Origin of the sequence: Bradyrhizobium sp. (genome assembly GCF_049519115.1) — a bacterium.
In the GTDB taxonomy this organism is placed as follows: Bacteria; Pseudomonadota; Alphaproteobacteria; order Rhizobiales; family Xanthobacteraceae; genus Bradyrhizobium.
Map to the genome: position 1 here is coordinate 110,997 of NZ_JBEKRB010000008.1, position 110,783 is coordinate 221,779.

Annotated in this window: 115 protein-coding genes and 2 pseudogenes (2 of these 117 cut by a window edge); 50 read left to right on the plus strand and 67 right to left on the minus strand. The window is 61.8% G+C overall.

What is annotated here, in order from left to right:
* Positions 1–93: the 5' portion of a nucleoside deaminase gene (locus tag ABSE61_RS08855; protein ID WP_423870704.1), read on the minus strand. It extends 354 nt beyond the left edge of the window; only the first 93 of its 447 coding nucleotides appear in the window; it begins with the start codon at positions 91–93; the stop codon falls past the left edge of the window.
* A gap of 138 nt (positions 94–231) precedes the next feature.
* Here ABSE61_RS08855 and ABSE61_RS08860 point away from each other — a divergent pair, with 138 nt between their 5' ends.
* Entirely contained in the window at positions 232–2,352 is a 2,121-nt protein-coding gene (locus ABSE61_RS08860; protein ID WP_423870705.1) for a pseudouridine synthase, read from the plus strand.
* A 3-nt stretch (positions 2,353–2,355) separates the two neighbouring features.
* Positions 2,356–2,910, plus strand: coding sequence for a 16S rRNA (guanine(966)-N(2))-methyltransferase RsmD (gene rsmD, locus ABSE61_RS08865; RefSeq protein ID WP_423870706.1), 555 nt, complete (start codon positions 2,356–2,358; stop codon positions 2,908–2,910).
* A gap of 123 nt (positions 2,911–3,033) precedes the next feature.
* Here the strand turns inward: rsmD and mutL are convergent, their stop codons facing one another.
* From mutL to ABSE61_RS08905, 8 genes are all read right to left on the minus strand, one after another.
* A complete protein-coding gene (gene mutL, locus ABSE61_RS08870; protein ID WP_423870707.1) occupies positions 3,034–4,875 on the minus strand; it encodes a DNA mismatch repair endonuclease MutL in 1,842 nt (613 codons plus the stop codon).
* 85 nt (positions 4,876–4,960) lie between these two features.
* Positions 4,961–5,380 (minus strand): alternative ribosome rescue aminoacyl-tRNA hydrolase ArfB, encoded by a 420-nt coding sequence (gene arfB / locus ABSE61_RS08875; RefSeq protein ID WP_423870708.1) that lies wholly within the window; start codon positions 5,378–5,380, stop codon positions 4,961–4,963.
* Positions 5,381–5,635: 255 nt separating this feature from the next.
* The gene (locus tag ABSE61_RS08880) at positions 5,636–6,937 is read right to left on the minus strand and encodes a M16 family metallopeptidase (RefSeq protein WP_423870879.1); all 1,302 of its coding nucleotides are present in this window, start codon (positions 6,935–6,937) and stop codon (positions 5,636–5,638) included.
* Positions 6,938–6,996: 59 nt separating this feature from the next.
* On the minus strand, positions 6,997–8,388 hold the full coding sequence (locus ABSE61_RS08885) for a M16 family metallopeptidase (RefSeq protein WP_423870709.1): 1,392 nt from the start codon (positions 8,386–8,388) through the stop codon (positions 6,997–6,999).
* A 172-nt stretch (positions 8,389–8,560) separates the two neighbouring features.
* Positions 8,561–9,313 carry a hypothetical protein gene (locus ABSE61_RS08890; RefSeq protein ID WP_423870710.1) on the minus strand — a complete coding sequence of 251 codons (753 nt, stop codon included), beginning with the start codon at positions 9,311–9,313 and terminating at the stop codon, positions 8,561–8,563.
* A gap of 143 nt (positions 9,314–9,456) precedes the next feature.
* A complete protein-coding gene (lspA, locus tag ABSE61_RS08895) occupies positions 9,457–9,978 on the minus strand; it encodes a signal peptidase II (RefSeq protein WP_423870711.1) in 522 nt (173 codons plus the stop codon).
* On the minus strand, positions 9,951–12,950 hold the full coding sequence (gene ileS, locus ABSE61_RS08900; protein WP_423870712.1) for an isoleucine--tRNA ligase: 3,000 nt from the start codon (positions 12,948–12,950) through the stop codon (positions 9,951–9,953). The genes lspA and ileS overlap by 28 nt, the downstream gene beginning before the upstream one ends.
* Positions 12,951–13,202: 252 nt before the next feature.
* Complete coding sequence (locus ABSE61_RS08905) at positions 13,203–14,180, minus strand: bifunctional riboflavin kinase/FAD synthetase (protein ID WP_423870713.1); 978 nt, start codon at positions 14,178–14,180, stop codon at positions 13,203–13,205.
* A gap of 211 nt (positions 14,181–14,391) precedes the next feature.
* On the opposite strand from ABSE61_RS08905, the gene ABSE61_RS08910 reads away from it, so the two are divergent.
* Positions 14,392–14,787: a response regulator gene (locus ABSE61_RS08910; RefSeq protein ID WP_423870714.1), complete on the plus strand. Its 396-nt coding sequence runs from the start codon at positions 14,392–14,394 to the stop codon at positions 14,785–14,787.
* Between the two features lie 109 nt (positions 14,788–14,896).
* On the opposite strand, the gene ABSE61_RS08915 is transcribed toward ABSE61_RS08910, so the two are convergent.
* The 8 genes from ABSE61_RS08915 to uvrC form a co-directional block, all read right to left on the minus strand.
* Positions 14,897–15,751: a TIGR01459 family HAD-type hydrolase gene (locus ABSE61_RS08915; RefSeq protein ID WP_423870715.1), complete on the minus strand. Its 855-nt coding sequence runs from the start codon at positions 15,749–15,751 to the stop codon at positions 14,897–14,899.
* Positions 15,752–15,781: 30 nt separating this feature from the next.
* A complete protein-coding gene (locus ABSE61_RS08920; RefSeq protein ID WP_423870716.1) occupies positions 15,782–17,224 on the minus strand; it encodes an EAL domain-containing protein in 1,443 nt (480 codons plus the stop codon).
* Between the two features lie 329 nt (positions 17,225–17,553).
* The gene (gene aptA / locus ABSE61_RS08925) at positions 17,554–18,900 is read right to left on the minus strand and encodes an omega-aminotransferase AptA (protein ID WP_423870717.1); all 1,347 of its coding nucleotides are present in this window, start codon (positions 18,898–18,900) and stop codon (positions 17,554–17,556) included.
* 104 nt (positions 18,901–19,004) lie between these two features.
* Complete coding sequence (gene prmB / locus ABSE61_RS08930) at positions 19,005–19,991, minus strand: 50S ribosomal protein L3 N(5)-glutamine methyltransferase (protein ID WP_423870718.1); 987 nt, start codon at positions 19,989–19,991, stop codon at positions 19,005–19,007.
* Positions 19,991–20,458: a molybdenum cofactor biosynthesis protein MoaE gene (locus tag ABSE61_RS08935; RefSeq protein ID WP_423870719.1), complete on the minus strand. Its 468-nt coding sequence runs from the start codon at positions 20,456–20,458 to the stop codon at positions 19,991–19,993. The genes prmB and ABSE61_RS08935 overlap by 1 nt, the downstream gene beginning before the upstream one ends.
* A 12-nt stretch (positions 20,459–20,470) precedes the next feature.
* Positions 20,471–20,722 carry a molybdopterin converting factor subunit 1 gene (moaD, locus tag ABSE61_RS08940; RefSeq protein WP_423870720.1) on the minus strand — a complete coding sequence of 84 codons (252 nt, stop codon included), beginning with the start codon at positions 20,720–20,722 and terminating at the stop codon, positions 20,471–20,473.
* Positions 20,719–21,336, minus strand: coding sequence for a CDP-diacylglycerol--glycerol-3-phosphate 3-phosphatidyltransferase (gene pgsA, locus ABSE61_RS08945; RefSeq protein WP_423870721.1), 618 nt, complete (start codon positions 21,334–21,336; stop codon positions 20,719–20,721). The genes moaD and pgsA overlap by 4 nt, the downstream gene beginning before the upstream one ends.
* Before the next feature lie 108 nt (positions 21,337–21,444).
* On the minus strand, positions 21,445–23,559 hold the full coding sequence (gene uvrC, locus ABSE61_RS08950; RefSeq protein WP_423870722.1) for an excinuclease ABC subunit UvrC: 2,115 nt from the start codon (positions 23,557–23,559) through the stop codon (positions 21,445–21,447).
* Between the two features lie 302 nt (positions 23,560–23,861).
* Between uvrC and ABSE61_RS08955 the strand changes: the two genes are divergently transcribed.
* The 3 genes from ABSE61_RS08955 to ABSE61_RS08965 all read left to right on the plus strand — a co-directional run bounded on the left by ABSE61_RS08955 (position 23,862) and on the right by ABSE61_RS08965 (position 26,432).
* Positions 23,862–24,485, plus strand: a complete 624-nt coding sequence (locus tag ABSE61_RS08955; RefSeq protein WP_423870723.1) for an outer membrane protein — start codon at positions 23,862–23,864, stop codon at positions 24,483–24,485.
* A gap of 472 nt (positions 24,486–24,957) precedes the next feature.
* Positions 24,958–25,713 (plus strand): reverse transcriptase domain-containing protein, encoded by a 756-nt coding sequence (locus ABSE61_RS08960; protein ID WP_423870724.1) that lies wholly within the window; start codon positions 24,958–24,960, stop codon positions 25,711–25,713.
* On the plus strand, positions 25,677–26,432 hold the full coding sequence (locus ABSE61_RS08965) for a reverse transcriptase domain-containing protein (protein WP_423870725.1): 756 nt from the start codon (positions 25,677–25,679) through the stop codon (positions 26,430–26,432). Before ABSE61_RS08960 ends, ABSE61_RS08965 begins: the two co-directional genes overlap by 37 nt.
* Before the next feature lie 216 nt (positions 26,433–26,648).
* Here ABSE61_RS08965 and ABSE61_RS08970 read toward each other — a convergent pair.
* The 6 genes and pseudogenes from ABSE61_RS08970 to ABSE61_RS08995 all read right to left on the minus strand — a co-directional run bounded on the left by ABSE61_RS08970 (position 26,649) and on the right by ABSE61_RS08995 (position 31,168).
* A pseudogene (locus ABSE61_RS08970) lies at positions 26,649–27,835 on the minus strand (IS701 family transposase).
* Positions 27,836–27,959: 124 nt separating this feature from the next.
* Positions 27,960–28,172: a cold-shock protein gene (locus ABSE61_RS08975; protein ID WP_027536987.1), complete on the minus strand. Its 213-nt coding sequence runs from the start codon at positions 28,170–28,172 to the stop codon at positions 27,960–27,962.
* A 296-nt stretch (positions 28,173–28,468) separates the two neighbouring features.
* A complete protein-coding gene (locus ABSE61_RS08980; protein ID WP_423870726.1) occupies positions 28,469–29,329 on the minus strand; it encodes a 23S rRNA (adenine(2030)-N(6))-methyltransferase RlmJ in 861 nt (286 codons plus the stop codon).
* An 85-nt stretch (positions 29,330–29,414) separates the two neighbouring features.
* Complete coding sequence (locus ABSE61_RS08985; RefSeq protein ID WP_423870727.1) at positions 29,415–29,786, minus strand: VOC family protein; 372 nt, start codon at positions 29,784–29,786, stop codon at positions 29,415–29,417.
* A 21-nt stretch (positions 29,787–29,807) separates the two neighbouring features.
* The gene (locus ABSE61_RS08990; protein WP_423870728.1) at positions 29,808–30,503 is read right to left on the minus strand and encodes a ribonuclease T2 family protein; all 696 of its coding nucleotides are present in this window, start codon (positions 30,501–30,503) and stop codon (positions 29,808–29,810) included.
* A gap of 194 nt (positions 30,504–30,697) precedes the next feature.
* The gene (locus ABSE61_RS08995) at positions 30,698–31,168 is read right to left on the minus strand and encodes a hypothetical protein (protein WP_423870729.1); all 471 of its coding nucleotides are present in this window, start codon (positions 31,166–31,168) and stop codon (positions 30,698–30,700) included.
* A 163-nt stretch (positions 31,169–31,331) separates the two neighbouring features.
* On the opposite strand from ABSE61_RS08995, the gene ABSE61_RS09000 reads away from it, so the two are divergent.
* Together ABSE61_RS09000 and ABSE61_RS09005 are read left to right on the plus strand one after the other, a co-directional pair.
* Complete coding sequence (locus ABSE61_RS09000; protein ID WP_423870730.1) at positions 31,332–31,622, plus strand: hypothetical protein; 291 nt, start codon at positions 31,332–31,334, stop codon at positions 31,620–31,622.
* Positions 31,623–31,674: 52 nt separating this feature from the next.
* Entirely contained in the window at positions 31,675–32,220 is a 546-nt protein-coding gene (locus tag ABSE61_RS09005; protein WP_423870731.1) for a DUF3617 domain-containing protein, read from the plus strand.
* A gap of 4 nt (positions 32,221–32,224) precedes the next feature.
* On the opposite strand, the gene ABSE61_RS09010 is transcribed toward ABSE61_RS09005, so the two are convergent.
* From ABSE61_RS09010 to ABSE61_RS09020, 3 genes are all read right to left on the minus strand, one after another.
* Complete coding sequence (locus ABSE61_RS09010; RefSeq protein WP_423870732.1) at positions 32,225–33,661, minus strand: ATP-binding protein; 1,437 nt, start codon at positions 33,659–33,661, stop codon at positions 32,225–32,227.
* A gap of 126 nt (positions 33,662–33,787) precedes the next feature.
* Positions 33,788–34,510, minus strand: coding sequence for a response regulator (locus ABSE61_RS09015; protein WP_423870733.1), 723 nt, complete (start codon positions 34,508–34,510; stop codon positions 33,788–33,790).
* Between the two features lie 2 nt (positions 34,511–34,512).
* A complete protein-coding gene (locus ABSE61_RS09020; RefSeq protein WP_423870880.1) occupies positions 34,513–35,001 on the minus strand; it encodes a MarR family winged helix-turn-helix transcriptional regulator in 489 nt (162 codons plus the stop codon).
* 378 nt (positions 35,002–35,379) lie between these two features.
* On the opposite strand from ABSE61_RS09020, the gene ABSE61_RS09025 reads away from it, so the two are divergent.
* The 4 genes from ABSE61_RS09025 to ABSE61_RS09040 all read left to right on the plus strand — a co-directional run bounded on the left by ABSE61_RS09025 (position 35,380) and on the right by ABSE61_RS09040 (position 39,184).
* Positions 35,380–36,459, plus strand: coding sequence for a branched-chain amino acid aminotransferase (locus tag ABSE61_RS09025; protein ID WP_423870734.1), 1,080 nt, complete (start codon positions 35,380–35,382; stop codon positions 36,457–36,459).
* 178 nt (positions 36,460–36,637) lie between these two features.
* On the plus strand, positions 36,638–38,236 hold the full coding sequence (gene hisS / locus ABSE61_RS09030; protein WP_423870881.1) for a histidine--tRNA ligase: 1,599 nt from the start codon (positions 36,638–36,640) through the stop codon (positions 38,234–38,236).
* A 178-nt stretch (positions 38,237–38,414) separates the two neighbouring features.
* Positions 38,415–38,627 (plus strand): tautomerase family protein, encoded by a 213-nt coding sequence (locus ABSE61_RS09035; RefSeq protein WP_423870735.1) that lies wholly within the window; start codon positions 38,415–38,417, stop codon positions 38,625–38,627.
* A 170-nt stretch (positions 38,628–38,797) separates the two neighbouring features.
* Positions 38,798–39,184 carry a thioesterase family protein gene (locus ABSE61_RS09040; RefSeq protein ID WP_423870736.1) on the plus strand — a complete coding sequence of 129 codons (387 nt, stop codon included), beginning with the start codon at positions 38,798–38,800 and terminating at the stop codon, positions 39,182–39,184.
* Between the two features lies 1 nt (position 39,185).
* On the opposite strand, the gene proC is transcribed toward ABSE61_RS09040, so the two are convergent.
* The gene (proC, locus tag ABSE61_RS09045; RefSeq protein ID WP_423870882.1) at positions 39,186–39,950 is read right to left on the minus strand and encodes a pyrroline-5-carboxylate reductase; all 765 of its coding nucleotides are present in this window, start codon (positions 39,948–39,950) and stop codon (positions 39,186–39,188) included.
* A 237-nt stretch (positions 39,951–40,187) separates the two neighbouring features.
* Positions 40,188–40,688 carry a type III secretion system chaperone family protein gene (locus tag ABSE61_RS09050; RefSeq protein ID WP_423870737.1) on the minus strand — a complete coding sequence of 167 codons (501 nt, stop codon included), beginning with the start codon at positions 40,686–40,688 and terminating at the stop codon, positions 40,188–40,190.
* A 463-nt stretch (positions 40,689–41,151) separates the two neighbouring features.
* Between ABSE61_RS09050 and ABSE61_RS09055 the strand changes: the two genes are divergently transcribed.
* Both ABSE61_RS09055 and ABSE61_RS09060 read left to right on the plus strand, forming a co-directional pair.
* The gene (locus tag ABSE61_RS09055; RefSeq protein ID WP_423870738.1) at positions 41,152–41,655 is read left to right on the plus strand and encodes a 6,7-dimethyl-8-ribityllumazine synthase; all 504 of its coding nucleotides are present in this window, start codon (positions 41,152–41,154) and stop codon (positions 41,653–41,655) included.
* Between the two features lie 128 nt (positions 41,656–41,783).
* Entirely contained in the window at positions 41,784–42,194 is a 411-nt protein-coding gene (locus tag ABSE61_RS09060) for a hypothetical protein (protein ID WP_423870739.1), read from the plus strand.
* Between the two features lie 70 nt (positions 42,195–42,264).
* On the opposite strand, the gene ABSE61_RS09065 is transcribed toward ABSE61_RS09060, so the two are convergent.
* The 5 genes from ABSE61_RS09065 to lgt all read right to left on the minus strand — a co-directional run bounded on the left by ABSE61_RS09065 (position 42,265) and on the right by lgt (position 46,892).
* Entirely contained in the window at positions 42,265–43,218 is a 954-nt protein-coding gene (locus ABSE61_RS09065; protein ID WP_423870883.1) for a ribose-phosphate pyrophosphokinase, read from the minus strand.
* Between the two features lie 152 nt (positions 43,219–43,370).
* A complete protein-coding gene (locus ABSE61_RS09070; RefSeq protein ID WP_423870740.1) occupies positions 43,371–43,955 on the minus strand; it encodes a hypothetical protein in 585 nt (194 codons plus the stop codon).
* 194 nt (positions 43,956–44,149) lie between these two features.
* The gene (pgeF, locus tag ABSE61_RS09075) at positions 44,150–44,917 is read right to left on the minus strand and encodes a peptidoglycan editing factor PgeF (RefSeq protein ID WP_423870741.1); all 768 of its coding nucleotides are present in this window, start codon (positions 44,915–44,917) and stop codon (positions 44,150–44,152) included.
* Positions 44,914–46,041, minus strand: coding sequence for a class I SAM-dependent methyltransferase (locus ABSE61_RS09080; protein ID WP_423870742.1), 1,128 nt, complete (start codon positions 46,039–46,041; stop codon positions 44,914–44,916). The genes pgeF and ABSE61_RS09080 overlap by 4 nt, the downstream gene beginning before the upstream one ends.
* Positions 46,038–46,892 (minus strand): prolipoprotein diacylglyceryl transferase, encoded by an 855-nt coding sequence (gene lgt / locus ABSE61_RS09085; RefSeq protein ID WP_423870743.1) that lies wholly within the window; start codon positions 46,890–46,892, stop codon positions 46,038–46,040. The genes ABSE61_RS09080 and lgt overlap by 4 nt, the downstream gene beginning before the upstream one ends.
* Positions 46,893–47,059: 167 nt before the next feature.
* Between lgt and ABSE61_RS09090 the strand changes: the two genes are divergently transcribed.
* From ABSE61_RS09090 to ychF, 4 genes are all read left to right on the plus strand, one after another.
* Positions 47,060–47,317, plus strand: a complete 258-nt coding sequence (locus tag ABSE61_RS09090; RefSeq protein ID WP_423870744.1) for an accessory factor UbiK family protein — start codon at positions 47,060–47,062, stop codon at positions 47,315–47,317.
* Positions 47,318–48,271: 954 nt separating this feature from the next.
* Entirely contained in the window at positions 48,272–49,012 is a 741-nt protein-coding gene (locus tag ABSE61_RS09095) for a 50S ribosomal protein L25/general stress protein Ctc (protein ID WP_423870745.1), read from the plus strand.
* Between the two features lie 131 nt (positions 49,013–49,143).
* A complete protein-coding gene (gene pth, locus ABSE61_RS09100; RefSeq protein WP_423870746.1) occupies positions 49,144–49,749 on the plus strand; it encodes an aminoacyl-tRNA hydrolase in 606 nt (201 codons plus the stop codon).
* Positions 49,750–49,802: 53 nt separating this feature from the next.
* A complete protein-coding gene (ychF, locus tag ABSE61_RS09105; protein WP_423870747.1) occupies positions 49,803–50,900 on the plus strand; it encodes a redox-regulated ATPase YchF in 1,098 nt (365 codons plus the stop codon).
* Positions 50,901–50,929: 29 nt separating this feature from the next.
* Here the strand turns inward: ychF and ABSE61_RS09110 are convergent, their stop codons facing one another.
* The gene (locus tag ABSE61_RS09110; RefSeq protein ID WP_423870748.1) at positions 50,930–51,223 is read right to left on the minus strand and encodes a DUF4282 domain-containing protein; all 294 of its coding nucleotides are present in this window, start codon (positions 51,221–51,223) and stop codon (positions 50,930–50,932) included.
* Positions 51,224–51,395: 172 nt separating this feature from the next.
* Between ABSE61_RS09110 and ABSE61_RS09115 the strand changes: the two genes are divergently transcribed.
* From ABSE61_RS09115 to ABSE61_RS09125, 3 genes are all read left to right on the plus strand, one after another.
* On the plus strand, positions 51,396–51,854 hold the full coding sequence (locus ABSE61_RS09115; RefSeq protein ID WP_423870749.1) for a MaoC family dehydratase: 459 nt from the start codon (positions 51,396–51,398) through the stop codon (positions 51,852–51,854).
* Positions 51,855–51,865: 11 nt separating this feature from the next.
* The gene (locus ABSE61_RS09120) at positions 51,866–52,348 is read left to right on the plus strand and encodes a MaoC family dehydratase (RefSeq protein WP_423870750.1); all 483 of its coding nucleotides are present in this window, start codon (positions 51,866–51,868) and stop codon (positions 52,346–52,348) included.
* A gap of 84 nt (positions 52,349–52,432) precedes the next feature.
* Complete coding sequence (locus ABSE61_RS09125) at positions 52,433–52,576, plus strand: hypothetical protein (protein WP_423870751.1); 144 nt, start codon at positions 52,433–52,435, stop codon at positions 52,574–52,576.
* Between the two features lie 40 nt (positions 52,577–52,616).
* Here the strand turns inward: ABSE61_RS09125 and ABSE61_RS09130 are convergent, their stop codons facing one another.
* The 6 genes from ABSE61_RS09130 to ABSE61_RS09155 form a co-directional block, all read right to left on the minus strand.
* On the minus strand, positions 52,617–52,754 hold the full coding sequence (locus ABSE61_RS09130) for a hypothetical protein (RefSeq protein ID WP_423870752.1): 138 nt from the start codon (positions 52,752–52,754) through the stop codon (positions 52,617–52,619).
* A 145-nt stretch (positions 52,755–52,899) separates the two neighbouring features.
* A complete protein-coding gene (locus ABSE61_RS09135) occupies positions 52,900–53,325 on the minus strand; it encodes a hypothetical protein (protein ID WP_423870753.1) in 426 nt (141 codons plus the stop codon).
* 144 nt (positions 53,326–53,469) lie between these two features.
* Positions 53,470–54,393: a hypothetical protein gene (locus ABSE61_RS09140; RefSeq protein WP_423870754.1), complete on the minus strand. Its 924-nt coding sequence runs from the start codon at positions 54,391–54,393 to the stop codon at positions 53,470–53,472.
* 155 nt (positions 54,394–54,548) lie between these two features.
* Positions 54,549–54,980, minus strand: a complete 432-nt coding sequence (locus ABSE61_RS09145; protein WP_423870755.1) for a nuclear transport factor 2 family protein — start codon at positions 54,978–54,980, stop codon at positions 54,549–54,551.
* 155 nt (positions 54,981–55,135) lie between these two features.
* Entirely contained in the window at positions 55,136–55,414 is a 279-nt protein-coding gene (locus tag ABSE61_RS09150; protein ID WP_423870756.1) for a hypothetical protein, read from the minus strand.
* Between the two features lie 91 nt (positions 55,415–55,505).
* Entirely contained in the window at positions 55,506–55,955 is a 450-nt protein-coding gene (locus ABSE61_RS09155; RefSeq protein ID WP_423870757.1) for a nuclear transport factor 2 family protein, read from the minus strand.
* Between the two features lie 393 nt (positions 55,956–56,348).
* Here ABSE61_RS09155 and ABSE61_RS09160 point away from each other — a divergent pair, with 393 nt between their 5' ends.
* Both ABSE61_RS09160 and ABSE61_RS09165 read left to right on the plus strand, forming a co-directional pair.
* Positions 56,349–57,497, plus strand: coding sequence for an alpha/beta fold hydrolase (locus ABSE61_RS09160; RefSeq protein ID WP_423870758.1), 1,149 nt, complete (start codon positions 56,349–56,351; stop codon positions 57,495–57,497).
* Positions 57,498–57,746: 249 nt separating this feature from the next.
* Positions 57,747–57,995 carry a hypothetical protein gene (locus tag ABSE61_RS09165; RefSeq protein ID WP_423870759.1) on the plus strand — a complete coding sequence of 83 codons (249 nt, stop codon included), beginning with the start codon at positions 57,747–57,749 and terminating at the stop codon, positions 57,993–57,995.
* Positions 57,996–58,732: 737 nt separating this feature from the next.
* On the opposite strand, the gene ABSE61_RS09170 is transcribed toward ABSE61_RS09165, so the two are convergent.
* Both ABSE61_RS09170 and ABSE61_RS09175 read right to left on the minus strand, forming a co-directional pair.
* Positions 58,733–59,143 (minus strand): hypothetical protein, encoded by a 411-nt coding sequence (locus tag ABSE61_RS09170; protein ID WP_423870760.1) that lies wholly within the window; start codon positions 59,141–59,143, stop codon positions 58,733–58,735.
* A gap of 176 nt (positions 59,144–59,319) precedes the next feature.
* The gene (locus ABSE61_RS09175) at positions 59,320–59,511 is read right to left on the minus strand and encodes a hypothetical protein (RefSeq protein WP_423870761.1); all 192 of its coding nucleotides are present in this window, start codon (positions 59,509–59,511) and stop codon (positions 59,320–59,322) included.
* Positions 59,512–59,856: 345 nt separating this feature from the next.
* Between ABSE61_RS09175 and ABSE61_RS09180 the strand changes: the two genes are divergently transcribed.
* Together ABSE61_RS09180 and ABSE61_RS09185 are read left to right on the plus strand one after the other, a co-directional pair.
* The gene (locus ABSE61_RS09180) at positions 59,857–60,993 is read left to right on the plus strand and encodes a helix-turn-helix transcriptional regulator (protein ID WP_423870762.1); all 1,137 of its coding nucleotides are present in this window, start codon (positions 59,857–59,859) and stop codon (positions 60,991–60,993) included.
* Between the two features lie 225 nt (positions 60,994–61,218).
* Entirely contained in the window at positions 61,219–61,677 is a 459-nt protein-coding gene (locus tag ABSE61_RS09185; protein ID WP_423870763.1) for a YybH family protein, read from the plus strand.
* A 169-nt stretch (positions 61,678–61,846) separates the two neighbouring features.
* Here the strand turns inward: ABSE61_RS09185 and ABSE61_RS09190 are convergent, their stop codons facing one another.
* The 3 genes and pseudogenes from ABSE61_RS09190 to ABSE61_RS09200 form a co-directional block, all read right to left on the minus strand.
* Positions 61,847–61,996: a hypothetical protein gene (locus ABSE61_RS09190; protein WP_423870764.1), complete on the minus strand. Its 150-nt coding sequence runs from the start codon at positions 61,994–61,996 to the stop codon at positions 61,847–61,849.
* A gap of 141 nt (positions 61,997–62,137) precedes the next feature.
* Positions 62,138–62,571 (minus strand): annotated as a pseudogene (locus ABSE61_RS09195) (DpnI domain-containing protein).
* Positions 62,465–62,905 carry a DpnI domain-containing protein gene (locus tag ABSE61_RS09200; RefSeq protein ID WP_423870765.1) on the minus strand — a complete coding sequence of 147 codons (441 nt, stop codon included), beginning with the start codon at positions 62,903–62,905 and terminating at the stop codon, positions 62,465–62,467. Before ABSE61_RS09200 ends, ABSE61_RS09195 begins: the two are co-directional and overlap by 107 nt.
* A gap of 238 nt (positions 62,906–63,143) precedes the next feature.
* On the opposite strand from ABSE61_RS09200, the gene ABSE61_RS09205 reads away from it, so the two are divergent.
* The 3 genes from ABSE61_RS09205 to ABSE61_RS09215 all read left to right on the plus strand — a co-directional run bounded on the left by ABSE61_RS09205 (position 63,144) and on the right by ABSE61_RS09215 (position 65,465).
* Positions 63,144–63,323, plus strand: coding sequence for a hypothetical protein (locus ABSE61_RS09205; RefSeq protein WP_423870766.1), 180 nt, complete (start codon positions 63,144–63,146; stop codon positions 63,321–63,323).
* 33 nt (positions 63,324–63,356) lie between these two features.
* Positions 63,357–64,055, plus strand: coding sequence for a hypothetical protein (locus ABSE61_RS09210; RefSeq protein WP_423870767.1), 699 nt, complete (start codon positions 63,357–63,359; stop codon positions 64,053–64,055).
* Between the two features lie 309 nt (positions 64,056–64,364).
* The gene (locus ABSE61_RS09215; protein ID WP_423870768.1) at positions 64,365–65,465 is read left to right on the plus strand and encodes a DUF2336 domain-containing protein; all 1,101 of its coding nucleotides are present in this window, start codon (positions 64,365–64,367) and stop codon (positions 65,463–65,465) included.
* A 28-nt stretch (positions 65,466–65,493) separates the two neighbouring features.
* On the opposite strand, the gene uvrB is transcribed toward ABSE61_RS09215, so the two are convergent.
* Positions 65,494–68,373: an excinuclease ABC subunit UvrB gene (gene uvrB, locus ABSE61_RS09220; RefSeq protein ID WP_423870769.1), complete on the minus strand. Its 2,880-nt coding sequence runs from the start codon at positions 68,371–68,373 to the stop codon at positions 65,494–65,496.
* 306 nt (positions 68,374–68,679) lie between these two features.
* On the opposite strand from uvrB, the gene pgm reads away from it, so the two are divergent.
* The gene (gene pgm, locus ABSE61_RS09225) at positions 68,680–70,326 is read left to right on the plus strand and encodes a phosphoglucomutase (alpha-D-glucose-1,6-bisphosphate-dependent) (protein WP_423870770.1); all 1,647 of its coding nucleotides are present in this window, start codon (positions 68,680–68,682) and stop codon (positions 70,324–70,326) included.
* A 10-nt stretch (positions 70,327–70,336) separates the two neighbouring features.
* Here pgm and ABSE61_RS09230 read toward each other — a convergent pair whose 3' ends face one another.
* Together ABSE61_RS09230 and ABSE61_RS09235 are read right to left on the minus strand one after the other, a co-directional pair.
* Positions 70,337–70,528 carry a hypothetical protein gene (locus tag ABSE61_RS09230; RefSeq protein ID WP_423870771.1) on the minus strand — a complete coding sequence of 64 codons (192 nt, stop codon included), beginning with the start codon at positions 70,526–70,528 and terminating at the stop codon, positions 70,337–70,339.
* Entirely contained in the window at positions 70,521–70,760 is a 240-nt protein-coding gene (locus tag ABSE61_RS09235) for a hypothetical protein (protein WP_423870772.1), read from the minus strand. Before ABSE61_RS09235 ends, ABSE61_RS09230 begins: the two co-directional genes overlap by 8 nt.
* Before the next feature lie 148 nt (positions 70,761–70,908).
* Between ABSE61_RS09235 and ABSE61_RS09240 the strand changes: the two genes are divergently transcribed.
* The 4 genes from ABSE61_RS09240 (at position 70,909) to ABSE61_RS09255 (ending at position 73,594) form a co-directional block, all read left to right on the plus strand.
* Positions 70,909–71,133 (plus strand): hypothetical protein, encoded by a 225-nt coding sequence (locus ABSE61_RS09240; RefSeq protein WP_423870884.1) that lies wholly within the window; start codon positions 70,909–70,911, stop codon positions 71,131–71,133.
* A gap of 26 nt (positions 71,134–71,159) precedes the next feature.
* Entirely contained in the window at positions 71,160–72,113 is a 954-nt protein-coding gene (locus ABSE61_RS09245) for a hypothetical protein (protein ID WP_423870773.1), read from the plus strand.
* Between the two features lie 136 nt (positions 72,114–72,249).
* Positions 72,250–72,957 carry a glutathione S-transferase N-terminal domain-containing protein gene (locus ABSE61_RS09250; RefSeq protein WP_423870774.1) on the plus strand — a complete coding sequence of 236 codons (708 nt, stop codon included), beginning with the start codon at positions 72,250–72,252 and terminating at the stop codon, positions 72,955–72,957.
* A 154-nt stretch (positions 72,958–73,111) separates the two neighbouring features.
* Positions 73,112–73,594: an EF-hand domain-containing protein gene (locus ABSE61_RS09255; protein WP_423870775.1), complete on the plus strand. Its 483-nt coding sequence runs from the start codon at positions 73,112–73,114 to the stop codon at positions 73,592–73,594.
* A gap of 72 nt (positions 73,595–73,666) precedes the next feature.
* On the opposite strand, the gene ABSE61_RS09260 is transcribed toward ABSE61_RS09255, so the two are convergent.
* Genes ABSE61_RS09260 through ABSE61_RS09280 form a run of 5 tightly spaced genes read right to left on the minus strand, consistent with a single transcriptional unit; the run spans position 73,667 to position 79,684 of the window.
* Positions 73,667–74,464, minus strand: a complete 798-nt coding sequence (locus ABSE61_RS09260; RefSeq protein ID WP_423870885.1) for a GntR family transcriptional regulator — start codon at positions 74,462–74,464, stop codon at positions 73,667–73,669.
* Between the two features lie 57 nt (positions 74,465–74,521).
* On the minus strand, positions 74,522–76,249 hold the full coding sequence (locus tag ABSE61_RS09265; RefSeq protein ID WP_423870776.1) for an FAD-dependent oxidoreductase: 1,728 nt from the start codon (positions 76,247–76,249) through the stop codon (positions 74,522–74,524).
* Positions 76,250–76,280: 31 nt separating this feature from the next.
* Positions 76,281–78,137: a TRAP transporter large permease gene (locus ABSE61_RS09270; RefSeq protein WP_423870777.1), complete on the minus strand. Its 1,857-nt coding sequence runs from the start codon at positions 78,135–78,137 to the stop codon at positions 76,281–76,283.
* 44 nt (positions 78,138–78,181) lie between these two features.
* On the minus strand, positions 78,182–79,192 hold the full coding sequence (locus ABSE61_RS09275) for a TRAP transporter substrate-binding protein (protein ID WP_423870778.1): 1,011 nt from the start codon (positions 79,190–79,192) through the stop codon (positions 78,182–78,184).
* Positions 79,193–79,234: 42 nt separating this feature from the next.
* Positions 79,235–79,684 carry a type II 3-dehydroquinate dehydratase gene (locus ABSE61_RS09280; RefSeq protein ID WP_423870779.1) on the minus strand — a complete coding sequence of 150 codons (450 nt, stop codon included), beginning with the start codon at positions 79,682–79,684 and terminating at the stop codon, positions 79,235–79,237.
* A gap of 184 nt (positions 79,685–79,868) precedes the next feature.
* Here ABSE61_RS09280 and ABSE61_RS09285 point away from each other — a divergent pair, with 184 nt between their 5' ends.
* Positions 79,869–80,558 (plus strand): hypothetical protein, encoded by a 690-nt coding sequence (locus ABSE61_RS09285; protein WP_423870780.1) that lies wholly within the window; start codon positions 79,869–79,871, stop codon positions 80,556–80,558.
* Between the two features lie 93 nt (positions 80,559–80,651).
* Here ABSE61_RS09285 and ABSE61_RS09290 read toward each other — a convergent pair whose 3' ends face one another.
* The 3 genes from ABSE61_RS09290 to ABSE61_RS09300 form a co-directional block, all read right to left on the minus strand.
* Positions 80,652–81,659: a TRAP transporter substrate-binding protein gene (locus ABSE61_RS09290; RefSeq protein ID WP_423870781.1), complete on the minus strand. Its 1,008-nt coding sequence runs from the start codon at positions 81,657–81,659 to the stop codon at positions 80,652–80,654.
* Positions 81,660–81,758: 99 nt separating this feature from the next.
* Complete coding sequence (locus tag ABSE61_RS09295; RefSeq protein ID WP_423870782.1) at positions 81,759–82,586, minus strand: SMP-30/gluconolactonase/LRE family protein; 828 nt, start codon at positions 82,584–82,586, stop codon at positions 81,759–81,761.
* A 301-nt stretch (positions 82,587–82,887) separates the two neighbouring features.
* A complete protein-coding gene (locus ABSE61_RS09300; protein WP_423870783.1) occupies positions 82,888–84,876 on the minus strand; it encodes a hypothetical protein in 1,989 nt (662 codons plus the stop codon).
* A gap of 381 nt (positions 84,877–85,257) precedes the next feature.
* Here ABSE61_RS09300 and ggt point away from each other — a divergent pair, with 381 nt between their 5' ends.
* A complete protein-coding gene (gene ggt / locus ABSE61_RS09305) occupies positions 85,258–86,907 on the plus strand; it encodes a gamma-glutamyltransferase (protein ID WP_423870886.1) in 1,650 nt (549 codons plus the stop codon).
* A 436-nt stretch (positions 86,908–87,343) separates the two neighbouring features.
* The gene (locus tag ABSE61_RS09310) at positions 87,344–88,312 is read left to right on the plus strand and encodes a DUF2778 domain-containing protein (RefSeq protein WP_423870784.1); all 969 of its coding nucleotides are present in this window, start codon (positions 87,344–87,346) and stop codon (positions 88,310–88,312) included.
* A gap of 37 nt (positions 88,313–88,349) precedes the next feature.
* On the opposite strand, the gene ABSE61_RS09315 is transcribed toward ABSE61_RS09310, so the two are convergent.
* Together ABSE61_RS09315 and ABSE61_RS09320 are read right to left on the minus strand one after the other, a co-directional pair.
* Positions 88,350–88,751, minus strand: a complete 402-nt coding sequence (locus tag ABSE61_RS09315) for a c-type cytochrome (protein ID WP_423870785.1) — start codon at positions 88,749–88,751, stop codon at positions 88,350–88,352.
* Positions 88,752–88,871: 120 nt separating this feature from the next.
* Entirely contained in the window at positions 88,872–89,063 is a 192-nt protein-coding gene (locus ABSE61_RS09320) for a cysteine-rich CWC family protein (RefSeq protein ID WP_423870786.1), read from the minus strand.
* A gap of 115 nt (positions 89,064–89,178) precedes the next feature.
* Here ABSE61_RS09320 and ABSE61_RS09325 point away from each other — a divergent pair, with 115 nt between their 5' ends.
* Positions 89,179–90,744, plus strand: a complete 1,566-nt coding sequence (locus tag ABSE61_RS09325; RefSeq protein ID WP_423870787.1) for a DUF1800 domain-containing protein — start codon at positions 89,179–89,181, stop codon at positions 90,742–90,744.
* 14 nt (positions 90,745–90,758) lie between these two features.
* Positions 90,759–91,985 carry a DUF1501 domain-containing protein gene (locus ABSE61_RS09330; RefSeq protein WP_423870887.1) on the plus strand — a complete coding sequence of 409 codons (1,227 nt, stop codon included), beginning with the start codon at positions 90,759–90,761 and terminating at the stop codon, positions 91,983–91,985.
* Positions 91,986–92,142: 157 nt separating this feature from the next.
* Here ABSE61_RS09330 and ABSE61_RS09335 read toward each other — a convergent pair whose 3' ends face one another.
* The 3 genes from ABSE61_RS09335 to ABSE61_RS09345 form a co-directional block, all read right to left on the minus strand.
* The gene (locus ABSE61_RS09335) at positions 92,143–93,084 is read right to left on the minus strand and encodes an aldo/keto reductase (RefSeq protein ID WP_423870788.1); all 942 of its coding nucleotides are present in this window, start codon (positions 93,082–93,084) and stop codon (positions 92,143–92,145) included.
* A gap of 338 nt (positions 93,085–93,422) precedes the next feature.
* Positions 93,423–93,830 carry a GNAT family N-acetyltransferase gene (locus tag ABSE61_RS09340; protein WP_423870888.1) on the minus strand — a complete coding sequence of 136 codons (408 nt, stop codon included), beginning with the start codon at positions 93,828–93,830 and terminating at the stop codon, positions 93,423–93,425.
* Positions 93,831–93,962: 132 nt separating this feature from the next.
* The gene (locus ABSE61_RS09345; RefSeq protein ID WP_423870789.1) at positions 93,963–94,778 is read right to left on the minus strand and encodes a PAS-domain containing protein; all 816 of its coding nucleotides are present in this window, start codon (positions 94,776–94,778) and stop codon (positions 93,963–93,965) included.
* A gap of 244 nt (positions 94,779–95,022) precedes the next feature.
* Between ABSE61_RS09345 and ABSE61_RS09350 the strand changes: the two genes are divergently transcribed.
* On the plus strand, positions 95,023–95,376 hold the full coding sequence (locus ABSE61_RS09350) for a DMT family protein (RefSeq protein ID WP_423870790.1): 354 nt from the start codon (positions 95,023–95,025) through the stop codon (positions 95,374–95,376).
* Here ABSE61_RS09350 and ABSE61_RS09355 read toward each other — a convergent pair.
* The 4 genes from ABSE61_RS09355 to ABSE61_RS09370 form a co-directional block, all read right to left on the minus strand.
* Entirely contained in the window at positions 95,361–95,498 is a 138-nt protein-coding gene (locus ABSE61_RS09355) for a hypothetical protein (RefSeq protein ID WP_423870791.1), read from the minus strand. The genes ABSE61_RS09350 and ABSE61_RS09355 overlap by 16 nt on opposite strands.
* A 91-nt stretch (positions 95,499–95,589) precedes the next feature.
* On the minus strand, positions 95,590–95,763 hold the full coding sequence (locus ABSE61_RS09360) for a hypothetical protein (protein ID WP_423870792.1): 174 nt from the start codon (positions 95,761–95,763) through the stop codon (positions 95,590–95,592).
* Positions 95,764–96,094: 331 nt separating this feature from the next.
* Complete coding sequence (locus tag ABSE61_RS09365) at positions 96,095–96,751, minus strand: glutathione S-transferase family protein (RefSeq protein ID WP_423870793.1); 657 nt, start codon at positions 96,749–96,751, stop codon at positions 96,095–96,097.
* Positions 96,752–96,926: 175 nt separating this feature from the next.
* Complete coding sequence (locus ABSE61_RS09370; RefSeq protein ID WP_423870794.1) at positions 96,927–97,910, minus strand: phosphatase PAP2 family protein; 984 nt, start codon at positions 97,908–97,910, stop codon at positions 96,927–96,929.
* 235 nt (positions 97,911–98,145) lie between these two features.
* Here ABSE61_RS09370 and ABSE61_RS09375 point away from each other — a divergent pair, with 235 nt between their 5' ends.
* The 9 genes from ABSE61_RS09375 to ABSE61_RS09415 all read left to right on the plus strand — a co-directional run bounded on the left by ABSE61_RS09375 (position 98,146) and on the right by ABSE61_RS09415 (position 107,778).
* Complete coding sequence (locus tag ABSE61_RS09375; protein WP_423870795.1) at positions 98,146–99,348, plus strand: pyridoxal phosphate-dependent aminotransferase; 1,203 nt, start codon at positions 98,146–98,148, stop codon at positions 99,346–99,348.
* A gap of 183 nt (positions 99,349–99,531) precedes the next feature.
* A complete protein-coding gene (locus ABSE61_RS09380) occupies positions 99,532–100,008 on the plus strand; it encodes a DUF992 domain-containing protein (RefSeq protein ID WP_423870796.1) in 477 nt (158 codons plus the stop codon).
* A 185-nt stretch (positions 100,009–100,193) separates the two neighbouring features.
* On the plus strand, positions 100,194–102,242 hold the full coding sequence (locus ABSE61_RS09385; protein ID WP_423870797.1) for an elongation factor G: 2,049 nt from the start codon (positions 100,194–100,196) through the stop codon (positions 102,240–102,242).
* A 184-nt stretch (positions 102,243–102,426) separates the two neighbouring features.
* Entirely contained in the window at positions 102,427–102,693 is a 267-nt protein-coding gene (locus tag ABSE61_RS09390) for a helix-turn-helix domain-containing protein (RefSeq protein WP_423870889.1), read from the plus strand.
* A gap of 56 nt (positions 102,694–102,749) precedes the next feature.
* Positions 102,750–104,501 carry a SulP family inorganic anion transporter gene (locus ABSE61_RS09395; protein ID WP_423870798.1) on the plus strand — a complete coding sequence of 584 codons (1,752 nt, stop codon included), beginning with the start codon at positions 102,750–102,752 and terminating at the stop codon, positions 104,499–104,501.
* Between the two features lie 100 nt (positions 104,502–104,601).
* Positions 104,602–105,237 (plus strand): YoaK family protein, encoded by a 636-nt coding sequence (locus tag ABSE61_RS09400; RefSeq protein WP_423870890.1) that lies wholly within the window; start codon positions 104,602–104,604, stop codon positions 105,235–105,237.
* Positions 105,238–105,288: 51 nt separating this feature from the next.
* Positions 105,289–106,122, plus strand: a complete 834-nt coding sequence (locus ABSE61_RS09405; RefSeq protein ID WP_423870799.1) for a shikimate dehydrogenase — start codon at positions 105,289–105,291, stop codon at positions 106,120–106,122.
* Positions 106,123–106,390: 268 nt separating this feature from the next.
* Complete coding sequence (locus ABSE61_RS09410; RefSeq protein WP_423870800.1) at positions 106,391–107,017, plus strand: hypothetical protein; 627 nt, start codon at positions 106,391–106,393, stop codon at positions 107,015–107,017.
* A 128-nt stretch (positions 107,018–107,145) separates the two neighbouring features.
* Entirely contained in the window at positions 107,146–107,778 is a 633-nt protein-coding gene (locus ABSE61_RS09415; protein WP_423870801.1) for a hypothetical protein, read from the plus strand.
* A gap of 182 nt (positions 107,779–107,960) precedes the next feature.
* On the opposite strand, the gene ABSE61_RS09420 is transcribed toward ABSE61_RS09415, so the two are convergent.
* Both ABSE61_RS09420 and ABSE61_RS09425 read right to left on the minus strand, forming a co-directional pair.
* On the minus strand, positions 107,961–108,317 hold the full coding sequence (locus ABSE61_RS09420) for an endonuclease domain-containing protein (RefSeq protein WP_423870802.1): 357 nt from the start codon (positions 108,315–108,317) through the stop codon (positions 107,961–107,963).
* A 119-nt stretch (positions 108,318–108,436) separates the two neighbouring features.
* Entirely contained in the window at positions 108,437–109,573 is a 1,137-nt protein-coding gene (locus ABSE61_RS09425; protein ID WP_423870803.1) for an alpha-hydroxy acid oxidase, read from the minus strand.
* Positions 109,574–109,684: 111 nt separating this feature from the next.
* On the opposite strand from ABSE61_RS09425, the gene ABSE61_RS09430 reads away from it, so the two are divergent.
* Both ABSE61_RS09430 and glmM read left to right on the plus strand, forming a co-directional pair.
* On the plus strand, positions 109,685–109,864 hold the full coding sequence (locus ABSE61_RS09430) for a hypothetical protein (protein ID WP_423870804.1): 180 nt from the start codon (positions 109,685–109,687) through the stop codon (positions 109,862–109,864).
* A 204-nt stretch (positions 109,865–110,068) separates the two neighbouring features.
* Positions 110,069–110,783 carry the 5' portion of a phosphoglucosamine mutase gene (glmM, locus tag ABSE61_RS09435; RefSeq protein WP_423870805.1) on the plus strand. It continues 629 nt past the right edge of the window, so the window shows 715 of its 1,344 coding nt (coding positions 1–715); the start codon lies at positions 110,069–110,071; its stop codon lies off the right edge, out of view.

A 110,783-nucleotide genomic window follows, 5' to 3' on the forward strand; every position in this document is an offset into this window, starting at 1 on the left:
AAGCACGATGACGCAGCCGATCGGAACTTCGGCCGATTTTCCGGCCGTTTCGGCCGCATTCAGCGCCAAATCCATGAAAGAGGGGGCTGTCATGCCTCGTATCCCCGGGAGAACTCTGCTATGGGAAGTGCCTTCAGCAAAAGTGGATACCGTTTTTTGCGTGAGAATGCGCCTCGTCGAGAGACGCGCGCATGATCGTCATTTGTAACTGCACCCGAAACGAGACCTTTCATGCCCCGCGACAACGACAAAGACAACAATTCCAGGGGCCGGCGCGACCGTCCATCCGGCGGCAAGGGCCGCTCGGGCGTTCCTCGGGGGCCTGACAAGAAATTCGCCAAGCGTGGTTTTGCGGGCAAGACGGAAGGCGAGCGGCGCCCATATGCCGGAAAGCGCGACGATCGTCCGCCGCGCCGCGACGACCGCGACGCGCCGCGGCCTCGGAGTGATAGGCCGTATGGCGACCGGCCGTCGCGAGGCGGGGAGGGCGAGAAACGTTCGTTCCGGCCGCGCGAAGACCGCGGAGGCGACAAGCGTCCCTACACACCGCGCGGCGACCGGCCCGACCGTGACGCGCGTCCGGCTGCGCGGTTCCAAGACAGAAAATTTGGCGACAGGAAATTCGGCGACAAAAAACCTTACACGCCACGCGAGGATCGTGAGAAGCGGCCCTACACGCCGCGTGGCGAGGGCTTCCGCACAGACAATGATCGTCCGCGCGGCGATCGGCCGTTCAATGCGCGGCCGCGGGATGGTGACCGTCCCCGCGGTGATCGACCGTTCGCCGGTCGTCCCGAGCGAAAATTTGACGGCGACAAGAAGTTTTCCCGCGGTCCGCGCAAGGATGTCGGCGAGCGTCCGGCTCGCGACAGGGAGTTCGGCCGCGACCGTGGCGATGCCAAAGCTTGGCAGAAGCGAGAAGATAGCACCGAGCGCCATTCGCGTCCCGCTCGCGAGGGCGCGCGGAATTTCGATCGTCCAAAGTTCGACAAGCCGCGTTACGACAAGCCGCGCGACGGCGATCAACGTCCGCGTTTTTCACGTCCGCGCGAAGATCGCCCTGAAGGCGATCGTCCGTTTCGTGAACGTCCGAAATTCGATCGTCCCCGCGAGGATCGTCCGAAGTTCGACCGCCCGCCGGATCGCGACCGCGACGCTGGGCGTCCCGAAGGCCGCACCGATTGGCAGGAGCATTCCCGTAGCGAGCCGCGCGGCCGGGGCTTCGAGCGGCCACGCCGGGAAAATGAAGACGACAGCAAGATCTTTGCAAAGCGTCCGGCATTCGGCGGCCGCGGCGCCTATCGTGAGCGCAACGAAGACGAGCGCCGGCCCGCACGGCCGCCAAAGGTCAAGAAATCCGGCGAACGTATCGCCAAGGTACTGGCGCGTGCCGGGCTTGCTTCGCGCCGCGATGCCGAAGAGATGGTGACGCAGGGCCGCGTCGCCGTGAACGGCCGCGTGATCAATTCGCCGGCGCTAGACGTCACCGAAAACGACGCGGTCACCATTGACGGCAAGCCGTTGCCGCCGCGAGAGCGCACGCGGTTGTTTTTGTATCACAAGCCGCGCGGGTTGATGACCACCCACGCCGATCCGGAAGGGCGGCCGACGGTGTTCGACAATCTGCCGGAAGGTCTGCCACGGCTGATCAGCGTCGGCCGGCTCGACTTCAACACCGAAGGCCTGTTGCTGCTCACCAATGATGGCGGGCTGGCGCGTGCGCTCGAACTGCCCGACACCGGCTGGCTGCGGCGCTATCGGGTTCGCGCCCATGGCGAAGTCACGCAGGGTCAACTCGACGAACTGAAAAGAGGTGTCGAGGTTGATGGCGTCAAATACGGATCGATCGATGCGACGCTGGAACGCGACCGGGGCGCCAATGTCTGGCTGGTGTTTGCGATCCGCGAAGGCAAAAACCGCGAGGTGCGCAACGTGATGGCGCATCTCGGCCTCGAAGTGAATCGATTGATCCGCGTGTCCTATGGTCCCTTCCAGCTTGCGGAGCTTGCCGAAGGCACGGTTGAGGAGGTCAAGACGCGGGTGCTGCGCGAGCAGCTCGGCGAAAAGATCGCAACGCTAGCCGGCGCCGACTTCAACCGGCCGATGCCGGGTGAGGCGGTCGCAAAACCTGAGGATCAAGTGGTTGACGCGCCGCGCGGCAAGAAGCCGTTCAAGCCGGCCGGAAAGAGCGCGCTGATTGCCGACAGCAAGGGCCGTCGCGTATTGGTGCGGCGTACCGGCAGCGACGAGGCGCGTGCGCGCAACGAGGAGGAGGCGAACGGTTACGGTCCGCCGCGCCGGCCCAAGCGCGGCTATCACGGCAAGCGCGATCTGAAGCCGCTGGATGAGTAAGCGATGCGCGTCGTTGGAGGCAGACTGAAGGGCCGCAATCTCGCGTCTCCTTCTTCGCGCGATATTCGGCCCACAGCGGATCGTCTGCGCGAGGCGATCTTCAACATCCTGATCCACGCTTACGACGACCCGATTGCCGACGCGCGGGTGCTGGATCTGTTCGCCGGCACCGGCGCGCTCGGCATCGAAGCCGTTTCGCGCGGCGCCAAATTCACGCTCTTTGTCGACAATGGCGCCGAAGCACGCGCGCTGATGCGCGACAATGTCGAGGCGCTGGGTCTCGGCGGCGTGACGAAAGTCTATCGCCGCGACGCGACGAATCTCGGACCGGCGCATCCGATGGAGCCGTTCTCGCTGGTGTTCCTCGATCCGCCTTACGCCAAGGGATTGGCCGACAAGGCGCTGGTCTCGTTGCGAACCGGTGGTTGGCTGACATCTGGGGCGTTGCTGGTGGTCGAAGAGGCCAAAGCTGCGGCCTTCGCAGCGCCCGAGGGTTTTGAGGAACTGGAACGACGCACCTACGACGACACGGAATTTGTGTTTTTGCGTAGTGCCTAAGCGCTGTCATCGCCCGGCTTGACCGGGCGATCCAGTACGCCGCGGCTTCTCGGCGCAAACGCTGAGGTCTCTGGAATACTGGATCACCCGCTTTCGCGGGTGATGACGAGTGAACTTCCGGATTTACCTCCGCCCGAACAGCTTTTCGATGTCGGCGAGCTTCAATTCCACGTAGGTCGGCCGGCCGTGATTGCACTGGCCCGAGTTGGGCGTGTCTTCCATCTCACGCAACAGCGCGTTCATCTCTTCCGGCTTGAGGCGGCGTCCGGCGCGCACCGAGCCATGGCAGGCCATGGTGGCCGCGACATGCATCAGCCGGCGTTCCAGCGGCAAGGCTTCATCCCATTCCGCCATATGCTCGGCGAGGTCGCGCAACAGACCGCCGGCGTTGGTCTTGCCGAGCAATGACGGTGTCTCGCGCACCGCGACCGCGCCGGGACCGAAGGATTCGATCGCGAGCCCGAAGGAGGCCAATTCCTCGGCGCGCGCCAGGAGTTGTTCGACCGTGGCTTCGTCCAATTCGACGATTTCCGGGATTAGCAGGATCTGCCGCTGCACGCCGTTTTTTGCCAGCGAAGCCTTCAGCCTCTCATAGACGATGCGTTCATGCGCGGCGTGCTGGTCGACGACGATAAGGCCCTCGCGGGTTTGCGAGACGATATAGGTTTCGTGAATCTGCGTCCGCGCCGCGCCAAGCGGACGATCAAGCAAATCGGCCGGAGGCTGCGCCTCGAAGCGAACGTCCGCGGTCGGCGTACCGACATCGAAGGCCGCCTGGCCCGGTTCGGCAAGCGCCATGGCTGCGGCGGCTTGAAAAGCCGGCGATGATCCGACCGGAAAGGCCGGTGAGCGACGCGAATCCCAGTTGGCTTGTCCCCCGCTCGGCTGTCCCCAATTCGCTCTCCCCGGCGCAAAGGCGGGGCGAAGCACGTCGATCGCAGCACTGCCGCTGTTTGCCGCCGTGCGCCTGCCCTCGCGCGCAAGACCTTCCTTCAGCGCATGCACGATCAAGGCGCGCACCAGGCCTGCGTTACGAAAGCGCACCTCGATTTTGGCCGGGTGAACGTTGGCATCGACTTCCCTCGCATCCAAGGTCACGAACAGCGCCACGACGGGATGACGGTCGCGCGGCAGATAATCCGCGTAGGCCGCGCGCACCGCGCCCAGGATCAGCTTGTCTCGCACCGGCCGGCCGTTGACGAACAGATATTGCCCGAGCGCGTTGGCGCGTGTCAGCGACGGGCTGGCGGCAAATCCTTCGACCGTGACGCCTTCGCGCTCGGCGCGCACGTCGATGGCGCTGATGCGAAAATCCGCGCCCAGAATATCGCCGAGCCGCGTCAATTGCCCGGGCGGGCCGGGTAACGCCGCGGCCCAGGTGACGGGGCTGCGTTCCTCGCCGGCGAGCGTAAAGGCGATGTCGGGCCGCGCCATGGCCAGACGCCGCACCACTTCGCGGATCGCTTCGGCCTCGGTGCGGTCGGTCTTGAGAAATTTCAGCCGCGCAGGCGTCGCATAGAAGAGATCGCTGACCTCGACACGCGTCCCTTGCGACAAGGCGGCCGGCGCAATTTCCGACTTCGCCCCACCTTCGACCGACAACGTCCAGGCGTGCGGCTCGCCTGCATGGCGGGTGGCGATGTTGAGCTTGGCCACAGCGCCGATCGAGGGCAGCGCCTCGCCGCGGAAGCCGAGCGTGCGGATGCGTAAGAGGTCCTCATCGTCGAGCTTGGAGGTGGCGTGACGTTCGACCGCGAGAGCGAGGTCGGCGCGGGTCATGCCGCCGCCATCGTCGGTGATGGCGATTTTTCGCCGGCCGCCGCCGTCGGTGAAGATCTCGATCCGGCTCGCGCCGGCATCGATGGCATTCTCGACCAGTTCCTTGGCGACGCTCGCCGGACGCTCCACCACCTCGCCCGCGGCGATGCGGTTGACGATCTGTTCGGGCAGTTGTCGGACGGGCATTTCCAGGTACTCGTTGGAGTTTGCTCAATCTAGGGGCTTTTGCGCGGCCACGGGAGGGAGCAATCCGAGAAGTCCCCCGCTTGCTTTAGTCGTCGAAGCGGCCGGAGCCGCGCTTTGCTTTGATGTCGCTGCGGCGTTTTTTGCCGTCAAGCCGGCGTTTCTTCGAGGCGAGGGTCGGACGGGTCGCGCGCCGCGGAACGGGACGGATCATGGCCTCGCGCAACAGCTCGACCAGACGTTCGATCGCATCGCTTCGATTGCGCTCCTGGGTACGGAAGCGCTGGGCGTGAATGACGATCACGCCGTCCTTGGTCATCCGCTGGCCGGCAAGCCGTTCCAGCCGCGCTGCGGCATCGTTGGGCAGCACGAGTTGGCGGGCGTTGTACCGCAACTGTACCGCGGTCGACAGTTTGTTGACGTTCTGCCCACCGGGTCCGGAGGCGCGAACAAAGGAAATATCGAGATCGTTTTCGTCGATCGAAAGGTCGCGGGCAATCCGCAGCATGGCGTCACCGAATTAGTGGTCCGGTTCTAACATTTGCATCCCGGTCTGGCTGGCGCTTTTGCAAATGTTAGAATCCAAGGACCACTAGCAAATATGGGTTTCCAGTGGAGTTTTGGATTTGACAATCGCATTGCGCATTCCGGGCGACAAGGTAGCGAATGTCAAATCCACTCCACTAGGAGGTGTTTCCTTTTTGGAAACGCGCTTTTCGGGAGAATAACGGTTTTGCGCGCGGTTTGCTTGAGGGACGAGCGCTCAATTCGCCTTCAACGGCTTGGCGGCCACCGGCTGGGCGGCGGTTTCCGGCGCACGGCCGACGATCACGGTCAACAGACCGTCGCCCCACAGCCTGCGCGCAGCCTGTTTGGCCTCGTCGATCGTCACCGCATCGACGAGCGCATTGCGCTGCTCCATATAGGCGATCGAAAGATGATCGAGCTGATATTGCAGCATGGCGGAGGCAAGCTTCGACGACGTATCGAGCGAGAGCATCCGCGACCCCTTGAGGTAGGATTTGGCCTCGGCGAGTTCCTGTTCGGTCGGGCCGTCTTGCGCCATGCGGCGGATTTCGCGGGTGAGGGCGTCTACGGTTTCGCCGGCGCGGTCCGCCCGCGTTCCCGTCGAACCGACGAACAAAGCGGAGTGGTCCATCCAGACCAGCGAATCCGAGATCGAATAGGCAAGGCCGCGCTTCTCGCGAACCTCGCGGTAGAGCCGCGATCCCGATCCGCCGCCGAGAATATGATTGACGACAAAGGCCGCCATGAAATTCGGATCGCTGCGCCGGATACCGGGACCGCCGAACGTCACCACGGTTTGCGGCACGTCGAGCGCGATGAACTCACGCTGCGGTGGTTTGCCGGCCGCAATGTCGGGCACCAGCACAAGCTTCGACTTGGCAGGCAGGGAACCAAATGTGCGGTCCAGCAAGGCGCCGAGCGAAGCCGCGTCAATGTCGCCGACCACGGCGATCTTCAGATGTTCCCTGGTCAATACGCGGCTGACATAGTCCTTCATGTCGGCGGTCGTGATCGTTGGAACGCTTTCCAGCGTGCCGCCGGTTGGCCGGCCGTAGGGATGATCGCCATAGGCGATCTCGAGGAATTTGCGGCTGGCGAGCGAACCCGGATTGGAGGTCTCGCGCTTCAGGCCGGAGATGAGCTGCGCGCGAATGCGTTCGACGTCATCGCTGTCGAAATGCGGCGAGGTCAGCGACATCCGCAACAGCTCGAAGGCCTCGTCCCTGTTGTCCTTGAGCATGCGTAAGGAGCCGCGGAAATAGTCCCGCGTCACGCTGAAGCTCAGCTCGATCGCGCGCCGGTCCAGATGTTCGTGAAAGGCCCTGGAATCAAGGTCGCCCGACCCCTCATCGATGAGATCGGCCACCATGTTGCCGACCCCGGCCTTGCCGTTCGGATCCTGGGCGGCGCCGCCGTCCATGGCAAACTCCATCGCCACGAGCGGAACGGTGGCGTCCTGCACAAACCAGGCTTCGATGCCTCCCGGCGAAGTCAGATGCTGAATCTTGGCGGCGGCATATGACGGGAACGGCATCATTGCCACGATCGCCACGCATGCGCCGAGCAACGTGCGTGCCGCGCCGATCCTGAGGAAGGTCACGACCGCTTCTCCACATGCTTGGGCGTTGCGTCCTTGATGAGATAGCCGGTGACCGAGCGGTTCTTGTCGAACCATTTTTGCACGACGTCGCGCACCTGTTCGGCGGTGACGGCGCGAATGCGCTCCGGCCAGTTTCTGATATCCTCGATGCTGAGCCCGGTCGTCATTGCTCCGCCGTACCAGCGGGCCAACGTGGCCTGATTGTCCTGGGCATAGACGGTTTCGGCGATCAGTTGGGTTTTGACCCGTTCGAGATCTTCGGAACGGACGCCGTTCTGTGCGATGTCCGCGATAACGTCGTCGATCACCTGTTCGACCTGGGCGAACGTCACGCCCGTTCGTGGCGAGGCCGATATCGCGAACTGCGTCGCGTCGAGCGAGGTTCCTTGATAGGCGGCGCTGGCGTTTACCGCGAGCGGCCGGTCGATCACAAGCCGGCGATAGAGATAGGAGTTGCTGCCGCCGCCCATCAATTGGGCCAGCACGTCAAGTGCCGCGCTCTCTCCGGCTGCGGCGGTCGCAGCGGAGGGAACCAGATAGTAACGCCGCAAGCCCGGCTGTTCGACGCGCGGATCGGACAGGGTCACCGTGCGGGGCGCGGCCGGCTCGGGTTCCTGCGGGCGGATGCGCCGGGCGGGTATTGCGGGTTGTGATGCAACGACGCCAAATGTCCGCTCCACCATCGGACGCACCTCGTCCGCATCGACATCGCCGGCGATCACTACAATGGCGTTATTGGGCGCATAAAAGCGCTTGTAGAAGGCGAGTGCATCCTCGCGATCGAGCTTCTCGATTTCCTGATGCCAGCCGATCACCGGCCGGCCGTAGGGGTGGTTGAGATAGAGCGCGGCCATGATCTGCTCGGTCAGCCGTGCTTCGGGGTTGTTGGCCACCCGCATGTTGAATTCCTCAAGCACGACGTCGCGCTCGGGCAATACGTTTTCATCCTTTAAAACGAGGCCCGTCATGCGGTCGGCCTCGAACTCCATCATGCTGCCGAGTTGCTCGCGCGGCACGCGCTGGAAATAGCCGGTGTAGTCGGCGGAGGTGAAAGCGTTCTCGTTGCCGCCGATCCGCAGCACCGTTTGGGAGAACTCGCCGGCCGGATGCTTAGCGGTGCCCTTGAACATCAGGTGTTCAAGAAAATGCGCCAGGCCGGATTTGCCTGATGTCTCGTCGGCGGAGCCGACCTTGTACCAGATCATCTGTGTGACGACCGGGGTGCGGTGATCCGGAATCACCACGACCTGAAGCCCGTTGGCGAGGGTAAAGGTGGCTGGCGGTGAGGGGCGCGCCGTGGCGTCGGCGAGCGCGATGGTGGAGGAGACAGTCAACCCGGCAAGCAGGCCAGCGAATAATGAAGCCCGGAATCTCCCCGATGACATCATGGGCAATCTGGAAGTCCGGCGGGGAGGGCGAGGGGCCGGCTGCCGATCCGGCGGCAAGCTTTGAAAACGAATGTCCGAAGCTCCACCGGGAATCCTTGTTGTTGGGACGCCGGCGCCGAAAAATCTATGCGGAGCCGATCCGTGTCAGGCAATCAAGAAGCCACCAAGGCTTTTAGTGCACGACGCTCGATGCGCTGGACATCTGGCTCTGCGGGTTCTTGTCTGGGTTAGACGTGCCATCCAGCCAGCCCTTCTTTTGCTCGCCATAGGCATAGTTGGCCGACGGCGTCTGGTACCCGACCGGCGGCTGGGTCAAAGCTTGCCGTGCCGGCTCGGTGCCAGGGTCAACCTGCACGGTTTTGGTGCTGCCGCCGAACAGGTTGCCGATGCCGATGCTGTCAGCTAAATCCGCGGCGCCGCCGGTGAACAGGTCGCCCGGCTTGTCGTAGATTGGGTCTGTCCGGGCCGTGCCGTTTTGTTCGTTCGCATAGGCCGGACGGGTCGTGCCCGGGATGGGCGTTTGCTCGGGGGTAACCGGCGGTGCGATGTTGATAGCCTGTGGAGCGCCTGCGGCTGTGACCTGGACGCGGGCCACGGGCGGCGCGGCCTTCTTCTTCGCCGCGATCACCGCCTTGCGCGCACGTTCGTCGGGATCCTTGGGCCAGTTCGCGATCTCCGCGTTGGCGCTGGCGGAGGCTGGCGGCGGCAGATCAAGCGTCGGAGGCACCACCAGCGGCGAACGCTCGCGATAGTCGATGCCGCGGTTGTCCATGTTGGTGCCACGGATCATGCCATAGAAGCCGTCCGAGATTTTTTCCGACATGGTTCTATCGTCATCACCGGCGCGGGCGGGACCGGCCGAGATCGCGAGGCCAAGACTCAAGGAGAGGACGGCAAGGTTGCAGGTGCGGGTCATGGTGATCATGGAATTCTGCCTGGTCCGATCGTTGGTTTCAGTTCGGCGCATCACGCTTTCCTGTCCAAAATGGTGTTGCTTTTCAAGCTCTTCAGCCCGATTCGGGCCGACAGGCCCGCAAAGCCTTACTCAACGGACTACTATTAGCCGGATCAGGGCGCTTTTGCGGCGGGTTTCCCCCGGAACGAGTCATACAGCAGTGCCATAACCCCGGCAACAATGGCGACGTCGGCCAAGTTAAACACATACCAGTTAAAGGTATTTTCGCCGATTCTGGCGTGGAGCAGGGCAAAATCGACAACCGCGCCATAGACCAGGCGGTCGATCCCGTTTCCGATGGCCCCGCCAATGATCAAGCCGAGCGCCACCGTGGCGATCAGGGTGCGCGACCGGACCATCCAGACCGCCAGGACCACCACCGCCAACGCCTTGATCGCCATCAGCACGATCTGGGCACCCGCGCCGTCGTTCTGAAACCACCCGAAGCTGATGCCCTGGTTCCAGGCCAGCACCAGGTCGAAGAATGGCGTGAGTTCGACCGTGCCGCGGTGCGCGATATCGAACACCCGGACCAGCCAGAATTTGGAAGCCTGATCGAGTACGAGCGTAACGATAGCCGCAATCACCCCATAGCGCAGATGGAGACTCAAGGAATGACCCCCATCGCCTTCCATTCCCGCAGAGCGATAGCATCCCGAGGCGACACATCGGGATATTCGGCGTCATCGCCGACGGTGGGGAGGATCTTCCACGACCGAGCGCACTTTTTGCCCGCGGCTTTTTCAACAACGACGGCAACGCCCGGCACCCCCTCGAGACGGAACGCGGCCGCAGGGGCTTCGCCTTCCTGCACTTCGTAATTCGAGGTGATGCAGACCTCGGCAAGATCGATGTCGAAAAGCGTAGCCAGGGTCTGCCGATCCGAAACGTAGATCACTGGCGAGGCTTCGAGCGAGGAGCCGATGCGTTTGGCGGCGCGTTCGAGCTCCAGCGCGCCGGTCACCACGCGGCGCACGTCGCGAATGGTCTGCCATTTTGCGGCGAGAGCGTCGTCGCGACAAGCCGCAAGATCATTCGGGAAAGTGAGCAGATGCACCGAGGGCGTTTCGTCCCGCCGGTACATGAACCAGGACTCGTCTGCGGTGAAGCTTGTGATCGGCGCCAGCCATTTCAGGATCGCGTCGCAGAGGATGTCGACCGTCGTCAGCGCAGCCTTGCGCGTTGCCGAGGAGGGCGGGTCGCAATACAGAACGTCTTTCCGGATATCGAAATAGAACGCCGACAGATCGGTGTTCATGAAATGCGTGAGCGAAGCCACGACCGTCTTGTAGTCGAACGCCGCATAAGCCTCGCGCACGACGGCGTCGATTTCGCTCAGGCGATGCAGCATCAGCCGCTCGAGTTCGGGCATGTCGGCTGATGCAACCGCGTCAGCCGGATTGAAATGATGCAGCGTGCCGAGCATCCAGCGGATGGTGTTGCGCAGCTTGCGGTAGGTCTCGATGGTGTTTTTCAGGATTTCAGGGCCGATGCGCTGGTCGTCGGCGTAGTCGGTGGCGCAGACCCACAGGCGCAGGATGTCGGCGCCGGATTGGGCGATGACTTTTTGCGGCTCGACGGTGTTGCCGAGCGACTTCGACATCTTGCGGCCGTTCTCGTCCAGCGTGAAGCCGTGGGTGAGAACCACATCATAGGGCGCACGCCCGCGGGTGCCGGCGCTTTCCAACAGCGAGGAATGAAACCAGCCGCGGTGCTGGTCCGAACCCTCGAGATACATCACGGTATCCTGGCCGCCATCGATCTTGCGGACGATATGGCCGAGGTTGGGAAAGTTCTGGCGATCCTCCAGCACGAAAGCATGCGTCGATCCGGAATCGAACCAGACGTCGCAGATGTCGTCGACCTTCTTCCAGTCTTCGTTGGCGCGCGACCCGAGGAAACGCTCGCGCGCACCCTCCATATACCAGGCGTCGGCGCCTTCCTCCATGAAGGCCTCGGTGATCCGCTGATTGACGACTTCGTCCTGTAGGATCTCCGCCGAACCGTCACCCTTTTCGCGCACAAACACCGCGATCGGGACGCCCCAGGCGCGCTGACGCGAGATCACCCAATCCGGGCGGTTGACGATCATGCCGTTGATGCGGTTTTGGCCCGCAGGCGGCACCCATTTCGTGACGGAAATGGCGTGCAGCGCTCGGGCGCGCAAGGTATCGCCGGACTTCGCTTTGCCGTCCTCGAGAATATCCTTGTCCATCGCAATGAACCACTGCGGCGTGTTGCGGAAGATCACCGGCTTCTTCGAGCGCCAGGAGTGCGGATACTGGTGCTTCAAGCGTCCGCGTGCCAGCAGCATGCCTTTCTCGATCAGCGCCTTGATGACGGCCTCGTTGGCATCGCCCTTTTCACCCTTGTCGTTGAGGACACGTTTTCCCGTGAAGCCGGGCGCCTGCGCGGTGAGCGCGCCGTTCTCGTCGACGGTGTAGGGGATGGTCGTGCTGATCCCGCGCGCTTCGAGTTCGCGCGCATTCGCGGTCCAGACGTCGAAGTCCTCGCGGCCGTGGCCGGGCGCGGTGTGAACGAAGCCGGTGCCGGTGTCGTCGGTCACGTGATCGCCGGCTAAAAGCGGGACGATGAATTGATATCCGCCGTCAAGGCCGCGCAACGGATGCGCGCATTCCACCGCGTCCAGCGTCTCGGCCGGCAGGGCGCGCACTTTCTCATACGCTGTAACGCGCGCTTGCTTGAATACGCTTTCCGCGAGCGCATCCGCCAAAATCAGCAGATCGCCATTCTTGGCCCAGTTATCGGCGGGGGCTTCGGTGACTTTATAGAGGCCATAGGCGATCTTCGGCGAGAAGCTGATTGCGCGATTGCCCGGCAGCGTCCAGGGCGTCGTGGTCCAGATCACGATACTGGCGCCGGCCAGCGCTCCATGGGCCGGCGAGGTCACCGGAAATTTCACCCACACCGTATCCGAGGTGTAATCCTCGTACTCGACTTCGGCCTCGGCGAGCGCGGTTTTTTCCACCACGCTCCACATTACAGGTTTGGAGCCGCGATAGAGCGTACCGTTACTGGCAAACTTCATCAGTTCGCGCGCGATCTGGGCCTCGGCCGGATAGCTCATGGTGGCGTAGGGGTGATCCCAATCGCCGACGATGCCGAGCCGCTTGAATTCCTCGCGCTGCACGTTGAGCCAGTGGGTGGCATAGGCGCGGCATTCCCTGCGAAAGGCGACCATCGCCACCGGGTCGCGAAAGTCCGGCTTGGTTTTGCCCTTGGAACGGTAGTTTTCCTCCTCGATCTTCCATTCGATCGGCAGGCCGTGACAGTCCCAGCCCGGCACGTAGTTGGAATCGAAGCCCAGCATCTGCTGGCTCTTGGTCACCACGTCTTTCAGGATCTTGTTGAGCGCATGCCCGATATGGATGTTGCCGTTGGCATAGGGCGGCCCGTCATGGAGGACGAATTTCGGCCGTCCCGCGGAGGTCTCGCGCAAACGCTCGTAGAGACCGATCTTGTTCCACTCTTTCAGGATTTCCGGCTCGCGCTGGGGCAGGCCGGCGCGCATCGGGAATTCCGTCTGCGGCAAGAAGAGAGTTTTGGAATAGTCTGTGCTATCTGACTTTTGCGGCTTTTCGGACATGGATGCTCTGGTTGGCTAATCTTCTGTGAGAGCATGATCCTTTCAACCGGTGCCCTCTTTTCCGGATCATGCTTTGGAAGGCGCGAAATTCGCGGTCGATGGCGGGGAACGAGAAAATCCCGGTCTTCTCGCCGAGCTTCTAAAGCTCAGGCGGAAGCCGGGCCGCTAATGCCGATGGTGCGCCGCGCAAACATGGGCTTTCCATAGCAGGGGCCTTGGGAAATCGCAAAGCCCGCATCCTGCATAAGACCTTCAAATCTCGGCCGGCGATCCCAATTTCGGGAAGGCGTCGGGTGAGGCGGCCAGGCGTTCGCGGGCCGCGCGGCTGTCGTCATCCATCTGACGGATGAGCGCGTCCAGGCCGTCGAACTTCAATTCCTCGCGGAGGAAAGCGATGAAGGCGACGTCGAGGCGGCTGCCATAAAGATCGCCTTTGAAGTCGAACAGGAAGACTTCCAGCAGCGGCGCGCCATTGTCGAAGGTCGGACGCCGGCCAAAACTCGCGACCCCGTCGAAGCGCCGGTCGCCCAGGCCGACGCGCACCGCATAGATGCCGTGCTTGAGGCCGCAATTCTTGTCGAGCCGGATATTGGCGGTCGGGTAACCGAGGTCTCGGCCGCGTTTCTGGCCATGGATGACTTCGCCGTTGATGAACCAGGGGCCGCCCAGCATCGCGGTCGCCTCTTCGATCTGGCCTTCGGCCAGCGCCATCCGGATCGCGCTTGAGGAGACTGGCCGCTCGGCGATGTCGACATGCGCCTGGACATCGACCTCGATGCCCAGCCGCGGCGCCTCCGTCACCAGCAGGCCCGGCGAGCCGACGCGCCCTTTGCCGAAATGAAAGTCGTAGCCGACCGCAATGCCGCTGATTCCGAGCCGTTCGATAAGATCTTGGTGAATAAAATCTTGCGCCGTGGTCTGGGCGCGCTGCTTGTCGAAAGCCATGACCACGGCGCCTGCTAATCCCGTTGCGGCCAAAAGGCGCAGCTTTGCAGCCTCATCGGTGAGGCGGAATTGCGGGCTGTTCGGACTGAAATAGCTTCGCGGGTGAGGCTCGAAGGTCACCGCGAAAGCCGGCCGGCCATGCGCAAGCCCCATGCGCCGGGCAGCGTCGATGACCGCACGATGGCCAAGATGGACGCCGTCGAAATTGCCCATCGCAACCACCATTCCCTTAGGCGTGGCGGCAGGCGGGCTTGAGTCGCGGATCACGGTAAATTCGGAGGCCATTTACGAAGTCTTAGCAGATACGGACGGGGGACCGTGGCTTGGGGCGGTGGACGAAGTCAAGCCGGGGTCTGAGGGCATTGCTTGAGGGCAGATAAGCCGTCGACGCCGTCGTCGGTTAACGGGCTGTTTAACGGCTGGTGGTAGTTCTTGGACAGATTGCGGGGCGCCTTTTGGCCCAGCAGCGTTGGTATGTTGCCCAGGGGATTTGAAGATGGCGGTGGATTTAACGATGTCGGTTCTGGTGGTGGATGACTACAACACCATGATTCGCATCATCAGAAATCTCCTCAAGCAGCTCGGCTTCGAGAATATCGACGATGCCGCCGATGGATCGGCCGCGCTCAACAAGATGCGCGCCAAGAAATACGGCCTCGTCATCTCCGACTGGAACATGGAGCCGATGACCGGCTATGACCTGTTGCGCGAAGTTCGCGCGGATCCCAATCTCGCCACCACGCCGTTCATCATGATCACGGCCGAATCCAAGACCGAGAATGTGATTGCCGCCAAGAAGGCCGGTGTGAACAACTACATCGTCAAGCCGTTCAACGCCGCTACCCTCAAGACCAAGATCGAAGCGGTGTTCCCGGATATGGCGAGCGCGTAACTAGCACATCGATCCAGTCGAATTGACGAGTGCCCGGCCATAGCCGTTCGAAGAACGGCGTCGCTTCGGCAGGCTCGCCGATCAGCCGGGCATTTCGTTTTGAACAAGATCACCACTTAAGCTCCCGCGTCAGCGCGCGGGGCGGATGGCCGAACAACTCCTTGACGGATGCGGGGTCGAGCTGATCGATGCCCTCGAATTCCTCCGAATGGATGCCGCGCGTGACGAACAGGCAATCGATCCCAAAGCCATGGGCGCCGGTGAGGTCCGTTCGCACTGAATCGCCAATCGCCAGCAACCGGTCGAGCGGGATCGCCTGACCCCGCCGCTCGGCTGCAAGCGCCATCGCGCGCTGATAGATCGGCCGGTGCGGTTTGCCATAGAAAATCACCTCGCCGCCGAGTTCCAGATAAAGTTCGGCGACCGCGCCAGCGCAATAGATCAGCCGGTCGCCGCGTTCGACGACGATGTCGGGATTGGCGCAGACCAGCGTCAGTTTGCGTTCGCGCGCCTTGAGCAACATCGCGCGATAGTTTTCCGCCGATTCGGTTTCGTCGTCGAAAAGCCCGGTGCAGACGATGTAGTCGGCCTGTTCCAGCGGGACGAGCCCGGCATCGAGGCCGCGATAGATCGAACTGTCGCGCTCGGGTCCGATCCAGAACATCTTCTGGCCGGGACGGCCGGCGACAAAATTTCGGGTGAGGTCGCCGGAACTGACGATGGCGTCGTAGGTCTCGTCGGCGATGTCGAGCTTGCGCAATTGCCGCTGCACCGAATCCGCCGGCCGCGGCGCGTTGGTAATCAGGATGACAGTGCCACCTTGGGCGCGGAAGTTCCGAAGCGCCTCGCAGGCTTCGGGAAAGGCGACGAGACCGTTATGCACGACTCCCCAGATGTCGCTGAGCAGTACATCCACGCCGCCAACGAGATCGCGCAGCCTTTCGGCAAATTTCAGTGTCGTCATGTCAGGCTTGGCCGGTAAAGCGCACTAGCACTAGTTCGGACCGGCCGCGCGCCGCGCCAGCGCGGCGTTGCCGGTTGATCGCGTCGACGGCTCGATGATCGCGGCGTCGACGGCCGGCGCTTTGACCGCACCGTTGAATTCCTGGCCGTTGCCCGCAGGCGTTCCATCAGCGGCCGGCGCGCCCTCGGGCCGCAGCGGCCGCGGCGGCGCAAACAGAAAGCCCTGTCCGAACCTGACATCGAAATCGAGCAGGTCGACGACGGCGCGCTCACCTTCGATCCGCTCGGCGATCAGGTCGATACCGAAGCGGCCGAGCAGATCGGACAGGTCTGAAGGGTGGATATCCGATGTCGATGATTGTTTCGGATCGAGCAACAACGAGGCCGGCACCTTGATGAAGCGGACGCCGCGATCGGCCAATTCGCGGGGCTCGATCCGCAGATCCGTCACGTGATCGATCGAGAAACGGTAGCCGCGCTGCGCCAGGGCCGCCAGATGCTCGCTCTCGGCGGCGCCGAGATTGCGGAACATCGCCTGCTTGAATTCGATCACGAAGGACGGCGCCAATGCGCGGTTGGCTTCAAGAAAATCCAGGCATGGCGCGAACGTTGCGGGGTCGCGCAGCGTGGCGGCCGCCATGTTGCAGAACACCCCGACTTCCTTGTTTCGGACCATCAGGCGGCGCAGCACCTGCACGCAACGCAGCATCACGGCGTGATCGACGCGACCGATCAGCCCGGTGGCTTCCACGAAAGGCAGGAAATCATCGGCGACAAGCACCCGGTCATTCTCGTCGCGAATCCGCGTCACGGCTTCGTAAAAGCGGACCTTGCGCTGCGGCAAAGTCACCATCGGCTGCAGGTAGATATCGAGCCGGTTTTCCTCGATCGCGGCTTTCACGGCGGCGAAGGTCTGCATTTCGCCGCGCGGGACAACGGCCGGCTCGGGCTGAACAACGACAATCGGAGGCGGGGCTACGGCCAGTTTCGGTGGCTCGATGGCCGGGGCTGCGTCCTTGGGTGGCGGGATGTCCTGCTTGTCTGCGACCGCTGCCGCCGCCGCAGCGCCTGCGGCAAGCATATCGTCATGGCCTGCGACCGACACCGCGAGCTGTTTCACCAGCCCGCCAAGTTCATTGATCTCGCCGACCACCGCCTGGATACGGTCGGCGCCGGCATGATTGAGGGAATTGAGCTTTCCTTCGACCGCCGTGAGCCTTCGGCCGAATTCGGCGACCTGACGGGCGAGATCCGCAGTGCCGCGCGACAGGTCCGCGATCTGGCCGCCGACGTCGGTGCGATCGCGCAGCCGCATCGAGACGGCATTGTAGAGGATCAGGAAGGTCAGTGCGGTCAGGGCGACAATGGCCGATTCCAGGCCGCTGATTCCTGCGACCGAATACAGGATGAGGCCGAGCGAGGCAGCGACCAGCACCATGCAGATAGCGATGAAGATCGTGGAAATGCGGATCATGTTGCGCGTTAGGCCCTCAATCCCCGTGGCATCGGGCGCCACCCAAGCCGTTCAACACTAGCACTAATGTTGATTCGAGAAGCCAGTGGCGTGGATTTTACATTCGCGATACCCGGGGTGCAGATACGAATGCGAATGTAAAATCCAAAACTCCACTAGAAACATATATTTGCTAGTGGTCCTTTGATACTGACCTTTGCAAGGTGCCCGTATAACCACGGTGCGAAGGTTAGTATCGGACCACTGGTGTTTTTTGGGCACGGCCGGAACTGCGGCTCCCGAACGGGGAGCCGCAGACGATGGTTGTCCGGGGAGAGGTGGTGTGCGTGTTAGGCCACCGCGCGAATGACCTTGGCGACCTTCTCGACGATCTCGCCGACCTGTTCTTCGCTTATGATCAAGGGCGGGGTCAGCGCCAGGGTGTCGCCGGCGATGCGCATCATCAGGTCGTTGTCGAAGAAGGCGCTGTTGAGCGCGTCAAAGCCGCGTTTGCCCGGCTGGTCCGGCCGCGAGGTAAGGTCGATGCCGGCCGTCAAACCGACGGTGCGGATATCGACGACGTTGGGCTCGTTGTTCAACGACAGGATGGCATCGGTCCATTTCGGTTCGAGGGCGCGGGCGCGCTCGAACAGCTTTTCGTCGCGGTAGATGTCGAGCGTAGCAAGTCCCGCGGCACACGCCAGAGGATGGGCCGAGTAGGTATAGCCATGGGCCAGCTCAATGACGTGCTCGGGGCCGCTCATGAAGGCGTCGTGGATCGTGTCGCGCACGATGACGCCGCCCATCGGCGCGGCACCGTTGGTGACGCCCTTGGCGAAGGTGATCATGTCCGGCAGCACGCCGTAGCGTTCGGCCGCAAACGCATAGCCGAGCCGCCCGAAGCCGGTGATGACTTCGTCGAAGATCAACAGGATGCCGTGCTTCTGGGTGATCTCGCGCAGCCGCTTGAGATAGCCCTTCGGCGCCGGCAACACGCCGGTTGATCCCGCCATCGGCTCGACGATGACCGCGGCGATGGTATTGGCACCGTGCAGATTGACCAGGTTTTCCAGCGCATCCGCGAGGTGCGCGCCGTATTCCGGCTCGCCTTTCGAGAAGGCCTGCTTTTCGCGGTCATAGGTCGACGGCAGGTGATCGACGCCGGTCAACAGCGTGCCGAACATCTTGCGGTTGTTGCCCATGCCGCCAACCGACGTGCCACCGAAGCCGACGCCATGATAGCCGCGTTCGCGGCCGATCAGGCGGCTGCGGCCACCCTGGCCCGAGATTTGGTGGTAGGCGAGCGCCATCTTGAGCGCGGTATCGGCGGCTTCCGATCCCGAGTTGCAGAAGAACACGTGATCGAGGCCTTTGGGCGCAAGATCGGCGATGCGGCTGGCAAGCTCGAAGGCCTGCGGAATGCCGAACTGGAACGGCGGCGCATAATCGAGCGTCGCGGCCTGCCGGCCGATGGCTTCCGCGATCTGGGTGCGGCCGTGGCCCGCATTGCTGCACCACATGCCGGCGGCGCCGTCGAGGATTTTACGGCCATCGACGGTGAAGTAATGCATGTCCTTGGCGCCGGCGAGCAGCCGCGGCGCCTTCTTGAAGGCGCGGTTGGCGGTAAACGGCATCCAGTGCGCGGCAAGGTCGTTGGGGACGTTGACGGCGGCGGAGTGCGGGCTCTTGTCCAGCATGGCGGGCCTCTTCGAGTTTTCGGTGATCGTTGCCCGATAGGTTAGCAGTTTCGGTCAGGTACTGGAATGCCGAAGCCGGACTTTTTCCTTGCGGCAGGAAGCGATCAATCACCCCGTGCATGCAAATTTGCAAGGTCGGAAGCGGCGATCCAAAACACCTCGCCTTCCGAGTCTTCGGTGTCCAGCCACAGAAATTCGGTGCACGGATAGGCTGCCTCCAGCGCGCTGCGGCAGCGGCCGATCTCGCACAATAGCCCGCCTTCCGCCGTCAGATGCCGGTTGGCCTGCTCCAGAATGCGCCTGACGACATCAAGGCCGTCGGTACCGCCGTCGAAAGCGAGTTTCGGCTCGGCGCGGCATTCAGGTGGCAGACCTGCCATGCCTTCCGCATCGACATAAGGCGGGTTCGCAATGATGAGATCATAGCGCTTGTTTGCAACCGGCGCGTACAGGTCACCGCGATGCAGTTGCACACGATCTTCGAGGCCGAAATCCGCGACGTTACGCGCGGCGACGGCCAGCGCATCCTTGGAGATATCGACCGCATCGATATGCGCATTCGGAAAGGCGTGGGCAGCGAGAATGGCAAGGCACCCGGAGCCGGTGCAAAGCTCCAGCACGTTTTCCATCGCGCTGGCATCTTCGATTAGCGAAGGTCCCTCACCAGCCGGCCCGCCGAAATGCGAGTCGAAAAGCTCGCCGATAAAGGAGCGCGGCACGATCACGCGCCTGTCTACGTAGAAGGGCAGGCCGCGCATATAGATCTTGTTGACGAGGTAGGCGGCGGGTTGGCGCGAGGAGATGCGGCGGGAAATGACGTCGAGGATGGCGCGGGCCTCGCTTGCGGTGACACGCGCGGTGGCGAAGTTTTCGAACTGATCGGGATGAAGATGCAGCGTTTCGCCCAGCAGAAACGCTGCTTCCGCCACCGGATCGGTGGTGCCGTGCGCGAAAGTCAGTTTCGCCTCGTTGAAGCGGCTTGTCGCATAGCGGACGAAATCGAGCAGCGTCACCAGTTCGCCGGGTGAAACCTTGGGAAGTTTCGGTGCGGCTTGCGAACGTTTGGCAGGAGCTTTGGCGCGTTTGGCCATCAGGATTTGGTCCAGCGCGCTGCGGCCGCATCATCGTGATCGCGTGCCTCAACCCAGTCTTTGCCATCGGCGCCGTCCACGCGCTTCCAGAACGGCGCGTTCGCCTTCAGGTAATCCATCAGGAATTCGGCGGCCTCGAACGCGGCCTGGCGATGTTTCGACGCCGTCACCACCAAGACGATGTTTTCGCCCGGCGTGATCCGGCCGACGCGGTGGATGATCCTGATGCCGGATAGCTCCCAGCGCGACATCGCGGTCTCGGCGTGGCGCGTGATTTCGGCTTCCGCCATGCCGGGATAATGTTCGAGCGTCAATGCGGCGATGGCCGTGCCATCCTCGCTGCCGCGGCAAATTCCGGTGAACGATACCACCGCGCCGATGTCGCTGCGCCCGCAGGTCAGCGCCGCAATTTCCCGCGCGACGTCGAAGTCGGATGGCTGGATGCGGATGATCACGTTGGCGGTCATGACGGCATCGAATTAGCCGCCGGTCATCGGCGGGAAGAAGGCGATTTCGCGGGCGCCGGCAATCGACGTGTCCGGTTTGACATGGGCATGGTCGATCGCGGCGCGGATCACGCGCGGTGTCTCAAAGGCGTGGGCGTAGGTCTCGCCGCGCGCCCCGAGCCAGCCGATCAGCTGTTCGATGGTTTGCACGGAAGGCGGCGGCTCGACCGTCTCTTCCGCTTTGCCGATCCGCTCACGCACCCAGGCGAAATATTTCAGTTTCATCCCTCATCCTCCTCGATGAGGTGACGGATACCGGCGCGGAAATAATCCCAGCCGGTGTAGATCGTGACGATCGCGGAGATCCACAGCAGCAACAGCCCGATCTGGGTGGTGAAGGGGATGACCTGGTCGCCTGCCTCGCCGGCGAGCAAAAATCCGATCGCGACCAGCTGTGCCGTCGTCTTCCATTTGGCGAGTTTGGTGACGGGGACGCTGACGCGCAAGCCGGCCAGATATTCGCGCAAGCCCGATACCAGGATTTCACGGCACAGGATCACGATGGCGGCCCACAGCGTCCAGCCATGGATGATTCCGTCGGCGGCCAGCATCAACAGGCAGGAAGCGACCAACAGCTTGTCGGCGATCGGATCCAGCATCCGCCCCAGGGCCGATTGCTGGTCCCAGATTCGCGCATAGTAGCCGTCGAGGAAGTCGGTCACGGCAGCTGCGATGAACACCGCCAGCGCCACCCATCGCAGCCACAACGGGCCGTCCAGAATGGCCTGCCAATAGATGCAGCCGACCACCAGCGGGATCGCGGCGATCCGGGCAAAGGTCAGAATGTTGGGCAGGGACAGCGAGCTTTTTGCCCATCCTCTGGTCGTTGCGATGTTCATGCGTCCTACCAATACCGCCAAAGCCTACGGCGTAGCGAATGTCAAATCCACTTCACCAGGTCAACCATGCGACACATATGACTTTCAGGTGACATTGTTACCCCGGCCTTACCCCGGCCGGGTGTGGAAAAACTCGAAAATCTTGCGCGCGCTCTCGGCGCTGACGCCGGGGACCTTGCCGAGATCGGCGATCGAGGCCCGTTCGATCTCTTTCAAGGTTCCAAAATGGTGCAGCAGCGCCCGTTTGCGTGAAGGACCGATGCCGGGGATTTCCTGCAAACCCGCCTCACGGATGTCCTTTTTGCGCAGCTTGCGGTGCGATCCGATCACGAAGCGGTGTGCCTCGTCGCGAAGCCGCTGGATGAAATAGAGCACGGGGTCGCGCGGCTCGAGCTTGATCGCCTCGCGGCCCGGCATGAACAGGGTTTCCCGCCCGGCATCGCGGTCCGGCCCCTTGGCGACCGACATCAGCGAGACCTGCGAAAGCCCGAGGGTGTCGAAGATTTCCTTCGCCGCGTTGAGCTGGCCGCGGCCGCCGTCGATGATGACGAGATCGGGCCATTGCGGGACGCCATCGTCTTCGGTCTTGGGGCCCGCCGTCTCGCCCCCGGGTGGTGCCGCCAACAACCGCCTGAAGCGCCGTTGCAGCACTTCGCGCATCATCGCGTAATCGTCGCCCGGCGTCAGCCCTTCGGACTTGATGTTGAACTTGCGATACTGGTTCTTGATGAACCCATCCGGGCTCGCCACGATCATGGCGCCGACCGCATTGGTGCCCTGGATGTGGCTGTTGTCGTACACCTCGATGCGGCGCGGCGGATGCGGCAGTCCGAGCGTCGTGACCAGCCCCGCCAGCAGCCGGCTTTGGGTTGCGGTATCGGCCAGCTTGCGGCCCAGCGCTTCACGCGCGTTGGTCAACGCATGCGTGATCAGTTCCTTTTTCTCGCCACGCTGAGGCGTGGTGACTTCGACCTTGAAGCCGGCCTTGATCGACAAAGCGCTCGCCATCAGCTCGCTTTCCTCGATCGCGTGCGACAGCAGAATGAGCTTTGGCGGCGGCTTGTCGTCGTAGAATTGCGCGAGGAACGAGGCCAGCACCTCTTCGGGCGTAAAAGATTTTTCCGCCTTCGGAAAATAGGCGCGGTTGCCCCAGTTCTGCCCAGTGCGGAAGAAGAACACTTCGACGCAGGAATACCCGCCCTCCTGATGGATCGCGAACAAATCGGCTTCTTCCACCGTGCGCGGATTGATACCCTGCTGCGACTGGATCGCCGAAAGTGCGGCGAGCCGATCGCGGTAAAGTGCGGCGGTCTCGAATTCGAGCTCGGCGGACGCCTTTTCCATCTCGCCAGCGAGTTCCTGTTTCACCGCCCGGCTGCGGCCGGACAGGAAATCCCTCGCTTCGCGCACGAGTTCGGTATAGCCGGGAAAATCGATCTCGCGGGTGCAGGGCCCGGCGCAACGCTTGATCTGGTAGAGCAGGCAGGGGCGGCTGCGGCTTTCGAAAAACGCATCCGTGCAGGAGCGGATCAGGAAGGCGCGCTGAAGCGCGGTGATGGTGCGGTTGACCGCGCCGGCCGAGGCAAACGGCCCGAAATATTGCCCGGGCCTGGTTTGCGCGCCGCGATGCTTGAGAATTTGCGGCGCCCAGTGATCGCCCGTGATCAGGATATAAGGAAACGACTTGTCGTCGCGCAGTTGCACGTTGAAGCGCGGGCGCAGCTGCTTGATCAGATTTGCTTCAAGCAGGAGCGCTTCGGTTTCGGTCCCGGTCGACACGATCTCGACGGCAACGGTTGCCGCAATCATGCGCAGGATGCGCGCCGGCTGCGGCGCATTGGCGCGGGCGTAGGAGGAGAGACGCTTGCGGACGTTCTTGGCCTTGCCGACATAAAGCACGTCATTGGCGGCATTCAGCATGCGGTAGACACCAGGCGAAGTCGGCGCCAGCCGCACCGCGTTTTCGATCGCGGCATGCCCGATCGCCAGCGGCCCCTCGGCGATGGTCTCACTGCTGTCGTCGGTGGCTTCCGGCAGCCGCCCGTCGTCCTCCTCATCGGTAATGACTGTGGCTGGATCGATGTCGCCGGCGGCCAGATCCTGGGGCCGGTCCTGTGGCGTCAGCTCCGTTTTTACCGGTAATGGTTGGATCTCGCCGGGCAGGGAGGGGGTGCCTTCCTTCCCGTGGGCGGTCTTTGCCTGTTCGGTCAATTCGCGGGCCATAGAACTGTTAAGCTTTGGAATTTCTAAATTTTGGAACTTCTAAATCTAAGTGTCGTCCCCGCCGCCTGCCAGCGCGGGCCTGCATATGTGACCCCGGCAGCAAATCGTCAGAGATGAAGCGAGATTGCGCCGGAAGCCGCGGCGGTAACGCTCTCTTAAGACTAAGAATCGGCCGCTGGCAGGGCTTAACAACCCTTTAACTTAAAAGTCTCGATAAATCCCGTGGGTAAACAGTGCAAATCCGTAACCACGCCGATGGCGACCGGGTTCTGCATTTCCCGCGTGGAGTTTGCGTGATGAGCATGAGCAGGATTGTCTTGGTTGCGGCGGCATTGATCGCTGCAGTTTCTTCGGTTCAGGCCGCCGATCTGTACTACGGATCGCGCGCGCCCTACACCGTCAATCAGCCGCTCAACATGTATAGCTGGGCCGGTCCCTATATCGGCGGCAATATCGGCTGGGATTGGGGTTCGGTCGATAATAATCCGACCAAGCCGTCCGGCTTCGTTGGCGGCGTGCAGGCCGGTTATAACTGGCAGAACGGCAGTCCCTGGGTGTTCGGCATTGAGGGCGACTTTCAGGGCAACGGGGCTTCCGATACGTTTGCGCCGTGGAAATTCTCCAACCCCTGGTTTGGCACCGTTCGCGGCCGCGCCGGTTATGCGCTGAACAATATCCTGTTCTACGGCACCGCCGGTCTCGCCTTCGGGGAGTTGAGCGGCCAGACGTTCGGTGGTCTTACCGAGACGCACACCAATGCCGGCTGGACGGTGGGGTTAGGCGCCGAATTCGGCCTGGCACAGAACTGGAGCGCCAAGGTCGAATATCTTTATGTCGATCTGAACGACAGCAACTTCACGATCACCGGAGCCCAGAACGGCTACCATTTCGGTCTGCTGCGCGCCGGCGTGAACTATCACTTCTAAGACGATAAGAAAATCGGACAACGTCAACTCCCGGCCGCCGTGCGGCCGGGATTTTTTTGGCGTGGAATGCAGGTCGAGAGCTGTTCGGCTCTAGTCTAGCATTACAGTTGGTGCGCCGGGAGACCGGCAAGGAGTAGGTGGTGGAAGTCCACTACGATGAGGGAGTAGCGATCCACGTCGGCCCCGAGCCGTGCGTAGGCATCCGTGAGGGTGTCGGCGAAGCGTCGGCAGGGGAGTGCATAGGCTAGCCATTGAGCCGCGAAAGAATGTTTTCCCGAGAGCCGACGCTGTCAACTGAGCGGAAGGCAACACGAAGGGGTGCGATATCGCGAGCGCCCAGTCGTTTCGGCGTGGTCGCAGACCCTGGCATGTGCAGAAGCTTCTTGTATGGGAACCGGGAGCTCTCTCGGTCGGCCAGATGCTCACTGAGCAGCCTGGTCCGCGGCGGGAAGGCGAGGAGCCATAGCCGCTGATGCACGATCAAGAGAAGTCTGACTCCGGCATAGTAGCTGCGAAGCAGGCGAACAAAGCCGGGCGACCGGTGGCGGAGCCTGCGGAGCCAAGGCCGGGGACCAAGGGGAACGAGGGCCAGCAAAGCACGCACCGGGCACAGTACCGGGCTCGCGTGACCCAAGCGCTGGACCGCGTACGGAAAGCCGCAAGGCTGAAGAAGAAGGAACGGTTCACCGCACTTCTCCACCATATCACTGTCGATACACTCCAGACGGCGTTCCATGCGCTTCGGCGCAAAGCCGCCCCCGGCGTGGATGGCATGACGTGGCAGGACTACGAGGCCGACCTTGAGCCCCGGCTCAGGGAACTGCACGAACGGGTCCAGCGGGGAGCGTACCGGCCGCAACCGTCACGCCGGACGTACATACCGAAGGCGGATGGGAAGCAGCGACCGCTGGCGATCGCGGCTCTGGAAGATAAAATCGTCCAGGGCGCGACCGTCATGGTGCTTAACGCCATCTACGAAGGCGACTTCGTCGGCTTCTCCTATGGGTTTCGACCCGGCCGGGGGCCACACGATGCGTTGGACGCCCTGACGGTAGCGATTACCACGCGGAAGGTGAACTGGATACTTGACGCCGACGTGCAAAACTTCTTCGGAAGTGTGAGCCAAGACTGGCTAGTCCAGTTTTTGGAGTACCGCATTGGCGACAAGCGCATCATCCGCCTGATCCGTAAATGGCTGAGGGCGGCATCCTCGAAGACGGGGTCGTAACCGTGGATGACAGGGGCACGGGGCAAGGATCGGTGATTTCGCCGCTGCTCGCCAACGTTTACCTGCACTACTGCTTCGATCTTTGGGCCGAACGCTGGCGACGGCAGGAGGCTCACGGCGATATGATTATCGTGCGCTATGCGGATGATCTGGTGGCCGGCTTCGAGCATGAGGACGACGCTCGTCGCTTCCTTGATGCGATGCGTGAACGGGTTGAGGCTTTCGCGTTGACGCTCCATTCGGACAAGACCCGCCTGATTGAGTTCGGTCGCTATGCGGCGACCAATCGCAAGACACGCGGGCTCGGCAATCCGGAGACCTTTACGTTTCTGGGCTTCATCCACATCTGCGGTAAGTCACGCCGGGGGAACTTCCTGCTCGAAAGGAAGACCCGTCGCGACCGTCTGCGGACGAAGCTTCAGGACATCAAGGCAGAGCTGCGGCGGCGAATGCACCAACCGATCCCCGTCCAGGATAAATGGCTGAGACAGGTCATCACCGGTCACTTCGCCTACTATGCGGTTCCTGCAAACGGGCGGGCGCTTTCAGCGTTCCGCTATTATGTGACCGACCTCTGGCGGCGAACGCTTCGGCGCCGCAGCCAACGAGGCGGCTTCACTTGGGATCGTATGACGAAGTTGGCGGACGACTGGCTTCCTCAACCCCGTATCCTCCATCCCTGGCCGCAACAGCGTTTCGCCGTCACACACCCAAGGTAGGAGCCGGATGCCTTAATTGGGCTCGTCCGGATCTGTGCGGGGGGCGCTCAGCAATGAGCGTCCCTACCGCGAACCGTTTTGCTTTGAGGTGCGCGCGTTGAGCGGCAGCCTGGTGCGCTCTACGCCAGAATGACCATGCGATGATGTGTGCTGGCATGATCCGTTTTCGCGCGAGCTTGATGGCGATGCGACGAATTTCCTGGATAGACCAACGGATCAGTGACGCCGTGGCTTTGCTTTGGCTTTTGCCGGTGGTCGACTTTTCGTTTTTTTGGGCGGCGGCGGATTGGCGCGATGTCGGATCGCCGCCATCATGGCGAAGGCGAGCATAGCCATGGAAACGTGACGATGCCAGCCATGCCAGGATCGGCTCTCGTTGTGATCGAGGCCGAATTCGTTTTTCGCGGTCTCGAAACTGTCCTCGATCGCCCACCGAAGGTGGTGAAGAAGGCGAGATCGCCATCGGCGATGCGACGACGGATCAGCAGACCACGCGTCCACAGTCCTTGATTGGCGCTGTTGGTTTGTTCGGCCTCGAGATCGGCCAATTCGAGATAACACCAATCATGCAGCCGCGGTCCTTTGGTTCCGGCGCCCGCCGACAGGCGCTTCCAGTCGGATGAGCGCCGCGTCCGGGCGATGTCCGCGGCCGTACCGGTGACCGGCAGTCGCTTGCCCCAGGATCGAAACACATGAGCGCTGTTGACCCCGAGCACGTAGCCTCTGCCTGCGCGGCGCAGTTGCTGTTCGATATCGCCAACACCGTAGACAGTATCGCCAGCAACCCACTTGAATGGGACAGACGCGGCTATGGCGCGTGCGATCATTCTCGTCGCGAGCTTTGGTTTGGTCGAAAAACCGACGTCGGGGGGCACATAGGCGGCTTCCAGACGGTCTGGATCGTCGGTCCATTCCTTCGGAAGATATAACGCGCGATCGATGAACGCATGACCATGACGCGAAACATAGGTAGCGAAGACACCGATCTGGCAGTTCGTAATTTTGCCTGCCGAACCAGTGTATTGCCGCGCCACTCCGCACGACGCTTTGCCCTGCTTGAGAAAGCCGGTCTCGTCGATCACCAGCACCGCATCGTCATCGGCCAAATGCTCGATAACATAGTCGCGTACGATATCGCGCAGAGCATCAGCGTCCCAATCCCTGCGACCCAGGATCGCCTGCTGCCGCCAGGGGCCGGGATCGCCGGCCGCCTCCGCGCGCATCCAACCTGTCTTGCGCTGCTCATCTCCGAGCAGACCTTCCAGGAACAAGCCCGCATTCTCCGCAACACGCTCTTGCTTAAACAACGGACGTATCCGTTGCTTGATCTCCCGAAGCGACGCAGCCCATAACGCAAGCGTCTCTTCAACCGACGCTGCCCGCGCCCACGATGTCCGAATCATGGTTGCCCATGGATTCAGATAACTTCATAAATGGCAACTGTAATGCTAGATCAATTCGAGGCCGGATTCGTTTGACGCGTTTTCTTCACGCGAACCGGTACCCACTTCGCTTGAAAACGCTTCGCTAAGAAATCACGAGGTTGACCGCCTTGGGCCCTTTGCCCTTCTTGTCCGGTTCGACCTCGAATGTGATGCGCTGTCCTTCCGTCAAATCCTTCAGTCCGGCCCGTTCCACGGCCGTGATGTGGACAAACACATCGCGACCGCCGTCGTCGGGCTTGATGAAGCCGTAGCCGCGTTCTCCATTGAAGAACTTGACCGTCCCAGTCATGGCCATCGGGAAACCTCCCCCCGCATTGCTCCGCCGTTACGTTCCTCTTGCGTATTGGCCAACCGGACTTTTTGCTGCGGACACCTTCCCCGCCAGGTGCTTTGGCCATCGAGGCGGGCCCGCGTGATGGCGGACCTGCCTTAAATCAGAAGAGGCCTTGTCACTCCGCCGCTACCATTCGCGGAAGCGGAACGTAAAGCCGATGCCAATCACGGCAAGCATAATACGGTTCCCGGTCCATTGCCTATCGGACTTTTAGGACGCGAAGCGCAGGCTCAAGGTTTGGGCGTCAGCGGGCCCACTCAAATAGAGGGCACTAGCCGGAAACGGCTCGCGCCGCCCTGGCCGAGCGGCTTTTCAAGTTCGGGCAAGATCGTCTTGAGTTCGGCCGCCAAGGTCCAGGGCGGGTTGACGACCAGAAGACCGGCCGAGGTGAGGCCTTGTCCTGCGGTTTGCGGTGCGACGCTGAATTCGACGCGCAGGCATTTTCCGGACGGTCTTGCTTCGCCAATCGTCTGCGCGACCTGCCGCACCAATTCGTCGGCGGCCCGCCGGCTCTTAGCCGGATACCACAGCAAATAACTGCCGGTCGGCCATTTCGCGAAGGCTTCCGCAAAACCGGCGGCCAACCGTTCGAACTCGTCTTTCTGTTCGTAGGGAGGATCGATCAGCACCAGGCCGCGCCGCTCCTTCGGCGGCACGAAGGCGGGCAGTGCGGTCCAGCCGTCGAGATCGACCACGCGAGCCTGAGTGTCGCGGCGCAGCGCGTCGATCAGGTCAGGTCGCGCGGAAGACTCGACCTCGCAAGCGGTCAGACGGTCGTTCGGTCGCAACAGCGCGCGGGCGATCAGCGGCGATCCGGGATAGGCCTTGAGCGCGCCTCCTTGCGGATTGAACGAGCGGACGATGTCGAGGTAAGGCTTGATCAGTGGCTGCGCGTCTTCCGAAAACCGCGCCTGCATGATGCGGGCGATTCCGGTCAGCCATTCTCCGCCGCGTTGCGCTTCTTCTCCGGTGAGATCGTAGACGCCTGCGCCGGCGTGGGTATCGATGACGCGAAACGCCGCGTCCTTTTCCTGCAAGTGGAGCAGGATGCGCACCAGCACGATGTGCTTGATGACGTCGGCAAAGTTGCCGGCGTGAAAGGCGTGGCGATAGTTCATGGACTTGAGTTACGACATCAGCGGACGAAAGTAACGCGTGTCGAAGCAGCGTATCGGCTCATCTGGCCGCCGAGCGGGCGCGCATTCAACCCATCAGCCGGCTTGGCCAGCCGATCCGCACCAGTGTTCCGTCAGGGTCCGATAGGGCGAACTCGTACATTCCCCACGGCTTATGCTCCGGCCCATGGCCGCGAACGAGATCGTCCAGCTTCTTGGCGAGCCCGTCGACCTCTTCCAGGTAGAGATACACACCGTTGGGATTGCGGCCGGGCACCACCCATCCCTGCGGCGCCTCGCAGGACAAGTGTAAAAGCCAACCCTTGCCGTCGCTCAGAATGCGGTAGCTGCCATGGTCACTGTGAACCGAAAGACCGAAGCGACGATAGAATTCCGTGCTCGTGTCGATGTCGGTGCACGGGAGGATCGCAACAAGGCAGTGGCGGGGCTGCTCCGGCATGCGCGGAATGACCGTTTCGGCCTAGCCGCCGCGCACCGGCGGCATCGTCACCTGGTCGCGCCGACAGGCCCGGCGGTCGATCTCGTCGCAGGCGCGGAACTGCAAATCCTTACCCATGCAAATGCGCACTTCGCTCAGCCGCGAGCGGTTGCAGGTCACCGCGATGGCGGCGGCCGGCAGGCCCGGATTGACCTTGATGAAGGCGTCCTCGATTTCGGTCGGCGAGATGGTTTTCGGATCGGCAAGGTCGATGAATTCGGGTGGAATTTTCACGGCCGCACGCGCCTTTCGGATGGTCTCGAAATAGCCGCGCGGGCCAAGACCGGAGCAGGTGCCGTGCTTTTTCCACTCGTTGAAAATCAAGCCGGGCGCCGGCATCAGATCGAGCATCGAGGTCATGATATTGCGGTCCAGCCAGGAATCCCGGTCGCAATATTCGGGAAAGCCGCGCTCATACTGCGGCCACAGGCCATGGACCACGAACGAGAACGGCCGTCCGCCGCATTGGGCCTGCTGCGAGCGCCCGCCATTACCGCGCTCTGCCACTTCCTCGCAAAAGGACGGCGACCATGACAGCGACAGCACGTAAAAATCGAACTCGCCGGGCGTGTTCTGCCGGCGGTCCTGTGCGGACGCGCTGCCCGTAGCCCCAGCGGCGATCGCCGCGACCCAAAAGAGGGTGCCGAAGCGGGCAAAAACCCGTGTCGTCCGACCCAAGCTCCAAGCTACTAAGCAACGCCCAAACATAATGATGCCCTCATTCCACAATCCTTGGCCGACCGTAGCACGGGAGGGGAACATTTCAAGAACAAAAACGAGACTGCGGACTGAGGCAGGCCTCATCGTCCGGAATCTGGAAAACGGTCGTGAAATTGAGGCTTGCGATTAAGGCTTGAGATTAAGGCTTGAGATTAAGGCTTGGCGCCTGCGCAAGAGGGGTTATAGGCCCAGTTGCGGTCAAGTCCGGTCACGCACCATTCGACGCCCTGATCGTAGCCGGCAAAGCCGCCGTCCTCGATGATCGAGTAGTGTACGGTGTGGGCCTTGCCATCGCTCAGCATCACATCGCCGCTGCAGTACCGGCGCGGAATATTGTCCGACTGCCAGGGACGGTAGGCGACTTCGTGGATCCGGCCGTAAGCCGTGATCGTCAGCGCGGAATTCCAGTAGGTGCTCTCTTTTTCCTGGAATTGCGACGTGACGCTCCCGAGCGCAGCTTCACAGGACTTCAGCCGACCGTCATATTTCGGGCCCGACAGCCAGAAATTCAGCTCCAGCGGATTGGCTGCTTCGGCCGCCTGGCCGAGCGCCAGCAGGCCAAATGCGGCCCCAAGCGTCGCGCCCAGTCCTGTTTTTCTGGCAAAAGAAAAGATGTCACGCATATCAGGTCCGCCGATGTTCGAACGGACGAAACGTGCCGCGAAGCCTCCTCAAGGTCAAGTGCAGCGCGGCAACACCTGCCAATAAGTCAGTTTCTCGCGGGCTCGTGTGCTTTTCACGGCTCCTGATGCGCTCTAAAGTGCGCCCAAATAAACGGAGTTAGCGATGCGAATCATCAAGGCCGCCGTTCTGATTGCCGCAGGCGCCATGCTGTCCTGGGCGCCGGCGCGGGCCGATTACGTGCCGGCCTTCAGGGGCAACGATACTGGCGGCATCATTGCCTATGAGTTGGCCCAGCACAGCGACGCCCGTCAACTCGCGGTCGACCACTGCGCCAGCTACGGCAAGGTGGTGAAGTTTCTCGCCGTTGATCCGCATTATGGCGGCTATGTTTCCTTTGCCTGCCGCTGGGTGCCGTACGGGGCCAACAACCGGCCGTTACGCACGCTCTACTGAGCGGTTAGCCCGGCCTGTTTTCGCAATCTTCGTCGATGTCGGAGCGTGACTGATGATGCGTGAGCTTGCCGCATGGGGTTTGGGGCTTTGTCTGCTGGCGGCTGTGGCGGCAGACAACGCCGGGGCCGACGATCTGCCGATCCGAAAAGCGGGTCTGTGGGAAATCAAGATGGCCAGAACCGGCTCGCCGCTGCCGGAGATGACCATGCAGCATTGTACCGACGAGACCACCGACAAGGACATGAACAACATGGTCTCGCCGATGGCCAAGCAGATCTGCTCCAAGCAGGATATCCAGAAGACGGCAACCGGCTATCTGACCGATTCACTCTGCAGCGTCGGAGGCGTTTCGATTGCCTCGCATTCGGAAATCATCGGCGACTTCAACTCGGCCTACGCAGTCACGACCACCTCGCACAGCGATCTCGGCAGCAAGGGAACGCCGCGGGACACCGTGACCAAGATCGAGGCGAAATGGCTGGGGGCCTGTAAGCCGGATCAGAAACCGGGCGACATCGTCATGCCCGGCGGCGGCTTCAAGCTGAACGTCAAGGACATGGACAAGCTCAAGGCGCTGCTGCCTGGCGGCAAGCCGTAGCCTCTCACACTGGAATTCGCACCGCCGCGCGCAAGCCGCCCATCGGGCTGTCGCCGAGCGTGATGTCGCCGCCGTGTGAGCGGGCGATGTCGCGGGCGATTGCGAGGCCCAGTCCCGTCCCGCCCTCGTCCTGGTTACGGGCGTCGTCGAGCCGCAGGAACGGCTTGAACACTTCTTCGCGCATATTCAGCGGAATGCCGGGGCCGTCGTCATCGACGGTCACTGTCAGATAGCGATGATCGCGCAAGCCGGTGATCGAAATCGCGTCGGCGTGCCGTGCCGCGTTGGAGACGAGGTTGGCGAGGCAGCGCTTGAAGGCGGCGGGTTTCACCGTCACCACCGGAAGACCGTGGAACGCGACCGTTGCGGCATGGCCGTTACGCTCGGCGTCGCTGCGTAATTCTTCCAAAGCGAGCGTCATGTCGGTCGGCTGCGCCTGCTCGCCGCTGTCGCCACGCGCAAAGGCGAGATAATCTTCCAGCATCCCCGACATCTCATCGACGTCCTTGCGCATCGCATCGACTTCCGGGCTGTCGCCGATCAGCGCGAGTTCGAGCTTGAAGCGGGTCAGGATGGTGCGCAGGTCGTGCGACACGCCGGCAAGCATCGCGGTGCGCTGTTCGATCGAACGCTCGATGCGCGACTTCATTTCCAGGAAGGCATTCGCGGCGCGGCGCACTTCGCGCGCGCCTCGCGGGCGGAAGTTCGGCGCCTCGCGGCCCTTGCCGAAGCTCTCGGCAGCATCGGCCAGCCGCAGAATCGGGCGGATCTGGTTGCGCAGGAACAGAACCGCGACGATCAACAGGATCGAGGACGTACCGACCATCCAGAACAGGAAGATCTCCGAGTTCGAGGCGTAGGCAGCACTACGCAGCGCGAAAACCCGCATCACGGCGTCGTCGAGCTGAACGCGGATTTCCACCAGATTGGAGCGGCCGACGGTGTCGATCCAGAACGGCTTGGCGATCTGCCGGCCGAGCTGCACTGACAGCGTCTGGTCGAGTAACGAGAAGAACGGCTTCGGTCCGGGCGGCGGCATATCGCCGGCGGGGAGGAAATCCACCACCAGTCCGAGCCGCTGCTGCGCGATGCGCCGGATCAGGGAGCGATCCTTGTCTTGCGGATAGCTCTTGTAGACGTCGATCAATGCGGCGATGTCGGACACCACTGCGGCGGACAGATGCCGCGTCACCGTGTTCCAGTGCCGCTCCATGAACACGAATGCGACGACCGATTGCAGCACCACCATTGGCACGATCATGATGAGAAGCGCGCGGGCGTAGAGGCCGGTCGGCATCCAGCTCTTGAAAGCATTGCCCATCCAGCCATTGATCGCCGACACCCGCCCTGCGGCGGTGCGGATCAGCGTCAATCCCGTGTCGAATGGAGCGGATTTGACGTTCGCCGCCCGCTTGTCGCGATTTTCGGAAGCGAACGTCAATTCCAAAGCTCCATTCGTAAATGATATTTGCTAGCGCCCATAGCCTTCCGAAGTTCGCAGAAGCGAACGCCGCGCCGGGGTGCGAACTTCGGAAAGTGGGCGCTAGGCGTGCTCATGACGATCGGTTCAAGGAGAAACGACCAGGCGGTAGCCGATGCCGCGCACCGCCTGCAGGAATAATGGATTGGCAGGATCGCGCTCGATCTTGCGCCGCAGGCGGTTGATCTGCACGTCGACCGCGCGTTCGTTCACCGTGCCGTCGCCCGTCAGCGCGTTGCGCGGCACCGTCTCGCCGCGCGCCAGCGCCAGAATCCGCAACATGTCGCGTTCGCGATCGGTGAGGCGGATGGCTTCCTCGCCTTGCCGCAACTCGCCGCGCTCCAGGTGATAGACGTAAGGCCCGAACGCGATCTGCTCCAGCGTTTCCACCGGCGGCGGCGCGCTGCGCTTGAGGATATTGCCGATCCGCAACGACAACTCGCGCGGCTCGAACGGTTTGGCGACGTAATCGTCGGCGCCGATCTGCAAGCCCTCGATCCGGCTTTCTGCCTCATGGCGCGCCGTCAGCATGACGATCGGCACCGAGGAGAAAGTGCGGATGAATCGAGCAAGATCGAAACCGGTCTCGCCCGGCATCATCACGTCGAGGATCAATAGATCGAAATGCAGGCCATTGAGTTTGCCGCGAGCATCCTTTGCGCTCATCGCGGTGGTGACGCGGTAACCCTCGCCGCAGAGAAAACGCGACAACAGGTCGCGGATGCGGCGGTCGTCATCGACCAGCAACAGATGCGGGGCGTCGTCGGCCGGCTTTGGCGGTGTTCGTGCGATGGCTACAGCCCCGGCCACGTCTATTCCTTTGTCTTTGCGCCCGAAGGCGTGGCGCCAAAAAGGGCTTCCAGCACCTTGTCGGGATCGTCGCGATCGATCATGGCACGCAGGAATTGCCTGACAGCTTCGAGGCCGGCCGGCTCGATGCCGCGTAGCGCGCGATTGAGCCGATCGGTTTGCAGCCCTGCGAGCTTTGCCACCAGCGCCTCGCCCTTGGGGGTGGCGAAAAGAAGGCGTTGCCGCCGATCGTTGTTGCCGGCCTTCTGCACGATATAGCCTTCGTCGAGCAACTGCTTCAGGACGCGCCCGAGCGACTGCTTGGTGATTCGCAGCACGTCGAGCAGGTCGGCAACCTTCAGCCCGGGGTAGCGGTGGACGAAATGCAGCACCCGGTGGTGCGCGCGACCAAAGCCAAAGGCCTCAAGCTCGTGATCGGCATCGCCGACGAAATCGCGGTAGGCGAAAAACAAAAGCTCGATGATGTCCCAGCGCAAGGCCGCCGACGCCATGGCTGAACGCGCCTCGCTCGGCTTGGAGCCGGCGGGTGCCGACGGACCTGATAAAATTACGTCAGCCATATTGACATATCTTGGGTTCAATGTTACAAAACAGCCGATCACGACGAAATAATAAGTCGTTTCGTTGGGGTCGCGATGCTGTTAATGGCCCAACGGGGCCGGAAGGTGCAGCAAAGCCTTCGGACATGTTGACCGTACGACTGTCGGGCGGCATCCCGGCAAACATACTGGACTTCCGCGCCCCACAAAAGCATGTCCTTGTGGCGCGCCCGGTGGGAACTGGCCGCAAGGCCGGCTGCTGCGAAGGTCCGGATCACTTAAGCCAGCAGGCCCGAAAGAGGCCCGTCGAGAACAGCGGAAAACGAGGAAATGAGTTTGAAATTCGAAATTCAGCCGGCGGCCAATCCGACACCGGAAAAGGAGCGCGCGGCAAGGCTTGAAAACCCGGGCTTCGGCCGGATTTTCAGCGATCACATGGCCCTAGTCCGCTACGATCAGGCCAAGGGCTGGCACAGCGCGCGCATCGAATCCCGCGCCAATTTCCCGCTCGATCCGGCCGGGGCCGTGCTGCACTACGCGCAGGAGATTTTCGAAGGCCTCAAGGCCTACAAGCGCGACGATGGCGGAGTGAATCTGTTCCGTCCCGACGCCAATGCCCGGCGTTTCCAGAATTCGGCCGACCGGATGGCGATGGCGCCGCTGCCCGAGGCTGTGTTCATCGAAGCGGTCGAGCAACTCGTGCGCATCGACCGGGCCTGGATTCCGGGCGGCGAGGGCAGTCTCTATCTGCGCCCCTTCATGATCGCGAGCGAAGTCTTCCTCGGCGTCAAACCGTCGGCGGAATATATCTTCGCCGTCATCGCCTCGCCGGTCGGCTCCTACTTCAAGGGCGGTCCCGCGCCGGTGTCGATCTGGGTGTCGGAGAATTACACCCGCGCCGCGATTGGCGGCACCGGTGCGGTCAAATGCGGCGGCAATTACGCCGCGAGCCTGCGCGCGCAGGCCGAAGCCATCGATCATGGCTGCGACCAGGTTGTTTTCCTCGACACGATCCAGCGCAAATATGTCGAGGAACTCGGCGGCATGAACATCTTCTTCGTGTTCGAGGACGGGTCGCTCGTGACACCACCGCTCGGCACGATCCTGCCGGGCATCACGCGGGATTCGATCATCGCTCTGGTCAAGGATTCCGGAAAGCCCGTGCGCGAGGAGGCCTATTCGATCGACCAGTGGCGTGCGGATGCCGCCAGCGGGAAGCTGAAGGAGGCCTTTGCCTGCGGAACGGCCGCCGTGATCTCGCCGATCGGCAAGGTGCGCTCGGCAAGTGGCGATTTCCTGATCAGCGGCGGCGAGGCCGGTCCGGTCGCGATGGGGCTGCGCAAGCAGCTGGTCGACATCCAGTATGGCCGCACCAACGACCCGCATAACTGGATTAGAAAGGTGTTGTGAGCAACGTCATGCCGGGATGGTCCCAAAGGGGGCGCGCGAATGCGCGCCCGATGACAGGCTCCGGACCAGACCCGGAATCTCGAGATTCCGGGTTCGGTGCTACGCACCGCCCCGGAATGACGGAGTGAATGACACGCCGGTTGCCGCCTCGCGTCTCGGCTGGTACCAACGCGCGACCATGGCCGACAAACCGAAAAAGCCGCAAAAGCTGAAAGCGCGCCTGCCGCGCGGGCTGGAAGACCGTGGGCCGGCCGCGATCAATGCGACGCGGCAGATGGTCGAGAAAATCCGCGAGGTCTATGAGCTCTACGGCTTCGAGCCGGTGGAAACGCCGACGATGGAATACACCGACGCGCTCGGCAAGTTCCTGCCCGATCAGGACCGGCCCAATGAGGGCGTGTTCTCGTTCCAGGACGACGACGAACAGTGGATATCGCTGCGCTACGACCTCACCGCGCCGCTGGCGCGTTACGTCGCCGAGCGTTACGGCACCGAAAATCTGGTGCTGCCTTATCGCAGCTACCGCTTCGGCTATGTCTATCGCAACGAGAAGCCGGGTCCGGGGCGCTTCCGCCAGTTCATGCAGTTTGACGCCGACACCATCGGCACCGCCTCGGGCGGTCAGTCGGGCGCGGCCGCCGATGCGGAAATGTGCATGATGGCCGCCGACACGATGGAGGCGCTCGGCATTCCCCGCGGCTCCTATGTGGTGAAGGTGAATAACCGCAAGGTGCTCGATGGGGTGATGGAGAGCATCGGGCTCGGCGGTGATGAGAATGCAGGCCGCAGGCTCACGGTCTTGCGAGCGATCGACAAGCTGGATCGGCTTGGGCAACAGGGCGTGCGCGAGCTTCTCGGCAAGGGCCGCAAGGATGAAAGCGGTGATTTTACCAAAGGGGCGGAATTGGAGGAATCTCAAATCTCCAAGATCGAAACCTTTGTGAATGCTCGTAATGCTGTGCAGCAGCCGGCCTTCGCTCATTCCGCGCCGGGATTCATCGACGACCCCGATAGAAAAGAAAATGAATACAATGTCGCCCTCAAGATCCAGGGCTGGCTCAGTGTCAACTTCCAGGATTCCAAACTCGCGATTGAGGGTTTGAACGAACTTTCCCAGATTGCACGTCTTGTCGATTCCGGAGGTTACGAGAACCGGATTATCATCGATCCCTCCGTCGTCCGCGGCCTCGAATATTACACCGGCCCGGTCTATGAGGTCGAACTCCTGCTGGACACCAAGGACGAAAAAGGCCGGCCGGTGCGCTTCGGCTCGGTCGGCGGCGGCGGGCGCTATGATGGCCTCGTCTCGCGCTTCCGTGGCGAGGTGGTACCGGCGACTGGATTTTCCATCGGCGTGTCGCGGTTGCAGGCCGCGCTGACGATGCTCGGCAAACTCGACACCCGGCCGGAATCGGGTCCCGTGGTCGTTACCGTGTTCGACCGCGACCGCGTCGCCGATTACCAAAAAATGGTCGCAGCACTTCGTGCAGACAAAATCCGCGCCGAGCTCTATCTCGGTAACCCCAAGAACATGGGCAACCAGCTCAAATATGCCGATCGCCGCAACGCGCCGTGCGTGATCATACAGGGATCAGACGAGAAGGCGAAGGGCAAGGTTCAGATCAAGGATCTCGTTCTCGGCGCCGGGCTCACCGACACAAGCGATCGTGATGAATATTTGAAGAAGCAGGCCGAGGCGCAAACCGAGGTCGATGAAAGCGAACTTGTGGCGGCTGTGCGCAAAATATTGGCACGCCACGCGGTCACGTGGGTCTGATCCATCATTCGGATGTCATGCCCGGCATGCGAGTCCGGCTTTGCTGGATTGAGCACAGGCCCATTGCGTCGGGCATCCACGTCTTGTTTGATAGGGATGATCGTAGATGGCAGGGGCATAGGCGAGCGGAGGCGACGCCGTCCTTCAGACGGCTATGCCCAGCCATAACGAAAAGAAAATGAGGAGAACAGGAATGCCCGAAATCACCATTAGCATGGCCGCCGGACGCACCGACGAACAGAAGGTCGGCATGATGCGCGACATCACCCAAGCGCTTGTGAAGAATCTCGGCGTCGATGCCGAAGCTGTCGTGATCCAGATCAACGAGGCGCCGTTGATCCACAAGATGAAGGGCGGCGTGTCCTTTGTCGAACGCTTCGCGAAGAAGTAGGTTCGCCCTCGTCGTCGTCCCGGCGAAAGCGGGGACCCATAGCCACCGATGTTGATTGTTATACCAAGCGTCGCCTCCCGGTTTGCGCAACATTGACGGCTGTGGTTGTGGGTCCCGGCTCGCGCTTCGCTTGGCCAGGACGACGGTGGGATCGTTTCAAGGCCAATCTCATGGACGCACGCGACGTCATCAAGGTCGGCATGAGCGCCGAACGAAGTCTGGTCGTGCCACCCGATCGCACGGTCGGGCATTTCGTGCCGGGTATGCCGATGGTCTATGCGACGCCGATGATGATCCTGGAGATGGAACTGGCCTCCGCCGACGCCATCAAGGCCTGTCTTGAAACTGGCTGGGTCACGGTCGGCACCGAAGTCGATATCCGCCATCTTGCCGCGACGCCCGTCGGCGCGACGGTACGAACCACCGCAAAGGTCATCGCGGTGGAGCGGCGAATCATCCGTTTTGAGGTCGAGGCTTTCGACGAGAACCGCCGCATCGGCGAGGGCCGTCATACCCGCGGCCTCGTCAATGTCGATGCGTTCAGCAAGCGTCTTTAGGTTACTTCGCCAGTTCCTTTGAGCGCTTCGTCGCGGCGGCAACCGCGCGCGTCAGCAGCGATTGCAGGCCGTCTTTTCCCATCAGCACTTCCAGCGCGGCCGCCGTGGTGCCGGCGGGCGAGGTGACGTTCTGGCGCAGCGTCGCAGCATCGAGATCGGAGCGATGCAATAGTTCGCCGGCGCCTGACACAGTTTCGCGCGCAAGCTTTGTCGCCAGCGCCTCGGGCAATCCGGCTGCAACGCCGGCCCGCGCCAGTTCCTCGGCAAGCAGGAACACATAGGCCGGGCCTGAGCCGGAGACGGCGGTCACCGCGTCGATCAGGCCTTCATCGCTCACCCATTCGACCAGACCTGTGGCGCGCAACAGCCCGTCGGCGGTTTCGCGCTGCGCGTCGCTGACATCTTTCGCTGCCACCGCGACCGTGATGCCGCGGCCGATCGCCGCCGGGGTGTTGGGCATGGCGCGCACGACGTGGCCGCCGAAAACCTCCGCCAGCGAGGCCATCGTCGTTCCCGCCATGATCGAGACCACCAGCGTGGCGGCACCGACGTAGGGTTTCAAGGCCGGCGCTGCCTCGCTGAACGCTTGCGGCTTTAGCGCCACGACGAAGGCCGCGACGGATCCGCAATCCTGCGGTGACGGGTTGAGCCGCACGCCTTTGGCGAGGTGCGCGCGAATGTCCTCGGAGGGATACGGTTCGATCACGGCCGCGCGGCTCGCGTCGAGGCCCTGGGCAAGCCAGCCCGACAGCATCGCGCCGCCCATCTTCCCTGAGCCGGCGAGGGCGATGGTGCCGTTGATGTTTTGTAAGGTTTTGCTGTTCACCGCTGCTACCGCAAATAAAGCTGTCGTCCCTGCGAAAGCAGGGACCCATAACCACAGTTGATTCTAGTGGATGGAGATATCGACAACAAGCTTCGCGACAGTAACTGCTGCAACGGCGTATGGGTCGATGCGTCCGCAGGGACGACCCTGGAAATAGCGGGGGTATCTAACCGCCCGCTACGCCTCACCCTCGGTGTCGAACATCGCGGCGCTCATGGCCTCCGCGGCCGTCTTGCCCGCCCAGACCACGAACTGGTACGCCGGATAATAACGTTCGCAGGCGTGGATCGCGCTCACCAGCATGGTCTCGCATTGCGCGGTCGAGGCCCGTATGCCGCCCGGCAGCACCAGCGCCTGACGGTACATGATCATGCCGGTATGGGTCCAGATATCGAAATGCCCGACCCATAGTTGCTCGTTGATCGCGGCGATCAGCCGCTGCACCTCGGCCTTCCGGGCTTGCGGAATCTTCATGTCGAACGCGCAGGCCAGATGCAGCGCCTCGATCTCGTTCATCCAGGTGAAGGAAAGCTGGTAGTCGGTCCAGTTGCCCTTGGAGACGATCGTTACCTCGTCTTCGCCCGAGCGCTCGAACGCCAGGTTGTTGTCGCTGGCGACGTCCTCGACGACCGCAAGAGGATTGTTCGGGGAATCGATTATGCCTTCGAGGAGGGACATGCCGTCTCGACCTTGCCTTTTGTCAATTCTGATACGAGTAAACGCACGCGGCACGCCGACATGCGCCCTCATTTCGCGCCGTGGCGGTTGCTCGCCCGATTATCCGAGCGTCAGGATCGGAGCTTGCCGGGACGAAGTGATGTGATTTGCGGAATCCGCGCAACGGGGTGGTGAATCCATCCACAGCCAAAGCCCAAATCGTCCACAGCTCTTCTTGCGCGTTAACTTTTGAACGAGAACAAACCGGAATCGGATACGCATCTCGCCTAAATCGTTAATTTTTATGCCCCGGACCCTTTCTTGGGACGCGCTTGCGGAGTCCGACACGGCGTTCACGCATCCATGCGTTCTGGGGGTGCTTGGCCCGGCTTGCTGCGAGCCGTTGTCTTGGCCATAGTTGCGGCCGGGTCATCGCGCACAGGGGCGATGGCCTTCGGCCCAATTGAAGTGAGCGGTTTTTCAGATGTCGCAAGACAGCGTCGAGTCCAAAGTCAATGCCGAACATCCGCGCTTCGCAAAGCCGCAGCGGGTCGCCTTCGTGCAGTCGGCCTGGCATCGCGATGTCGTCGCCGTATGCCGCGAGGCCTTTCTCGCCGAGATCGAAGCGCGGCACATCGCGCGCGCTTCAATCGATGTGTTCGAAGTGCCCGGCGCTTTCGAAATTCCGCTGCACGTGCAGTTGCTGGCCAAGACCCGGCGCTACACCGCGATCGTGGCGGCCGGGCTCGTGATTGACGACGAGTACATCGCCGAAACCGTGATCAGGGCGCTGATGGACGTGCAGTTGCGCACGGAGATCCCGGTCTTCTCGGCCGTGGTGACGCCGCAGCAATTCCGCGAGACCGCCGATGTCGAATTCCTGCGCCAACATTTCGCCGTCAAGGGGACCGGGGTTGCGGAGGCCTGCGCCAATACGCTGCTCAGCCTCGAGCGGTTGCGCGGTCAGGTCGCGGCAGGGATCGTCTAGTGCCCCTTCAGGCGCAGGTTCCCTGTTAATCTTACGATTTAACTAACAATTAAGTATGGGTTTGCGGGGCCAAAACGTGCGGCCTAGCGTCCTCTGGAATACGGCTCCTAACAAGATGGGTGCGTGCCATGAGGTCGAAAATAAACAGTGCGTTGATCGTGTCCCTCAGCGCCATGTCACTCGTGCTGGCGACCAGCGAGACGTTTGCCGCTTCGAGGTCTGCGCGCGGAGCATTTGCCTCGGCACATCGGCCAGGTACGCATTTTTCCCACCATGATCGCCGTAATCGTGGCGCCATCGGCTGGTTTGGCGATGATGGCGTTTATTACGGCCCGAGTGGCGAAGAGCTTACGCCGCCGGCATTGGGCGGCCTCCGCACCAGCGATACAAACGACATTCCCTGGGATTGGGCCCATCGCTATCCGCCGGCCGTCGTGCCGTCTGGGCGGCCTTACGTGTCGACCTGCGGCGCCGAGACCGTCACAGTGCCTGACGGCCGTGGTGGCAATGGGCAGATCAACATCGTGAGATGTTACTGAGTTGCGTTAGTCCAATTCCCTGGTCGTAAAGACGAGGGCAGCGCGACCGGCCGGCTGTCGATACCGGCCCTTAATCGAACAAGCTCGAAACCGACTCTTCCGAAGCCGTTCGGCCGATCGCTTCCGCGATCAGGGAGCCGATCGTCAGCGTTCGGATGTTGGGCGACTTGTTGACCGCTTCCGTCGGCTGGATCGAGTCGGTGATGACGAGTTCCTTCAGCCGCGAAGAGGTGATGCGCGTCACGGCGCCGCCGGACAGCACGCCATGGGTGATATAGGCGTAGACTTCCTTGGCGCCGTTGGCGAGCAGCGCATCGGCGGCATTCACCAGCGTGCCGCCGGAGTCGACGATGTCGTCGACCAGGATGCAGGTATAGCCGGCGACATCGCCGATCACATTCATCACTTCGGACTCGCCGGCGCGCTCGCGGCGCTTGTCGATGATGGCGAGCGGGGCGTTGATGCGCTTGGCGAGCCCGCGGGCGCGCACCACACCGCCGACGTCAGGCGACACCACCATTACATTGGTGAGGTCGAAGCGTTCGCGAATATCGCGCACCATTACCGGCGAGGCGTAGAGATTGTCGGTTGGGATGTCGAAGAAGCCCTGGATTTGCCCGGCGTGCAGATCGAGCGTCATGACGCGATCGGCCCCGGCATGGGTGATCAGGTTCGCCACCAGCTTGGCGGAAATCGGCGTGCGCGGTCCGGCTTTGCGGTCCTGACGGGCGTAGCCGAAATAGGGCACCACGGCGGTGATGCGGCGCGCGGACGCCCGGCGCAGCGCGTCGGTTATGATCAGCAATTCCATGAGATGGTCGTTGGCCGGAAACGAGGTCGACTGGATGATGAACACGTCGGAGCCGCGGACGTTTTCCTGGATCTCGACGAAAATCTCCATGTCCGCGAAACGGCGGACAATCGCCTTGGTCAGCGGCAGACCGAGCCAGTTGGCGATTTCCTTCGCCAGCGCCGGATTGGAATTACCGGCGACGAGCTTGATCGAGCCGTTTTTGGCCGACATCGAGGCTTCTCCCCGCGCCTTGCTGGAGACAACATTCAGCATATCGCAATCCCCACGAAAGAGCGCGTTCCGATAAGCGCGGTGATATCAAGCGGGTAGGCCGGCTGGCAACCCGTCCGCCCGGTTTTCCCGGGCTAAAATGCCCCTTTTCCCTAATGGCTCGTATAGCCGAGGGCGCCGACGGCGAATTCGCCCTCTTGCGGTGCGGTGCGGTCTTCGACGCTTGCGACCGCCGGTCCACGCCGGGGAGGAACTGAGGACGGCGCCGGCTGAGGCGCATCCGCCGGAGATGTTCCGTTGATCATGCCAGCCAAACCGCTCAAGCCCGCCTGGGCGATCTTCCGCAACACCAGGTCGTCAGCCGAAGACCAGGCTTCGCGCCCGGCCTTGCCGGCCGGTTCCTCGCCGGAAAGCCGCAACGCGCGCTGCTGGTTCTGGTCGTAGACGTCCCAGACCCAGGCGATCGTGGTGCGTCCGCGACTTACTTCGGCGGCCAGATAGCCTCGCACCCGATAAGCGGCAGTGCCTTCGCGGGACACCATCGACAGGCTTCGCAACTTGGATTCGCTATCTAGGATGCCGACCATCCGATCGAACACCTGAGGCGGCGGGCCGTCGATGGACTCAAACGCGATCGTTGGACCGCTTGTATTGTTCGCCATCGCAAATGAATTGCTGCCAGCGCCGCCGGCGCAGCCGCCAAGGCCGCAGGCGATCGCGAGCACAACCACGGCCATCGCGGCACGCGGTACAATCCTGCAAACGCGGAACGAGATTACGGATAGATCGCCCATCTTGAGCGAAGCGATATCGTTAAAATCCATTAACGTCTAGGGCAGACGAGATTGTGAGCCGAACGATTGTTGTTCGGTGGCCGTTCGATTCACGGCTGGTGCAAGAAAAGCTGCCTCGCGTTTTTCGAAATTGTGTCTCAGCCTTCAAGAACTATGGCATGAACGTGGCGGCCATAGTCCGCTTCCTTGCGATGCACGGAGCGGCGGTAGCTGAAAAAGCGTTCGTCGGAATAGGTGTCGATGCCGGTGTCGTCGATCACGAGCACGCCGGCATTTTCGAGGCGCCTGCGGATGAAACCGGCGAGATCGAACATCGCATGCCCTTCGCGCACCGCAGGCAGGAAGTAGAGCGAGTTTTCTGCATCCGCCTCGACGAACCTTTCGACGAATTCGCTGCCGACTTCATAGGATGGCTGACGGATCAGGGGACCGACCGCCGCCACGATGTTGGCCCGTTCGGCGCCAAGCTTCTCCATCGCCTCTACGGTCGCTTCGACCACTCCCGTCAGTGCGCCCTTCCAGCCGGCATGTGCTGCGCCGATCACGCGCGCTTTGGGATCGGCAAACAGAATAGGCCCGCAATCGGCCGCCGTGACGCCGATCGCAAGACCCTCGGTGCGGGTAACGATGGCATCGGCTTTCGGGCGCGTCGCGGTGTCCCACGGGCGTGATGCCACCGCTACATCGGGGGAATGAATCTGGAACACGGTGAGGAAGCGTTCGGGCGGGACGCGCAACGTGGCGGCCATCCGGCGGCGATTTTCCATCACATGCGCCGGATCATCCTGAGAGCCGATACCGCCATTCAGGCCGGCGTAAATCCCTTCGGAGATGCCGCCTTCGCGGTTGAAGAAAGCATGATGCAGGCCGGGAATGGCGGACAGCAGCGGCGATTCCAGCGTCATGGTGTTTCCGCGTTTTTGTCCGGTATTTCGTCCGCGAAGCCTGCCAGCGTGGTGAGATTGGGCTCCGAGATGCCGAGCACCTTGAACAATTGTCCCATGCCACTGCTGCCGCCGCCAATCAGCCGTTTCAATGCGCCGGCGACGTCTTCGGAGACTTCATGGCTCGCTTTGGCCATCAAGCTGATCGCGCGGGTTTCGATACCGAGCCGCTTGAGAAAATCGCCCTGCGGCACCGGGCCGTGAACGGCGGCGCCGAGGTCCCCAGCGGCCCGCACCAATGCCTGAAAATCGACATGCGCGGTCACGTCGGCCTCACCGGGATCTTTCAAAGGATCGGTAAAACTGTGGCGGGCTATGGCCTGGAAGGTATCGCCGGCGTCGCTGCGCAGATGGCCATAGTCGATGATGAGGGCCGCGCCGTCCTGATCGCGGACGCGGCTTGCGATCTTCATGATTTCTACATCCGGACGCCACTCGAAAACGGCGCCGATGGGAGCGGTGCGCACCCATGCGGGCAACAGCACCTCGAAACGCCGCATAGGTTCGCTTGCCGCGCCAAATACCAGCTTGCCGTTGGCGTCGAGTTCGACGGTGCGCTCGTGCCAGCCGTTCTCGCCCTTGACCGCCTGATGTATCGGCAGCACGTCGAAATATTCGTTGGCGAAGATTACCGAGGGGCCGTCGGGCACGTCATCGATGGTGTCGTGCCAGGTGATGTTGCGCGAGCCGGACAATGCCGCCTTCTGCTTGTCGCGCAGCACCGGATTGACCTCGACCAGATGGATGCTCAGCGCCTGGTAAAGCGGAGGTAACACTCGAAGCGCGCGCAGCGCGTCTGCCATCATGGTGCCGTGTCCCGGACCGATTTCGATCAACCGAAGCAACGGCGGCGAACCGATGGCTTTCCACACCGAGGCGGCCCACAGCCCGAGCAACTCGCCGAACATCTGGCTCACTTCGGGCGCGGTGATGAAGTCACCTTCGCGCCCGAGCGGATCGCGGGAGAGATAGTAGCCGTGGCTCGGATGCATCAAGCACAGCTCCATGTAGCGCCAAACCGGTATCGGGCCCGACGACTTGATGAGCTTCTTGATCTCCGACAGCAGCGGCGAGTTCTCGGTCACATGGTTTCCTGAATCCGCGACGGAGTTGGCTCGGCTGCTCTTCGGCGCCACGCCGCCGCAATAATAAGTGCTCCAGCAATAATCATGGGCACCGAAAGCAGCATGCCCATGGTGAGGCCGCCCCACAAAAATCCAAGCTGCGGGTCGGGCTCCCTGAAAAATTCACCGATGATGCGCGCAATACCATAGATGGCGATGAAACTACCGAGGATCAAACCGGGACGCTTCAACGCGCCCATTCGAATCATCACGGCAAGAATAGTGAAGAGAACAACGCCCTCAAGCGCCGCTTCGTAAAGCTGGCTGGGATGGCGCGGTATCGGGCCGCCGTTGGGAAATATCATCGCCCAGGGCAAATCGGGGTCCGCGGCGCGGCCCCACAATTCGCTGTTGATGAAATTGGCGATCCGCCCGAGAAACAGCCCGATCGGCCCGACCGCGGTGGTGATGTCGCCAAGCGACAGGATCGAAATGTTGTTCAGGTGCGCGAACGCCATGACCGCGATGACGCAGCCAAGGAAGCCGCCGTGGAAAGACATCCCGCCTTTCCATAACTCGAAAATCTCGGCCGGATGCTGGACGAAGAAAAACGGATTGTAAAACAGCACGTAGCCGGTGCGGCCGCCGACGATGATTCCGATGGTCACCCACAGCACGAAATCATCCATCTGGGCGAGCGTGATCGGTGAGGACCCGCGCCAGAGCTTTTCGTTCTTGATCAGCGCGCGGGCATAGATCCAGCCGAGCACGATGCCGCCGATATAGGCGAGCGCGTACCAGCGGACGACGAATGGGCCGATCGCGAAGGCGACGGGATCGAAGACGGGAAAGGCGATGGTGAGAAGGGGCATTCGCGGTCGCGGGTTCGCGGGGTGATTAATTGGTTGCTTCTAGCATTCGTATTCCGGTTTGACAGGCACTTTTGCGAGACCAATCAAGGGCAAGATGGTCTTGAATGGAACGCAACGGATCGCCATTGTCATTGGGCGAATGTGCAAGCCGACCGGAGATGTGAGGGATGACCCAGACCAATAATCGGTTTTTTGACGAGATCGGGCGTCTGATGAACGAGGCGGCTGGCGCTGCCCAGGGCGTCAAGCGCGAAGTTGACACCGTCGTGCGCAACCAGGCCGAAAAGATCCTGCGCGATCTCGATGTGGTCAAGCGCGAGGAGTTCGAGGCGGTCAAGGACATGGCGCGTCTGGCGCGCGAGGAAAATGAGGCGCTGAAGGCGCGCATTGCCGCGCTGGAGACGAAACTAGGCGGCGGGGCGTGACGGGCGAGCTCGTTGCAGTGAGTGACATCGTTACCGCCAATTATTGATCCTTGTCATTCCGGGACGCGCCTCTCGGCGCGGGCCCGGAATCTATTTCTCCCCACATTCCAACGGCACGATGGATTCCGGGCTCGATGCTGACGCATCGCCCCGGGATGACGGCCCTCTTGACACGAATTTTCCGACCTCAACTGATTTGCCCGTCGCGTTAATTCGCCGCAGGCGCTTGGCTTGCCTCGTCGGGCAAATCAGAAGCATTTCTCCGCGCATTCCGTGCCCACCAAAGAGGGGCGTATCGCGATCGTCACGAACGTTGGGCGCGTGATGCGATGGCCGCGGGATTGCGTACAAGACGAATGCGCTTTTCGCGGACGACAAAGCCGCGTGGTCTTAACGCCTCGACGCTGGCGTGAAGCTGGCGACAATGCTCGCGCATGTGGCCTGCGACGGCGACAAAAAAGCCCGATCGCCGGAGAGCGCGCGGAATAAGTCGTAAAGCCATCGCGCAGGGAATGCCGGATCGTTTCGGCTAACCTGTGGTGACTAACTCGTTTGCTTTCTATCTTCGCGCAGGAGGCTGCGGGCGAGCCAAACGCCCGGCATTCCCTGCTCCCTCTGCTGTTGAGGGATAGCGATAGGCTTAAAGCTCGGGCGAAATTCGTCGCGAGAACGCTGGGGTATACGCTGATGGACGCCGATTTCTTCACGTTTGGAGGCTGGTCCGCCCGTCACGGTAAAAGGATGCCCCACCCGGGAAATATTCGGCATTAGGTAGCAAACTCAATGAGTTTGCTACCTAATGCCGGAAATATTGCTTCATTTCCTTGTCATTTCGGCCCTTTGGGGCTAGAACGCCGCCACGTCCGCAGCCCCCGCACCCCTGGAGGCTTGCTGTGGGCGACAAACGGGCCGCGATGCGGCCTTTAACTTTTTAGAAAACAAGGACTTAAGCTGATGGCGACCGTCAAGGAATTGAAGGCGACCGCGCGTCCGAAGAGCGGCAAGGGGGCCGCCCGGGCCGAGCGTCGCGCCGGGAGAGTACCCGGAGTGATCTATGGCAACAACCAGCCCCCCGTGACCATTTCGGTCGACGACAGCGAACTGCGCCAGCGCATTCTCGCCGGCAGGTTCCTCACCACGATTTACGACATCGATCTGGAGGGCAAGAAGCACCGCGTGATTCCGCGCGACTTCCATCTCGATCCGGTGCGTGATTTTCCGATTCACGTCGATTTCATGCGGCTCGGTGAAGGCGCGACGATCCGCGTCAGCATTCCCTTGCACATTCTGAAGGCCGAAGCTTCGCCCGGCGTGAAGCGTGGCGGCACCGTCAACATCGTGACCCACGCCATCGATCTGGAGTGCAAGGTCGACAACATTCCGCAGTACATCGAGGCCGATGTCTCTAGCCTTGAGATCAGCCACTCGCTCCATCTGTCGGACGTCAAGTTGCCCGCCGGCGTGAAGTCGCTGACGCGCGAGGACGCGACCCTCGTCACCATCGTGCCGCCGTCCGGTTACGCCGAAGAAATGAAGGCTGCGGCTGCTGCCGCGGCTGGTGTTGCTGCAGCCCCGGCGGCGGGCGCTGCTGCGGCCCCGGCGGCCGGTGCTCCGGCTGCCGCTCCCGCGGCTGGTGCTGCCGCGCCTGCGGCCGGCGCCAAGGCTCCTGCCGGCGGTGGCGACAAGAAGAAGTAAGGCGCGCATGATCCGCCAAAGTGTGAGCGGTTTTGCGAAAGATCATGCGTTAAATATTAGATTGGCGCGCGATCGGACGCAAAACCGGTTCCCACTTTTGCTGATCGCGCGCTAGTACGGGATGCCGCGCCATGCGCCTCTTTGTTGGTCTCGGCAATCCCGGCGCGAAATACGCGCATAACCGCCACAACATCGGCTTCATGGCCATCGATGAGATCGCGCGGCGTCATGGTTTTGCACCATGGCGCCGCCGCTTTCAGGGCCAGACGTCGGAAGGCACCATTGATGGCGAGAAGGTCGTCCTGCTTCGCCCGGAAACCTTCATGAACGAGTCCGGTCGTGCGGTTCAGGAAGCTGCGAATTTCTACAAGCTCGGCGTGGACGACATCATCGTGTTTCAGGACGAACTCGAACTGCCGCCCGCAAAGCTGCGCGTGAAGGTTGGCGGTGGCATCGCCGGCCACAACGGTTTGCGGTCGATTTCCGCGCATATCGGCAACGAATATCGCCGCGTGCGGCTGGGGATCGGTCACCCCGGCATCAAGGAATTGGTGCACGGTCACGTGCTGTCGGATTTCGCCAAGGACGATCGACCGTGGGTCGAAGCGTTGTGTACGGCGATTGCCGATAACGCCGGCCTGCTCGCAAGCGGCAAGGATTCGACGTTCCAGAACAAGGTGCATCTGGTGATGCAGGCCAAAGGTTTCACCGAAAAGGATGAGGGTGGCGCGGTCTAGCGCGGTGTCTCGCTCAAGCCGGCTTTTCAGGACAGAATTTTTCAGGACAGATCATGGGATTTAAATGCGGGATTGTCGGGTTGCCCAATGTCGGCAAATCGACGTTGTTCAATGCGCTGACTGAAACGGCGGCGGCGCAGGCGGCAAACTATCCGTTCTGCACCATCGAGCCCAATGTCGGCGAAGTCGCGGTTCCTGACCCAAGGCTCGACAAACTGGCGGAAATCGCCAAATCCGCGCAGATCATTCCGACGCGGCTGACGTTTGTCGACATCGCCGGCCTCGTGCGGGGCGCTTCGCAAGGCGAGGGTCTCGGCAACCAGTTTCTCGCCACCATCCGCGAGGTCGACGCTGTCGCCCATGTCGTGCGCTGCTTTGAGGATTCCGACATCACGCATGTCGAAGGCAAGATTGCGCCGCTGGCGGATATCGAGACCATCGAGACCGAGTTGATGTTGGCCGATCTCGATAGCCTTGAAAAACGCGTCGACAATCTCGCCAAGAAGGCGAAAGGCAACGACAAGGACGCCAAGGAACAACTCGATCTCGTCAACCGCGCGCTGGTGCTGTTGCGCGATGGCAAGCCGGCGCGCGCGCTCGAACGCAAACCGGAAGAAGAGCGCGCCTTCGGCATGCTAGGGCTCTTGACGTCGAAGCCCGTGCTTTACGTCTGCAATGTCGAGGAAGGCGCAGCAAAGGACGGCAACAATTTCTCCAGGCAGGTCTTCGAGCGCGCCAAACAGGAAGGCGCGGTCGCAGTGGTGATTTCGGCCAAGATCGAATCGGAGATCGCGACGCTGTCGCGCGAGGAGCGCAAGGATTTTCTCGATACGTTAGGCCTCGAAGAGGCCGGCCTCGATCGGCTGATCCGCGCCGGCTATCAGCTGCTCGATCTCATCACTTATTTCACAGTCGGACCGAAGGAAGCGCGGGCCTGGACCATCCACCGCGGCACCAAGGCGCCGGCAGCGGCCGGCGTCATTCACACCGATTTCGAGAAAGGGTTCATTCGGGCCGAAACGATCGCTTACGCCGATTACGTGTCGCTTGGCGGTGAAGCCGGCGCGCGCGATGGCGGAAAGCTGCGTCTGGAAGGCAAGGAATACGTCGTCGCCGACGGCGACGTGATGCATTTCAGGTTCAATAACTGACGTTGCCGGAATCCGATGAGGCGAGATTCCTAGTGTCCGGGGCCCTGATCGCGGATCGCGCCAAGATGCTCATTGATGCGGAACACGATCAGGACAAATTCTGCCGCGATGCGCGAGAAGATGATGCCGACGACGACGCTGGCGATCGAAGACAACAGCTGGATGAAGCCTCCGAACGGGCTGATCGCCATCGCCGCCAGACCGGAGAAGATGCCGGCGATTCCAAACAGCCCGATAAGTGCGATCACAAGCCAGTAAAATGTCTTGATAATGGTGGGCGTAATAAAACGATCCCACTGAAACAGATCTTGAAAATCGAACATCGGTTTTCCCCCGGGACAAGTCGGATGTGATTCGCGCGATCGGTTTCTTTCATAAAAGGGCTAGCGCCGAATGCGGGTTCGAGCAAGTCGAAGGCGAACCATGCGCGTGGATGGGTTGAGATTGCCGCAAAGTGCGGCCACAATCGGGCTTCCCTGCCGGATGTCCCCTGTGATGAACACCCTTGTCTTCGAAGACTTCAAGCCGGGCCCTTTGGGCCGCTTCGGACCGCGGCACGTCACGGCCGAGGAAATTCGCGCCTTTGCCGCCGAGTTCGATCAGCAGCCCATGCATCTGGACGAAGCGGCTGCCGCACGCTCGATGCTGAAAGGGCTTGCCGGATCGGGTTGGCATCTCTGCTCGATCATAATGCGGATGATGTTCGACGGCTTTATCGGCCGGACCGCATCTTTAGGCTCCCCGGGCGTCAAGGAATTGCGCTGGCTTGCGCCATTCCGGCCCGGCGACGACATCACGCTCGACGTCGAAGTGACGGAAGCACGCGTCTCGCGCAGCCGCCCGACGACCGGCATTGTCATGTTCAAAATGGTGGCGAGCAATTCCTCGGGACAGGCATTATGCGAGATGGTCTCGCCGATCATTGTCCAGCGCCACGGCGAAGCTGCAACCTGACGGGCTCGCCGATGCATTTCTTTGAAGACATCAAGACAGGGGAGCGGCGCGATCTCGGTTCGTTCACCTTCACCGCTGACGCCATCAAGACCTTCGCGACGAAATTTGACCCGCAGCGCTTTCACCTCGACGAGGAGGAGGGACGCAAATCGCTGTTCGGCGGTCTGGCGGCCTCGGGATGGCATGTCGGATCGGTCTGTATGAAGCTGTTCGTGGCCCATGCTCAGCGCGAGGCCGGCGAAATGGCGGCCCGCGGTGAAACCGTCGCGGTCTGGGGGCCTTCGCCCGGCTTCCGCGACTTGCGCTGGATCAAGCCGGTGCTCGCCGGTGATACGATCCATTTTGCGAGCGAGGTCGAAACGCTGCGCACCTCCTCAAGCCGGCCCGAATGGGGAATCATGGAAGCGCGCCAAAGTGGAACCAACCAGCGGGGAGAGCCCGTTTACTCGATGCTGTCGACGGCGTTCGTGCCGCGGCGAAAAAGCAACAGCTGAACAGATAAGCTGAAACTAAATCCTCGCTAACGCATTTTGAACAAGTGCCTGTCAAATAGTGGCTGGGCGCACGAGGGGATTACGATGGCCGACCGCCGCGGATTGAAATTGCTGGGCTTTATCTTTGCTACCGTGACGATCGCGGTGATGTTCGCCACCACCATGGTGGTGAAGGGCTACGCCGAGGGCGCCTATACGCTGGAAGGCGAGCAGGTCGCGGCTCAATAAGTTAGGGTCCGCTAACCATACGCGTAAAAAGCGCGGTTTCTCACCGGCTCCAGATCAACGCTAGGATCACGACCGCAGCCACGAGCAATCCGACAAAGCGGATCATGATGGTCCCGACATGTTGGGGCTGTGTTTGCAACGGAATCGGATCGCTATTGTCGGGCCGGACGGTCTTCATGCAGGAAATCCCAAAGTTACCTGCACTTGGTCGCGTACCGAGGCTGGAAGGTTCGAATCACTTCATTGTAAATGACGCCGCAACCGACGGCTTCGGGCCGGGAAATCGATCCCCGGCCCGAAACAACTCATCATCTTGGAAATAGTCAGCTGTGGCGCAAGCCGTCCGCCGCTCGCTTCCACTGCGCCACATTGTCGGCGATCATGCGGGTCGACTTCATGGCCGCCTGGCTGAGCTGGGCATAACCCGAAATCTCGCGCTGAACGCGCTGCCCCTCGGCATGCAAGATATCGCGCAGGCTCTCTAGCTCTGAAATCAGATTCTCGATCTCCGCCAGCGAAGTCCCGGCCACGCGTTGGATCAGCGAGTTGACGTTGTTCACCGTGGCCTCCGTCGCCGGATCGGCCGTCACGTCGGTGCCGGCCACCATGTTCGGGGCCGGGGCCGGACGACGCAGATAGGCGATGTCGTTGCGGACGAAATCACGAATTCCGGCCTCGACTTCGGAGGCCGCGGCGAGGTCGGTGTCCTCGTCGGTCGATTCAATCTTTTCGGGACGAATGGCGTTCATCGGCTGTTTTCCCTGTTTCGCGTCGGTAGCGAGCGCGGGTGTCCCCCCGCACGACGATGTTTGACGCCACCATCTGGGCTTCCGATTTTGGCTGCATCGCGGCCAATCTGCGGCAATGCCGGTGCTTTCGCGTGGCGCCGCGCGCTACCAACTTTGCTTGAAACCGGCGGAAATGCTCTTGTTGGCGATGCCGAGCGGGGTCTCCGCGATCGAGCCGGAGATATTCAAGCCGCCGACGATTTTCTGTTCGGCGCCGATCCGGCGCAGCCATTTCTCGTCTGATGTCGACAGCGCCTGGCCGGCAGAAAAGCTGGTGCCGGTATCGGCGAGGCCGAGCTTTGCGGATTGCTCGGTCGCATAGTTGGTGTGCCCGGCCGAGGCCGGCATCGGCGCAAAACCCTGGGTCATGTTGTAGCCATTCTCGAGGGTAAGCGAATATTGATCGCTCAGGTTCAGCAATTTGCTCATGGACGCACCGAGCCTGCCCTGGTCCTGCGCGGGGTCGATCCGCGCCTCGACCGCCGTCTTGTCCCAGATCGAGCCGACGCCCGGTGCGGTGACCGCGGCCCACGCCGTGCCGGAGGATTGCGGCTCGTTGCCGCCATTGGTGGCCTTCTCGGTCAGCAATTCGGCAAGCGTCTGAGGCTGCCGGACCACGGTCATGTCGGCGCCCACCCGCGCATCCAGGAACGGCGAAATCGGCTGTTTGACCGAGACCGCGGCCCCGTAGGCTTTTTCCTGCGAGGACCAGGTCATTTCGCTGGATGGTGCCGCGCGCGGCCCGCCGCGCAGTTGCTTCGGGTTGGTCGTCATCAATGTCGAAGCGTCAACGTCGAGCAGGCTCCAGTCGATGTCGAGACTGGCGATGTCAGCAGCTTCGGTCGGGGCGGCGGCGGTGTTTTCCGCTGCGGGTGGATCGGTTGCTTCTTGCTGGGGATCGGCGGATTCAGGCCATGGTGAGATTTTGGGAGGGGTCTGCAAAGGCACATCTTGCAGGGATGCCGGCTGCGCACGGGCCGTCCAGCCATCCAGGCCGCCGACAACCGCCAGCAAAAGAAAGCCGGCCAAGCCGTATTCCGCCTTAATCATATGCCCCGACTGCCAGCCAACCGCTTGAGCGATGAATGCCCATCGTCGCGGAAATGTGGCGTGCCGGGCTCCCTCGCGCAAGGGAAGGTGGAGGGAAGGCGGGCGCAAGAGGCCTTGGATTGCCGGACTGTGGTTTATGCGATCCGCGGCAGATGGATCGGATGGCCCAGCGCCTGCTCCACCAGGTCGAACGTATCGACGAGGATGCGGATACTGACCAGCTTGCCGGCGTTGAATTGCGCGAACTGTGCCAGCCGCAGGCTGATCGGCTTGTTGGCATCGAGCATGGTGAGCGAATAGCGCATCATCGCGGCGGCCGTTTCCGCACCGAGCATCATCGATTCCCGGTCGAACCGGTGCACCCTGATATTGTCCGCAATCTGGCGGATCACTTCGAGCACGGCGGCCTTGCCGCGGCGGGCACCGAAGAACGGGAACATGTCGATCGGACCGTAGACGGCCCAGTCGACATCGTCGTCGATCAACGCTTCGAGATCTTCATACTGACGCTCGTTGATCGCGCGATGCAATGCACGAGAGAAACGCCAGAGACTATGCTCTGTCATGACTTCTGCTTCCTGACTGGATTTTGTAAGTGAGCGACCGGCCCTGTTGGGCGTCATTGGCGACGCCGTGCCTGGTGGCTGCACTAATACTTGAAGCCTCAAATAGTCGAAGTTCGCCGAAATGCAAATGCAATTTTGCATTGCACAAATGCGGCCTATTTCGGGGACCTGCCCTGATGGTGCATCGGTGATTCGGATTCCACCGCGATTTCGTCGTCGCGGGCCGCCAAGATGCCGAACAGTGCTGCGCCGCCAAGCCCGCCGATCATCGCGCCGGCCGGCATGAAGGTGAAGAATACCAGCATGCCGCTATAGCCCTCGAAATCGCTGGTTTTGAAGATTTCGACCCATGCGAGCCCGGCTCCGATGCCGAGCGCCGCACCTCCGACCGCCCCCAGCAACAGGCCGAGCAAGACAAACAACGCGATTTTCATGGCTCTCGATCCGAAACAGAAATGGCCCTGTGTTGGGTCGCCGCAGGACGCGGCGAGGTTCAATGCCCGCGGCGCCAAACCCGGATGTCGCTCACATCTTCTCGCCCGGTTTTCCGGCGATTAGCTCGGCGACGTCCCGCTCCACCACCTGCTCGATCAGATCGAAGGTGTCGATGATTTCGCGAATCCTGACGATCTTGCCGTCATGGAGCGCAAAGAAGATGGCGATGTCGAACTGCACGATCCGTCCGCTGCGCCGCTTGCCGAAGTAGGCGCGAAGCTGGACCGCGACTTTGTCGTCTTCGACGGCGATGAAAGGCAATTCATAGCGCATGCTGGAATAGCGCTCATGAACCGTCTTCCACATCTGCCGGACGTCGTCCTTGCCGTGGTGGTGGCCGAGATGCGGCAGGATGTCGACCGGTGCGTTGGAGAAAAACTCGACGTCGTCGCTGCAAAGCGCCAAAGCGCCCTCGATATTGCCGGCATAGAATGCGTCGATCAGCTCAACGACGCGCCGGCGATGAAGTTCTTTCATCATTTCTTTTCCCCGCCGGTGTTGGGCCCGGTTTGTGCTCCGATTCTAACATTCGCATGCCTTCTCAGCGGCCACTTTTGCGAATGTTAGAATCTAAAGGACCACAAGCAAATATGGGTTTCTAGTGGAGTTTTGGATTTGACATTCGCTTGACGAACTCGCAGCCAAGTGGGTAGCGAATGTCATCCACTCCACTCGTCTGATCTCGTCACCTCCACCTTGTAACTCCCTTTGCATGCGAGTCGCTCCGCAATTAATCGGCTCGATATTTTCCAGACACACGTGTTGCGGGTAGGGATGCGGCCGCGAAGGCTTCACAGCCCCGGGGCGTCCGTCTATCGTCGCGCTCAACCGACCGAAGGTTCGGATGACAAGGGGAATAAGGGAGAAACACGCGTGAAACGCATCGCTCTCGTGACGGTTCTTGTGACGGGCCTTGTTGCAGGTCTTGTAATTGGTCTTGTAATGGGTCTTGGCCTGTTGTTGCCGCTCCCGGCGGATGCGCATACGCCGCAGCAACCGCCGCACCAGCTCTACAGCGAAGGCGACCTGAAGCTCGAAAGCGGCGAGGCGATCAAGGATTTCTCGATCTCCTATGTTACCCACGGCACGCTGAACGAGAAGAAATCCAACGCCATCCTGATGGTGACGGCGATCGGCGGCAATCATCACCGCATCGACTTCATGATCGGCCCCGGCAAGGCGCTCGACCCCGACAAGTATTTCATCATCTGCACTGATGCGATCGGCAACGGGCTTACGACCTCGCCGAGCAATTCGAAATCGCAGCCGCGCATGAGCTTTCCGAAATTCGCCATCCGCGACATGGTGGAATCGCAATACCGCCTGTTGAAGGAGAAATTCGGCATCGACCATGTCGTTGCCGTGGTCGGGCCGTCGATGGGCGGCATGCAGGCGCTGCAATGGGGCGTCAGCCATCCCGGCTTCATGGACGCGGTGGTGGCGATGGTGCCGCTGGCGAAGACGCCGGCCTGGAGCGTTGCTGTGGTGGAAGCCTCGCGCAAGGCGATCATGACCGATGCGGCTTGGAACGGCGGCAATTACGAAGCGCCGCCCGAAAAGGGCATCCGCCTGATGCGCGATATCCTCAACCTGCTGTCGGCGCGCACGCCGGATATGTATTCGGCCCAGTTCAGCAACGGCATGGATGCGCTGCCCTGGATGGAGGTGCAGGAGACCGCGATGCTAAAGGCGATGGACGCAAACGACTGGGTCTACCAGACCTGGGCCTATGAACGTCACGACGTCGGCACTACGCCGGGCTTCAATGGCGACACCGCCAAGGCGCTGGCCTCGATCAGAGCGAAGACGTTGATCATGACTGGCACCAAGGACCTGCTCAATCCGGAATTCGAGCCGGTCGCAGCCGCGAAGAACATCGCTAATGTCAAGATGATGACGATCAGTCCCGGCACCGTCACAGGCCACGCGTCGGCCGGCGGCGCCATTCCGGCCGACGTCGAATTTCTCAACCGTGAGACTGCGGCATTTCTGGATGGCGTGACGCAAAGCGCCGCGCGATGACGTGTTTCGGCCTGACTTGTACCTCGTCATACCCCGCGAAAGCGGGGGTATCCCGTACGCTGTGACATCTCGATTTAGAGCGACGGCCGCTGGAATACTGGATCGCCCGGTCATGGGCTAGCGGAAGCGACGCCGTCCTTCGGACGACTATGCCGGGCGATGACCAGGGAATGGAACAGAATCGCCCGTTGTGGGGTTATGCAGTCAGCACATGAAATCGCTGATTTAAATTTCACGGGGATTAACATCATGAAAATCGTAGCCACGTTGTTTGTCGTTGCCGCGTTCGCTGTCACGGCGGAGAGCGCCGAGGCCAAGGGGTGCCTGAAGGGCGCCGTGGTCGGCGGTGTCGCCGGTCATTACGCTGGTCACCACGGCGTGCTTGGCGCGGCCGCCGGCTGCCTCATTGGCCGCCACCGCGCCAAGGAGCAGGAGCGTCAGCAGCAACAGTCGCAGAGCCAGGATTTGCCGGTCGATCACGGCACCAGCGGGATGTGAGGGATGGGCCGTCATTCATGGCGTGTCGCTCTGTCGTCGTCCCCGCCCAGTGCGCAATTGCGCACGAGAGCGGGGACCCATAACCACAGGGCGGTGCGGTGGCGCCGAGCTGTGGCGGTTTCCCCTCTCTCATTGAGGGCTGTGGTTATGGGTCCCGGATCGCGCTTCGCTTGTCCGGGACGACCAAAAATATCGGCTCGCACTTCCACCCTCCCGTGGCGTCATCACGCCCGGGTTTTGAATCATCATTCGCCCCTCCAAATCCGAGGGCGCAGGGAATGCCGGGTGCATCACGCGCACCCGCAGTCTTGCGTGCAAAATAAAAAAGCACGCAAGCAAGTCACCACAGGTTCGCCGAAACACTCCGGCATTCCCTGCGCGAATGGTTTTAACGGCTTGCTTCGTGCTCTTCCCGGTGATCGGGCTTTCTTGCCACCGTCCCCGGCGTGATGCGAAGCATCATCGCCAGTTGATTTCAGCGTCGAGAAATCAGAACCACACGACTTCGCCGTCCGCTTCGCGGCGCATTCGTCTTTTGCGCCACAAGCGTCCATCGCTCCCCGCGCCCAACGTCCGTGACGATCGCGAAACGCCCCTCGTTAAGTGGCGCGGGATGCGCGGAAGATGCGGCTGATTTGGGATCGGGCGCAATCTCATATGCCTGCGGCGCATTGGCACGACGGGCAAATCACCTGCAAATTAGCTGACGGCCTTACAACGTCTGTCAAGGACAAACGTCAGATCACGATATAGCCGGTGTAACGCTCCAGATGCAGCGTGCAGCGCAGGCCGTTGGCAATCCCGTCGATCGGAGGGGCGAGCAGCTCGACGACGGTGTAGTTGAAACGGTGCGGCGAAAATTCGGCGCCATAGACCCAGGCTTCGTGCGTCTTCTCGCCCAGCTCAAGCCTGACGCTGGTGAATCCGAACCGCTCGCCGACGCTCGAATTCGGCTCCCATTGCAGCGGCGGAGTCACGATATCCGGAATCTTGATATCGAGCGCATGATCGAGCTGCACATTGATGGTGCCGATCCTGTAGTTCTCGATGTCGGGAAGAAAGCCGCGCAGCAAGGGCATTTGCAAATGGAGCAGATTGGCGGCAACGCCAAGTCCGGAAACAATGTGTCCGCTCATCGCTATCGGCACGATGAAATATCCCCGCTGATTCTTAGCTCAGAATCGTTAGGGGCGGCGCGCCGGATTGTCAGCTTACCGTTTCGTTACGAAAGATTGCGCCGTACACATTGGCGTTGACCGGGATCGCTGCGGCTTGAGGCGATCAGAGGTCGCCGCGATACCTTGCGAACTTCGGAATCGGAGCTCTAGAAATAAGGCGGGGGCAATTCCAGCCACCGGAAGACGATCGCCGCGACCATCAGCGCAACGCCGATGCCCGAGAAGATCAGGACGCCTTCGAGCGATCGATCCGGTTTCACTTCACTGGCTTGGCGTGCCGGCTTTCCGGACGCTCTGGCCACGGGCGGAATATTTTCTCTCAAAACAAGTGTTGGCATGAATTGAACCTCGTGCCTGAAACGCCTGATTGCCAAAAGCCCCAGCCGGATTTGCGATCTAGCCCGGCGCGGTCCGATAAAGCGTCATCCAATTGGATGAGGCTTGGTACTTTGATTCGTCCCGGCAAGGAGTGATCTGGTTCACAACGGTCCGGAACTATTTGAGACAAAATGGGACTCGGATCGGGTTGCCGACGGAATAAGCGACTGAGCGCAAATCCGCGCAGGACGCATTGGCTTCAAAGCGATTAAAGTCGCGCTTTAAGTCGAGCAGATTCCGGTTGAAGACTTCGCTGATTGAGGATCCGGGCTGCGCGTGCAACCATTAATTGTGGATGTAGGGATATGCAGGAAAGCGAGCAGCTGTCTCAGGTGATTGCCGAAATCTACGACACGGTGCTCGACCGTTCGCTGTGGCCTGCCGCCCTGAAAAAGACGACGAGCTTCGTGCAGGGGCAGGCATCGGCGATCTACTGGAACGATGCGGCTAACACCAGCGGCGACGCAGTTTTCGATGACGGCGGAATCGCGCCGGAATACCGGCAGCTCTATTTCGATAAATATGTCTCGCTCAATCCGACGCTGACGCCGCGCTGTTTCACCGCCATCGAAGAGCCGGCAGCGACGGCCGATCTCGTTCCTTACGACGAATTCCTCAAGACCCGTTTCTACCGGGAATGGGCAAAGCCGCAGGGGCTGGTCGATTTCGTCAGTATCTTTCTGGAGAAGGCGGCGGCGAAGGCCGCGATGTTCGGGGTGTTCCGGCATGAGCGGCACGGCGTTGTCGATCAGGAGACACGCCGCCGCATGCGCCTGATCGCGCCGCACATCCGTCGCGCGGCGATGATTTCCAAGGTCGTCAACCTCAAGCAGAACGAGGCGGCGTCGCTGACGGAGGCGATGGACGGTCTGCGCGCCGGCGTGATTCTGGTCGATGGCGATGGCAAGATCCTGCATGCCAATGTCGCCGCGCACGCCATTCTGGACGAGGGCTGTATTCTGCGCGCCGCCGCCGGCCGGCTGGTGTCCGGCGACGCCAGGACCAGCGCCGAGTTGCGGGCGATTTTCGCATCAGCGGCGCAGGGCGATTCGGCGGCAGGCGCCAGGGGCGTGCCGCTGCCGAGCGCGGCCGATCCCGCCGAGACTTACGTGGCCCACGTGCTACCGCTCGCCTCCGGCAAGCGCCGGCGCGCCGCCTCGGACAACGTCGCGGTCGCGGCCGTCTTCATCCACAAGGCCGCCATCGCCACCTCGTCGCCGCCCGAAATCGTCGCGCAAACCTTCAAGCTGACCATGGCCGAACTGCGCGTGCTGTTTGCCATCGTCGAGGTCGGCGGCGTGCCGGAGGTTGCGGACGTGCTCGGCATCGCGCCGACCACGGTGCGCACCCATCTCAGCCGTGTCTATGAAAAGACCCGCGTTTCGCGGCAGGCCGATCTCGTCAAGCTGGTCGCCGGATTTGTCAGCCCGTTGTCGGTTTGAGGGAGCGCGCGGCAGGGGAGCACCCACTTCACGTGCAACCGCCGTCATTGCGAGCGTAGCGAAGCAATCCAGTGGGGTGACGACAGGACTCTGGATTGCTTTGTCGCTTTCGCTCCTCGCAATGACGGAAAATAGGACCGCTCGTGCTACGTTCGAAACTTGGTTCCCGCTTCCGTTCATGGCAATAAGGTTCCTGCCCTCAGACCAACGAACAGGGAGCAGGCTGTGGATTCCTTGCCGATCGCGAACGCCGAGACAACGCGCTTCTTCCAGCAGTGGCTGGAAACTTTTTCCATGTATGTCCGTGATGTCGATTACGCTTCCGCGAAGCCGCTATTCCATCCGGACGTGCTGGCCTTCGGCACCCACAACGACGTCGTTCCCGGCGTCGAGCAATGGATCAAGACGCAGTGGGACAACGTCTGGCCGAAGACGAGCGACTTCCGTTTCACGCTGGAACATACCGAGGTGCTGGCGTCGCCCGACGGCAAGATGGCGATCGTGATCGCGCCGTGGACCAGCACGGGATATCACGAGGGCGGCAAACCGTTTCCGCGGCCCGGCCGCGCCACCATGGTGTTTTCGAAGTACGCTGATGGCTGGCTCTGCACGCATTCCCATATGTCGCTCAACCGCGGTGTGCCGCAGACCAGCCACGCCAACCGGCCGGTGAAGGCGTGGTGAGGGCCGAACTGGACCCATCTTTGGTCATGGCCTGGCATAGGCGCCTGAAGGACGGCGTCGCTTCCGCTCGCCTATGACCCGGCCATCCACGTCTTCGGATCGCAGCAAAGAAAGACGTGGATGCCCGTCACAAGGCCGGGCATGACGACGAGTGGTCCAGATGCGTCCGTTAGTCGACTTGGTATGACGCGAGAAACTCTTCGGCCTTGATGCGCGTCGGAAAGCGGCCAAGCTCGCGATAATCTGGATCGTGCTCGGCTGTGTCGGGTGAGCGGAGAACGACAAACTCGTCGCCATCGCGCGCAATAAATTCGGTCATGTCCTCGCTATGGCACGGCGACATAGGCCGCGCCCCGCAATGTGGACAATCGTCGTCGCACATGCAGGACCATTCATCGGTCCATATTCGATTGCAGCGGTCGCAACGGTAGATGTTAAGAAACCAAGCCATGCGGGTCTCCTAGGATCGCAAGCGATAATTACCACGAGATACGAATTCGACGAATCCGCGGTCGCGCAAATATTGAAGCTGTTGCCGTATCTTTGGTTTGACGTTTTGATTGCCGGGATAGAGGCCGCCAAGACGACCTCGAATCCATAAACTTCGTCGAGCGTGAATTCGCGCTTGGCTAAAGACTCGACGCATTTCATGACGTCGAGTAGCCAGCCGCGCGCCTCAAGAGACTCATTTCTTAGAAAGAGCGTTTTTTGCCATTCTTGAAGGACAGCCTCCTTGGGACGAACGACGCCGTTCTGAACGATGTGAATCTTGCCGGCCTCAGGGACTTTACCGATCAGAATATTCGATCCGATCCAACCGGCGCGGCGCGCGGTTGCCGCGAGAGGTTTGCGTTCTTCGATGGTGTCGCGAACGAAGAAGTGCTTTGGAACGATGAAAAGATTTACGAACCGCCAGCGATTTTAGATTGTAGTTCATCAGCAACAGGTTTGGGTTGTTGCTTGCAACAAGGCGCTCACATTTTGTCTTGTAGGCGCCATCAGCAACCTTCGTGCCGAACTTTCCTTTCTGGCTCTTGAGCTCGAATTCCTCGCTGCACGATCCGCAGAGAAAGTCGGCGACCAGACTGTTGTTCGGAAACTGCGACATCGTCGTATGACCGCAGTGCGGGCAGTCCGCCCAGGCCTTGACCCATGCTTCCGTCCACATCCGGGCACTTTCGGAGCCGCTGGAATAAGCTGTTTGGGACTCTTCGGAGCCGAGTTTCATAGGGTTAGCGTAACCTGACTTGCTCGGATTGCCAGCGCTCGGTAGGCCTGTGGGGAGAGGGAGTTAATCCCGCCGCAGCAACGGAACCCGCTGTGTCATATTGGTCGCAGCGCGACGCAATTTCGTGATCCTGCCATATCTGCCGCACTCTGGGCACAATCCGACGTTGATGGTCACGGCGTGTCCGGGATAGACAGGAATCGCTGCCTGTGTTGTCCCTCGCAAAGGAGAGATTGAGATGATGAAGTTCGTGATTGCGGCGGGTTTGACCGTTGCCATGGTGGCTGCTGCCAGCGCCGCCGACATGCCCCGCCCGCAGCCGGTCTATCAGACGGCGCCGGTCGGCAAGGCACCCATCGGCAAGTCGCCGATCGGCAAGAGCCCGGTCGGCAAGGCGCCCATCGCCGCGCGGTACTGAGCACTTTCGCTGGATCGCGTGGAAGGACGAGGCGTGTCCAACCGACCGACGAAATTTCGACCAACAGCACTTGGCTTGATTGGGGGATTGGCGCTGGCGGCTTTGCTGGCGTGCCATCCCCCGTCGGCTTTTGCGCAGGCGGCCGATGCGCGCGGCGAATCGGACGGTTTCGATATCCAGAAAACCTTCAAGCGCATCGCCGAGGCGACGGCGCTGGGTGACGTGACTTCCGAAGCGAAGCCGGCGCCGCCGTCGACGGCAAAGCGCACGTCGGCCAAAGGTCCGTACTACGTCGACTTCCGCGCCAGAACGGCGGCGAGCTGGGGACATGCCTTTGTCTGGTACGGCAAGACCAGCGAGCGGCAGGTCGAGGTCGCGGGCCTCACCCCCAAGGGCGACGAGGTCGAATACGTCCTGGGTTACATGACGCTGGTGCCGTCCGAGACCGGGGCAAGCTACGGCGATCTCGATCCGCAATACCTGACGGCGAACTACCGGGTCTATCTGAACGAAGCGGACGCCAAGCGGGTGTTCGCCTATATCAAGAAGTTGCAGGCGAGTTCGCCGGTCTGGAACGCCGAAACGTTCAATTGCACCTCGTTCATCGGCGACATCGCGAGCTATATGGGATTGAAAACTCCCAGCCGCTGGCTGCGGCCGGAGAACTACGTCAATCGCCTGAAAGAGATGAACGGCGGACGCCAGGTGGCCCGCCTGTCGTCGGCGCAATAGTTCGCGCCTACAGCCCTCTGGGACGTCGGCCGGCTTAAGCTCCTCTCATCGAATGAGCGTGCTTCCGGCTGTGCGCGAATCACATGACGCCGACGCGATCGATCTCGTCGAAGAGTCGTCCGGCGAGGCTGCGCGCGCCCCAGGCCAGCGCCTTTTATACGTATTTTCACGGGATAATCCCGCAACCGCAGAAGCCGTATGGACGCGGTTGGCTCGATTTTGCCGAAATCCGACTGCCGTCTTCAGAGGTTCGTTACCTAAGCTCGGTAGTTTGAGAAGATTGCTGCCGCCCACCAAAGTGAGCATCTCGTGTTGCAACCGAACTCCCTTATCGCCGAGCTCGAAGATGCCGTCAGAAGCGGTTCGTCGGACAAGCGCATCGCGACCCTTCGACAGGTAACCGATCTGTTTCTGAACGGCGGAGAACGCCTGAGCGAGGATCAGGTCAAGGTCTTCGACGAAGTTTTGTGTCTTCTCGTCACCCGGGTCGAGAGCCGGGCAAGAGCCGAACTCGGCGCGCGTCTGGCGCCGGTCGACTACGCCCCGTTCGAAGTCATCCAAAACCTCGCCCGGGACAACGAGATCGCGGTAGCCGGAAGCGTGCTGGCCACCTCGAGCCGCTTGAGGACCACTGACCTCGTGGAGATTGCGAGCAGCAAAGGACAGGAACATCTGCTAGCCATTTCAGGCCGGACTGACCTTCCGGAAGCCGTTACCGACGTGATCGTCGACCGTGGTGAAGGCAAGGTCATTCGCAAGCTCGCCAACAACGCCAGCGCACGCTTTTCAGATACCGGCTACTCGAAAATTGTGGCGCGTTCCGAAGCGGATTCCGAACTGATCGAAATCCTTGGTCTGCGCGTCGATCTGCCTGTCAGATATCTGCGTGACTTGCTGAAGCGCGCCACCGACGCGGTGCGGGAACGACTGATGTCGCTGGCGCCGCCAGAACTGCGGGAAGAGATTCAGCGGGTCATCAGGGCGATCGCGGGCGCGGCCGAGCAAAATGTACCCGACTTCACTCGCGCGGAGACGCTGGTCGGGCTGCTCCACAAAAAGTTCGAACTCGACGACGAAGCAATCACCAAATTTTCTGTTGCCCGGAAGTTCGACGAGGTCGCTGCGTCGCTGGCGCTGTTCAATGGCGTGCCTACCCAGATGATGGCCAAGGTGCTGGAAGGGCAGCGATCCGACCTGATCCTTATTCCCTGCAAGGCGGCCGGATTGGGCTGGTCGACCGTTGCAAGCATCTTGTCCAATCGTCCGGCAAAGCAAAAAATCGGCGATGAAGTCCTTCAGATTGCAGCGAAGGACTACGGCAAATTATCGGCAAGGACAGCCCAGCGAACCCTGCGCTTCTGGCAGGTGCACGACACCACAAGCTGGAAGACGGCGGCGCAAAGCGAGTAAGTCTGCCGCTGCTTCCACCCGCCGCGGCTTACCGCTTCTTCCAGCCGCCCCGGTGTCCCGGCGCGCCGCCGGTCGAGCGCGGCGAGGGGCCGAACTCGGGACCGGATTGGCGGGAGTCGGTGGGCTGGATGATCCGGCTGTCGCCGCCGAAAGGTTTGGCAGGCAGCGCGCCGCTCGGGCGGAAGGGCAGCGATTCCGGACCGTGCATTTCGTCGAGATGCGGTTTGTGAACCTTTGAGCCGGTCTTGCCGCCGCGGCTCGCCTTGACGGCGGACGACGCGCCTTTGTTCTTCATGGCGCTGACCGGCAAGTTCGCGGCCTCGCCGTATTTCTTGGTGCCGGCATAAGCGCCGGCTTTCGACGCGACGCCGCGCTGCTTGATGGTGGGATCGTCGACCACCGCCATCTCGGTGGCGCGTAGACGCTTGACCTCGTCGCGCAGGCGCGCGGCCTCCTCGAAATTCAGATCGGCCGCGGCTTCGCGCATCCGTGTTTCCAGATCGGCGAGCACCGCCTCGAAATTGTGCCCGATCGCGATCACGTCGTCGGCCATGCCGCCGCCGCCGATCTCGACCAGCACATGGTCGCGCTCATAGACGCTGTTCATGATGTCGCCAATCGATTTCTTGATGCTCTCCGGCGTGATGCCGTGCGCGGTGTTGTATTCGACCTGCTTCTCGCGGCGGCGGTCGGTCTCCGCAATCGCACGCTCCATCGAGCCGGTCATCTGGTCGGCATAGAGAATGACCCTTCCGTCGACGTTGCGCGCGGCGCGGCCGATGGTCTGGATCAGCGAGGTCTCGCTGCGCAGGAAACCTTCCTTGTCGGCATCGAGGATCGCGACCAGCGCGCATTCGGGAATGTCGAGGCCCTCGCGCAGCAGGTTGATGCCGACCAGCGCGTCGAACGCCCCCAACCGCAAATCCCGGATGATCTCGATGCGCTCGATGGTGTCGATATCGCTGTGCATGTAGCGCACGCGCATGCCCTGCTCGTGCAGATATTCCGTGAGGTCTTCCGCCATGCGCTTGGTCAAGACCGTGATCAGCGAGCGGTAGCCTTTCTGCGCCACCGCGCGGACCTCGCCGACGAGATCGTCCACCTGCGTGCGGGCGGGCCGGATATCCACGGGCGGATCGATCAGCCCCGTGGGGCGGATCACCTGCTCGACAAACACGCCGCCGCTCTCGTTCAACTCCCACCCCGAAGGCGTCGCCGACACCGCGACCGATTGCGGGCGCATCATGTCCCATTCCTCGAAGCGCAGCGGCCGGTTGTCCATGCAGGAGGGCAGGCGGAAGCCGTATTCGGCGAGCGTCGCCTTGCGGCGGAAGTCGCCGCGGAACATGCCGCCGATCTGCGGAATGGTGACGTGGCTTTCGTCGGCGAACACCAGTGCATTATCAGGCACGTATTCGAACAGCGTCGGCGGCGGCTCGCCCGGACGGCGTCCGGTGAGATAGCGCGAATAGTTCTCGATGCCGGCGCAGCTTCCCGTGGCTTCCATCATTTCGAGATCGAAGGTGGTGCGCTGCTCGAGCCGCTGCGCTTCCAAGAGGCGTCCCTGGTTGTTGAGCTGGTCGAGGCGCAGCTTGAGCTCGCCCTTGATCGACTTGATTGCCTGCACCAGCGTCGGCCGCGGCGTCACATAGTGCGAATTGGCGTAGATCTTGATGAATTCGAGCTCGTCCTGCTTGTGGCCGGTGAGCGGGTCGAACTCCTCGATATTCTCCACGGTGTCGCCAAACAAATTCACGCGCCAGGCGCGGTCTTCGTAGTGCGCCGGGAAGATGTCGATGACGTCGCCGCGGACGCGGAAGGTGCCGCGGGTGAAATCGGCCTGCGTGCGCTTGTACTGCAGCGCGACGAGATCGGCGATCAGTTGTCGCTGGTCGATGCGCTCGCCTTTCTTCAGCGCAAACGTCATCGCGGTATAGGTCTCGACCGAGCCGATACCGTAGATGCAGGAGACGGAGGCAACGATGATGACGTCGTCGCGTTCCAGCAGCGCGCGCGTCGCCGAATGGCGCATGCGGTCGATCTGCTCGTTGATCGAGGAATCCTTCTCGATATAGGTGTCGGTGCGCGGGACGTAGGCTTCCGGCTGGTAGTAGTCGTAATACGAGACGAAATACTCGACCGCGTTGTCGGGGAAGAAGCTCTTGAACTCGCCATAAAGCTGGGCGGCCAGCGTCTTGTTCGGCGCCAGGATCAGCGCAGGACGTTGCGTGGCCTCGATCACCTTGGCCATGGTATAGGTCTTGCCCGAACCGGTGACGCCGAGCAGCACCTGGGTGCGGTCGTTGCGGTTGATGCCTTCGACCAGTTCGGCGATCGCGGTCGGCTGGTCGCCCTTGGGCTCATATTCGGACTTGATCACGAATGGCTGGCCGCCTTCGGATTTCTCCGGGCGGGGCGGTCGGTGCGGCGTCCAGATCTTCGTCGCGCCGTCGTCGCCTTTGAATTCGGGACGGCCGTCGCGGATCAGCGCTTCCAGCGCTTCCGCCGTCGCCTGCACGCCGAGCGCCTCCATCTTGCTGCGCGGCGGGCGGGCGAGCGCCGCCTCGTCATCCTCGGCGGTCGGCAAGCCCAGTTGCCGCGCCAGTTCCGGATCGAGGGTCGGAATGGTGGCGGCGGTGCCGTAATTGGCTTGCGGGGCTTCCTCGAATCCCTTGGTCGAGGCGCGGGCGCGATGCGCGGCTGCCTCGCCGCCGGCGCGGCGGTCCCAGGAATTGTCCGGCGGCGGCTGCAGGCCGGTGCCGGATCCCATGCCGGCGTCGCCGCGATTGATCGCTGGATTGAGCAGTTCGGCCAGCGCGGGCCCGATCGGCTGGACGTCGGGCCTCGAAGCCTTCGACTTGGGGGTCTTGTCGCCGGGTTTTTTCGGGGAGGTGGGAGTCTTCGCCATGCCCGGAATATGGGGGGAGTCCGCCGCCGAGAAAAGGGTTATGGGCGCTTTCGGAACCCCGCGCTCGACGGCCCGTTGCGTTGTCAGCAGTTGTCAGTATGACCCATTTTTGATCCCGTCATGCCCGCGCGTGTCGCGGGCATCCACGTCTTACTTCTCGCGATCGATCGACGAAGACGTGGATGGCCGGGCCATAGTCGAGCGGAAGCGACGCCGTTCTTCGAACGGCTATGCCCGGCCATGACGAACGCACAAGACCTGTCTACACTCTCCTTCAATTTCTCGAAGGTAATTCCAAGGACCCCCATGCCCGATATCAATCCCAAGGCCGGTCAGCCCGTCGAGCCTTCGATGCTCGCCAATATTCCACGGCTGGTGACGGCCTATTTCGCCGGCAAGCCGGATCCCAAAATCGCGACGCAGCGGGTGGCGTTCGGCACCTCGGGCCATCGCGGCTCGTCACTCAACGACGCCTTCAACGAGGCGCATATTCTGGCGATCAGCCAGGCGCTGTGCGATCACCGCTGCGAGAAAAACCTTTCCGGGCCGCTGTTCATCGGCATCGACACCCATGCGCTGGCCGAGCCGGCGCTGGCCAGTGCGCTGGAAGTGTTCGCCGCCAATGGCGTCGAGGTGATGATCGACCGGCATGACGGCTATACGCCGACGCCGGTGATCTCGCACGCCATCCTCACTTACAATAAGGGTCGAACCGAGGGCTTTGCCGACGGCGTCGTGGTCACGCCCTCGCACAATCCGCCGGAAGATGGCGGCTTTAAATATAACCCGCCGAATGGCGGCCCGGCCGACACCGACATCACCGGCGCGATCGAGCGTGCCGCCAACCGCTATCTCGAGACCGATCTCGATGGCGTCAAGCGGATTCCTTACGAGCGCGCGCGCAAAGCCTCATGCGTGCACCGCTACGATTACATCACGCCCTATGTCGCCGATCTCGCCAATGTGCTCGACATGGAGGCGATCCGCAGCGCAAGCGTCAAGATCGGCATCGACCCGCTCGGCGGCGCGGCGGTGCGCTACTGGGAGCCGATCATCGAGCGTTACGGTTTGAACGCGACGCTGATCCGCGACGAGGTCGATCCGACCTTCCGCTTCATGACGCTCGATTGGGACGGCAAGATCCGGATGGATTGCTCCTCGCCTTACGCGATGGCGCAACTGATCGGCATGCGCGACAAATTCGATATCGCCTTTGCCAACGACACCGACGCCGATCGCCACGGCATCGTCACCCGCTCCAACGGCCTGATGAATCCGAACCATTTTCTGGCGGCCTCGATCGCGTTCCTGTTCGAGCATCGCCCGCAATGGCGCAAGGACAGCGCGATTGGCAAAACGATCGTGTCGAGCGCGATTATCGACCGGGTCGCGGGCAAGATCGGCCGCAAGGTGGTCGAGACGCCGGTCGGGTTCAAATGGTTCGTCGATGGGCTGGTCGGCGGCGGCTTCAGCTTTGCCGGCGAGGAGAGCGCGGGCGCTTCGTTCCTGCGCAAGGACGGATCGGTGTGGACCACAGACAAGGACGGCCTGATCATGGGGCTGCTCGCCGCCGAGATCACCGCGCGGACCAAGCGCGACCCGAGCCAACTGTTCGATTCGCTGACCAAGGAGTTGGGTGTGCCGTTCTATGCGCGGATCGATGCGCCGGCGACGCCGCAACAGAAAAGCCTGTTCAAGACGCTGTCGGGCGAGAAACTCGCGATCAAGCAATTGGGCGGCGAACCCGTGCGTGCCACGCTCACAACGGCGCCGGGCAACGGGCAATCGTTCGGCGGCATCAAGGTCGTGGCAGACAACGGCTGGTTTGCGGCGCGGCCCTCGGGCACCGAGGACGTCTACAAGATCTATGCGGAGAGTTTTCGCAGCGAGGAACACCTGCGCCAGATCCAGGACGAGGCGCGAAGCGCCATCGCGCGCGCGTTCAGGCAGTAAGGCGTTGCTCTTACGCGGCCGACGACGGCGCTGGCGTCGGACTGACGATATCGAGATGAATCCCGCCGCAGCCGGTGCACCGCATGGTCCAGTATTCGGTGCCGGCACGCCCGCCGATCACACGCAGCACTTTAAGCTGGCCGTCGCAATCGGGGCAGCTGGACCGGACGGAGGCCGACGGGTTGGTTCTTGAGTCATACATGAGCAGACTTCCGCTTTTGCTCTGACGTCACCGATCGCCGGTTGAGGTAATTGATGCGGGTCTTGGCGTCGGCGATGGCCGCTTCCGCATCGGACCAGGCGAATCCGACCTCCAGCTCGGGAAACGATACGCCGTCGATGACGACGGGTTCAAAGTCCTCGCGCCTGATCCTGGCGTGCCAAAGCCCTTTGCCGGCTTCGAAAGCCTCAATTTGAAAACCGTCATGGGTCATGTCTGCCACGTCTCCGCTGATCCGAGACGCATCAGAAAACCATGCCTTGGTCCGAACACGTGTGAACTGGTTCACACTTTCGGGAGAAATTGGCCGGAATCCGCTCCGCAGCCTATATAAGCGCTGCACAAACGGGAGCGATTCGATGGTGGGAGAGGCGGCTGATTCGCTGGTCCTTGACCTGGTCGAGTGGATTGCCCGGGAACCGCGGCCTTATTCGGAGGTCATCGCGGCCTGGCGAACGTCATGCCCGCGGCTGACGATCTGGGAGGATGCGGTTGATTCCGGTTATGTCGTCCGCGCCACCGGCGCGATGGTCGTCGTCACCGAGGACGGCAGGCAATGGCTGCGCGCGCACGGCCGTTTGAGCTGAGTGGTTGAGGTCAGGACAATGAATATTTGGGGGTTGGCGCGGGCAGGGCGCTCGCGAGCGTTGTTGCGGCCATGGCGATGTTCGACATCGCGCCGGCGTTCGCCGCCGAGCCGGTCTACGATCCGCAAGTCGGCAGCCGCTGGATGGTCGAGACCGAGGCCCGTAGCGAAGAGGTGAGACCCGACGGAACGGCGACGTCCGTGATCAAGACGCGCGGCGAACTGACCATCGAGCAGAAGACGGCGGATGGATTTCGAATTTCGTATGTTCAGCGTGATGCCACCGTCGAGGGCAATGCGCGGAGTGTGCCGCTGAGCCGCGCCTACATGAAGGTGTTGGAGAATGTGGTGATCCGCGCCAGCACGAATCCGTCGGGCAAACCGTTGCGCATCGACAATCTCGATGAGGCAAAAGCGGCGATGCGTGGTGCGGCGAGCGGGCTTGTGGAGCAATTCGACCGCCGGCCCGCATCGCGCGCGCTGTTCGATCAATTGATGTCGCAACTGGTCGAGGTCGATGCCGGCGGCGCAGCGTCGGTTTACATCGATGCGCTCGCGGTGCTTGCGGTGGCGCAGAATACCGGGATGAAGCCCGGCGAATTCAGGCAAGTGACCAAGCCTGCGGAAAATCCGCTCGGCGGCGATGCGCTGAAATCGACCGAACGATTCGAACTGGTCGATGCCGATGCGGCGCGGCTCAAATTCGTCAACGTCACCTCCGTCGATGCCGCCTCGATGGACGAGTTCATGCAATCCTTTGCGAGGGGTTTGCTGGCGGCTTCCGGCGATAGCGTCACGCCGGATCGGGTGCGGCAGCTCGTCGGTTCGATGCTGTTCTCTTTCGACAAGCGCGCCGAATTCGAGGTCGAGGGCGGCATGACGCTGAAGGTCGCCGAGACTTCGAGGACGGTGTTTCGCGGCATGGAACAAAATCTGCTCCCGACCGATATGCGGACGATTACGGTGACGCCGGTGCCGTGAGCATTCGGTTTATACCGGGCCGCATCTCACCTCACATCGCTGCGATGGCCAAAGGCTGTCATTGACATGAGCCGGCCTTTGCGGTGAAGTAAATGCAGTTGCATCTTTTTCAAATGTTTCGGGAAGGAACGCCGCGATGATCGACCTGTATTATTGGACCACACCGAACGGTCACAAGATCACGATGTTCCTCGAAGAGACCGGGCTGAAGTACAAGATCTTCCCGATCAACATCGGCAAGGGCGATCAGTTCAAGCCGGAATTTCTGGCGATCGCACCGAACAACCGGATTCCGGCGCTGGTCGATCACGAACCCAAAGGTGGGACCAAGCCGATCTCGATCTTTGAATCCGGCGCGATGCTGCTCTATCTCGCCGAGAAGACCGGCCAGTTCCTGCATGCCGATCTCTACAGCCGCTATGACGTGATCCAGTGGACGTTCTGGCAGATGGGCGGGCTCGGACCGATGGCCGGACAGAACCATCACTTCCGCAACTATGCGCAGGACAAGATTCCATACGCGATCGACCGCTATGTGAACGAGACCAACCGTCTCTACGGCGTGCTCAACAAGCGTCTCGCGGATCGCGAGTTCATCGGCGGCCAATATTCGATCGCCGACATGGCCTGTTATCCCTGGGTCGTCCCTTACAAGAATCAGGGGCAGGACATCGAGCAGTTCCCGCATCTCAAGCGCTGGCTTGAGGCCATCGGCGAGCGGCCGGCGACGGTGCGCGCTTACGCGCTCGCCAAGGACGTCAATCCGAACTTCGGTCAGCCTGCGATCCGCACCGAGGAAGAGCGCAAGCTTCTGTTCGGGCAGACGGCGGCGGTTGTAAAATAACTTTTTAATAGCCGGTCACGACACGCAACTTTGCGTGCACTGTCGATGACAAGCCTGCCACGATCATCCAATATGGATCATCGCGGCAGGACGAGCGCGTTTGTCAGGTGTTTCGATCCTTGCAAGCCCATGTGTGACGACAGGAGACAAGAACTTGCGTGACGGAATTTCTGCGCTTCGCATCGGTGTGACCCTGGCCGTGCTCGTGACCGGCAACACTCTCGGCCTGTCTTTGGCTCTGGCTCAATCTGCTGTTCGTACTGACCCTCTGCTCAACAATGGACCGCCGGTATGGGACACCAATCACGACGGCATCTTCACCTGCGACGAGTGGAAGAAGTTCATGGAGCAGCTGTTCGTCTCGGCCGACAAAGGCCGCAAGGGTTTTCTCACCCCGCAGGAATTCGGAGTGATCAAGAAAGCCGATCCCAGTCTTGCCGAAGCCGACTTCGGCTATTTCGACGAGAACCAGGACGGCAAGATTTCGCGCAAGGAATTTGTCGAAAAGCCGAGCGTATTCATCCTGCGCTTCGACAGGAACGGCGACTGCCGCGTAACGCCGGATGAATTGAAGGCGGCGACTACCCCGCAACCGACGGGCGGGCCACAGGAACGGCCACGCGACCGGTTTCACTGAGACGGTGCGTAAAGGTGCGCACGAGCGTTGTCTGGCTTTTCCAGGTCATGCTTCAGGTGGCCTGCTGACGCATCAACCCTTGGCTTTGCGGAGCGGCGTGGACGCTGCTCCGGCAAGCGCTCTTTTTGGCTTGCGACCGGATGCTTGCGCATCGGAGCCTTTTGCGGCCGGTGTCCGCTGCGACAAGGGTGCGCCGCCAAATAGACCGGCGCTGTCTTCCTTCAGCGCGTGTTCGACGCATCCACGGATATGTGAAACCATGATCGATTGCGCACGCTTCCAGTCGCGGGCAAGCGCAGTCTCCAGCAACGCCTGATGCTCACGCGCGGCAATCTCTCCGCGGAATACAACGGCGATCATCTGATAGCGGAGATAGCGATCGTAGGCGGCTGCATGCGCGTCAAGCAGCACTTTGGACCCGCAGGCCGAGATGAGGGAATGGTGGAAGTCCCAGTCGCACTGCTTCCATAGTTCCTGGTCCTGGCGCTGCCCCGCCAGCATCCGCTTTTCCATGACGCCCAGCTTGTGGTGCGCCGAAACCACTCTTCCTTCCCAATCGAGATCGCCTGACGAGTAGGACTGCTCAAGCGCGTGGTTTTCGAGCAGCAGTCGCAACTCGGCAACCTGCCGGAAATCCTCGGCTGACACCGGCGCAACCTCGAAGCCGCGCTGGCCCTCGGCCACGATGAGGCTTTCGGCGCACATCCGGTTCAAAAGCTCGCGCAGGGTCGGGATGGACATCCCATAGCTCTCGCTGACGCGTTCAAGCCTCAGCTTTTGACCCGGCGCTAGAACGCCAAAAATAATGTCGGAGCGTATCCGGCGATACGCCGATTCTCCGATTGTCTCTGTGGTCTGGCTTTTCGTCAGCACGTTTAGCCTCTCATCCGCGTCAATCTAACACGTTCGAACCCTCGCCCGCACGGATCAATCCGTCGGAGTTGGGTAGTTGTCCAAGTGGTTGTCTAAGACTCCGGCAGCGTCCATGGCCGCCCGCCAGGCGAAGACCAAGGCAGGTCCGATCATCGTTCCCGGTCCGGGGTACGTTCCCTTGAAGATCGAGGCGGCATCGGCTCCCGCTGCGTATAATCCCTTGAGCGGCGCACCGCTCGATTGCAGGACGCGAGCACGGGAGTCCGTGCGCAGGCCCACAGCGCCCGCCAGGTCCGAGGGCCAGACCGCAACCGCGTAGTAGGGGCCGGTCTCGATTTTCCGCAGGCATGGGTTCGGCTTGTTCGTCGGATCGCCGTTGAAGCGGTTAAGTTCGCTCATTCCACGGCCGAACTCTTCGTCAACCCCGGTTTCGGCGTAGCCGTTGTAGCGCTCGATCGTTTGCGCCAGCGCTTCGCCGTCCACGCCGATCTTTTTGGCAAGGTCCGCAATCGTCCCGCCTTCCAACAAATAGCCGGCATCCATGAAACGACGCAGGTCGCGCGTTCCCGGATGAACGAGGCCGAGCCCGAAATCGGTGATGAAACTACGATCACAGACGAAAAAGCAGGGCACGCTGTTCGAACGAAGCATTTCCTGGACGACGTCGTGATACGAGTTGGCCTCGTTGACGAAGCGCCGGCCGTTGCCGCCGACGGCCAGCAGGCCCGGTTTGGCGCGATCCAGCATGATGTGCGGGAACACCGAGAGATGACCGTCGAACTGTTTCATCACCGAACTCGGCATCCATAGTGCTGGGCTGTACAATTTGCTGTCGATCTTTCCGCAGGCTTGCTCACCGGCGAGGAGGCCATCGCCGGTGTTGGTTTCGGGGGCAAGCGAGTAACGGCGGGTGTTTTCGGGCAGGAACCGCTCGCGAAGCTGCTCGCTCCAGCCGATCCCGCCGGTCGCCAGCACGATGCCCTTTCTGGCGCGCAGCGCGAGCGCGCCGGTTGGCGTGGTCAGGATGGCGCCCACGATCTCGTCACTGATTTTGACCAATTCCTGCAAGGCAGTCCCGTATCTAATGTCGACGGCCAATCGTCTGATGTCATAGAGCAACCGCGCCACCAGCGCGTTGCCCATGGTCAGGCGTGTGCCGCGCTTGAAGGTGAGCCGGTCCCCGGCTTGCCGGGCCAGCAGACCGAGCGTGTGCCTGAAGTTGCCCCACGAACCAAACGGCTTGAGCAAAGCCGGAATGTCGTTCTTGCCGACCATCATGCCGCCGAGGACCAGGAACTCGCGGCGTGGTGGCCGAACGCGGATGAAATCGTTGCCGAGCTTTCGTCCGTCGAACGGGACCACGCCAAGTGCACGTCCACCGATCGCTGCGCCCGGCAGATTTCGATAGTCCGGATGGACCGGTGGGGCTACGAAGACGACGCTGGTCTTGCGTTCGAGATAGTCGAGGACGGACGGTCCGGAGGACAAATAGGCCGACAGCCGTTCGTCCGATGCGTCATCGCCCAACATTCCCGTGAGGTAAATCCTGGCCGCGGCGACCGTATCCGGTACGCCGGCAGCTTTGCTCCGATGGCTGCCGGGAATCCAGACCGTGCCGGCGGACGTCGCCGTCGTTCCCCCGACCATGTCGGACTTTTCGCAGACCACGACTCGTAATCCTTCCAGCGTGCCGACAAGAGCCGCCGTCATTCCAGCCACGCCGGCGCCGATGATCAGGAGATCGGTCTCGCCGTCCCAGCTGCGATCGTCGGATAAAGGCATATGGCTCGCTCGATTTGCCGTCGAAGAACGTTTACAAAAATCCGATTGAAATCCAGGGCACAAACGCCACTAGCAAAAGCCCGATGATGAGCGCCAGAATATAACCGGCGATCGGTTTCAGCCCTTCGTCCGGGTGTACCTTGCTGATCGCGCAGGCTGCGTAGTAGCCGACGCCGAACGGCGGCGCGAACAGGCCTATGCCCATCGCCAGGATGATGACCATGGCGTAATGAACCTCGTGCACGCCGACCTGCTTGGCGATCGGAAAAAGAAGCGGGCCGAACAACACAATCGCGGGAATTCCTTCGAGCACGCTGCCGAGGACGATGAACGCAGCGATCGACACCAGGAGGAAGGTCGGCACACCACCGGGAAGTCCTGTCATGGCCCTGGCGAGATCGCGCGAGAAGCCGGACTGTGTCAGCGACCAGGCCATGCCGGTCGCGGCGCCGATGATGAGCAGGATCGCGCCTGAAAGTGCCGCGGTCTCGACGAGCATCGGGTAGATGCGTTTCCAGTCGAACTTCCGGTAGACGAAGAGACCGGCGAACGCCGCGTATGCGATGCCGATCGTCGACACCTCCGTTGCGGTCGCGACCCCTTCGATGACCGCGGCCCGGATGACGAACGGCAGCGCGATCGCGGGCAGGGCAACCAGAAAGGTACGGCCGATTTCGCGGGCGGAGGCCTGTGTCACGTGCGAAAGGCTTTCGCCGCGATTTCGACGCCAGACCACCACGCACAGGATCGCGCCGACGACCAGGCCAGGCAGCAAGCCTCCGGTGAAAAGAGACGCAATCGAGACGCCGGTGACGGAACCTACCGTGATCAGGACCAGGCTCGGTGGGATCGTCTCGGTCTGTGCGCCGGTCGCAGCCAGCAAGGCGACCAGTTCGCCGGGCTTCGAGCCTCTCGCCCTCATCTCGGGGAAGAGTGCCGGCGCGACTGCGGCCATGTCGGCCGCCTTTGAACCGGAAATGCCAGAGACGAGATACATCGCGCCGATCAGCACGTAAGAGAGGCCGCCGCGCACATGGGCGAGGAGACTTGCGAGAAAGTTGACCATGGCCCGCGCCATGCCGGTCATCTCGATCAGAAGCCCGAGGAAGACGAACAGGGGTACCGACAGCAGGATCAGGTGTGACATTCCTTCCTCGATCCGTCCCACCACAACCACGATGGGAGTCTCCGTGGTGAGCGCCTGATAGCCGAACGTGGCGAGGCCGAAGGCGAATGCGATCGGCAGGCCGGCGAAGACGAGGCAAGCCACGATGCCGACGAAGAAGATCAGGAGATTGAGGTTGCCGAGTTCTTCCAGCGTGGGCTGCAACAGGTAAAGCCCGCCAACGATAAGCGCGCTGGTGCCTACAGCGCCGACGATGTGGCGCCAGTTGCCGGCTTCGACCAGCCTGATCAGGCCGATTGCCGTCATGATAGCGAAGCCGACCGGCAGTGCCGCAGCAAGCCAGGCGTCCGAAATTTGCATCGCGGGTGTCGTGACAGCGACCTCGTCCGCCGCGAACTCATATGCCGAAGGCAGGATCAGCAGCAGGAACGTCAGGGCTGCCACCATCGCGATGACTTCCAGTACCCGTCGGGCGGGAGGTGAAAGCATCCCGACCACCGCCGTCATGCGCATATGCTCGGCGCGGTGCAAGGCAATGGCGGAGCCCAGCATCGCCAGCCAGAGGAAGAGGGTCGATGCCAGTTCGTCGGTCCAGATGATCGGATGATGAAATACATAGCGGGAAACGACGCCGCCAAGCAGCACCGCAATCTCGAGCAGGACAAGCACGGCGGTCGGCACGCCGATCGCTGTTCCGATCGCCCGGTCGAGTTTGCGCAGCAAACTTCGCGACGGTGCCACGATCAGATTCTGGGTTTCCATCCGACCGCTCCCCGTTTCGACGGCTGCCGTTGTCATCAACGGGGTCAGGCGAGTTTGCCGGAATACTTCTCCAGGACCAGCCAGGCATCGTCGCCGTATTTTTGCTTCCATTCCGTAAAGAAGCCGGCCTTGGTCAGCGCGTCCCGGAATGGCGCCTTGTCCGGACGATTGAAGACGAGTCCCTTGGCTTTGAGGCTGCCTTCGAGGTCGATATTGAGGCGCTCGGTCTCGGTCCGCTGCTTCATCGTCGCAGCTTCGAATGATTTGGTTATGAGCGCCAAATCTTCGGGAAGCAGGGACTTGATGCGCTTGCCGTTGGCGATGATCCAAAGTCCATCCCACATGTGCTCGGTGATGGAGCAATATTTCTGTACCTCGAAATATTTACCCGACTCGATGATGGTAAGTGGATTCTCCTGCCCGTCGACGATCTTGGTCTGCAGCGCCGAATAGAGCTCGTTGATGGTGATTGAGGTCGGCGATGAGCCGAGCGCGGTGAACAGCGAAACCCAGACCGGGCTCGGCGGCACGCGCATCTTCATGCCTTTGAGGTCCTCGACGGAGTTGATGGGCCGGTTGCTGGTTGTGATGTTGCGGTAGCCGCTGTCCAGAATTTTCGGAAAGGCATAGATGCCGACCTTGTCCAGACCGTCGCGGATGCTGGCGCCGAGTTCCCCGTCCATCGCTTGCCACACATGCGCGTAGTCGCTGAACGCGAACGCCATCCCGCTGATGCCGGCGATCGGCGAGACCACCTGCATCGAGATGCCGGAAGCCGTCATCATGTCGAGCGCGCCCGAGCGGACCTGCGTCAGCATTGCGGCATCCGAGCCGAGTTGTGCGCTCGGGAAGAACTGGATATCGATGCGTCCCTCGGATTGCCGACGTATCTCCGCACAAGCTTCTTCCATGGCCTTTGACGACGGATGGCTGTCGGCGAACTGCCCGCCGACCTTCAGGGTGACCTTCTTGCCTTGTGCGATCGAAGGGGCCGCCCAAAGTGCTGTTGCTGATCCGATCGAGACCGTGCCGAATTGCCGTCTGTTGAGAGCCATCTGCCCCTCCCGATTTTCAAAGGATTGGTGATTAACGCCTGATCAGGCTTTGCCGGCCTTCGCTAAATCGGCGAGGGCATCGATGGCGAGCACGTAACCGGTGGCGCCGAGGCCGGCGATCACACCGGTGACGCCGTGCGACATCAGCGACTTCTGATACATCGGCTCACGCTTGTGGATGTTGGTGATGTGAACCTCGACCTTCGGCCCGTCGAACATCTTCAGGGCGTCGAGCAGCGCGATCGAATGAAACGAAAATCCCGCGGGATTGATGGCAACGCCGAGCTTGGTGCCGCGTGCCTCGTGCAACCAGTCGATTAGTGTCGCTTCCGAGTTGGACTGCCGGAAATCGACCTCGAGCCCGTGCTTCTTGCCCTGCTCGACGCAGCGCTTTTTGATGTCTTCGAGCGTGTCGCGTCCGTAGATCTCGGGTTCGCGCACGCCGAGCAGATTCAAGTTGGGTCCGTTGAGGACCAGGATCGTTCCAGTCATCCAAATTTCCTCCAGTACGCATCGGTTGAGGCTTCGTATGGCGCTGATATGATCGTAATGTAAAATGAAAATCAACTGGTGTTTTGTATTATATTAGGTGATATTGTTCAGAGACCGGCGGGTCGTCGGCGCGCGCGACCTGCGGCCGCAGGTTCCGATAACGCAGCTTTCTTGGGGACCGGACATGTCGCTCTTGGGCAAAGCAGCCGTGGCTATGTGGTGGAGCGTTTCGCCCGAGCGACGTTCCGAGTTCGGTGATTGGCACTCACACGAACACTTTCCGGAGCGGATGAATATTCCCGGCTTTCGGCGGGGGTCGCGGTGGACGAGCACGCGCGATGCGGAAAGCTTCTTCGTTCTCTACGAACTGGAGCAGTACGACACCCTCACCTCGAAGGGATATCTCGATCGGCTCAATGCGCCGACGCCCTGGTCGACGAAGATGATGCCTCATCACCGCAACATGGTCCGCAGCCAGTGCCGGACCGCTGCCAGCTTCGGGGGTGGGGTTGCGACCTCGCTCGCGACGATCACGCTTTCTCCTGCAGATGGAAAGGAGGCGGAGTTGAGGACGGCATTGGTCCCGGCGCTCCGCGAACTGGCGTTGAAGCCAGGACTAACCGGTGCTCACCTCCTGATAACCGACACACCGAAAACCAGCGCGCCCACGACGGAGCAGCAGATTCGCGGATCTGACGCTGCCGCCGACTGGATCGTTCTGCTCTCGGGCTACGATCCCGACATTGTACAGGACGCCGCATCAGGCAGGTTTTCTGCTTCTGCGCTCCGCAGTATTGGCGCGGAGGAGACGGTCGTCATGGGATGGTACAGGCTCGCTTTTACGATGACGCCGTCGGACCTCGCCCTGGCGTAGGTAGCGGACGCCGGGCTCGTGGCTGGTTTATCCGGCGTTATTCCCGGCAACTGTCGAGGCTTCGTAAGGTCGTCGGCCGATCAACGATGTCCGTCAGCCCAGCGCCCCGGCGGCCTTTTCCAGCAAGGCCCACGCTTCCTCGCCGTATTTTGCTTTCCATTCCGCGTAGAAGCCGGCCTTCTTCAAGACCTCGCGGAATGGCGCCGGGTCGGTGTCGTTGAAGGTGATGCCTTTCTGCTGCAATGAGCCGGCCAGGTCATCGTTGAGTTTCGTCACCGCGTCGCGTTGCCTGATCGCGCTCTCGTTGAAGCCGGCTACGACCTTTGCCTTGATATCGTCGGGCACGCCGCGCCAGGTGCGATTGCTCGTCACGATCCACGATCCATCCCAGACGTGGTTGGTTCGCGAACAGAATTTCTGCACCTCGTAGAACTTGGACGTCTCGGCAACGACCAGCGGGTTTTCCTGCCCGTCGACCACACCGGTTTGCAGCGCCGTATAGACATCGGCAAGGTTGATGCTGGTCGGCGCGGCGCCGAGCGCCTTGAACAGCGACACATAGACCTGGCTGACCGGGACGCGAATCTTGAAACCTTCCAGATCAGACGGATCCCTGATCGGCTTCTTGCTGGTGGTGATCTGCCGAAAACCGTTGTTCCAGATTTTTTCGAAGGCGTAGAGCTCCGCCTTCTCAAAACCTTTGCGAATGATCGCGCCAAGCTCGCCATCCATTGCAGGCCACACGGTATCGGCATTCCTGAACGCAAAGCCCGTTCCATTGATGGCGGCGATCGGCACCAGCGTTGCGAAGATCAGTCCGCCGGTGGAAAAGAAATCGATCGCGCCGGAGCGCACCTGCGACAACAGATCCCTGTCGCCACCGAGTTGGCTGTTCGGGAAGACGCCGATATCGACCTTGCCGCCGGTGTCCTGCCTGATCCTGGCGGCGGCTTCGATCGCGAATGTATTGACGGGATGGGTGGCCGAGAAACCGTGGCCAAGTTTCCAGGAATAGTCGGCAGCGACCGCGCGCGAGATAAAAGGCGCCGCGAGGCCGACGCCGCCCAGGCCCGCAAGTACGGTTCGACGAGACAGGATCATGATTCCCTCCTCTCGGCCATCCGTTGATTGAATGGCCGAGACAGACGCCGCGGGTTCGATCGTCCGCTAATGGCGTCACCGCGTGCGGCCGATGCCCAGTTATTTCGGCATCGGGATGGCGATCGCCTTGTCCTTGGCGCGGTCGCCGACCCACAGGGTGTCGCCGGCGGGTTCGATCGCTGTTGGCCGGGTGAGGCCGTCGAGAATGGTGACGACGGTCGCCTGATCGCCATTGACGGTGACCATGCTGGCGCGGCCGTTCCGGTTCTCGGTCAGATAAAGTTTGCCGTTGGCGGCGCGCATGCCGTCCGGTCCCTTGATCGGCTTGTCGGGCCAGATCTGCACCGGCGGGCCGGCCTTGCCGGCCGCGTCCAGCGGAATGCGATAGAGATTGTTCGAGATCACGTTGTTGACGTAGAGCTCGTTGCCCAGAAAGGTTATGCCGTCGACGCCGTCGAGCGTGCGGTCCTCGATCAGCAATTCGGGCTCGGAAGCGCCGGGCTTGAGACGGAAAATCTTGCTGCCGAAGGTGTCGGCGATATAGAGCGCCTTGTCCGGCCCGACCACGAAATCGTTGCACAGGTTGATGTCGCCGGGGAGCGGCCAGCGTAGTTTCGGCGAACCACTGGTCAGATCGAAGCTGCGCAGGATCGAATGGCGGTTCTTGCCGGTGCCGATGATCTGGCAGGCCCACAGCGTGTTGGTCGGGCCGTCGGCCAGCACGCCGAGGAAGCTGACATTGCCCTCGGCGGCGCTGACGTCGATGAAGACCTTTGCTTCGGTGGCGCCCTTGGCGGCGCGGTAGATCACCGGCTTCGGGGCGCTGCCGAGGATCAGCGAACCGTCCGGCGCCTCAGTGACGCTCTCCGGATCCGAGCCGGGATCGGTGGTGACGACGAGCCCGGGCTCGGCGGCCTGCGTCGGCACGATCGTACCCAGGACAGCCAAAAAGACGGCCGACCCCAGGACGGCCAAACCGAAGACAGCCAAACCGAAGACAGCCGACGTCCTTGTGCATCCGTTTAACGGCATTTGTTGTTCTCTCCCCGTGCGGCCCGCTGGAATTGGATCACGGGCCCCTTCGCTTCAGATTGGCGATTTCGAATAGTTAAGCGGCAACTCGTGTTGAAACACAAGTTCTAGATCGGCGCGAAGACGGCCGACTCAAACCTTCGTGATGGGATTCGCGTAGAGTTATCCGAGAAGGCACGGACCCCGAGCAGCGATCTCAGGTATGCGCCGGCCAGTGCCGCTCGCGAAACCAGCCGCGATATCCCGACATCTTCGCGCGCTGCGCCTGCGGCGCATGACGCTTGCAGGTCGAAGCCTCTTCGCTGTTTTCGGCAGCAGCCCATCGAAGCTCGGCGCAGTCGTTCGGATTGTAGGCCATCTCGAAATCGGTTGCCCGATCGACCACGTCCTTGACCGACAGCGTCCAGGGCGAGCCGTCGCTGCGCGTATACGTCACTTTGCGCGAGGCAAGTTCGGAATTGAGCACGCTTTGCAACTCGTTCTTCATGTCGGCCACGCTCTTGCCTGGCGGGATCGCGTAACGATCCGAGCGGCGCGCGAAGCGATCGGGAAAGGTTCGCACCACATCGATGGCGATCAACAGACGAAGGTCGCGTGCCGGCGTTGAGTAGTCCTCCCAGGCCCCCGTCGTCTCGAAGATCGAAGCACCATCCGGCATCGAGGTGTCGCCGGCTGTTTTGGCCTGATATTTTCGTCCGTTCTCCACCGCCGTGACGCGGGTCTTGATCTGCTCGCTGAGGCTCGTGATCGCGTCCGACATCGCCCGGCCAGGATCGAGCGGCTCGGGCGACATGACGTCGTCCATGCGGTCGTAGAAATCCTCGGCCGTCATTTGCGATTGCTCGGGCGAGAAATCGGCGTATTGCGAATTCTTGCCGATTTCGGCGTTGCTCAGCCGCCGCAATGGGCCACCATTCTCGCGCAGGATCGGGCGGAAATGCTTGAAGCCGGGCGTGCCGAGCGCAGGTTCGTGCACGAACAGGAAATTGCCGCGCCAGAACCGCTTGCGCGTGATCGATCCGTCGGGTTCCGCGTCGACGGCGAGGAATACACCGGGCGTGCCGTTCACCTCCGGCACGCGGCGCACCAGCATCAGGACGTGGCCGTAGGGGTCGGCGTACACCGTGCCCGGGCGCAGCGTCTCTTTCGTCAGCGGCACGATGTAGAAATCGGCGTTGTCGTCGCCGGCACGCACGGCGCCGGTATGCACGACATCGCCGACGTCACGCAGATATTCGCCGAAATTGGTCGGACGCTTCGGCTTTGGCGGCGGCGCCTTCGCAGGCGGCGTTGTAGCGGCGGGCACGTCAGTCGGCGGCTCGGAGGATTGGCCGAACAACCGCAGCAAGCTCGGCGTCTGCGACGGTGCAGGGGCGGGTGGGGCATCCGCTGCCGGCACTCCTGCATCCTGTTCGGGCGGCGGAGGCGGACGCGTGACCTCGGGATGTTCGACGTCGAACCATTGGTAGCATTTCGGCGGCTTGCCGCCGAAACCGCGCGAGCAATTCGAATAGCCGAACGGCAGCCCCATCTTGAAGGCGAAATAAGCGCGCAGGAAATAGACAAAGTCGGCGCAGTCCGGTCTGAGCCCGGTTTGCGTCGTGTCTTCGTTGCGGCCGAGATAATTGTGCAGAAAATTACGCGAGGGATCGCGCAGCACCTCGTACCAGACCTTCCAGTTCAGGTCCTGATCGGGCGGCGCGTCGAACAGCTTCTCGATCCATGCCGAAAACAAGGCTTCGTTGGTGCTGTTCCAGTTATTGCGCGTCTGCCAGATGCTGCCCGCCGGAATTTTGAAAGGCTCCGGCTTGCGGGCGCCCACAGTGATGTCGCGGGTGACCTGGTTGCACTCCGCTGATGTGCGTTCCAGCGTCGCATGCCAGGTGCCGGCCGCCGGTGCCGCGACCTCGGCGAACCAGGAATAGGGCGGACCTTCGTGCCGGCCGGATGATTTGACGGCGACCTTTCCGTCGGGCGCGATCAGCGACAGGCTGGCCTCGACCGGTTTTTCGGCGATGACGACGACGCGCAGCGGCGCGCCGGTCCAGGGCGCGAATGGCGCTGGCAAGACGGTGACCTCGCCGCAGGCGTCGGGCGCCGCGAGAGCCGGGGATATCTGGAAAAACCCGGCTGCGATCAGCGAGAACGCCGTGGCAGCGGCGGCAAAGCAGCGCCCAGGAAGCATTCGGATATAAACCTTGCTAAAGTGCCTTGGAACCGACCAGTGGTCCGATTCTAACATTCGCATGCCGTTGCAGCGAACACTTTTGCGAATGTTAGAATCAAAGGACCACTGGCGGATAGCGGATTCTAGTGGAGTTTTGGATTTGACATTCGCTTCGGCGCTCGTGGTTATTCCGTTAGCGAATGTCAAATCCACTCCACTAGTGGCCGGATCACAGGATAGCCAATCGGAAGGGACGAGTCATTGCGAGCCTTGAGGGCTGGGTTGGAAACCCGCTTCGGTCGGTTTGACATCTTGGGAGGGTCGGCGGGTTTTTTCGTCCTGATCGCCTGTCTGTGCCTGCGGTCGGTGCTCGGGGTTCCCGCCGCCAACGCCGCATCGATGCAGCCCGTGGCCGCCGAAAAGGCCATGGTTGTCACCGCCCAGCATCTTGCGACAGAGGTTGGAGTCAACGTTCTCAAGCGTGGCGGCAGCGCGATCGATGCGGCGGTCGCGGTGGGGTATGCGCTCGCGGTGGTCTATCCGGCCGCCGGCAATCTCGGCGGCGGCGGCTTCATGACGATCCGGTTTGCCGATGGACGGAAGACGTTCCTCGATTTTCGCGAGACGGCGCCGCGGGCCGCGAAGCCGGACATGTACCTCGACAAGGACGGGAACGTCGTCAACGGCCTGAGCACGATTGGCTGGCTGGCGGTTGGCGTACCCGGCACCGTGTCAGGTCTGGAGTATGCGCGAGGTAAATACGGCACGATGACGCGCGGCGCATTGATCGGGCCGGCAATAGAACTCGCCGAAGACGGATTCATCCTGGATCAGGGCGATGTCGACATGCTCGCTTCTGCGACCGACGACTTCAAAAGATTTCCGTCAACCGGCGACATCTTTCTCCACAAGGGACAAGCCTTTGTGGCCGGCGAGAGGCTGGTGCAGCGCGACCTCGCCAATACACTGCGCTTGATCCGGGCGCAGGGCACAAGCGGCTTCTATCGCGGCAAGGCCGCTTCAGCCATCGTCAAGGCGAGCCAGGCCGGCGGTGGCATCATCGACCTGGAAGATCTGAAGAGCTACCGGACGCGCGAACGGGCCCCCATTGAGTGCGATTACCGCGGCTATCACGTGATCTCGGCGCCGCTGCCGAGCTCCGGTGGCGTCGCGATCTGTGAGATGCTGAACATCCTGGAAGGATACCCGCTTCGCCAGTTCGGCTGGGGATCGGCGCAAGCGCTGCACTACGAGATCGAGGCGATGCGTCGCGCTTTTGTCGATCGCAACACGCTTCTGGGTGATCCCAACTTTGTCAGTAATCCGGTCGAGCGGCTGATCGACAAGAATTACGCCGTCAAAATCCGGGATTCGATCAAGCCCGACAAGGCCGGGGTCTCCAGCGAACTCGGCAAGGACGACGTCGCGTCTCACGAAGGCAGCAACACCACCCACTTCTCGATCGTCGACGTCGCCGGCAACGCCGTCTCGTTGACCTATACGCTGAACGACTGGTTCGGCGCGCGGGTCGTCGCGTCGGGCAGCGGCGTCTTGATGAACGACGAGATGGACGACTTCACCGCAGATCCGGGCCGGGTCAATGTTTACGGAGTTAGGCAAAGCGAGGCGAATGCGATCGCGCCGGGCAAGATACCTCTGAGCTCGATGAGCCCCACGATCATCACCAAAGACGGCAAGCCGGTGCTCGTTCTCGGCACGCCAGGCGGCAGACGCATCATCACGACGGTGTTGCAAACCATCCTGAACGCGGTCGATTTTCAGATGAACATTCAGGAGGCCGTCGATGCCCCGCGCATCCACCATCAGTGGCTGCCGGATGTGACGAACGTGGAGCCGTATGGTCTTTCGCCGGACACCCGCAAAATGCTGGAAGCAATGGGATACCGTTTCGATGATTCGCTGCCCGCCAACCACGTCGCCGCGATCATGGTCGGTGCACCCAGTCTTGAAGGAAAGGCGATCGGCCGGAACAGGTTCTACGGGGCGAACGATCCTCGTCGCGGCACCGGATTGGCGCTAGGCTACTAGTGTCCCGATTCCGAAGTTCGTCGCGTTTTGCGGAGCCAGATTTCGAACTTCGAATTGAAAGCACACTAGCAAACCTATTGATATAGTTTGGCTTTGGTTCAGAAGTCCGCATGACGAACCTGCGGCGGCAATGATGCTCAACCGCTACACTAGTTATTTGGTCATAAACGGCCTTTCCAGCCCGTTTTGCCGGGCCCGCGGGTGGCCACGGCGTCCACAGGCTGATGGGATACCCCAAAGGGCGCACTACCAATCGTCTCGATTATGCCTTACTTTTGGGCTCCAAATACGTTAGTTTATAGTGCGTTAACGACTGCTCGACTAATCCTTGGGGGATTTGGTGCGACCTCGTCGAGTTGGAAATGGGGGCTCGATGGCGCTCAACGCCGCGAAAGCCAGCAGACCGTCACGGCGTTCGAGACGGCCCAAGAGAGCCTTGCTTGCCTTCGCGGCAATCGGGTGTTCGCTGGTTGTTGCCGCTTGGATAACCAATTCCACGCTGCCCACGCTCGCTTCCGCAGCCCTGCCGGGAAATGCGACTTCGTTTGAAGATCGTTTCCTGACGCCGCTGCCTGCCAGCAGCGCGGCGTTGGGGCAACTGAAACGTTCCGCGATCGCCGCCGTACAGTCGGAGTTTACGACCGCCAAGGAGGCGCTTGAATCGAGGTGGCTGCCTCAGGATTTCCGCCCCGCTGTTACCGCCGAGGAAGAGCCTCGCGTCGCCGTCACCGCAACCAAGCCGACAGCGACAGACGGAGTTCCACTCCCGAGATCCCGTCCTGCGGCGGCGGACCAGCTAGCGCAAGCAAGCCAGGTCATGGCCTTGGCATCGGCAATACCAACAACATTACCGACGATGACATCAACCGACAGCTCGCCGCCTCGGCCGGCCGAGCGCTCGGCGATGCAGAAGTTCTCGGATATGTTGAAGACCCGCGTGACACTGGCGTCGCTGGGGCTTGGCAAGGCGCCGGACTTGGCTGCGCTCGGCTATGACAATGAGACCGCCGTCTATGACCTCGCGGCGCACGCCGTTTACCTGCCGAACGGGACGGTGCTCGAGGCGCATTCAGGCATGGGCAGTCTGCGCGACGATCTGGACCATGTCTCGGTGCCGAACTACGGCGCGACGCCCCCTGCCGTCTATTCGTTGAAGCCGCGCGAGAAGGATTTTCACGGGGTCGCCGCGATTCGCATGACCCCGGTCGAAGGCAGCGATATCTTCGGGCGTTCAGGGCTACTCGTGCACAGCTACATGCTCGGTCCCAACGGCGATTCTAACGGCTGCATCTCGGTCAGGGACTATGACCGGTTTCTCAAGGCCTTTAACGACGGTCAGTTCAGCCACATTGCGGTCGTCACCAGCGTGAAGGCCATGATACTGGCCCAGCAGAACGCCGACTGATCCGCTAGCGGTTGGCCAATCGGCCAGAGCAAAAATCTCAATTCGATTGTGCTGACGGCGCCGGCGGGCGCTTGGTTTGCTTGGTCTTTTTCGACCGCGTGCCCGGTGGCGTATCCACCGCCGCCAGATACGAGGACAGCTCCCAGGCCTCACTCTTGCTCGCCGTGTAATGATCCTGCAGGAACAGGAAAAGGGTGGGTCTGAAGCGGCCCTTCGCCAGTCCATTGGCGCTGCGATGGCAATTCACGCAGGTATCCGCAAACAACCGCTGGGCCGATTTCCCTTCGTCGATGTTCTGGGCCAGCGCCGCAGGGCCGAGCAACGCGCACACAGCTCCGAGGACGATCAGACAGCGGCCAAGTTTTGGTTGCTGCAAAAGCTTCGATGAAAGTTGCATGTAACGGTCGTCCTCAAGCCCCTGAAGGAAAATGTCAGGCATCTTGTACAATGCCGGCACCTTCCGATGTCCTTAGCCTCAAGAGCCTTATGGCCGAAGAGCGTCAAAAAGGCGACGGCAATTTAAAGGACAGAAGAATCATATGCTGACGGTGAATAGATATCAGAGTCGGGCCTGCGCAGCCGCCTTGCGCAGGCATTCGCGGCAGAGGCAATCTCCGCCATCGAGCGGCATCGGCAGCCGCACGTCTTCTTCCGCGCACCAGCATGGTCCTGACAACGCGCAGGCGAATTCCGTTCCGCAGCCGGAACAGATGACGCGGCGGACAGGCTGGATTTCTAAACGATTTGTCATGAAGGGTACCGAAACTTCGCCGCGTTTTTCATGTCCGGTTCATCGCTGGCGGCGCGAAAATAGGTTTGTAATATACGCGCTGCTTCTTCCATTGACAGCATCTTGGGAAGGTCCGATGGCCCGCGATCCGCAAGCTGCCCTGATAGCGCTCAACCGTTTTGGATTTGGTGCCCGCGGCGGCGCGTCCGGCGATTGGGCCGGCGCCGCCTCGGATCCGCGCGGCTTCGTCAAAGCAGACCTCCATCGTCCGAACAATGCGCGGCTCGAAATGCCCGGCTTGCAGCCGACGCCGGCGTTGGCGCAAGCCGTGTTCGCCTATCAGGCCGAGGTCAAGGCCGCGCGCGAAGCGGCCAAGGCCAATCCTGCGGCCGAGATGGCGGCAGCCGAAAAGCCGGCCGCGGTGGAGGCGCCGGACAAGCCGTCCGAAAGCAAGTCGGTCGAAGCCAGGTCCGAAGCCAAGTCCATGGACAGCCAGCCCATGGAAAAATCGGCGGAAAAATCGGCGGAAAAAACCGAGGCCAACGCGCCGATGCAGGCAAATGAGGCCGCAGCCCCCGCCAAGCCGCTCAACGTGATTCAGAAGACCTTCCGCGCCGAGGCCCTGGCGCGGTTGCAGCGGGCGTTGATCGCCGATTGTGGTTTTACCGAACGGCTTGTGACCTTCTGGTCCAATCACTTCTGCATCTCGGCGGCCAAAGGCGAATTGGCACGGATCTGGGCCGGCGCGTTCGAGCGCGAGGCGATCCGCCCCCATGTGCTCGGCCGCTTCAGCGAGATGCTGATGGCGGTCGAGCAGCATCCAGCGATGCTGTTCTTTCTCGATAATCAACAGTCATTGGGTCCGGACTCGCGCGCCGGGCAAAACCGCAAGCGCGGCCTGAACGAAAACCTCGCGCGCGAAATCATGGAGCTGCATACGCTCGGCGTCGGCGGCGGATATACCCAGGAAGACGTGACGTCACTGGCGCGCATCATCACCGGCTGGACCTTTGCGGGACGGCAAGGGCAGTTGGGCACGCCCGGGACGTTCGTGTTCAATGCCAACGCGCATCAGCCGGGACCGCAAGTGCTGCTCGGCAAGACCTATGAGGACAGCGGCCTGTCGCAAGGCGAGGCGGCGCTTGCCGACATTGCGCGCCATCCCTCGACCGCAAAATTCATCGCCACCAAATTCGCCCGTCACTTCGTCAGCGATGAGCCGCCGCCGGCGCTCATTGCGCGGCTGCACGAGGTGTTCCGCAAGACCGACGGCGATCTGTTGGCGCTCGCCACCACGCTGGTCGATTCCGACGAGGCCTGGCAGGCGCCGCTCACCAAGATTCGAAGCCCTTATGAATATCTCGTCGCCGTCGGGCGTCTGCTGGGTCAGATTCCCGACGATCCCAGCCGTTATCTCGGCGGACTCAATCTCCTGGGCCAGCCGTTGTGGGCGCCGTCCGGCCCGAATGGTTTCCCCGACACCAATGCGGCCTGGGCCGCGCCGGAAGGCATGAAACTGCGGCTCGATATCGCAGCACAGGTCGCCTCGCGCCTCGGCGATAATGTCGATCCGCGCAATTTGCTGGAACTCGCTGCCGCCGACGCGTCGTCACAAGAGACGCGGCACACGATCGAGCGCGCGGAATCGCGGCAGCAGGCGCTGGCGCTGCTGCTGATGTCGCCGGAATTCCAGAGGAGATGACAGCCATGGAAACGATGATGGATTGCTGTGAAAGCCAGAGCCGGCTTGTCACGTCGCGCCGCGCGCTGCTGCTCGGCGGCGCCTCGTTTGCCGCCTGGGCTTATTTGCCGAAATTCGCGCGCGCGGCCGACGGCCGCGACCCGCGCCTGATCGTCATCATCCTGCGCGGCGCGCTCGATGGCCTTGCGACCGTCGCGCCGGTCGGCGATCCCGACTATGCCGGGCTGCACGGCTCGATCGCGCTTACCTCGGACGGTCCGCACGCCGCGACCATGCTGGATTCGTTCTTCGCTTTGCATCCGTCAATGCCGGAATTCGCGCGGATGTACCGGGACAAGCAGGCCGCGGTGATCCATGCGGTGTCGACGCCCTATCGCGACCGCTCGCATTTCGACGGCCAGGATGTCCTCGAAAGCGGCTTTGCCGGTCCCGGCCGTGTGCAATCGGGCTGGCTCAACCGCGCGCTCGAAGGCCTGCCAAAGGGAGCGCACGTGATGAACGGCCTTGCGGTCGGTGCGACCACGCCGCTGGTGCTGCGGGGAGCAGCGCCGACGGTCGGCTGGGCGCCGGTGAGCTTGCCGCCGGCCGCCGACGATACCGCGGCGCGCCTGCTCGATCTCTACCAGCATCGCGATTCGGCGCTGGCTTCTGCCTTGTCGCAAGGTCTGCAACTGGAAAAGACCGCGACCGGCGATGAGATGAAAGCAAAGCCCGGCGGCAACAATGCCGGCGCGATGCGATTGGTGGCGCGTGGCGCGGCCAAGGTGATGGCGGCCGACGATGGCCCGCGCATCGCCGCCCTCGCTTTCGATGGTTGGGACACGCATGCCAATGAAGGCGGCCCCATCGGACGTCTGGCGCAATTACTGTCAGGCCTCGACAGTGCGCTCGGCGAATTCGAAAGGGGGCTCGGCGAACGCTGGCGCGATACGGTGGTGGTGGTCGCGACCGAGTTCGGCCGCACCGCGCGCATCAACGGCACCGAAGGCACCGATCATGGCACCGGTACCATCGCGCTGCTCGCGGGTGGCGCAGTGAAAGGCGGCCGGGTGATTTCGGATTGGCCGGGCCTGAAGCCCGTTAACCTCTATGAAGGCCGCGATCTCGCGCCGACCACCGATCTCCGCGCGATGCTGAAAGGTGTTCTGCACGATCATCTCGGCCTCAGTGAAACCGTGCTGGCGAAGAACGTGTTTCCCGATAGCGTGCAGGTGAAGCCGATGCAGGGGTTGGTAGTTTGACGGGATTCATCCCTCCCCCTTGCGGGGAGGGTCGACCGGCGCTAGCCGGTCGGGGTGGGGGTAATTTCGAAGTATCCTTCACCCCACCCGTCTGGCCTTCGGCCAGCCACCCTCCCCATCGAGGGGAGGGATCAAACCGAATGTGCGGCGAGTAAAACTACCCCTTCGTAATCTGGTCGATCTCGGCGATCTCGTCGGCACTCAAGCTCCAGCCGACCGCCTTGACGTTCTGCTCGACCTGCTCGACGCGGGTGGCGCCAGCGATCACGCTTGCGACCTGCGGCCGGCCTGCAAGCCAGGAGAACGCCAGTTCGAGCATGGTGTGGCCGCGCGTCTGCGTGAACGCTTGCAGTTTTTCCACGATCTCCTCGTTGCGCGGCGTGACGTAGCGGTCCCGCAGCCGCGGTATCTTGTTGAAACGCGTATCGTCGGGGGCGGCTTCGCCGCGCTTGTATTTGCCGGTCAAGAGACCGCTCGCGAGCGGGAAGAACGGCAGCAATCCCAGTTTGTATTCCTGCGCGCAAGGCAACAGGTCTTTTTCGATGTCGCGCACGACGAGGCTGTATTCGTCCTGGCACGAGACGAAGTGGCTGAGGTTCATCGCGCGCGAGACATACTCGGCTTCCGCAATCCGCCATGCCGGAAAATTCGAATTGCCGATGTAGCGCACCTTGCCCTGCCGGATCAGGTCGTCGAGCGCACGGAGCGTTTCGTCGATCGGTGTCAGCGGGTCGTAATCATGCTGCTGATAGAGATCGATATAATCGGTCTTCAACCGCCTCAGGCTCGCTTCGACGGCGGACATGATATAGCGCCGCGACGCACCCTGCTTGGTGCCGTCCTCGCTCATCGGCTTTGAGAATTTGGTGGCGAGCACGATGTCCTTGCGGCGGTCGCCGAGGACCTCGCCGAGCACCGTCTCGGATCCGCCCATGCCGGAGTAAATGTCCGCGGTATCGAACAGCGTGATCCCGAGGTCGATCGCCTTGTGGATCACCTTGCGCGAGGCCTCGAGGTCGATGCGCTGGCCGAAATTGTTGCAGCCGAGGCCGACGGCGGAGACGCGGAGACCTGAGCCGCCGAGGTTGCGAATTTCCATGGATCATCCTGTGCTCGTTGACGAAAGTCATCACTATTGTGACGTTATGGGATTTTCGCGCAAGGCAGCCGAAGCATGGCTGAGGCCCGGGCCGGTGCCGGGAACAGCAAAAGTACCGGAAATGTCGGGACAAAAAAGTGCGGCCCCGGTCAGACGCGGCGACTGACGGGGACCGCTGGGGGCGCGGATGATCGTCGACGGGGGGCCTGATCAAACGCATGTGAAGACTAGTCCTGTTTTGTAACGCAGCCATGACAGGGAGATTTATCCACAGGCAATGTTCAACCTGTGGTTTTGAGATGTCGCTTCAAATTCCCCGGGGAATACCGGTTTTTGCGTCAAAACGGCTTGCGATAGACGATAAAGCCGGAACGCTCGGCGAGCTTGTTGTAAAGCCCTTGCGCGGTGTGGTTGGTCTCATGCGTCTGCCAGTAAACCCGCGAGGTTCCAGCCTGACGCGCGCGCTCATAGACCTCGTTGATGAGGGCGCCGCCGATCCCCCGTCCCCGCGCAGAGGCGTCGGTGAAGAGATCCTGCAAATAGCAGACAGGTGCGATCGAAGTCGTCGAACGATGAAAGAGATAATGCGCCAGTCCCACGAACTGGTCGCCGTTTTCGGCGACCAGCGCATGCATCGGCTCATAGGCATCGAAGAAGCGGGCCCACGTCATCTGCGTGATCGTTGGCGCCAGCGCGGTTTCGCCTGAGCGGCCGTAAAACGCGTTGTACCCGTCCCACAGCGGCAGTCACCGCTCGTAGTCGGACGGTACGGCAGGGCGAACGACGAGGGAAACGGCCATGGTGCTGGTTCGATGACAAGGAATCGGTCAACCGATTTAAACTGCATGTACGCGGTGGATCAATCCGGGTTTGACGGTCTATTCGGCCGCGCGCTGACCGGTAAACGGACCAAGCAACCGCTTGCCGCGCATCGCCCGGAAATGATCGGCCCGGGCGGGATCGTCGGTATGACGAACAAGTTCGGTGACGGGCGTATAGCTCAGCATCCGCCCGCCGTCGGGCAGCGCCGTGCAACTGAATCGAAGCACCTGGCCGTCGCTGAGATTGATGTTGATAGGCGTGGAGTCGCCGGTGCGCATCATTTCCATGCGCTCGGCGATGAACGTGCTCAACTCTTCTTCCGGCATTTCATAGGCGCCGGTATCGCGGCCATGATACATCAGCGCGATGAAAGGTGGCTTGCTGTCGGCCTTTTCGTCGGACAATGCGAAATACTGGCGAAACGCGCGGTTGATGAATTCGGCGCGGGTGTCGGAATCAAGCAGCACGATGCCGATATCGACCTGATCGAGCGCGGCTGAAAGCCGCTCGGCCGTGGCGTGGTGACGGCGTTCCCAGGCCAGGGTGTCGACCAGTCGTTTTCGCAACAGGCCGGTCAGGATCGCCGTGCCGATCGCAGCGATCGCGAGCATCGAAAAGCGCGTGAGGCCGGAAGCGGAAGCGGTGATGGGGACGCCGTGGGCCGAAAAAAACAGCGCGGACGAAACAAGCGCGAGGGCCGCGCTGGTCAGACTGGAGCGAAGGCCGGAGAGCGAGCCGGCAAGAGCCACGATGCAAACAAACAACGGAGCGGGATTCGGGACCGTCGATAGCAGGTGATCGGCCGCGAGCGCGATCGATGCCGTTACTGCGGTGAGGGCCGGTCCGAAGATGGCGCGCCAGTCGAATGTCAAATCCGCTCCGCTCGTCTCGTTTTCACACGAGAATAAGTCAGGCAGTCTGATGGATTGTGGCGCGTTGTCAGCGGCGTTTCTCGCCTCAACCCTAAAAAGCCGTTGACCGCATGCGTCAAACTGTTCGGTCTTTTTGCGTCAAATGATATGGGTTAAGCGGGAACCCGCCGTCGCGCCGGATGGTTAGGGTCTGTCCGATTTCATCCGGCTACGCTCCAAGCACCGACACCCCGAAAGGATATCCATGCCCACCGTGCCGCCGTCAATTCTGCCCGTGTTGATGCTGTTCGGGTCCAATATCTTCATGACGTTCGCCTGGTACGGCCATCTCAAATACAAGGAGAGCTGGCTTCCGGCGGTGATCCTGACGAGCTGGGGAATAGCCTTCTTCGAATACTGGCTGGCGGTGCCCGCCAATCGTTGGGGCAGCGCGGTCTACAGCGCCGCACAGCTCAAGACGATGCAGGAAGTCATCACGCTGATCGTGTTCGCCGGATTTTCGGTGCTGTATCTGAAGCAGCCGCTCGGCTGGAATCACGCTCTCGGATTTGCGCTGATCGCGTGCGGGGCGTTCTTTATCTTTCACGAATGGTCGTAGGGCGCCTTGAGGTGCAGCAGGGGCGCGTCGTCGCCACGCGTTCCCGCCACAATCAGGAACGACGCCGCCACCAGGATTGCCGTCACGAGCGCCGCGGTGACCAGTGCGGTAGGAGTCTTCATCTTTATCCAATCGCGATGCGGATCATCGCGTGAGCCGAGCCTACGAAAGCCTGCGCAAAACCAAATTGGCTTTAAGAAAATGAATCGCAGGCTATGCCGGAATGGGCATTGCGGCGCCGAGCTTGCTCGACAGCACCGTGATGGTGACGATGAGGCAAAGCGACAGCGAGGCGATCGCCAGCGAGGCCGCAACCGCGTCCATCAGCCGGGGCGATGCCACCGCAACCGCCGGGCTGGTAAAGCCTGCTGCGCCTGACTGGGTCATGGGTCTAAATCCCTGAAACTCGAACGGGCCAATCGCCCAAAACGATGGCCGAGCGAATCACCCATGCCACAGGGTTTTTGTGACAATTGTCGCTGGCAAGATTGGGGCGGGGCATACCGGAACACGGCGAAATGGAGGCAAAAACGCCGTTATGCCCATTATCCCCGCAATTCGTCCCCGCTTTTTTACTTCAGGCCTCCGCCGTGGCTTCGGCTAGTGGCTCGATTCTAACATTCGCTTCCCGTCGCAGCAGGTACCTTTGCGAATGTTAGAATCGTGGGGCCACTAGCAAATATGAAATTCTAGTGGAGTTCGTGATTTGACATTCGCCTTATGAAGATGCGGCTAGGTCCGCAGCGAATGTCAAATCCCCTCCACTAGGTTGCCAGTCCATGCGGACGAAGCCGGGGGTCTGCTCGACGCGTCTCAGCCAGGCGCGAACGGCGGGAAAGGCCGAGAGGTCGTAGTCGCATTGGTCGGCGACATGGGTGTAGCCGTAGAGCGCGATATCGGCGACCGTGAACTGGCCGGCGGCGAAATAGTCGTGGGTCTTGAGGTGATTTTCCATCACCTGAAGCGCGGCATAGCCACGCTCCATCCAGTCTTCCAGCGCATGGGTTTGCAGGTCGCGGCCGCCTTTGACCAGCGCCAGCCAGAAATAGGCCGCGCCGATGTTCGGCTCCAACCCATGCTGTTCGAAGAACATCCATTGCAAGGCTTCGGCGCGTTCCACGCGCGAGTCTGGCGCGAGCGACGTGCCGCCGGCGACGTACCAGAGGATGGCGTTGGATTCGGCGAGGTAACGGCCTTCGGCCACTTCGAGCAGCGGAACCTGGCCGGATGGATTCTTCGCCAGAAATTCCGGCGTGCGGCTCTCGCCGCGCAGAATGTCGATCTCGATCGCGCGATAAGGTGCGTTGAGCAGCGCCAGCGCCAGGCGAACCTTGTAGCTGTTGCCGGAGCGCTGCATGGAATAGAGATTATACATTGTGAAACAGTTCAACCCGTGAGAGAGCGAGCGGCTTTTCCGCTCGCAACTTGGCCAAACAATGATGCCGATATGAACGCCTCGCAAGGGTTCAGGCTGGAATAGGTCAAAAACCTCTACTGCACTGCAGCGATGAAGAAGATCATGCCAGCGCGGGGGCGCAACTTGTGATCGTTCACGCTTGCGCGATGGAAGCATCAGCCGCTGCTACGCCAGCGCTACTCCTCGAAGCGGCCGCCACATCCTCCGTGGCCGCTTGATCGGCTCCGAACAATCGCGCCGCTGCGATCCAGCACAGAGCTGCGAGCAGCACGCCGGCGATGACGTCGATAAAATAGTGGCTGCCATAAGCGGGCGTTGCGACCAGCATCAGCGTGTTGAGCACAAGCGCCGCCCACTTGATGCCCCTGACGCGCCATAACGCCGCGGCGAACAGAATACCGAGCGCGGCATGCAGGCTCGGAAAGGTGATGATGCCTTCCGAGTTCATGCCGTTGATGGTGTGAAACGTGCCGTCGCGGAGTCCGAGAAAAACCGGCCAGCTGCTCGATGAGGTCGGCAGGAAACCGTTCGTCATCGCGGGGTGAAGATCGAGGAAGACCCAGGGGCCCACCGCGGGAAAGACGGCGGAGACGGCTATCGTGATCAAGGTCGTCGCGGCGAAGGCCACGATGAAGGTCGTAAGACGGGAGAAGTGGCCGGCCACGCCGAGCGCGAACACGGTCGTCACCGTCTGAATCGCGAAACTGGAATAAGCGACCATCAAGACCAGGCGCAAGTTGGGCCGCTCCGCGATCATTTGCATGAGCGGCGTCCAGTCGAGATGCAGCCACGCGCGATCCCAGGAATCGAACAGCGCATCCTGCAGGGGAAATCCGGCGGTCGCAGCAAGGTAGGACAACGGCGCGCCGACGGCGGCGAAAGCGATGATTTGCGCGGTCGAGGTCAGCACGGCGGCGAGCCGCGGCTCGTTGCGGACGGAGCGATAAAACCATGCGGCGGCGGCAATGAACGCGCCACAGGAGACCGGCGCGGTGAACGAGCGCCATTCGATCCGCAGCGGGGTGAGGAAGGTCGCGGCAATCACGGCGAGACCGATCAGGCCGATCGTGCCCCAGATCGCGCGATCGGCGCGCCGCAAACGATCACTGTCCGTCATCGACCCGAGACCCATGGTTGGCACACGATCTTTCGAAAAGGCCGCCTTTCACGTTCCGGATATTGCTCTACCAACCCAGCCTTTGCGGATCGTTAATCGGAAGCGCCGTTGAACGACAAAGTGTCGGCAAAATCGCTGCTTTTTGCTTGCCGCTGCAGCACAACGGTCCTAGAAACGATGCGCGCCCAATGTCTGATTTTGGCCGCATCTTTCAACCCAAAACCTGGAGCCGATAATGCCCTTCCTGTCTGCTGCGCTCGACCGTGTGAAGCCGTCCGCAACGATTGCGGTCACGGATAAAGCGCGCGAGCTGAAAGCGGCGGGGCGCAATGTCATCGGCCTCGGCGCCGGCGAGCCTGACTTCGACACGCCCGCCAACGTCAAGCTGGCGGCGATCCACGCGATCGAGGCCGGCAAGACCAAGTACACCGCCGTCGACGGCATTCCCGAATTGAAGCAGGCGATCATCGCCAAGTTCGAGCGGGAAAACGGCCTGTCCTACAAGCCGAACCAGATCATCGTCGGCACCGGCGGCAAGCAGGTGCTCTACAATGCGCTGATGGCGACCATCAATCCCGGTGACGAGGTGATCATCCCCGCGCCTTACTGGGTGAGCTATCCCGAGATGGTGGCGCTGGCCGGCGGCGAATCCGTCCCGGTCGTGTGCACGGCGGAACATGGCTTCAAGTTGCAGCCCGACGCGCTGGAAAAGGCGATCACGGCAAAGACCAAGTGGATTATTCTCAACTCGCCGTCGAACCCGACGGGCGCTGCCTATACGCGTACTGAGCTGAAGGCGATCACCGACGTGCTGGTGAAGCATCCGCAGGTCTGGGTGATGACCGACGATATGTACGAGCACCTCGTCTACGACGACTTCGTGTTCGCGACGCCGGCCCAGATCGAGCCGAAACTGTACGAGCGCACGCTGACCGTAAACGGCGTTTCGAAAGCCTATTGCATGACCGGCTGGCGCATCGGCTACGCCGGCGGCCCGGTGCCGCTGATCAAGGCGATGTCGACGATCCAGTCGCAGTCGACGTCGAACCCGTCGTCAATCGCGCAATGGGCCGCCGTCGAGGCGCTCAACGGTCCGCAGGATTTCATTCCGGCAAACAACAAGGTGTTCAAGGAGCGGCGCGACCTCGTGGTGTCGATGCTCAACCAGGCCAACGGGATCAACTGTCCGCGGCCGGAGGGCGCGTTCTACGTCTATCCGTCCTGCGCCGGCACGATCGGCAAGACATCGCCGTCGGGCAAGGTGATCGAGAACGATCAGGACTTCGTCACGGAGTTGTTGGAAACCGAAGGCGTCGCGGTGGTGCAGGGCTCGGCGTTCGGCCTGGGCCCGGCATTCCGTATCTCCTACGCCACCAAGACCTCCGACCTCGAAGATGCCTGCAAGCGCATCCAGCGCTTTTGCGGCAATCTGCGGTAATATTTCTTCGCACAGGCTTCCGGTTCGCGGCCTCCGCGAGCCGGAATTAACCTTGCGCGCGATCCGCAAAATCTGGCACGCCTGTGGAAGATATGTCATAGAGAGCCGCGCGGCCTTAATGCGTGTTCTTAAGACGGTGCGCGCGTTCATTTGCATCACCTCTTCCCAGTTGGAGATTTCCTCATGCGTCGTTTGATCATCCTTGCCGGCATTGCCGCCACCATGCTGGTCGCGCCTCTCGCTGGCGCCAACGCTCAGGAACGCGTCCAGGTCGGCGTACTCGAATGCCGCGGCGGGGCCAGCATCGGCTTCATCGTCGGCTCGGTCACCAATCTCGGCTGCGTGCTGCGCATCGACGGCGCACCGGAGGATCGTTACGTCGCGACTATTCGCAAGGTCGGCGTCGATCTCGGCATCACCCAGGAAACCGCGCTGGCCTGGGGCGTGTTCTCGCCGGTGAGGCGCTTGGGACCCGGCGATCTCTCCGGCAACTATGCGGGCGCGCAGGGCAGCGCTTCGGTCGGCGTCGGCGGCGGCGGCAACGTGCTGGTCGGCGGCTCCAACAATTCGATCTCGCTGCAACCGCTGAGCCTGCAAGGCCAGGTCGGCCTGAACGTCGCCGCCGGACTTGAGAGCCTGGAACTGCGTCCGGGACGTTGATTCTTTATCTCTCTCGCCTCTCACCATCCATAAAAGTGCTGCGGCCTCTCTCCCTATCATGGAGAGGTCGCAGAAATTAACGTTGCACTGCGAATAGATTTCTTCCTTGCCAAATTCATGATGGAGGAAGAGCATACACCCTTGCCGACCCAATCACGGGCCGAGCTCCACATGAGGAGGCGGCAATGGGACAAGACGTCAGAAGTCCCCGCGGTCCACGGTGCATCGCACTGGTGGGCCCTTTCCAAAGCGGTAAAACCACACTTCTAGAAGCGATACTGGCGCGCCTGGGCGCAACCTCGCGCGCCGGCAGCGTCGACGCCGGAACTTCCGTCGGCGATTCAAGCGCGGAGGCGCGCCGTCACAAGATGGGCGTCGGACTGACGGCTGCCACCGCCAACTTCATGGACGACAGTTACACGTTTATCGATTGTCCCGGTTCGGTCGAATTCGCCCAAGACATGCGTGCGGCCCTTCCTCCGGTGGACGCAGCCGTCGTGGTTTGCGAGGCCGACGAGAAAAAGCTTCCTCAGCTTCAGATCATCCTGCGCGAGCTGGAAGATCTGGGCATTCCCCGTTTTCTGTTTCTCAACAAGATCGACCGCGCCAACAAGCGAATTCGCGAGACGCTTGCGACCTTGCAGCCGGCCTCGAGGATTCCGCTGGTGCTGCGCCAGATCCCGATCTGGAACGGCGATCTAATCGCGGGCTTCGTTGATCTGGCGCTGGAGCGCGCGTTTGTCTATCGCGAGCACAAGGCGTCCGAAGTCGTCGCGCTCGAAGGCGGCGATCTCGACCGCGAGAAGGAAGCGCGCTTCTCGATGCTCGAAAAGCTCGCCGATCACGACGATGCGCTGATGGAACAGTTGCTCGAAGACATCCAGCCGCCGCGCGACGCCGTGTTCGACGACCTCGCCCGCGAATTGCGTGAGGGGTTGATCTGCCCGGTGTTGCTCGGCTCTGCCATGCGAGAGAACGGCGTGCTGCGCCTGATGAAGGCACTGCGGCACGAAGCTCCCGGCGTCACCGAGACGGCCAGGCGGCTCGGCGTGACCTCGTCGAAAGATGCGACGGCCTATGTGTTCAAATCCGTGCATCTGCAACACGGCGGCAAGCTGTCGTTCGCGCGCGTGCTGGCCGGACGTCTCGATGATGGCGCCACGTTGCAGGCCTCGTCGGGCGAAGCCGGCCGGGTATCGGGCGTCTCGGCTCTGTATGTCGGCCAGGACAACAAGCGGCCGTCGGCGGAAACCGGCGAAACGGTCGCGCTCGGCAAGCTCGACACGGTGAAGACCGGCGACACGCTGTCGAGCGGCAAGACCACGCCGCGGCCGCTGGTGCATGTCGAACCGTTGCCGCCGGTGCTCGCGATCGCAGTCGCGGCAGCCGACCGCAAGGACGACGTCAAGCTCGGCCAGGCGTTGCTGCGGCTGAACGAGGAAGATCCGTCTTTGACCATGGTGCAGAACCCGCGCACCCATGACAGCGTGTTATGGGGGCAGGGCGAGATGCATCTGCGTGTTGCGCTGGAACGCTTGCGAGATCGCTTCGGCGTCAACGTCAAATCGCATCCGCCGGCGATCGGCTATCTGGAGACGATCCGCAAACCGATCAGCCAACGCGGCCGGCACAAGAAGCAGTCCGGCGGCCACGGTCAGTTCGGCGACGTCGTGCTCGAGGTCAAGCCGATGCCGCGCGGCGGCGGTTTTGAATTCCACGAAAAAGTCGTCGGTGGCGCGGTGCCGCGGAATTATATAGGGGCCGTCGAGGAAGGCGTCGTCGACGCCTTGTTGCGCGGGCCGCTCGGGTTTCCCGTGATTGACGTGCAGGTGACGCTGACCGACGGCTCCTATCACAGCGTGGATTCGTCGGACCTTGCGTTCCGCACGGCGGCGCGGGTTGGGGTCAGCGAAGCGCTTCCGCAATGCCAGCCGGTTTTGCTGGAGCCGATCCACATCGTGGATATCGTTTGCCCGACGGAAGCGACGGCGAAGATCAATGCCATCCTGTCGGGACGGCGCGGACAAATTCTCGGCTTCGATACCCGCGAGGGTTGGCCGGGATGGGATCGCGTCCGCGCGATGATGCCGGAAGCCGAGATCGGCGAACTGATCGTGGAATTGCGCTCCGCCACCGCCGGCGCCGGCAGTTTCACGCGGCAGTTCGAGCGCATGGCGGAGGTCACGGGCAGGGCGGCCGACCAGATCATCGCGGCCCACGGCGTCGCGGCGTAATCCAGCACACCGATGTTAGAAGGCAGCAGGCGCGACATGCCTGCTGCCGGATGCCACGCGGCTCGGCCCCGGCCTTCCCGCTGGGAGGGCGGCGTTCGAGTGAAAGGCCTTGCAAGATGATGTTTTTTACATCATTGTAAGCGTATTAGATATCATTTATCATTTTAAAATATGGAATGACCCGGTGATCACGTCCTTCCAGATGAGAGCGGCGCGGGCTTTGCTGGGTATCGACCAGCGGGCGCTCGCGGAACTCGCCGGCGTTTCGCTGCCGACCATCCAGCGGATGGAAGCGAGCGTCGGCAATGTCCGCGGCGTCGTCGAATCCCTGACCAGGGTCGTCGATGCGCTCAATCGTGCCGGTGTCGAACTGATCGGTGAACATGCACGCAGCGAGGATGGTGGACGCGGTGTGCGATTGAAGGAGCCGGGTCCGCCACGTCGAATGTGACGAGTGACCTGGCATCGCGATGGCGATTTCGCAACCGAACAGGAGCAGTGAGGGGAATGAGCACTGCACATGAGCGGGTGCGCCAAACGCATCAACCGACCTTCGCCGAACTTTATGTACCGAAACTGGTCACGGTCCTGCGCGAAGGGTACGGCCTTGCGGACCTTCGCGCCGACGTGACCTCCGGCCTGACGGTGGCGATCGTCGCCCTTCCGCTGTCGATGGCGATCGCGATCGCATCGGGCGTGACCCCCGATCGCGGGCTCTATACCGCCGTGGTTGGCGGCTTCATCGTTTCGCTCTTGGGCGGCAGCCGGTTCCAGATCGGCGGACCCGCCGGAGCGTTCATCGTGCTGGTGTCGTTGACCGCCGAACGCCACGGCGTCGACGGCGTAATCCTCGCCACCTCCATGGCCGGGGTATTTCTGATCGCGGCGGGTTTATTGCGGCTCGGCACCTACATCAAATTCATTCCCTATCCGGTGACGGTGGGTTTCACCGCCGGGATCGCCGTCATCATCTTCACAAGCCAGCTCAAGGATCTGTTTGGCATCACACTTGCGGGAAAGGAGCCGGGTGAATTCATCCCGAGGCTGGAAGCGCTGGCGGGTGCACTTCCGACCGCCAACCATTCGGCGATTGCGATCGCCACCGTCAGCATTGCCATCATCGTCGCCTTGCGCGCGCTTCGGCCCCACTGGCCCGGCATTCTGATTGCGGTGGTGGTTGCCGCGCTCGCGACCTGGGCGCTGTCGCTGCCGGTGGAAACCATCGGCACCCGCTTCGGCGGCATTCCCCGGCAATTGCCTTCGCCGGCATGGCCTTCGTTCTCGTTGGCGAAGATGCAGGCGGTTTTCCCGGATGCCATTGCCTTCGCTCTGCTCGGCGCCATCGAGTCCCTGCTGTCGGCGGTGGTGGCCGACGGTATGACCGGCCGCAGGCATCGTTCGAATTGCGAACTGGTGGCGCAGGGGTTTGCCAATATCGGCTCGGCGCTGTTCGGCGGTATGTGCGTCACCGGCACCATCGCGCGGACGGCGACCAATGTCCGCGCCGGCGCGCGCGGCCCGGTCTCGGGCATGCTGCATTCGGTGTTCCTCTTGCTGTTCATGCTGATCGCGGCACCCTTGGCGAGCTACATCCCGCTCGCCGCACTGGCGGCAGTTTTGGTGGTCGTGGCCTGGAACATGGCGGAGAAGCACGAATTCGCACTTTTGATCCGCTCTTCCTGGGGCGATGCCACGGTGCTGCTCGCCACCTTCCTGCTGACGGTCTTCCGCGATCTTACCGAAGGAATCGTGGTCGGCTTCGCACTCGGCGCAGTGCTCTTCATCAACCGCATGGCCGAGATGACGGGTGTTGAGGCCGACGCGCCTCTTGTGCAGGCCGATCGTGCGGATTTCGCCAATGGTGACCGCGTGCCTTACGATTCCCATCTCGCGGTCGATCCGGACGTGCTGGTGTATCGCATTACCGGAGCGTTCTTCTTCGGCGCGGCGTCAACCGTCGGCACGGTGCTCGATAGCATCGCCGACACCCGCAAGGCGTTCGTGGTCGATTTCGCGGCGGTGCCGTTTCTGGATTCCACCGCGGCCAACGCAATGAGCAGGGTCGCGGCCAAGGCCAGCCGCCAGGGCATCCGCCTCTTTATCACCGGCGCGTCGCCCACGGTGCGCCGCGTACTGCTGACCCATGGGGTGAGTCCGCCGCGCGCAAAATACCGCGAAACCATCGCACGCGCCGTAGCAGACATCAAAGGCGCGCGCGAGACCCCAGCCGACGAGCCGGATGGGCTCACCGAGAGCTGACGCGTCACATCCGCGCCGTACGCGTTTCGGCGGCGGTCACGCCTTTCAAACCGGCCCGTTTTCGTGAAAACTGCGACCCGTCATGGCGACGGGTCTCATGATTCTCAAGTCACGCCGCAATCTCGCGCTCGCTTGTGCGCTGAGTGCGATGGCCGGATATGTCGACGGCATCGGCTTCCTGCATCTCGGCGGGTTGTTCGTCTCCTTCATGAGCGGCAACTCGACACGGCTGGGCGTCAGCCTGGCGCAGGGGCATTGGTGGAACGCGGCGGAAGCGATCGGCTTGATTTTGTTGTTCGTGACCGGCGCGGCCTGCGGCAGCCTGATCGTGCTCGGCCGGGGCGCCAATCGCCAGCCATGGGTGCTGCTGGTGGAGGCGTTGCTATTGGCGCTGGCCGCGCTTTGTTATGCGTCTGGCCTGTCGAATGCCGCGGTCGCCGCGATAGTATTGGCGATGGGACTGGAGAATGCAGTGTTCCAGATCGATGGCGGCGCTGGCCTTGGCCTCACCTACATCACCGGTGCGCTGGTGAAGGTCGGTCAGCTTGTGGCGGCGGCGCTGACCGGCGGCGCGCGCTGGGGTTGGCTGCCAAATCTGTTGCTGTGGGCGGCGCTGGTGGCGGGCGCTGTGTGCGGTGCGTTGGCCTATCACTGGATCAATCTCGCCGCGATCTGGTTCGCGGCCGGCGCGGCGCTGGCTCTGAGTGGGATCGTTGCGGCGACGGTCCACCTCTAGCATTGACAGCCCGGACGGCTTGCCCGATGTGAATAAACGATGATGGCATCCATGACCAAACCTCGCGCTGCGTGTCTGATCGGATGGCCGGCGGCGCATTCGCGTTCGCCGCTGATTCATCATCACTGGTTGCGGACGCTGGGCATCGAAGGCGGCTACACGATCGAGGCGATACCGCCGGAAGGCTTTGCGGAATTCGTCCAGCATCTGTCGGGCCACGGTTTTGTCGGCGCCAACGTCACCCTTCCGCACAAGGAACGCGCGCTGGCGCTGAGCGTGCCGGATGCGCGGGCGCGCGCCGTCGGCGCCGCCAATACGCTGTGGTATGACGGCGACGAGCTGCGCTCGACCAACACCGACATCGAAGGTTTTGTCGACAATCTCGATGTATCCGCAAAAGGCTGGGATGCGACCGGCGACGCGCTCGTGCTCGGCGCAGGTGGCTCGTCGCGCGCGGTCATGTTCGGCCTGATTGAACGCGGTATCCAGCGCGTGCATCTGGCGAACCGCACCATGGAACGTGCGCGCGCCTTGGCCGATCAATTCGGAAACTCCGTGCAGGCGATCGCGTGGGACACGATCAACGAGGTGCTGCCGCGGGCGGGCCTTCTGGTCAACACCACGTCGCTCGGCATGCGCGGCCAGCCGCCGCTTGAACTCGATGTTGGGCTACTTCCCTCCAACGCGATCGTGGCCGACCTGGTTTATGTCCCGCTCGAAACAGCGCTCTTGAAATCCGCGCGGGAACGCGGATTAAAGACGGCCGACGGGCTCGGCATGCTCCTGCATCAGGCGGTGCGCGGCTTTGAATTGTGGTTCGGCCAGAGGCCGCAGGTGACGCCGGAGCTGCGGGCTTTGGCCGAGGCCGATCTCCGGGGGGCGTGAGCGGCCCGAAACGGGCGGCCAAGCTTCTGATCGCGCGGTTGTGACCGTTTGTATTATGGAACCGAGGGCATCCATCGCTAAGGTGGCCTGGCGCTAGTGTCCCGGTTGCGAAGTTCATATCTTTCGCGGAGCCACGTTTCGAACTTCGGAATCGAAAGGACACTAGCTAGCTTATTGATCTAGTGCGGCCTTGAATTTGAAGTTCTTATGACGAACCCGCGGCGAAATCGATAGGAACTTCAAATTCGCCGCACGAGGAGGTGCTGATATGTCCATGGTTCGTTCGACGTTTGCCCGTCCGCTGATCGCCGCGGCGATGGTGGCTGCTTCTGTCCTTGGCGCGATCGCACAACAGCCGCCGACCCCAACGCGGGTGCGCGGCACCATCGAAAGCGTCGACGGCGATCTGATCGTGGTCAAATCGCGCAGCGGTGAGGACGTCAAGCTGCGCCTGACTTCCGATGCGAAGGTCGTCGGAATCATCAAGATTTCGCTCGCCGACATCAAGCTCGGCTCGTTCATCGGCACGACCACGGTGCCCGGCACGGACGGCCGGCAGAACGCGGTCGAGGTTCATGTCTTCCCCGAGGACATGCGCGGCACCGGCGAGGGATCGCGTCCCTATGATCTGAAGCCGAACTCGACCATGACCAATGCGACGGTGGCAGAGCAAGTCGCCGGCAATGACGGCCAGACCTTGATGGTCAAATACAAGGACGGCGAGAAGAAAGTCACGGTCGGCCCCGACACCCCCGTCGTGACCTATGTTCCCGGCGAAAAAGCCGACCTCAAGGCTGGCGCCAAGATCATCGCCTTCATCAAGCAGCTGCCGGACGGGTCGTATGAGACCAACCGCATCAGCGTCGGTCGCGACGGGTTGACCCCGCCGATGTAACGTTTCGCCCGCGCCACGCGTAATTGGTGATGGGGAACATAGTCCCCCGCTTGAGCCGGAATAACCTCGCGCCTGCGGGGTATCGTCTTGAGACTCGCAGTTCGACCTAAACCGTTGAGGGATAAACCATGCCGAAAATTTCTTCGTGGCTGCCGCGTTCGCTCGCAGCTTCGCTGGCCGTCGTGTCCGTGCTCGCATCCAGCGCCTGGGCGCAGCAGTCGCCGACGCCCACCCGCATCCGCGGCACCATCGAAAGCGTCGATGGCAAGACCATGAGCATCAAGACCCGCGAGGGTACCGATGTAAAGGTGAATATGACCGACGATATCACGGTCATCGGCGTCGCCAAGGCGTCGCTCTCGGACATCAAGGAAAGCAGCTACATCGGCGTGTCCGGCATGCCGCAACCCGATGGCAGCCAGAAAGCGCTGGCGATCCATATTTTCCCGGAAGCCATGCGCGGCGCGGCCGAAGGATTCAGGGCGTGGGATCTGCGTCCGAACTCCACGATGACCAACGCCACCGTCGCCCAGACTGTCGCCGGCGTCGATGGCCAGGTCATCGACGTTAAGTACAAGGACGGCGAGAAGAAGGTCGTGGTGACACCAGACACGGCGATTGTTGCTTTCGTCACAGGCGCAAAGCCCGAGATCAAACCGGGCGCCAAGATCATCATCTTCGGTGCGGTGAAGAAGGACGACGGCTCGCTCGAGACCAACCGCATCGGCGTCGGCCGCGACGGCATCGCGCCGCCGATGTGACCGCGAAGCGGTCATCCCGGCGTGCATGAAGTGCGAACCGGGATCCGGCGCCGCCGAGGTGCTGGGAGAAATGGATTCCGGGTTCAGCCCTGCGGGCTGCCCCGGAATGACGGCCGGTTTTTTCACCTCTCCCATTGGGAGAGGTCGACGCGCGTTAGCGCGGCGGGTGAGGGGTTACGCTCTCACTGATCCCCAAGGTGTTGCAGATCATTTCCAACACGCCCTCGAGATTGTTGTAGATATCGAGATTGTTGACCCTCAACTACGTGGAAGCCGAACGACTCCAGAACGCGGGTACGCTGGGAGTCATGCTCAAGCTCGGCATCCGTACTATGTGTCGCGCCATCGACTTCAATAATCAGTTTGGAGTCAAGGGCGACGAAATCGACGATGTATCGATCGACCGGATGCTGGCGGCGAAATTTATAACGGGCGAGCCGGCGTCCTCTCAGCGCCTGCCATAGCCGCGCTTCAGCATTGCTTTGCGCAGCACGCGACTGCCTCGCTCTAGCTTTGAACGGCCCTAAACCCTTGCTCAAGACCGAACCCCCTCACCCGGATCGCACTGGACGATTCTATCGCATCGCCAGGAGCGATCCGACCTCTCCCCATGGGAGAGGTGGACCTGTCGGGCCGCTGTGTTCTCGTGTTCTTAAGACTAAACCGCCAGCACGTGGTCGTCGATTTCGGCGATAGTGTTGACGCCACACAGCCCCATGGTGGTCAGCATCTCGTTGCGGATGATGTCGATCGCCTTGGTGACGCCGGCTTCGCCATAGGCGCCGAGGCCGTGCACGTAAGCGCGGCCGATCATGCAGGACTTGGCGCCATGCGCGAGCGCCCGCACCACGTCCTGGCCGGAGCGGATGCCGCCGTCGAACATCACTTCCATTTTGTCGCCGATTGAATCGACGATTTCCGGCAGTGCGGCGATCGACGACGGCGCGCCGTCGAGCTGACGGCCGCCATGGTTGGACACGACAAGCGCCTGCGCGCCGGTCTTGACCGCTTCATTGGCATCCTCGACGTCGAGAATGCCTTTCAGCACCAGCTTGCCGGGCCAGATCGAGCGGATCCACTCGACGTCCTTCCAGTTCAGCGTGGTGTCGAACTGCGTCGCGATCCATTGGCCGAGGGCAACAACATCGTCGGCGCCTTTCAGGTGACCGGCGAGATTGCCGAAGGTGCGACGCTTGCCGCGCAGCACGCCGGCGACCCAGGCGGGTTTGGTGGCGAAATCGAACACTTTCGACAGCGACCATTCCGGCGGCACGGTCATGCCGTTCTTGATATCGGCATGCCGCTGTCCGATCACCTGCAGATCGACGGTGAGCACCAGCGCGCTGCACTTGGCGGCGATGGCGCGCTCGATCAGCGACTTGATGAAGCCACGGTCCTTCATGACGTAGAGCTGAAACCAAAATGGTTTGTCGACATTGGCGGCAACGTCTTCGATCGAGCAGATCGACATCGTGCTCAGTGTATAGGGAATGCCGGCGGCTTGCGCGGCGCGGCAGGCATGAATTTCGCCGTCGCTGTATTGCATGCCGGTCAGACCGACCGGCGCCAGGATCAGCGGCAGTGCCGCCGGTTCGCCCAGAATGGTGGTCGAGGTATCGCGCTTCGACACGTCGACGAGGATGCGCTGGCGCAATTTGATCGCCTGCAAATCTTCCCGGTTGGCGCGCAATGTTTCCTCGGCATAGGAGCCGCGGTCGCAGTAGTCGAAAAATGCCTTCGGCACCTTCCGCATATGGCGCTGCCGTAGATCCTCGATGCAGGTAATGTGTTTCATGGACGTTTCCGCACTTGTAATTGGCTCGTTGACCGTCATCTAGCATGGCAGGCGCCAGTGCAACATCAGCGAGTGCAACGTCACTTGACGACCAAGCAGGAGGACATCCCCATGAGCCGCCCGCCCGCAAAGTCCTCCCACGGCAAAAAGCCTGCAAATCAGCCGCGCGAGGAGGGGCTCGAAGAAGCGCTGGAGGAGGGGTTGGAAGAGACGTTTCCAGGCTCCGATCCCGTCAGCGTCACCCAGCCGGCCCCGTCAAAAGAGGACGGGTACGTCAAGCGCAAGGGCTGAAAAGCCTCCGCCAGCCGATGGGTCGTGAAATAATTTACATGTTATCAATGGCTTAAGTTACGTTCCGGGAAGCCTGTCCGGAAATGATTCATCATATTTTTTGAAGTCATTTTAGCGGCGAAGGCATTATAACCGCCGCAACGTTAGCATGGGCAGACGCCCGGCATCTCGGCAATGGCCTTGGAGATGCGGGCAGGGGGTACTATGAGCCGCAAATATTTCGGAACGGACGGGATTCGGGGCCTCGCCAATGGCCTGATCACGCCTGAACTGGCACTGAAAGTAGGGCAGGCGGCCGGGCTGGTGTTTCAGCGCGGCGATCACCGCCATCGCGTCGTCATCGGCAAGGATACCCGCCTGTCCGGCTACATGATCGAAACGGCCATGGTGGCGGGCTTCACCTCGGTGGGCATGGACGTGCTGCTGCTCGGCCCGATGCCGACGCCGGCGGTCGCGATGCTGACCAAGTCGATGCGCGCCGATCTCGGCGTGATGATATCGGCCTCCCACAATCTGTTCGAGGACAACGGCATCAAGCTGTTCGGCCCGCAAGGCTTCAAGCTGTCCGACGACGTCGAAAAGCAGATCGAGCAGTTGCTCGATGAATCGCTCGACCGCCGGCTGGCGCAAAGCGCAAGCCTCGGGCGCGCCCGCCGGATCGACGGCGTGCATGACCGTTACATCGAATTCGCCAAGCGCACGCTGCCGCGCGAACTCAGCCTCGAGGGCCTGCGTGTCGTGGTCGATTGCGCCAACGGCGCCGCCTACAAGGTCGTGCCGGAAGCGCTGTGGGAGCTCGGCGCCGACGTCATTTCCATCGGGGTCGATCCCGACGGCTTCAACATCAACAAGGAGTGCGGCTCGACGGCGCCCGAAGCCTTGAGCCGCAAGGTGCGCGAGTTGCGTGCCGACATCGGCA

Excerpts from the sequence above, each read along its gene's own strand:
- uvrB (WP_423870769.1), bottom strand. The coding sequence starts at position 68,373 with ATGGCGAAGACTCCCACCTCCCCGAAAAAACCCGGCGACAAGACCCCC.
- ABSE61_RS09025 (WP_423870734.1), top strand. The coding sequence starts at position 35,380 with ATGAGTTTGAAATTCGAAATTCAGCCGGCGGCCAATCCGACACCGGAA.
- ABSE61_RS09375 (WP_423870795.1), top strand. The coding sequence starts at position 98,146 with ATGCCCTTCCTGTCTGCTGCGCTCGACCGTGTGAAGCCGTCCGCAACG.
- ABSE61_RS09110 (WP_423870748.1), bottom strand. The coding sequence starts at position 51,223 with ATGTTCGATTTTCAAGATCTGTTTCAGTGGGATCGTTTTATTACGCCC.
- ABSE61_RS09370 (WP_423870794.1), bottom strand. The coding sequence starts at position 97,910 with ATGACGGACAGTGATCGTTTGCGGCGCGCCGATCGCGCGATCTGGGGC.
- ABSE61_RS09055 (WP_423870738.1), top strand. The coding sequence starts at position 41,152 with ATGTCGCAAGACAGCGTCGAGTCCAAAGTCAATGCCGAACATCCGCGC.
- lgt (WP_423870743.1), bottom strand. The coding sequence starts at position 46,892 with ATGCCCCTTCTCACCATCGCCTTTCCCGTCTTCGATCCCGTCGCCTTC.
- ABSE61_RS08985 (WP_423870727.1), bottom strand. The coding sequence starts at position 29,786 with ATGCCGGAGCAGCCCCGCCACTGCCTTGTTGCGATCCTCCCGTGCACC.
- ABSE61_RS08880 (WP_423870879.1), bottom strand. The coding sequence starts at position 6,937 with ATGATGCCGTTCCCGTCATATGCCGCCGCCAAGATTCAGCATCTGACT.
- ABSE61_RS09205 (WP_423870766.1), top strand. The coding sequence starts at position 63,144 with ATGATGAAGTTCGTGATTGCGGCGGGTTTGACCGTTGCCATGGTGGCT.
- ABSE61_RS09410 (WP_423870800.1), top strand. The coding sequence starts at position 106,391 with ATGTCCATGGTTCGTTCGACGTTTGCCCGTCCGCTGATCGCCGCGGCG.
- ABSE61_RS09280 (WP_423870779.1), bottom strand. The coding sequence starts at position 79,684 with ATGACTGGAACGATCCTGGTCCTCAACGGACCCAACTTGAATCTGCTC.
- ABSE61_RS09065 (WP_423870883.1), bottom strand. The coding sequence starts at position 43,218 with ATGTCGGCCAAAAACGGCTCGATCAAGCTCGTCGCCGGTAATTCCAAT.
- ABSE61_RS09000 (WP_423870730.1), top strand. The coding sequence starts at position 31,332 with ATGCGAATCATCAAGGCCGCCGTTCTGATTGCCGCAGGCGCCATGCTG.
- ABSE61_RS09035 (WP_423870735.1), top strand. The coding sequence starts at position 38,415 with ATGAGGAGAACAGGAATGCCCGAAATCACCATTAGCATGGCCGCCGGA.
- ABSE61_RS09180 (WP_423870762.1), top strand. The coding sequence starts at position 59,857 with ATGCAGGAAAGCGAGCAGCTGTCTCAGGTGATTGCCGAAATCTACGAC.
- ABSE61_RS09275 (WP_423870778.1), bottom strand. The coding sequence starts at position 79,192 with ATGGCTCTCAACAGACGGCAATTCGGCACGGTCTCGATCGGATCAGCA.
- ABSE61_RS09270 (WP_423870777.1), bottom strand. The coding sequence starts at position 78,137 with ATGGAAACCCAGAATCTGATCGTGGCACCGTCGCGAAGTTTGCTGCGC.
- pgeF (WP_423870741.1), bottom strand. The coding sequence starts at position 44,917 with ATGACGCTGGAATCGCCGCTGCTGTCCGCCATTCCCGGCCTGCATCAT.
- ABSE61_RS08885 (WP_423870709.1), bottom strand. The coding sequence starts at position 8,388 with ATGATGTCATCGGGGAGATTCCGGGCTTCATTATTCGCTGGCCTGCTT.
- ABSE61_RS09155 (WP_423870757.1), bottom strand. The coding sequence starts at position 55,955 with ATGATGAAAGAACTTCATCGCCGGCGCGTCGTTGAGCTGATCGACGCA.
- ABSE61_RS08975 (WP_027536987.1), bottom strand. The coding sequence starts at position 28,172 with ATGGCCATGACTGGGACGGTCAAGTTCTTCAATGGAGAACGCGGCTAC.
- ABSE61_RS08980 (WP_423870726.1), bottom strand. The coding sequence starts at position 29,329 with ATGAACTATCGCCACGCCTTTCACGCCGGCAACTTTGCCGACGTCATC.
- ABSE61_RS09150 (WP_423870756.1), bottom strand. The coding sequence starts at position 55,414 with ATGAAAATCGCGTTGTTTGTCTTGCTCGGCCTGTTGCTGGGGGCGGTC.
- ABSE61_RS09060 (WP_423870739.1), top strand. The coding sequence starts at position 41,784 with ATGAGGTCGAAAATAAACAGTGCGTTGATCGTGTCCCTCAGCGCCATG.
- ABSE61_RS09040 (WP_423870736.1), top strand. The coding sequence starts at position 38,798 with ATGGACGCACGCGACGTCATCAAGGTCGGCATGAGCGCCGAACGAAGT.
- aptA (WP_423870717.1), bottom strand. The coding sequence starts at position 18,900 with ATGCTGGACAAGAGCCCGCACTCCGCCGCCGTCAACGTCCCCAACGAC.
- ABSE61_RS08995 (WP_423870729.1), bottom strand. The coding sequence starts at position 31,168 with ATGCGTGACATCTTTTCTTTTGCCAGAAAAACAGGACTGGGCGCGACG.
- ABSE61_RS08920 (WP_423870716.1), bottom strand. The coding sequence starts at position 17,224 with ATGATCCGCATTTCCACGATCTTCATCGCTATCTGCATGGTGCTGGTC.
- ABSE61_RS09425 (WP_423870803.1), bottom strand. The coding sequence starts at position 109,573 with ATGAAACACATTACCTGCATCGAGGATCTACGGCAGCGCCATATGCGG.
- ABSE61_RS09300 (WP_423870783.1), bottom strand. The coding sequence starts at position 84,876 with ATGCTTCCTGGGCGCTGCTTTGCCGCCGCTGCCACGGCGTTCTCGCTG.
- arfB (WP_423870708.1), bottom strand. The coding sequence starts at position 5,380 with ATGCTGCGGATTGCCCGCGACCTTTCGATCGACGAAAACGATCTCGAT.
- lspA (WP_423870711.1), bottom strand. The coding sequence starts at position 9,978 with ATGGAAGGCGATGGGGGTCATTCCTTGAGTCTCCATCTGCGCTATGGG.
- ABSE61_RS09070 (WP_423870740.1), bottom strand. The coding sequence starts at position 43,955 with ATGGCCGTGGTTGTGCTCGCGATCGCCTGCGGCCTTGGCGGCTGCGCC.
- ABSE61_RS09090 (WP_423870744.1), top strand. The coding sequence starts at position 47,060 with ATGACCCAGACCAATAATCGGTTTTTTGACGAGATCGGGCGTCTGATG.
- ileS (WP_423870712.1), bottom strand. The coding sequence starts at position 12,950 with ATGTCCGAAAAGCCGCAAAAGTCAGATAGCACAGACTATTCCAAAACT.
- ABSE61_RS09250 (WP_423870774.1), top strand. The coding sequence starts at position 72,250 with ATGATCGACCTGTATTATTGGACCACACCGAACGGTCACAAGATCACG.
- ABSE61_RS09385 (WP_423870797.1), top strand. The coding sequence starts at position 100,194 with ATGGGACAAGACGTCAGAAGTCCCCGCGGTCCACGGTGCATCGCACTG.
- ABSE61_RS09230 (WP_423870771.1), bottom strand. The coding sequence starts at position 70,528 with ATGTATGACTCAAGAACCAACCCGTCGGCCTCCGTCCGGTCCAGCTGC.
- ABSE61_RS08960 (WP_423870724.1), top strand. The coding sequence starts at position 24,958 with ATGCACGATCAAGAGAAGTCTGACTCCGGCATAGTAGCTGCGAAGCAG.
- ABSE61_RS09125 (WP_423870751.1), top strand. The coding sequence starts at position 52,433 with ATGGCCGACCGCCGCGGATTGAAATTGCTGGGCTTTATCTTTGCTACC.
- prmB (WP_423870718.1), bottom strand. The coding sequence starts at position 19,991 with ATGGCCAAACGCGCCAAAGCTCCTGCCAAACGTTCGCAAGCCGCACCG.
- ABSE61_RS08890 (WP_423870710.1), bottom strand. The coding sequence starts at position 9,313 with ATGATCACCATGACCCGCACCTGCAACCTTGCCGTCCTCTCCTTGAGT.
- ABSE61_RS09190 (WP_423870764.1), bottom strand. The coding sequence starts at position 61,996 with ATGACCGAATTTATTGCGCGCGATGGCGACGAGTTTGTCGTTCTCCGC.
- ABSE61_RS09235 (WP_423870772.1), bottom strand. The coding sequence starts at position 70,760 with ATGACCCATGACGGTTTTCAAATTGAGGCTTTCGAAGCCGGCAAAGGG.
- ABSE61_RS08955 (WP_423870723.1), top strand. The coding sequence starts at position 23,862 with ATGAGCAGGATTGTCTTGGTTGCGGCGGCATTGATCGCTGCAGTTTCT.
- ggt (WP_423870886.1), top strand. The coding sequence starts at position 85,258 with ATGCAGCCCGTGGCCGCCGAAAAGGCCATGGTTGTCACCGCCCAGCAT.
- ABSE61_RS09395 (WP_423870798.1), top strand. The coding sequence starts at position 102,750 with ATGAGCACTGCACATGAGCGGGTGCGCCAAACGCATCAACCGACCTTC.
- ABSE61_RS09365 (WP_423870793.1), bottom strand. The coding sequence starts at position 96,751 with ATGTATAATCTCTATTCCATGCAGCGCTCCGGCAACAGCTACAAGGTT.
- ABSE61_RS09120 (WP_423870750.1), top strand. The coding sequence starts at position 51,866 with ATGCATTTCTTTGAAGACATCAAGACAGGGGAGCGGCGCGATCTCGGT.
- ABSE61_RS09265 (WP_423870776.1), bottom strand. The coding sequence starts at position 76,249 with ATGCCTTTATCCGACGATCGCAGCTGGGACGGCGAGACCGATCTCCTG.
- ABSE61_RS09095 (WP_423870745.1), top strand. The coding sequence starts at position 48,272 with ATGGCGACCGTCAAGGAATTGAAGGCGACCGCGCGTCCGAAGAGCGGC.
- ABSE61_RS09405 (WP_423870799.1), top strand. The coding sequence starts at position 105,289 with ATGACCAAACCTCGCGCTGCGTGTCTGATCGGATGGCCGGCGGCGCAT.
- hisS (WP_423870881.1), top strand. The coding sequence starts at position 36,638 with ATGGCCGACAAACCGAAAAAGCCGCAAAAGCTGAAAGCGCGCCTGCCG.
- moaD (WP_423870720.1), bottom strand. The coding sequence starts at position 20,722 with ATGAAACTGAAATATTTCGCCTGGGTGCGTGAGCGGATCGGCAAAGCG.
- pgm (WP_423870770.1), top strand. The coding sequence starts at position 68,680 with ATGCCCGATATCAATCCCAAGGCCGGTCAGCCCGTCGAGCCTTCGATG.
- ABSE61_RS08915 (WP_423870715.1), bottom strand. The coding sequence starts at position 15,751 with ATGACGACACTGAAATTTGCCGAAAGGCTGCGCGATCTCGTTGGCGGC.
- ABSE61_RS09285 (WP_423870780.1), top strand. The coding sequence starts at position 79,869 with ATGTCGCTCTTGGGCAAAGCAGCCGTGGCTATGTGGTGGAGCGTTTCG.
- uvrC (WP_423870722.1), bottom strand. The coding sequence starts at position 23,559 with ATGGCCCGCGAATTGACCGAACAGGCAAAGACCGCCCACGGGAAGGAA.
- ychF (WP_423870747.1), top strand. The coding sequence starts at position 49,803 with ATGGGATTTAAATGCGGGATTGTCGGGTTGCCCAATGTCGGCAAATCG.
- mutL (WP_423870707.1), bottom strand. The coding sequence starts at position 4,875 with ATGCCCGTCCGACAACTGCCCGAACAGATCGTCAACCGCATCGCCGCG.
- ABSE61_RS09020 (WP_423870880.1), bottom strand. The coding sequence starts at position 35,001 with ATGGCGTCGGCGGCCTTGCGCTGGGACATCATCGAGCTTTTGTTTTTC.
- ABSE61_RS09330 (WP_423870887.1), top strand. The coding sequence starts at position 90,759 with ATGATGGATTGCTGTGAAAGCCAGAGCCGGCTTGTCACGTCGCGCCGC.
- ABSE61_RS09415 (WP_423870801.1), top strand. The coding sequence starts at position 107,146 with ATGCCGAAAATTTCTTCGTGGCTGCCGCGTTCGCTCGCAGCTTCGCTG.
- ABSE61_RS09290 (WP_423870781.1), bottom strand. The coding sequence starts at position 81,659 with ATGATCCTGTCTCGTCGAACCGTACTTGCGGGCCTGGGCGGCGTCGGC.
- ABSE61_RS08965 (WP_423870725.1), top strand. The coding sequence starts at position 25,677 with ATGGCTGAGGGCGGCATCCTCGAAGACGGGGTCGTAACCGTGGATGAC.
- ABSE61_RS09430 (WP_423870804.1), top strand. The coding sequence starts at position 109,685 with ATGAGCCGCCCGCCCGCAAAGTCCTCCCACGGCAAAAAGCCTGCAAAT.
- ABSE61_RS08860 (WP_423870705.1), top strand. The coding sequence starts at position 232 with ATGCCCCGCGACAACGACAAAGACAACAATTCCAGGGGCCGGCGCGAC.
- ABSE61_RS08905 (WP_423870713.1), bottom strand. The coding sequence starts at position 14,180 with ATGGCCTCCGAATTTACCGTGATCCGCGACTCAAGCCCGCCTGCCGCC.
- pgsA (WP_423870721.1), bottom strand. The coding sequence starts at position 21,336 with ATGAACATCGCAACGACCAGAGGATGGGCAAAAAGCTCGCTGTCCCTG.
- ABSE61_RS08935 (WP_423870719.1), bottom strand. The coding sequence starts at position 20,458 with ATGACCGCCAACGTGATCATCCGCATCCAGCCATCCGACTTCGACGTC.
- ABSE61_RS09200 (WP_423870765.1), bottom strand. The coding sequence starts at position 62,905 with ATGAAACTCGGCTCCGAAGAGTCCCAAACAGCTTATTCCAGCGGCTCC.
- ABSE61_RS08910 (WP_423870714.1), top strand. The coding sequence starts at position 14,392 with ATGGCGGTGGATTTAACGATGTCGGTTCTGGTGGTGGATGACTACAAC.
- ABSE61_RS09335 (WP_423870788.1), bottom strand. The coding sequence starts at position 93,084 with ATGGAAATTCGCAACCTCGGCGGCTCAGGTCTCCGCGTCTCCGCCGTC.
- ABSE61_RS09355 (WP_423870791.1), bottom strand. The coding sequence starts at position 95,498 with ATGAAGACTCCTACCGCACTGGTCACCGCGGCGCTCGTGACGGCAATC.
- ABSE61_RS09350 (WP_423870790.1), top strand. The coding sequence starts at position 95,023 with ATGCCCACCGTGCCGCCGTCAATTCTGCCCGTGTTGATGCTGTTCGGG.
- ABSE61_RS09320 (WP_423870786.1), bottom strand. The coding sequence starts at position 89,063 with ATGACAAATCGTTTAGAAATCCAGCCTGTCCGCCGCGTCATCTGTTCC.
- ABSE61_RS09325 (WP_423870787.1), top strand. The coding sequence starts at position 89,179 with ATGGCCCGCGATCCGCAAGCTGCCCTGATAGCGCTCAACCGTTTTGGA.
- pth (WP_423870746.1), top strand. The coding sequence starts at position 49,144 with ATGCGCCTCTTTGTTGGTCTCGGCAATCCCGGCGCGAAATACGCGCAT.
- ABSE61_RS09145 (WP_423870755.1), bottom strand. The coding sequence starts at position 54,980 with ATGACAGAGCATAGTCTCTGGCGTTTCTCTCGTGCATTGCATCGCGCG.
- proC (WP_423870882.1), bottom strand. The coding sequence starts at position 39,950 with ATGGGCGGCGCGATGCTGTCGGGCTGGCTTGCCCAGGGCCTCGACGCG.
- ABSE61_RS09315 (WP_423870785.1), bottom strand. The coding sequence starts at position 88,751 with ATGCCTGACATTTTCCTTCAGGGGCTTGAGGACGACCGTTACATGCAA.
- ABSE61_RS09175 (WP_423870761.1), bottom strand. The coding sequence starts at position 59,511 with ATGCCAACACTTGTTTTGAGAGAAAATATTCCGCCCGTGGCCAGAGCG.
- ABSE61_RS09130 (WP_423870752.1), bottom strand. The coding sequence starts at position 52,754 with ATGAAGACCGTCCGGCCCGACAATAGCGATCCGATTCCGTTGCAAACA.
- ABSE61_RS09115 (WP_423870749.1), top strand. The coding sequence starts at position 51,396 with ATGAACACCCTTGTCTTCGAAGACTTCAAGCCGGGCCCTTTGGGCCGC.
- ABSE61_RS09050 (WP_423870737.1), bottom strand. The coding sequence starts at position 40,688 with ATGTCCCTCCTCGAAGGCATAATCGATTCCCCGAACAATCCTCTTGCG.
- ABSE61_RS09360 (WP_423870792.1), bottom strand. The coding sequence starts at position 95,763 with ATGACCCAGTCAGGCGCAGCAGGCTTTACCAGCCCGGCGGTTGCGGTG.
- ABSE61_RS09135 (WP_423870753.1), bottom strand. The coding sequence starts at position 53,325 with ATGAACGCCATTCGTCCCGAAAAGATTGAATCGACCGACGAGGACACC.
- rsmD (WP_423870706.1), top strand. The coding sequence starts at position 2,356 with ATGCGCGTCGTTGGAGGCAGACTGAAGGGCCGCAATCTCGCGTCTCCT.
- ABSE61_RS09165 (WP_423870759.1), top strand. The coding sequence starts at position 57,747 with ATGAAAATCGTAGCCACGTTGTTTGTCGTTGCCGCGTTCGCTGTCACG.
- ABSE61_RS09005 (WP_423870731.1), top strand. The coding sequence starts at position 31,675 with ATGATGCGTGAGCTTGCCGCATGGGGTTTGGGGCTTTGTCTGCTGGCG.
- ABSE61_RS09380 (WP_423870796.1), top strand. The coding sequence starts at position 99,532 with ATGCGTCGTTTGATCATCCTTGCCGGCATTGCCGCCACCATGCTGGTC.